General features: G+C 42.5%; 103 protein-coding genes and 4 tRNA genes. 90 read left to right on the top strand and 17 right to left on the bottom strand.

The genetic code is table 11. The features are described from left to right. Nucleotides 1-268: 268 nt before the first annotated feature. Genes G601_RS0121210 through G601_RS0121200 form a run of 3 tightly spaced genes read left to right on the top strand, consistent with a single transcriptional unit; the run spans nt 269 to nt 1,384 of the window. On the top strand, nt 269-676 hold the full coding sequence (locus G601_RS0121210) for an iron chaperone (protein WP_022762558.1): 408 nt from the start codon (nt 269-271) through the stop codon (nt 674-676). Nucleotides 677-690: 14 nt separating this feature from the next. Continuing rightward, nucleotides 691-966, top strand: coding sequence for a hypothetical protein (locus G601_RS24515; protein WP_196808940.1), 276 nt, complete (start codon nt 691-693; stop codon nt 964-966). 43 nt (nt 967-1,009) lie between these two features. Beyond that, entirely contained in the window at nt 1,010-1,384 is a 375-nt protein-coding gene (locus tag G601_RS0121200) for a VOC family protein (RefSeq protein WP_026491205.1), read from the top strand. A gap of 41 nt (nt 1,385-1,425) precedes the next feature. Here the strand turns inward: G601_RS0121200 and G601_RS0121195 are convergent, their stop codons facing one another. Then, on the bottom strand, nt 1,426-3,135 hold the full coding sequence (locus G601_RS0121195) for an IS66 family transposase (protein ID WP_026666531.1): 1,710 nt from the start codon (nt 3,133-3,135) through the stop codon (nt 1,426-1,428). 15 nt (nt 3,136-3,150) lie between these two features. Then, nucleotides 3,151-3,456: a hypothetical protein gene (locus G601_RS0121190; protein WP_026666530.1), complete on the bottom strand. Its 306-nt coding sequence runs from the start codon at nt 3,454-3,456 to the stop codon at nt 3,151-3,153. Between the two features lie 264 nt (nt 3,457-3,720). Between G601_RS0121190 and G601_RS0121185 the strand changes: the two genes are divergently transcribed. From G601_RS0121185 to G601_RS0121120, 14 genes are all read left to right on the top strand, one after another. Further along, nucleotides 3,721-3,900: a hypothetical protein gene (locus tag G601_RS0121185; protein WP_026491202.1), complete on the top strand. Its 180-nt coding sequence runs from the start codon at nt 3,721-3,723 to the stop codon at nt 3,898-3,900. A 120-nt stretch (nt 3,901-4,020) separates the two neighbouring features. Continuing rightward, a tRNA-Leu gene (locus G601_RS0121180) sits at nt 4,021-4,102 on the top strand. Nucleotides 4,103-4,258: 156 nt separating this feature from the next. Further along, the gene (locus G601_RS25940) at nt 4,259-4,846 is read left to right on the top strand and encodes an ABC transporter permease (protein ID WP_081673664.1); all 588 of its coding nucleotides are present in this window, start codon (nt 4,259-4,261) and stop codon (nt 4,844-4,846) included. A 43-nt stretch (nt 4,847-4,889) separates the two neighbouring features. Then, entirely contained in the window at nt 4,890-5,048 is a 159-nt protein-coding gene (locus G601_RS25935; RefSeq protein ID WP_081673663.1) for a YezD family protein, read from the top strand. A 39-nt stretch (nt 5,049-5,087) separates the two neighbouring features. Beyond that, complete coding sequence (locus G601_RS0121165) at nt 5,088-5,273, top strand: hypothetical protein (RefSeq protein ID WP_026666529.1); 186 nt, start codon at nt 5,088-5,090, stop codon at nt 5,271-5,273. 448 nt (nt 5,274-5,721) lie between these two features. Then, the gene (locus G601_RS0121160) at nt 5,722-6,282 is read left to right on the top strand and encodes a helix-turn-helix domain-containing protein (RefSeq protein ID WP_026666528.1); all 561 of its coding nucleotides are present in this window, start codon (nt 5,722-5,724) and stop codon (nt 6,280-6,282) included. Beyond that, nucleotides 6,275-6,985: a DUF6036 family nucleotidyltransferase gene (locus G601_RS0121155; RefSeq protein WP_026666527.1), complete on the top strand. Its 711-nt coding sequence runs from the start codon at nt 6,275-6,277 to the stop codon at nt 6,983-6,985. The genes G601_RS0121160 and G601_RS0121155 overlap by 8 nt, the downstream gene beginning before the upstream one ends. Before the next feature lie 174 nt (nt 6,986-7,159). Beyond that, entirely contained in the window at nt 7,160-9,730 is a 2,571-nt protein-coding gene (locus G601_RS0121150) for a PEP/pyruvate-binding domain-containing protein (RefSeq protein ID WP_026666526.1), read from the top strand. 426 nt (nt 9,731-10,156) lie between these two features. After that, the gene (locus G601_RS0121145; protein WP_026666525.1) at nt 10,157-11,431 is read left to right on the top strand and encodes an FUSC family protein; all 1,275 of its coding nucleotides are present in this window, start codon (nt 10,157-10,159) and stop codon (nt 11,429-11,431) included. Further along, nucleotides 11,397-12,716 carry a circularly permuted type 2 ATP-grasp protein gene (locus tag G601_RS0121140; protein ID WP_026666524.1) on the top strand — a complete coding sequence of 440 codons (1,320 nt, stop codon included), beginning with the start codon at nt 11,397-11,399 and terminating at the stop codon, nt 12,714-12,716. The genes G601_RS0121145 and G601_RS0121140 overlap by 35 nt, the downstream gene beginning before the upstream one ends. Next, nucleotides 12,698-13,363 (top strand): alpha-E domain-containing protein, encoded by a 666-nt coding sequence (locus G601_RS0121135; RefSeq protein ID WP_026666523.1) that lies wholly within the window; start codon nt 12,698-12,700, stop codon nt 13,361-13,363. The genes G601_RS0121140 and G601_RS0121135 overlap by 19 nt, the downstream gene beginning before the upstream one ends. Before the next feature lie 18 nt (nt 13,364-13,381). Next, entirely contained in the window at nt 13,382-14,218 is an 837-nt protein-coding gene (locus G601_RS24505; RefSeq protein ID WP_051206141.1) for a transglutaminase-like domain-containing protein, read from the top strand. Continuing rightward, nucleotides 14,218-15,165, top strand: coding sequence for a M14 family metallopeptidase (locus G601_RS0121125; protein ID WP_026666522.1), 948 nt, complete (start codon nt 14,218-14,220; stop codon nt 15,163-15,165). The genes G601_RS24505 and G601_RS0121125 overlap by 1 nt, the downstream gene beginning before the upstream one ends. Further along, entirely contained in the window at nt 15,162-16,082 is a 921-nt protein-coding gene (locus G601_RS0121120; RefSeq protein ID WP_026666521.1) for a M14 family metallopeptidase, read from the top strand. Before G601_RS0121125 ends, G601_RS0121120 begins: the two co-directional genes overlap by 4 nt. Nucleotides 16,083-16,172: 90 nt before the next feature. Here the strand turns inward: G601_RS0121120 and G601_RS0121115 are convergent, their stop codons facing one another. Further along, nucleotides 16,173-17,333, bottom strand: coding sequence for a GGDEF domain-containing protein (locus G601_RS0121115; RefSeq protein WP_207638083.1), 1,161 nt, complete (start codon nt 17,331-17,333; stop codon nt 16,173-16,175). Between the two features lie 199 nt (nt 17,334-17,532). Beyond that, a complete protein-coding gene (locus tag G601_RS25560) occupies nt 17,533-18,978 on the bottom strand; it encodes a BspA family leucine-rich repeat surface protein (protein WP_026666519.1) in 1,446 nt (481 codons plus the stop codon). A 230-nt stretch (nt 18,979-19,208) separates the two neighbouring features. Between G601_RS25560 and G601_RS0121105 the strand changes: the two genes are divergently transcribed. Continuing rightward, nucleotides 19,209-20,981 (top strand): leucine-rich repeat protein, encoded by a 1,773-nt coding sequence (locus tag G601_RS0121105; protein ID WP_026666518.1) that lies wholly within the window; start codon nt 19,209-19,211, stop codon nt 20,979-20,981. 74 nt (nt 20,982-21,055) lie between these two features. Here the strand turns inward: G601_RS0121105 and G601_RS0121100 are convergent, their stop codons facing one another. Beyond that, nucleotides 21,056-21,823 (bottom strand): spermidine synthase, encoded by a 768-nt coding sequence (locus tag G601_RS0121100; RefSeq protein ID WP_081673662.1) that lies wholly within the window; start codon nt 21,821-21,823, stop codon nt 21,056-21,058. A 216-nt stretch (nt 21,824-22,039) separates the two neighbouring features. Here G601_RS0121100 and G601_RS0121095 point away from each other — a divergent pair, with 216 nt between their 5' ends. The 11 genes from G601_RS0121095 (at nt 22,040) to G601_RS0121045 (ending at nt 34,761) form a co-directional block, all read left to right on the top strand. After that, nucleotides 22,040-23,671, top strand: coding sequence for an MBL fold metallo-hydrolase RNA specificity domain-containing protein (locus tag G601_RS0121095; RefSeq protein WP_026666516.1), 1,632 nt, complete (start codon nt 22,040-22,042; stop codon nt 23,669-23,671). Nucleotides 23,672-23,831: 160 nt separating this feature from the next. Next, nucleotides 23,832-24,683, top strand: a complete 852-nt coding sequence (gene thyA / locus G601_RS0121090; protein ID WP_026666515.1) for a thymidylate synthase — start codon at nt 23,832-23,834, stop codon at nt 24,681-24,683. 15 nt (nt 24,684-24,698) lie between these two features. Beyond that, nucleotides 24,699-25,187 carry a dihydrofolate reductase gene (locus G601_RS0121085; protein ID WP_026666514.1) on the top strand — a complete coding sequence of 163 codons (489 nt, stop codon included), beginning with the start codon at nt 24,699-24,701 and terminating at the stop codon, nt 25,185-25,187. A gap of 123 nt (nt 25,188-25,310) precedes the next feature. Next, nucleotides 25,311-27,335: an HlyD family efflux transporter periplasmic adaptor subunit gene (locus tag G601_RS0121080; RefSeq protein ID WP_026666513.1), complete on the top strand. Its 2,025-nt coding sequence runs from the start codon at nt 25,311-25,313 to the stop codon at nt 27,333-27,335. Then, nucleotides 27,335-28,057, top strand: coding sequence for an ABC transporter ATP-binding protein (locus G601_RS0121075; RefSeq protein WP_330368893.1), 723 nt, complete (start codon nt 27,335-27,337; stop codon nt 28,055-28,057). The genes G601_RS0121080 and G601_RS0121075 overlap by 1 nt, the downstream gene beginning before the upstream one ends. Continuing rightward, nucleotides 28,026-29,324, top strand: a complete 1,299-nt coding sequence (locus G601_RS0121070) for an ABC transporter permease (RefSeq protein WP_051206139.1) — start codon at nt 28,026-28,028, stop codon at nt 29,322-29,324. The genes G601_RS0121075 and G601_RS0121070 overlap by 32 nt, the downstream gene beginning before the upstream one ends. Continuing rightward, a complete protein-coding gene (locus tag G601_RS0121065; RefSeq protein ID WP_026666510.1) occupies nt 29,317-30,027 on the top strand; it encodes a response regulator transcription factor in 711 nt (236 codons plus the stop codon). Before G601_RS0121070 ends, G601_RS0121065 begins: the two co-directional genes overlap by 8 nt. 30 nt (nt 30,028-30,057) lie before the next feature. Continuing rightward, nucleotides 30,058-31,644, top strand: coding sequence for a sensor histidine kinase (locus G601_RS25555; protein WP_207638082.1), 1,587 nt, complete (start codon nt 30,058-30,060; stop codon nt 31,642-31,644). A gap of 140 nt (nt 31,645-31,784) precedes the next feature. Then, nucleotides 31,785-32,942 carry an ABC transporter substrate-binding protein gene (locus G601_RS0121055; RefSeq protein ID WP_026666509.1) on the top strand — a complete coding sequence of 386 codons (1,158 nt, stop codon included), beginning with the start codon at nt 31,785-31,787 and terminating at the stop codon, nt 32,940-32,942. Nucleotides 32,943-33,055: 113 nt separating this feature from the next. After that, on the top strand, nt 33,056-33,937 hold the full coding sequence (locus G601_RS0121050) for an ABC transporter permease (protein ID WP_026493787.1): 882 nt from the start codon (nt 33,056-33,058) through the stop codon (nt 33,935-33,937). A 32-nt stretch (nt 33,938-33,969) separates the two neighbouring features. Then, nucleotides 33,970-34,761 carry an ABC transporter ATP-binding protein gene (locus tag G601_RS0121045; protein ID WP_026666508.1) on the top strand — a complete coding sequence of 264 codons (792 nt, stop codon included), beginning with the start codon at nt 33,970-33,972 and terminating at the stop codon, nt 34,759-34,761. Between the two features lie 56 nt (nt 34,762-34,817). Here G601_RS0121045 and G601_RS0121040 read toward each other — a convergent pair whose 3' ends face one another. Further along, nucleotides 34,818-35,168: a hypothetical protein gene (locus G601_RS0121040; protein WP_026493785.1), complete on the bottom strand. Its 351-nt coding sequence runs from the start codon at nt 35,166-35,168 to the stop codon at nt 34,818-34,820. A 43-nt stretch (nt 35,169-35,211) separates the two neighbouring features. Beyond that, nucleotides 35,212-38,943: a chemotaxis protein CheB gene (locus G601_RS25550; protein ID WP_207638081.1), complete on the bottom strand. Its 3,732-nt coding sequence runs from the start codon at nt 38,941-38,943 to the stop codon at nt 35,212-35,214. A 139-nt stretch (nt 38,944-39,082) separates the two neighbouring features. On the opposite strand from G601_RS25550, the gene G601_RS0121030 reads away from it, so the two are divergent. The 9 genes from G601_RS0121030 (at nt 39,083) to G601_RS24480 (ending at nt 49,047) form a co-directional block, all read left to right on the top strand. Then, nucleotides 39,083-40,267 (top strand): response regulator, encoded by a 1,185-nt coding sequence (locus G601_RS0121030; RefSeq protein ID WP_026666507.1) that lies wholly within the window; start codon nt 39,083-39,085, stop codon nt 40,265-40,267. Between the two features lie 153 nt (nt 40,268-40,420). Further along, complete coding sequence (locus G601_RS24485) at nt 40,421-41,407, top strand: leucine-rich repeat protein (RefSeq protein WP_051206133.1); 987 nt, start codon at nt 40,421-40,423, stop codon at nt 41,405-41,407. A 106-nt stretch (nt 41,408-41,513) separates the two neighbouring features. Then, nucleotides 41,514-42,959: a vWA domain-containing protein gene (locus G601_RS0121020; protein ID WP_026666506.1), complete on the top strand. Its 1,446-nt coding sequence runs from the start codon at nt 41,514-41,516 to the stop codon at nt 42,957-42,959. Then, nucleotides 42,956-44,467, top strand: a complete 1,512-nt coding sequence (locus G601_RS0121015) for an ATP-binding protein (protein ID WP_242834465.1) — start codon at nt 42,956-42,958, stop codon at nt 44,465-44,467. The genes G601_RS0121020 and G601_RS0121015 overlap by 4 nt, the downstream gene beginning before the upstream one ends. A gap of 54 nt (nt 44,468-44,521) precedes the next feature. Continuing rightward, entirely contained in the window at nt 44,522-44,767 is a 246-nt protein-coding gene (locus tag G601_RS0121010) for a hypothetical protein (RefSeq protein WP_026493781.1), read from the top strand. Next, nucleotides 44,743-45,273, top strand: coding sequence for a hypothetical protein (locus G601_RS0121005; RefSeq protein ID WP_026666505.1), 531 nt, complete (start codon nt 44,743-44,745; stop codon nt 45,271-45,273). Before G601_RS0121010 ends, G601_RS0121005 begins: the two co-directional genes overlap by 25 nt. Nucleotides 45,274-45,439: 166 nt before the next feature. Beyond that, nucleotides 45,440-46,213: a hypothetical protein gene (locus G601_RS0121000; RefSeq protein ID WP_026666504.1), complete on the top strand. Its 774-nt coding sequence runs from the start codon at nt 45,440-45,442 to the stop codon at nt 46,211-46,213. A gap of 210 nt (nt 46,214-46,423) precedes the next feature. Next, a complete protein-coding gene (locus G601_RS0120995; protein ID WP_026666503.1) occupies nt 46,424-47,740 on the top strand; it encodes a GGDEF domain-containing response regulator in 1,317 nt (438 codons plus the stop codon). Then, nucleotides 47,740-49,047, top strand: coding sequence for a putative bifunctional diguanylate cyclase/phosphodiesterase (locus G601_RS24480; RefSeq protein WP_051201205.1), 1,308 nt, complete (start codon nt 47,740-47,742; stop codon nt 49,045-49,047). Before G601_RS0120995 ends, G601_RS24480 begins: the two co-directional genes overlap by 1 nt. 134 nt (nt 49,048-49,181) lie before the next feature. Here the strand turns inward: G601_RS24480 and G601_RS26370 are convergent, their stop codons facing one another. Further along, entirely contained in the window at nt 49,182-49,346 is a 165-nt protein-coding gene (locus G601_RS26370; RefSeq protein ID WP_155834593.1) for a hypothetical protein, read from the bottom strand. A 249-nt stretch (nt 49,347-49,595) separates the two neighbouring features. On the opposite strand from G601_RS26370, the gene acpP reads away from it, so the two are divergent. From acpP to G601_RS0120885, 19 genes are all read left to right on the top strand, one after another. Next, complete coding sequence (gene acpP, locus G601_RS0120980; RefSeq protein WP_026493777.1) at nt 49,596-49,823, top strand: acyl carrier protein; 228 nt, start codon at nt 49,596-49,598, stop codon at nt 49,821-49,823. A gap of 41 nt (nt 49,824-49,864) precedes the next feature. Further along, nucleotides 49,865-50,713, top strand: coding sequence for an acetyl-CoA carboxylase, carboxyltransferase subunit beta (gene accD, locus G601_RS0120975; RefSeq protein ID WP_026666502.1), 849 nt, complete (start codon nt 49,865-49,867; stop codon nt 50,711-50,713). A gap of 10 nt (nt 50,714-50,723) precedes the next feature. Then, nucleotides 50,724-51,728 (top strand): acetyl-CoA carboxylase carboxyltransferase subunit alpha, encoded by a 1,005-nt coding sequence (locus tag G601_RS0120970; RefSeq protein WP_026666501.1) that lies wholly within the window; start codon nt 50,724-50,726, stop codon nt 51,726-51,728. Nucleotides 51,729-51,732: 4 nt separating this feature from the next. Next, nucleotides 51,733-52,686, top strand: a complete 954-nt coding sequence (locus tag G601_RS0120965; RefSeq protein WP_026493774.1) for a beta-ketoacyl-ACP synthase III — start codon at nt 51,733-51,735, stop codon at nt 52,684-52,686. Between the two features lies 1 nt (nt 52,687). Further along, entirely contained in the window at nt 52,688-53,587 is a 900-nt protein-coding gene (locus G601_RS0120960) for a DUF561 domain-containing protein (protein WP_026666500.1), read from the top strand. Further along, nucleotides 53,584-54,522 carry an ACP S-malonyltransferase gene (gene fabD / locus G601_RS0120955; protein WP_026493772.1) on the top strand — a complete coding sequence of 313 codons (939 nt, stop codon included), beginning with the start codon at nt 53,584-53,586 and terminating at the stop codon, nt 54,520-54,522. Before G601_RS0120960 ends, fabD begins: the two co-directional genes overlap by 4 nt. Nucleotides 54,523-54,952: 430 nt before the next feature. After that, entirely contained in the window at nt 54,953-55,684 is a 732-nt protein-coding gene (fabG, locus tag G601_RS0120950; protein WP_026666499.1) for a 3-oxoacyl-[acyl-carrier-protein] reductase, read from the top strand. Between the two features lie 87 nt (nt 55,685-55,771). Further along, nucleotides 55,772-57,046: a beta-ketoacyl-ACP synthase II gene (gene fabF / locus G601_RS0120945; protein ID WP_026666498.1), complete on the top strand. Its 1,275-nt coding sequence runs from the start codon at nt 55,772-55,774 to the stop codon at nt 57,044-57,046. A gap of 10 nt (nt 57,047-57,056) precedes the next feature. After that, entirely contained in the window at nt 57,057-57,509 is a 453-nt protein-coding gene (fabZ, locus tag G601_RS0120940; RefSeq protein WP_035791280.1) for a 3-hydroxyacyl-ACP dehydratase FabZ, read from the top strand. A gap of 42 nt (nt 57,510-57,551) precedes the next feature. Next, nucleotides 57,552-58,016, top strand: coding sequence for a MarR family winged helix-turn-helix transcriptional regulator (locus tag G601_RS0120935; protein ID WP_026493768.1), 465 nt, complete (start codon nt 57,552-57,554; stop codon nt 58,014-58,016). After that, complete coding sequence (locus tag G601_RS0120930; protein WP_026666496.1) at nt 58,013-59,047, top strand: extracellular solute-binding protein; 1,035 nt, start codon at nt 58,013-58,015, stop codon at nt 59,045-59,047. The genes G601_RS0120935 and G601_RS0120930 overlap by 4 nt, the downstream gene beginning before the upstream one ends. After that, on the top strand, nt 59,040-60,707 hold the full coding sequence (locus tag G601_RS24475) for a sensor histidine kinase (RefSeq protein ID WP_035791279.1): 1,668 nt from the start codon (nt 59,040-59,042) through the stop codon (nt 60,705-60,707). Before G601_RS0120930 ends, G601_RS24475 begins: the two co-directional genes overlap by 8 nt. Nucleotides 60,708-60,714: 7 nt before the next feature. Further along, nucleotides 60,715-61,476 carry a response regulator transcription factor gene (locus tag G601_RS0120920; protein ID WP_026666495.1) on the top strand — a complete coding sequence of 254 codons (762 nt, stop codon included), beginning with the start codon at nt 60,715-60,717 and terminating at the stop codon, nt 61,474-61,476. Between the two features lie 69 nt (nt 61,477-61,545). Continuing rightward, nucleotides 61,546-62,616 carry an NAD(P)H-dependent flavin oxidoreductase gene (locus G601_RS0120915; protein ID WP_026666494.1) on the top strand — a complete coding sequence of 357 codons (1,071 nt, stop codon included), beginning with the start codon at nt 61,546-61,548 and terminating at the stop codon, nt 62,614-62,616. A gap of 1,002 nt (nt 62,617-63,618) precedes the next feature. Further along, nucleotides 63,619-64,716: a hypothetical protein gene (locus G601_RS0120910; protein WP_026666493.1), complete on the top strand. Its 1,098-nt coding sequence runs from the start codon at nt 63,619-63,621 to the stop codon at nt 64,714-64,716. A gap of 262 nt (nt 64,717-64,978) precedes the next feature. Then, nucleotides 64,979-65,653, top strand: a complete 675-nt coding sequence (locus G601_RS0120905; protein ID WP_026666492.1) for a polyphosphate polymerase domain-containing protein — start codon at nt 64,979-64,981, stop codon at nt 65,651-65,653. A 27-nt stretch (nt 65,654-65,680) separates the two neighbouring features. Then, nucleotides 65,681-66,352 carry a DUF4956 domain-containing protein gene (locus G601_RS0120900; RefSeq protein ID WP_026666491.1) on the top strand — a complete coding sequence of 224 codons (672 nt, stop codon included), beginning with the start codon at nt 65,681-65,683 and terminating at the stop codon, nt 66,350-66,352. A gap of 35 nt (nt 66,353-66,387) precedes the next feature. Continuing rightward, nucleotides 66,388-68,559, top strand: a complete 2,172-nt coding sequence (locus G601_RS0120895; protein ID WP_026666490.1) for a CotH kinase family protein — start codon at nt 66,388-66,390, stop codon at nt 68,557-68,559. An 810-nt stretch (nt 68,560-69,369) separates the two neighbouring features. Next, a complete protein-coding gene (locus tag G601_RS0120885; protein ID WP_026666488.1) occupies nt 69,370-69,714 on the top strand; it encodes a phenylpyruvate tautomerase MIF-related protein in 345 nt (114 codons plus the stop codon). 28 nt (nt 69,715-69,742) lie between these two features. On the opposite strand, the gene G601_RS25545 is transcribed toward G601_RS0120885, so the two are convergent. Beyond that, a complete protein-coding gene (locus tag G601_RS25545) occupies nt 69,743-71,278 on the bottom strand; it encodes a sensor domain-containing diguanylate cyclase (protein WP_026666487.1) in 1,536 nt (511 codons plus the stop codon). A 24-nt stretch (nt 71,279-71,302) separates the two neighbouring features. Next, nucleotides 71,303-71,485: a diguanylate cyclase domain-containing protein gene (locus G601_RS27490; RefSeq protein ID WP_442852405.1), complete on the bottom strand. Its 183-nt coding sequence runs from the start codon at nt 71,483-71,485 to the stop codon at nt 71,303-71,305. A gap of 706 nt (nt 71,486-72,191) precedes the next feature. Here G601_RS27490 and G601_RS0120870 point away from each other — a divergent pair. The 7 genes from G601_RS0120870 to G601_RS25535 all read left to right on the top strand — a co-directional run bounded on the left by G601_RS0120870 (nt 72,192) and on the right by G601_RS25535 (nt 81,226). Further along, nucleotides 72,192-73,424 (top strand): ABC transporter substrate-binding protein, encoded by a 1,233-nt coding sequence (locus G601_RS0120870; RefSeq protein ID WP_026666485.1) that lies wholly within the window; start codon nt 72,192-72,194, stop codon nt 73,422-73,424. Nucleotides 73,425-73,544: 120 nt separating this feature from the next. Further along, nucleotides 73,545-75,257, top strand: coding sequence for an ABC transporter permease (locus G601_RS0120865; protein WP_026493756.1), 1,713 nt, complete (start codon nt 73,545-73,547; stop codon nt 75,255-75,257). 50 nt (nt 75,258-75,307) lie between these two features. Further along, entirely contained in the window at nt 75,308-76,369 is a 1,062-nt protein-coding gene (locus G601_RS0120860; RefSeq protein ID WP_026493755.1) for an ABC transporter ATP-binding protein, read from the top strand. 123 nt (nt 76,370-76,492) lie between these two features. Next, nucleotides 76,493-77,191, top strand: a complete 699-nt coding sequence (locus tag G601_RS0120855; RefSeq protein ID WP_026493754.1) for an MgtC/SapB family protein — start codon at nt 76,493-76,495, stop codon at nt 77,189-77,191. A gap of 33 nt (nt 77,192-77,224) precedes the next feature. Continuing rightward, entirely contained in the window at nt 77,225-79,060 is a 1,836-nt protein-coding gene (locus G601_RS25540) for a DUF3298 and DUF4163 domain-containing protein (protein WP_051206131.1), read from the top strand. Nucleotides 79,061-79,212: 152 nt separating this feature from the next. Then, nucleotides 79,213-79,428, top strand: a complete 216-nt coding sequence (locus G601_RS0120845) for a DUF1858 domain-containing protein (protein WP_026493753.1) — start codon at nt 79,213-79,215, stop codon at nt 79,426-79,428. Nucleotides 79,429-79,621: 193 nt separating this feature from the next. Further along, a complete protein-coding gene (locus G601_RS25535; protein WP_207638080.1) occupies nt 79,622-81,226 on the top strand; it encodes a GGDEF domain-containing protein in 1,605 nt (534 codons plus the stop codon). Nucleotides 81,227-81,243: 17 nt separating this feature from the next. Here G601_RS25535 and G601_RS24455 read toward each other — a convergent pair whose 3' ends face one another. From G601_RS24455 to G601_RS0120825, 3 genes are all read right to left on the bottom strand, one after another. Further along, nucleotides 81,244-84,033, bottom strand: a complete 2,790-nt coding sequence (locus G601_RS24455) for a translation factor GTPase family protein (RefSeq protein WP_035791278.1) — start codon at nt 84,031-84,033, stop codon at nt 81,244-81,246. Between the two features lie 100 nt (nt 84,034-84,133). Then, nucleotides 84,134-85,090 (bottom strand): CPBP family intramembrane glutamic endopeptidase, encoded by a 957-nt coding sequence (locus G601_RS0120830; RefSeq protein WP_026493751.1) that lies wholly within the window; start codon nt 85,088-85,090, stop codon nt 84,134-84,136. A 192-nt stretch (nt 85,091-85,282) separates the two neighbouring features. Beyond that, nucleotides 85,283-85,356, bottom strand: a tRNA-Pro gene (locus tag G601_RS0120825). 211 nt (nt 85,357-85,567) lie between these two features. On the opposite strand from G601_RS0120825, the gene G601_RS25530 reads away from it, so the two are divergent. The 9 genes from G601_RS25530 to G601_RS0120780 all read left to right on the top strand — a co-directional run bounded on the left by G601_RS25530 (nt 85,568) and on the right by G601_RS0120780 (nt 94,172). Further along, a complete protein-coding gene (locus tag G601_RS25530; protein WP_051201203.1) occupies nt 85,568-86,860 on the top strand; it encodes a CAP domain-containing protein in 1,293 nt (430 codons plus the stop codon). A 46-nt stretch (nt 86,861-86,906) separates the two neighbouring features. After that, nucleotides 86,907-87,833, top strand: coding sequence for a serine O-acetyltransferase (locus G601_RS0120815; RefSeq protein WP_026666483.1), 927 nt, complete (start codon nt 86,907-86,909; stop codon nt 87,831-87,833). 80 nt (nt 87,834-87,913) lie between these two features. Continuing rightward, nucleotides 87,914-89,263: a flagellar hook protein FlgE gene (locus G601_RS25525; protein ID WP_196808938.1), complete on the top strand. Its 1,350-nt coding sequence runs from the start codon at nt 87,914-87,916 to the stop codon at nt 89,261-89,263. Nucleotides 89,264-89,705: 442 nt separating this feature from the next. Continuing rightward, complete coding sequence (locus G601_RS0120805; RefSeq protein ID WP_026493749.1) at nt 89,706-90,473, top strand: adaptor protein MecA; 768 nt, start codon at nt 89,706-89,708, stop codon at nt 90,471-90,473. Between the two features lie 2 nt (nt 90,474-90,475). Further along, nucleotides 90,476-91,258: an arginase family protein gene (locus tag G601_RS0120800; protein WP_026666482.1), complete on the top strand. Its 783-nt coding sequence runs from the start codon at nt 90,476-90,478 to the stop codon at nt 91,256-91,258. 146 nt (nt 91,259-91,404) lie between these two features. Next, on the top strand, nt 91,405-93,438 hold the full coding sequence (locus G601_RS0120795; protein ID WP_026666481.1) for a methyl-accepting chemotaxis protein: 2,034 nt from the start codon (nt 91,405-91,407) through the stop codon (nt 93,436-93,438). Between the two features lie 107 nt (nt 93,439-93,545). After that, nucleotides 93,546-93,875, top strand: a complete 330-nt coding sequence (locus G601_RS0120790; protein WP_026493746.1) for a hypothetical protein — start codon at nt 93,546-93,548, stop codon at nt 93,873-93,875. Nucleotides 93,876-93,965: 90 nt separating this feature from the next. Further along, nucleotides 93,966-94,049, top strand: a tRNA-Leu gene (locus tag G601_RS0120785). 39 nt (nt 94,050-94,088) lie between these two features. After that, nucleotides 94,089-94,172 (top strand) — tRNA-Leu (locus G601_RS0120780). A 761-nt stretch (nt 94,173-94,933) separates the two neighbouring features. Here G601_RS0120780 and G601_RS0120775 read toward each other — a convergent pair. Further along, a complete protein-coding gene (locus tag G601_RS0120775; RefSeq protein ID WP_026666480.1) occupies nt 94,934-95,506 on the bottom strand; it encodes a DUF3793 family protein in 573 nt (190 codons plus the stop codon). 219 nt (nt 95,507-95,725) lie between these two features. Here G601_RS0120775 and G601_RS0120770 point away from each other — a divergent pair, with 219 nt between their 5' ends. Both G601_RS0120770 and G601_RS0120765 read left to right on the top strand, forming a co-directional pair. Further along, on the top strand, nt 95,726-96,613 hold the full coding sequence (locus G601_RS0120770) for a mechanosensitive ion channel family protein (protein WP_026666479.1): 888 nt from the start codon (nt 95,726-95,728) through the stop codon (nt 96,611-96,613). 85 nt (nt 96,614-96,698) lie between these two features. Then, a complete protein-coding gene (locus tag G601_RS0120765) occupies nt 96,699-96,956 on the top strand; it encodes an ATP-binding protein (RefSeq protein WP_026666478.1) in 258 nt (85 codons plus the stop codon). Nucleotides 96,957-97,419: 463 nt separating this feature from the next. Here G601_RS0120765 and G601_RS0120760 read toward each other — a convergent pair whose 3' ends face one another. Next, the gene (locus G601_RS0120760; protein WP_026666477.1) at nt 97,420-98,028 is read right to left on the bottom strand and encodes a hypothetical protein; all 609 of its coding nucleotides are present in this window, start codon (nt 98,026-98,028) and stop codon (nt 97,420-97,422) included. Between the two features lie 258 nt (nt 98,029-98,286). On the opposite strand from G601_RS0120760, the gene G601_RS0120755 reads away from it, so the two are divergent. The 14 genes from G601_RS0120755 (at nt 98,287) to G601_RS24440 (ending at nt 107,867) form a co-directional block, all read left to right on the top strand. Beyond that, complete coding sequence (locus G601_RS0120755; protein WP_026666476.1) at nt 98,287-99,465, top strand: hypothetical protein; 1,179 nt, start codon at nt 98,287-98,289, stop codon at nt 99,463-99,465. Nucleotides 99,466-99,584: 119 nt separating this feature from the next. Continuing rightward, the gene (locus G601_RS0120750) at nt 99,585-100,148 is read left to right on the top strand and encodes an alpha/beta hydrolase (RefSeq protein WP_026666475.1); all 564 of its coding nucleotides are present in this window, start codon (nt 99,585-99,587) and stop codon (nt 100,146-100,148) included. Between the two features lie 81 nt (nt 100,149-100,229). Further along, complete coding sequence (locus G601_RS0120745; RefSeq protein ID WP_026666474.1) at nt 100,230-100,607, top strand: DUF1622 domain-containing protein; 378 nt, start codon at nt 100,230-100,232, stop codon at nt 100,605-100,607. Nucleotides 100,608-100,644: 37 nt separating this feature from the next. Then, nucleotides 100,645-101,532 carry a ParB/RepB/Spo0J family partition protein gene (locus G601_RS0120740; RefSeq protein WP_026493738.1) on the top strand — a complete coding sequence of 296 codons (888 nt, stop codon included), beginning with the start codon at nt 100,645-100,647 and terminating at the stop codon, nt 101,530-101,532. Beyond that, nucleotides 101,519-102,049: an HAD family hydrolase gene (locus tag G601_RS0120735; protein WP_242834464.1), complete on the top strand. Its 531-nt coding sequence runs from the start codon at nt 101,519-101,521 to the stop codon at nt 102,047-102,049. Before G601_RS0120740 ends, G601_RS0120735 begins: the two co-directional genes overlap by 14 nt. 211 nt (nt 102,050-102,260) lie before the next feature. Then, nucleotides 102,261-103,160 (top strand): hypothetical protein, encoded by a 900-nt coding sequence (locus G601_RS0120730; RefSeq protein WP_026666472.1) that lies wholly within the window; start codon nt 102,261-102,263, stop codon nt 103,158-103,160. 16 nt (nt 103,161-103,176) lie between these two features. Further along, nucleotides 103,177-103,794 (top strand): class I SAM-dependent methyltransferase, encoded by a 618-nt coding sequence (locus G601_RS0120725; RefSeq protein ID WP_026666471.1) that lies wholly within the window; start codon nt 103,177-103,179, stop codon nt 103,792-103,794. Between the two features lie 82 nt (nt 103,795-103,876). Then, nucleotides 103,877-104,113: a tautomerase PptA gene (pptA, locus tag G601_RS0120720; RefSeq protein ID WP_026666470.1), complete on the top strand. Its 237-nt coding sequence runs from the start codon at nt 103,877-103,879 to the stop codon at nt 104,111-104,113. Nucleotides 104,114-104,116: 3 nt separating this feature from the next. Further along, a complete protein-coding gene (locus G601_RS0120715) occupies nt 104,117-104,560 on the top strand; it encodes a GNAT family N-acetyltransferase (RefSeq protein ID WP_026493734.1) in 444 nt (147 codons plus the stop codon). 17 nt (nt 104,561-104,577) lie between these two features. Further along, on the top strand, nt 104,578-104,724 hold the full coding sequence (locus G601_RS26365; RefSeq protein ID WP_155834592.1) for a hypothetical protein: 147 nt from the start codon (nt 104,578-104,580) through the stop codon (nt 104,722-104,724). Between the two features lie 28 nt (nt 104,725-104,752). Continuing rightward, entirely contained in the window at nt 104,753-105,421 is a 669-nt protein-coding gene (locus G601_RS0120705) for an HAD family hydrolase (protein ID WP_081673658.1), read from the top strand. A 189-nt stretch (nt 105,422-105,610) separates the two neighbouring features. Beyond that, nucleotides 105,611-106,426 carry an NAD-dependent epimerase/dehydratase family protein gene (locus G601_RS0120700; RefSeq protein WP_026666468.1) on the top strand — a complete coding sequence of 272 codons (816 nt, stop codon included), beginning with the start codon at nt 105,611-105,613 and terminating at the stop codon, nt 106,424-106,426. Beyond that, nucleotides 106,416-106,994, top strand: coding sequence for a GNAT family N-acetyltransferase (locus G601_RS0120695; protein ID WP_026493731.1), 579 nt, complete (start codon nt 106,416-106,418; stop codon nt 106,992-106,994). The genes G601_RS0120700 and G601_RS0120695 overlap by 11 nt, the downstream gene beginning before the upstream one ends. A 357-nt stretch (nt 106,995-107,351) precedes the next feature. After that, nucleotides 107,352-107,867 (top strand): DUF5714 domain-containing protein, encoded by a 516-nt coding sequence (locus tag G601_RS24440; protein ID WP_242834463.1) that lies wholly within the window; start codon nt 107,352-107,354, stop codon nt 107,865-107,867. 136 nt (nt 107,868-108,003) lie between these two features. Here G601_RS24440 and G601_RS0120685 read toward each other — a convergent pair whose 3' ends face one another. Continuing rightward, the gene (locus G601_RS0120685) at nt 108,004-108,807 is read right to left on the bottom strand and encodes an ExeA family protein (RefSeq protein ID WP_026666467.1); all 804 of its coding nucleotides are present in this window, start codon (nt 108,805-108,807) and stop codon (nt 108,004-108,006) included. Further along, complete coding sequence (locus tag G601_RS0120680; protein WP_026512086.1) at nt 108,807-110,051, bottom strand: DDE-type integrase/transposase/recombinase; 1,245 nt, start codon at nt 110,049-110,051, stop codon at nt 108,807-108,809. Before G601_RS0120680 ends, G601_RS0120685 begins: the two co-directional genes overlap by 1 nt. Before the next feature lie 214 nt (nt 110,052-110,265). Here G601_RS0120680 and G601_RS26690 point away from each other — a divergent pair. Then, nucleotides 110,266-110,456, top strand: a 191-nt coding sequence (locus G601_RS26690) for a hypothetical protein (RefSeq protein WP_035791277.1), incomplete at its 3' end; no start/stop codon positions are given.

Genomic DNA, 110,456 nt, shown 5'->3' with positions numbered 1-110,456 from the left:
CTTGGAGACTGTTGGAATAATGAAAAATGGAATTTCAACATGCTAAATTTGGCTTTTGGGCCTGTTGATATCGAGAAATATTGAAAAAACAACAGGTATTTGAAATAAATGCATTGCAAATAGGTCGACAAATTCTAATAATATTCGTGTTACCATTCACAGATAAATGGAAGTGAAGAATGAAGTTCACATCAGTGGGCTTTATTTTTATTGTTGAAACGGTTAGAATCTTTGTATTAAGCAAATCGAGGTTTGAAGAGGTGAAGCCATGGCATGGAAATGTCCGAAATGCGGCAGAGAGTTCAGCAGACAAAACCAGGACCATTACTGTGTGAAACCGCAGAATATTGATGAATACATTGCTGCCCAGGATGAGAAATATAAGCCCAGATTAATGGAGATTCGGGAGATTCTTCGTGATGCACTGCCAGACGCGGAGGAACGGATCTCCTGGTCGATGCCCACTTACTGGAAAGGTCGTAATATCATTCATTTCGCAGCATCAAAGAAACATCTGGGCATTTATCCCGGTGATGAGGCTACAGCTGTATTTACGGAGGAACTCTCCGATTATGACGTAAGCAAGGGCACGATACGGATCCCCTATGATCAGCCTTTACCGGAAGCACTTATCATAAGGATCGCAAAATGGTGCTTTGAGAACTATTCCAAATAAGGTGTAAAGATGGTATGAAGAACGTAATAGAGTTCCGTTGTATTCGGGAAAACGAACTCGGTCTTCTCAAAGACTTTTTATATGAAGCCATATTCATTCCGGAAGGTGTGGAGCCGCCTTCGAGAGATATTGTAGAGAAACCGGAACTGCGCGTATACACTGATGGTTTCGGTACAAAGTCTGGAGACAACTGCCTCGTCGCGATCCACGACGGAAAAATAGTTGGGGCTGTCTGGACGAGGATCATGAATGAAAATGATGAGGAATTCATCATGGTATGTGAGCTTTAGAAATCGGAGTTTGTCGAAAACATCGACCAAGGAGAGGACGAAAATGGTAAAAGGTATACATCACATATCGATGAAATGCAATATTGGAGAAATAGATAGAGTAAAAGACTTTTATATAAATGTACTTGGTATGTCTATTTGCCGGGAATGGCCAGAAGGAATAATGATAGATAGCGGCAACGGGCTGATTGAAGTATTTGTAACTGGTAATGGCGAACATAGGAAAGGTTCTATTCGTCATATTGCATTTGCAACAGAAGATGTTGACAATGTTATAGATAAAGTAAAAAAAGCGGGATATGAAGTTTTTGTTGAACCAAATGATAAAGTTATTAATTCTTCGCCTGAATATCAATTTAGAATGGCATTTTGCTTTGGACCGCTGGGAGAAGAAATAGAGTTTTTTGATGAAAAATAAATTCAAGTTTGTTGAAAAGAAAGCACTATTTCTAGGCGGAGTTATGCTCCGCCTAATAGTTCTTCTACAGTATATGGTTCTCCAGAAGCCAGTCTTAAGAGGGCAGTGAATTCATTAATACCATTTCTGGCGCAGGTTTCAAGATATGTCCTGATATCTGCAAAATATGATGCGTATTCAATGCTTTGGAACTGTCCGGACACTTTGTCTTTGGTTTTTACGAATCTGAGTGACCTCTCGCTGAGGGTGTTTGTTGTTGGGATGGAGAAATCCTTAACCCAGTCAAAGTAGTTGTTCTTGTATTCTCTTATTCTGTTGAGAAGAGCATTCTCATCACTTTCATAATAATGCCCCAAATCAGCAATGTACTCTTTATATCCACTATCCAAAAGAGAATCCACTTTCATGAGGAAAGCTTCAACAGCTTCTTTTGAGAAAGCAGTAGCACCTTCGGCTATCAGATGTTTCTGGTCGTGCATCATAGACTGTATCAGCTCTTTTAGCGTTTTGATCCAAGGGTGGCTTGATGAATCGAACAGCTTCTGCAGATCCCTTTCCAGATGTTGATTGCATTCTACATTTCTGAAGACAAAGCCTTCATGATAATTGATGGTGTTATGATCATGCATGACTTTTGTTCCGGAACTTAGCACAGGAAGGATGTTATCTTCAAGGATTCCTTCAAGGTCTTTATGTAGATGTGCAGTATACAGGGCTATACGTTCATTTCCATAAAACCTCATACAAGCTCTTGCTGTATTTACAAAGACTACAGTGTCATCCCAGTAGATAAGAGGCAGTCCTATGATTATATTTTTCAGGTCTGAGATAAAAGCATGGAGCTTTTTTGAGTAACGCTTTTGAAGTTTTGCAAGATACCCTTCGCTGAGGGTAAGCGGTTCAGGAGAAAATCCTGTCAGTATTTTTCTTGTGCGGTTAATGCTTACAAAGCCAAGATCCATGAGCGATAGTGCCATTGCCTGGATTACCTTGCCATACTGGTTTGCAGCTTTAAGAGAACCGAGAGGAGCTTTGACTGTTGCACCACAGTCAAGACATTTATAGATGACAAACCTGTGTCTGCGCTTGATGACCTTTACTTCGTAATCGAACTCATCCTTGTAAGATTCTTCAATTTCTTCAAGGTTATGGCTGCCGCATTTGGGACATTCAGTAAGCTCATGAGGGATGGTGTCAGTGATTTCTTCATCAGAAAACTGGGGCATTTCATGCTTCTCATGACCGGTTTGCCCACCTTTAGGAAGACCTGATTTTTCTCTAGAGTTTGGGATAACTTTTTTCTGATCGATTGCGGTCTTGGATGTAGGAGTGCCAGTATTGGTTCCGTTATTATTGAGTCTTGCTGTAAGTCTTGCAACTTCATCCTTAAGTGCCGCTATCTGGGCTTCTGCTTCTTTTGAAGCTGTGATTTCTTCGGAAGAAGCTTCTTCCAGGAATTCCAACTTGTCCCTTAAATGCTGATTCTCAAGTTCAAGGCTGAACTTATCATTCTCCAGTTCCTTGACTTTGGCGCGCTCTTTTTCATAAAGCTCCTGATAACGATCAGCGAGGGATTTGTATTGTGAAATCTTTTTGTTGAGGCCTTGGATCTGGCTGAGAAGCTTTTGCACGCGAGAGTCTGAAGCACCTTCTTTTCTGAGCTTTTCCAGCTCTTTCTCAAGTTTTTTGACCTTGCGCTCAGCAGCGTGCCATTCCTTTTTTATAACTTCATATGCTTCTTTCAGTTCCATCCCCGGTTATTCCCATCACTTTGATTTATATTTTTCCAACTGATCACGCAGCTCTTGATTCTCTTTTAAAAGCCTGCGGATTTCATCTTTAAGACCTTTCATTGTCTTAGGCATTTCGTAATCATCACTTCCTGCTTCATAGGAAGGACTGCGCTTTTTGCACCTGCCATCGGTAGGGATAATCTGTTTTGTTTCAGGGTCAATGCGGCCAATCAGCTTTCTTTTTGATTTGGAACGCTTGAGCTCCGGATCCCAGAATGATTGATTTTCATAGGCATATGTGATGCCAGATCTCTTGTCGGTCTGATATACAATTCCCATAGTTTGCCTCCTTTATCTTTATGTGTATAGCATAACACATAAAGATAAAGGAGGCAACAAAAAAACGCAAAAAAGTCAGATTTTTTCTAGCTTCTTAGCATTTTTATATGACCGTAAACTCTTTATGTGAAAGATACCATATCTGGGAAAGTGTGAATAGTAACCATTTTTGAATTGGTGTCCAATAATTATACCACTTAATTTGCTATAATCTATTTAACTGCTATAATAGTATATGGTTTGAACGATTTAAGGGGGATTACTATGGAGTATATTGATTTTGTCTTGAAAAGCTTTATTGGAGAGCATGTTGATGTCATAATATTCTGGATGGGATATATTCGCTTGGTAGCGATTATATCTGTGCTTCTGCATGTAGTATTATTAAAACATACTATTGATGAAGGTCAGTTCAGAGGCACGTATGAACAGGAATGGCCATAAGAAGATAGAGTACGATTTTCCGGAGCAATATTTGTCTGCGTAATCAGGAAAAAAATATACGTAAATATACTATGAAATCATTGACTAAAATGCACTACAGGCGGTATATTATTAAGGCTAGCAGAAGTGATGGAATTGGCAGACATGCAGGATTTAGGTTCCTGTGCCGCAAGGCGTGTGGGTTCAAGTCCCATCTTCTGCATGAATTTTTATCAGTATTCATAGAGTGTTATGGAAGTTGCGAAACACTAGATGAATACTGATTTTTCTTTTCTTTCACATTGTTTATGTGATGTCGTGATAAATCATCAAAATATATCATTTTTTGAAATGAAATATGTATGAAACTATGTAAAAAATATGTACAAAAGAGAGGCTTTTCCAATATGGAGTTGGTGTATTTCTGGCACTGTTTTTTGCCGTTATCCTGGGAACTCTTGTTGGGTGGGTGCCAAGGCTTACAAATGCTATCTATCCTGTGGTAAAAGCAATTTCAACAGTTCCGCCACTTATTTACACATCCTACATTGTGCTTATAATGCCTACCTTCTTTTTGGCATCACTTACGGTAGTATTTCTATCAGTGTTTTGGGGAAGCTTTATGGGAAGCATTAATAATACCGCTTTTGTTGAGAAGAAGGTGATAAATTCAGCGAAGGTTCTGAATATGAAGACCTTGCCGATGCTGTTTAAGATTATTATTCCCTTTAACCTACCGAGAATCATCAACAATCTTCCGATAAATCTTGCAACGGCGCTTATGACTTTGACTGCTGCGGAGATGATAGGAGCTTCAAGCGGAATGGGATACTACGTCAGAGTGGCACTTACCTATGCCAATTATACGAAAGCTATAGCCGGTATTATTTTCATCGGTCTGGTGGTTTCACTTCTGAACATCATTATTGGAGCATTGAAAAAGGAATTCGTCACATGGGAGTACTGATGTTGAGAACTTAAAATGAAATGGAAATTAGAGGAGAAGTGTAATGGGGAAAATCAGAGCCTGTAAACAAAGATATAGTGAGAAGAATTATCTTGCAGAGGTTGAGAAGATAGTAAAGGAAATAGAATACGGAAGCATAACCATTGTCATCCAGGACGGCAGGATTATACAGATTAACAAAAATGAAAAGGTCAAGGTTTGATCAGACATTATAATAGTTTGGCAAGGAGAAGAAATAAATATGAAGAGAGTAATGATGGCCATGATTGTGGCAACGCTGTTTGCCGGTATGATTACAGGCTGCAGTATAAAGAACGGCAGCGCATCCGAAGGCAAAAATACCTGTTGCGAGCAGGAGGAAGATGGCGCAACACCTTCATGCTGTGATGAGAGCGAAACGGAGTCGGAGAAATCCTGCTGCGACTGACACCGGGGCATATAGTGAAAAGGAAAGAAGTATCATAGAAAAAATAAATAAAGTTCAACTTGTTTGTACAATATATGCAAACAAGTTGAGCTGTTTTTTAGAGAGGTTGAAATTTTTTCTGTAAATATGGGTATTCTATGATAATTTAGATTTGTAAGAAAGCAATCGGAGTGGCTGCTTCCTTTTTTAGACTATACATTTATGAAAGGCTTAAGTCAATATCCGTTTGTGCTTGTAACAATGTGTGTAGTATGACTATTTGCATATTAAATCGATAAATTCTATTCCAGTTTAATGAAAGATTTATAGCCAGAAAACCATATACAAAACATTGTATTATTATTCATCAATCCGAGCCTGTTCTGGTTCGGATTATTTTTAGAATTATATATACTCTTGCGTATATATAATTTTGAGTATATAATTTAAGCAGAAGGAGGAGCCAACTATGTACATTAAGCAATACCTGGAAGACAATAGAATATCGATATATAAAGTCGCTAATAGCGCTCTGGTAGCGTATCCTACGGTCTTTAACATCGTTAATGGCAAGGTGGATATCCTTAACTGTGCCCTTGGTGTTGTGAAAAAGATAGCGGACGCACTTAATCTTACAATAGATGAACTTCTTACACTGTGTGACAAGAATCATTCTTTCAATTTGTTCAGAAGCGAGCAGTGTCATTTGGTAAATCGGATGGGCGAAATTGATTATGTGATCGACCTCCTGGAAAAGAAAAAAATAAATTATTACTGGAAACTGGATATGAAGGCTGAGGCATTTTATCTTCTTGCAATGCTGGATTATCTAAGTAAGCGTAACGGACTTCCAAAGTGTAATGAATATGAAGAAATAAGGCGCTATAAACTGGAGAAGCCTGTATTCCCTGCTGATACAGAATTGTCAGAAAAACTCTTGGGAAAAGATGCACACAAAGAGGCTATGGATCACGCTATTCCTGAGTTTCTTAATTTTAATATAGTAGAATGTGAGATTATAAATGGATAAGGTTATATTTACAAAAGAAAATATAGACAATCTGTTGTTTCAGCTGGCAAAAGAGTATAAAAAGCTTAATAGAAAGAACATTCCAGCAGAGATTGTAATTATAGGCGGTGCAGCAATAGTTTCAAAATATGGATTTCGTCCATCTACAACGGATATCGATAGTCTGATTTTTGCATCATCTTCCATGAAAGATGCCATAAACATCGTGGGCGACAGAAACGGACTTCCGACTGGATGGATCAACGAGAAATTTAGAAAAACCAGCTCATATACTGAAAAGATTCGGCAGTATTCCAAGCATTATAAAATGTTTGCAAACATACTTGAAGTAAGGATGCTCCCATCAGAGTACGATGTTGCAATGAAACTGGCTTCAATGAGGCCATACAAGTATGATATGTCAGATGCTGTCGGCATCATAAAGTCAGAGAATATCACGAGAGAGCTAATAGAGAAAGCTGTTGTGAATTTTTATGAAAGCTTTGAAAATCTTTCTCATCCTGAAGAAGCAAGAAAGCTTCTTGATAGTATCTTTTCTGCGGACAATCTGGAGGAGCTATATGACAGTACCAGATCGTCAGAGTCTGATAACCGGGTAATTCTCAAGGATATCGATGATAATTATCCGAAGCTGCTTAACGAAGGTAATCTTGCAAGCGTTTTGGAGGCTGCAAAAAGAAAGAGGGTCAGAGAATCTAAGTAATGAGATAAAAAAGTTATGATGAATATAAGCAGACTTGCATCCTATTGTGAAAAAGAGTGTTGAAGGAAAAAGAATGTGCTATTATAAATAAAGAAGCAAAGGAGCTTACAGAAATGTTGGCAGACTTTGCTTTTTTCTTTTGTATGGCTGTAAATGCAATAGGAGGTTGTAGGTATGGCAGCATTTGAACGTGTATTGTCCGGGATACCGGAAATGGATAAAGCGCTTGATAACATCAGGCTTGGTGACAACGTTGTTTTCAGGGTTTCTGACCTTTCGGAGTTTAGAATGTTTGTTGATCCTTACGTTGAGCAGGCGAAGAAGGATGGGAGAAACATAATCTACTTCAGATTTGCCAGTCACGATCCGCTTGTGGAAGACTGTCCTGAGGTAAAGATATATCAGGTACCGCTAACACACCGCTTTGAGACGTTCACCGTAGATATACATAATATCATTGAAAAAGAAGGAAAGGATGCCTTCTATGTTTTTGACTGCTTGTCAGAGCTGCAGATACGCTGGGCTACTGACCTCATGATGGGGAATTTCTTTAGGGTTACGTGTCCGTTCCTCTTTATTCTCGACACTGTTGCGTTTTTCCCGATAATACGGGGAAAGCATTCTTTTCACGCAGTCAATAAAATCCTCAATACAACGCAGCTTTTTCTTGATGTATATTCTGATTCTAAAAATGTTTATGTACGCCCTGAGAAGGTCTGGAACAGGGATTCAGAGACTATGTTCCTTCCGCATATTTATAAAAAAGATGAAGGAACCTTCAGGCCAATCCTTGATGGCGTCCAGTCCAGCCGTTTCTATCAGCTTCTTGATAATTTCCAGAGACCTGGGGAGGATCAGTATGTTGATTTCTGGGATAAGTTTTTTAATACGGCAAAGCTCCAGTATGACAGCCATATGGATATGACAGAGTCCTGCAACATGATGTGCAATATCATGATGACCAGGGATGAGAAGATGAGACAGATGGTAAAAAAGCATTTTGAGCCTGAGGACTATTTTGCTGTCAGGAATCATATGATAGGGACAGGACTCATTGGAGGAAAGGCCTGCGGAATGCTTCTTGCCAGGGCTATCATCCGCAACGAGAATCCTGAGATAAACGAAGTGTTGGAACCCCACGATTCATTCTTTATGGGCTCCGATGTTTATTATACTTATATCGTTGACAATGAGTTCTGGGATCTGCGGATTCGCCAAAGGACTGAAGAAGAGTATTTTTCACTTGCCGATGAGTTTGCAACAAAGCTGAAGCAGGGCTCTTTTTCAGAAGAACTAAGGACTCAGTTTAAGCATATCCTGGAATACTATGGGCAGGATCCGTTTATTGTAAGGTCAAGCAGTATCCTCGAGGATGGATTTGGAAATGCTTTTGCCGGAAAGTATGAATCGGTATTCTGTGCAAACAGGGGCACCTTAGAGGAGAGGCTTGAAGAATTTGAGAATGCCATCAGAACAGTATATGCCAGCACCATGAGCCTGTCTGCCCTTGATTACAGAAAGAGGCGTGGACTTGATAAAAGGGATGAGCAGATGGCACTACTAATACAGAGAGTTTCAGGGTCTTATTATGGTCCTTATTATATGCCCTGTGCTGCTGGTGTTGGCTATTCCTACAGTCCATACAAATTCCTTGCGGACATCGCCCCAAAGGCTGGAATGTTAAGGCTTGTCATGGGTCTTGGTACATCAGCTGTGGACAGGACTATGGGCTCATATCCCCGTCTTGTAAGCCTTGATATGCCGGAGGCAACTTCATCAGTCACCGTAGCTGAAAAGCACCAGTTTTCTCAGCGGGCGGTAGAAGCCATGGACGTGAGCGAGCATGCATTGAAACGATTGGAGCTTAGAGATATTGAAGGCAAGCTTCCGATGTATCTGATAAACACACTTCTCGAACACGATTATGAAGTGGAGGATTCTTTAAAAGAGCGTGGTATATACCGGGATGTGAGATTCATATCCTGTAGAGGCCTTGTGAAAAAGCAGACCATAATGACACAGATGCAGCAGCTTATGCAGATAATCCAGAAGGAATATGAGCATCCTGTAGATATAGAGTTTACAATGAACCTTTCGGAAAACGGTGAGTATTCCATAAACCTCCTGCAATGCAGGCCGCTTCAGGTATTCAAGGATACAGCACAAGTAGTTGTTCCCGAAAGTGTACCGGAGGATAACATCATCCTTGAAAGCGTAGGCTCTTCAATGGGGCTCTCGAGGAGTGTTCCTATTGACCTGATAGTCTATGTTGATCCCAAGGCATACTATGAAATGCCATACGCTGACAAGACCCGGATTGCAAGGATCATAGGCAAGGTAAACTGGACATTCAGAGAACAGGGCAGGCACATGATGTTGGTCGTTCCAGGGCGTATAGGTACTTCATCTCCTGAACTTGGGGTACCTACAACCTTTGCGGATATCAGTGAATTTGAGGCGGTATGTGAAGTTGAGGAAAAGGAGGCTGGCTATAACCCGGAGCTGTCCTATGGAAGCCACATTTTCCAGGATCTTGTAGAAGCAGATATTCTATATACAGCTGCTTTTGCAAACGAGAATACTCTGCATTTCTCACCGGATAAGCTCTCAGCTTTTAGAAATATTACCGCAGATTTTACGGATACGGACAGCGATGCAGACATCGTAAAGGTCTTTGACATGAAAGATGCTGAATGCACTCTTTTCTATGATTTGGAAAAGAATCACCTGTTGCTAAAAACATGAAGAAATGGGGGATGGGAATGGTAACGCTCAATGATTATTTATATTCAGGCGATACTCTTGCCATATGAGCATCTGTCAAGGTTTCAGAATGACATTATTGATTAAGAATTGAGGAACTTGATAACCTATGAAAAAACCTATGATTTAGCAAAAATAATGACAAGACTCAGTTATTGTCACAAAATTTTTGTACAAAATGGCAATTGTCAAAATAATTACAATACGTATACTTGTATACAAACAAAGGCGTTTTGATTCACACAGTGTTTCAGAGCGCCTTTTCTTTTTTATTATAACTAATCCTATATAAGTGCAATGAGACAATGGCGTTTCGGCTTGATACCGAAGCGCCGTTTTTTGCATTAAGGAAGGGAGTGTTGAGAACTGATACATGAGAAAAAGGTGGTGTACTTTCCGCATATAGGGATGCGGATTATAAAATCAGCACTTGGGGTGCTTATATGTTTTGCGATTTATTTTATAAGGGGGAAGCAGGGAACACCATTTTATTCAGCACTGGCGGTTCTGTGGTGCATACAGAACCAGACCAAAAACACAGTGGGGAATGCACTTCAGCGGACAGTCGGAACAGGAATAGGCGCAGCTTATGGACTAGTCTATATACTTGTAAAACAGGAAATTTCTGTGCTTGGGGACAGCTTTCTCCATTACTGCATTATTTCATTGGCACTGATCCCCATAATTTATACAACTGTTGTTATAAAGCAGAAGAAAGCATCGTATTTTTCATGTGTTGTTTTTCTGAGCATAGTCGTAAATCATCTTATGGATGAAAACCCATACATATTCGTTGCTAACAGATCTCTGGATACTCTTATAGGCATATTTGTGGGACTTGTCCTGAACTCAGTATGTATTCATGGTGAATATGACAGGGACACACTTTTTATTGCAGATGTTGATAGGGCTATGGATGGTCTTTCGACAGGAATAACGCCATTTAGTCAGATCATGATAAAGAACATGCTTGAAAAAGGTATGCAGCTTACATTCATGACATTGCGGACACCAGCCGGATTTTTGGAGGGGATGCCTGATATAAAACCGAAGCTACCAATAATAGCGATGGATGGGGCAATCCTTTATGACATAAAAGAAAACAGGTACCCGAAGGTATATGTTATATCCGCAGAGCATGCCTGCAACATAGAAAACTTTATCAGAAGCAGGGGGGTCAATATCTTTACGACAATAATTCTTGAAGACGTACTTATCATCTATTATGACGAGCTAAAGAATACTGCAGAAAAAGATATATATGGGAAAATGCATAAGTCTCCCTACCGTAATTACCTGAACAAGGAAAGGCCAAAGGATCATCCGGTAGTATACATGATGTGTGTCGATGAGACCAGAAAGATAGAGCAGCTGGTAGAGGATATAAAAAGAAGCGATATCTACGAAGAACTTAAGATCCTTTCGTATCCGTCAGATGATTACGAAGGATTTTCATATATAAAAATCTATAACAAAAATGCCTCTGTACAGAATATGACAGACTACCTGATGAATATGACCGGAGCGATGGAAACAGTAACGCTTGGAGATAACGACAGGAACAGAACGGATTACTGTTTTGCAGAGTGCGACCAGATAGTGCGAAAGTTACACCATCTGTTTTATTTCAGAAGAAGGGAATCGGCTTATGAACAATGTAAATCTGCTAAAGCACACAGATGATGTCAATGCTCTGCTGGCAAGGTATGGAGTGAAATTCGGAATCTATAAGAATAACGAGTTTAAGGAACAGCTTTTTCCTTTTGATGCCATACCAAGGATCATAGAACATGATGAATTTGAATACCTTGAAAAAGGGCTTAAGCAGCGCGTTACTGCACTGAATCTTTTCCTTAAGGACATATACAGTGAAAAGAAGATAGTAAGGGACAGTGTTGTGCCTGAGGATTTTATCTTTGCTTCCAGTGGTTATATGGTGGAGTGCGAGGGAGTGTGTCCGGTAAAAGGGATATATTCCCATATATCAGGGATCGATCTGGTAAAGGGAAAGAACGGGCAGTGGTATATACTTGAGGACAACCTGCGGGTTCCATCAGGCGCTTCATATCCGATGATAGCAAGGGAACTTTGCAGGAGGAGCTCTCCGGGGACATTCAATGATGTAAGGCTGGAGGAAAACAGAAATTATGCAAAGCTTCTGAGAAGGACCATGGATAACGTCAATGTGGGAGGACACACGGTTATCCTTACGCCAGGAAGGTATAATGCAGCATATTTTGAGCATTCATATCTGGCAGAGCAGACAGGAGCACATCTTGCCAACGGTTCGGAACTCATAGTGGAAAATGACAAACTGTACTTTATCACTGCTGATGGAAAGCACGAAAGAGTTGGGGCTGTTTACAGAAGAATCTCAGATGAGTATCTTGATCCCATGAATTTCAACCCCGAGTCTGTTATAGGAATTCCTCATATATATGATGTTTTCAGAAAAGGTAATGTTGCCCTGATAAATGCACCCGGCAACGGAATTGCCGATGATAAGGGAATTTACTATTTTGTTCCGAAAATGATCAGCTATTACCTGGGAGAAGAGCCAATCCTGAATAATGCTCCGACATATCTGCCCTTCTATGAAGAAGACATGAAATATGTGCTTGATAAGTTTGACAACCTGGTACTTAAGGATGTGGCTGAAGCAGGCGGTTACGGCGTAGTATTTGGCAGCTCAATGTCAAAGGAACAGAAGGAGAGCTTTATAAATCTTCTTAAGGCAGAACCAAGAAGGTTCATCGCGCAGGAAGTCATTGACTTCCAGGATCTTGATATTCTTGAAGGCGATGACATGGTTCCAAGAAAAGCTGACCTCAGGGCATTTGTGCTGATGGCGGAAGAACCGCTTGTATGGAAAAGTGGTCTTACACGTTTTTCAAGGAATCCTGATTCATTCATAGTTAATTCTTCACAGGGAGGAGGGTTTAAAGATACATGGGTATTATCTCAGTAGAACAGACAAACAGACTATATTGGCTTGGAAGATATGCTGAGCGGGTGTACACACTTGTAAGGTGTTATTTCAAGAGCTACGACACCATGATTGATGAGATTCGCGACAGCTATCATGATTTTTGCCAGATGATTGATATACCGGATATTTACGCGGATAAACAGGACTTCATGAAGTCTTATCCTTTTGATGAGAATAATCCTGACTCGATAATCAGCAATCTCATAAGAGCTTATGATAATGCCATTGTGCTCAGGGAGAGCATCGGTTCTGAATCCCTTTCCTATATCCAGCTTGCTATATATGAGATGAACAAGGCAAAGCTCAGCGATGCTCCACTTATTGAGCTGCAGCTTGTGATAGATGATATTCTTGCATTCTGGGGTATGATTGACGACAAGCTGGATGATGATCATATAAGAAACATCATAAAATCCGGTAAAAGGATTGAACGATTTGATCTGTACGCAAGGCTCGGACTTGGTAGAGAGGTGCTGATAAGAGAAGCGAACCGGATGATCCCCAGGATTGAAAAGAGTGGAATGGACGTAAAAAAGGAGAAGCTCCTGGAAATCAGAAGGGCTGTTGAGGAACAGGAAGTAGATTATTATGGCGTGATAAAAATGGTGGAGGCACTGATTGCCTGATTTTAAGGATGTGATGTCGTGAAAAAACTTCATTTTGATTATTGCATGGAGATCCGCTATTCTGCTGATGTTTCCTGGTGTTGCTATACCATAAAGTGCATCCCGAAGGATAATGACAGGCAGAAAATATCAAACATTAAGATTGATATGATACCGGAGACAAAACCTGAGTGGGCTACGGATTCCCATGGAAACAGATATATTTATGGCAGCAATGAGATACCGCATGCATACTTCAAATACCATATAAAAGGTGATGCAGAATGCGGATGTTCGGTACATGAATCTGCCTCAACTAAAACTGAAGAGATGATATACAGGCATAGCCATGGACTTACCGCTCCCGGAGAAAAACTTCGGGAGTATATGGGAACCATAAGGACTTCTGTGCCTTATTTTGATGAGATGAGACCGCTTGATAAAGCAAAACAGATAATGGAAAAGCTGCACGGCTTTCTTGTTTATGAAAAGGGCTGCACCGGCATAGGCACAGTGGCAGAGGAAGCTTTTTCGATTGGAAGGGGAGTATGCCAGGATTATTCCCATATCATGATCTCGCTCCTTAATCTGGCAGGATGTTCAGCCAGATACGTAACCGGACTCATCATAGGAGAGGGCGAGTCCCATGCGTGGGTGGAGGTTGCGGATGATGGAAAATGGTACGGCCTTGACCCGACAAATAATATTCTGGTGCAAGACTCACACATAAAAATAGGCTGTGGCAGGGATGCAACTGAGTGCCAGATTAATAGGGGGATTATGCATGGGGGAGGAGAGCAGACACAGGATATATATGTGAATGTATCTGAGATAAGCCCCGGACAGAGCATTATAAGCAGAGGAGCATTGTTCTGATGATAAAAACTGTAGCAGAGGTAGCACTACCAGTTGATGAGGTTTTAAGAATAAAAAAAAGACGCATATTGCCGGATGGCTCTGAAAGTGTTCCGAAGCGAATAAGCATTGTTACAGGAATACACGGAGATGAGCTTGAAGGGCAGTATGTATGCTTTGAACTTGCAAGGCAGATAGAGGAAAACAAAAAGTGCCTTAAGGGAATAGTTGACATCTACCCTGCCATGAATCCACTTGGGATAGACTCGGTGACCCGAGGGATACCAGCTTTTGACCTTGATATGAACAGGATATTTCCCGGGAATGCAGAAGGTAATATGACAGAACTGCTTGCTGCAAATATTTTGAAGGATGTGTCCGGTTCAGATGTGGTGCTGGACATCCATGCAAGCAATATTTATCTTACTGAGATTCCCCAGATAAGGATCAACAGACTTCATAAAGAGGAACTGGTTCCGCTGGCTGAGCTCTGTAATGTTGATTTTGTCTGGATACATGAAGCAAGTACTGTTCTTGAGTCTACGTTTGCATACAGCCTAAACAATGCGGGAACACCATGCCTTGTTGTTGAGATGGGCGTTGGAATGCGTATAACAAAAGAGTACGGTGACCAGCTTGTGGATGGGATTTTGGGGCTAATGCATTACATGGGAATGTGGACCGGAGAAACGAAAGAGCCAAGAAAGCCTATTGTTTCTGAGAATACCGAAGATGTCTGTTTTCTCAATGCGGCATCAGGTGGGCTCTTTATCCCTGATGTGAAGCATTGGGAGAAGCTTTGCAAGGGCGACAGGATTGGGAGGATTATTGATCCGCTTTCCGGGCAGGTTTTACAAAATGTTGAAAGTCCTGTAGACGGAATTCTTTTTACCATAAGAGAATATCCGATTGTTGATGAAGGATCGCTCATTGGCAGACTGCTTAAAAAGGAAGTCATGGCTGTATGAAAAAGAAGACTATTTATGAGATCAAAGGACTGTACAGAGACAGTTTCAGAATAACAGGTTTTGAATTTGGCAAAGGCAAGAAGTCGCTCTGCATTGTCGGAAGCATGAGGGGAAATGAAGTTCAGCAGTTATACTGTTGTTCCCAGCTTGTTAAAAAATTCAGGCAGCTTGAGGAAGAAAGACGAATCCGTCCGGATGTCAAAATTCTGATTATACCCTGCTGTAACCCATATTCGATTAATACGCAGAAGCGATTCTGGACTATTGATAATACTGACATAAACAGAATGTTCCCAGGGTATGACCTAGGGGAGACTACCCAGAGAATTGCCGACGGCATTTTTTCTCAGATAAAAGATTACGAGTATGGGATTCAGTTTACATCATTTTACATGTCGGGTGAGTTTATACCACATGTGAGACTAATGGATGAAGGATATTCTGATGTTATAACGGCAATGAAGTTTGGAATGCCTTACGTTGTAAAAAGAACTGTCAGACCGTATGATACGGCAACGCTGAACTATAACTGGCAGGTGTGGAACACAAAAGCTTACAGCCTCTATACATCTACAACAAGTAGGATTGATAAAAAGAGTGCCGGTCAGGCAGTGCTGTCTATTCTTAGATTCTGCAAAAGCGTTGGATTTGTAAAATACCAGGAAAATAGTGATCACCCGTCAATAGTTATAAGTGATAAGGAGCTGATTAGTGTCAGAACTGCCAAATCAGGCATATTTGAGCCGCTTGTAAAAGTGGGAGACAGTGTGGATGAGGGGACTCCTCTTGCTGAGATCATAAATCCCTATGATGGTTCAGTAATGGAAACATTGTACGCGCCAAGAAGAGGTACGCTGTTCTTTATGCATTCTGACCCGATTACATATGCGGAAACAGCAGTGATAAAGATGGTATGAGATGTACTATTGATGGGGACTGAGATGATATGGTAAAAACGGTTGCTGTTATTACCGCAAGGGGCGGCTCCAAAAGGATTCCTGGATAGATTAATTAGAATTATAAACCGTGCATCTTGCTTTTCCGTCTTCCTTTGATTTATACAGTGCCTGATCTGCGAGCTCCATGTTTTTCTCAAGGGAGAGGGTATTGTCAATCTGTGAGACTCCGCAGCTGAAGGATATGGGCATGGCAGGATTCTTGTCGGTCAGAATGATCTGGGCAGCATCCAGGATTACCTTGGCTTTATCGGGAGCTTCATAGATAACTCCGATAAATTCATCGCCACCCCATCTGCCCACAAAGCCGTTTGTACCAACCTGATTCTTCAAGGTTTCCGCAACCATGTGGAGCACGGCATTTCCGTACAGATGCCCTTTGGTGTCATTAAAGGTCTTGAAATTATCCACATCCAGCATGAAAAGTGATGCGGTCATTTTTCCGTATTTTCGTTTATTTTCCTTGTCGAATTTTTCCTTAAAAAGACGATTGTTGGCAATTCTGGTTAGATCGTCTGTGTTCTGGGCTTCATAGGTAACCCTTGTCAGCTTTGAAAAGAGTGTGAAGCTGACGAAAAGGTAGCTGATAATTATGAGAGCAAGAAGAATAATCCTGCGGTTCATTTGTGCGAGCAGGATGTTTATGTTGGGAGTTATATCAGTCTGAACGAAAATATTCCAGTTAAGAGCCTTGTTGTGCATCACTTTTGTGCAGACATTTCCATCATTCCAGGCATAGCCATCTTCATCTACGTCCATGGTGATAGTATCCGTGGAGAGTCCAAGAGCTTTTGCAGCATCCTCTACGGTCTTGTAGTAGGTTGTGCTGCCTGTGAAGGAGTTATGGGCATTACCTACATTTGCAATACAGACTGTGAGATCATACTCAGATTCATAGTTTTCGAGCTTGCTCTGAAAATCGTCTATCTTATTACCTACACCGACAACTCCCAGTGTTTTCCCTCTTTCATCAGTGACAAGACAGTTTACGAAAAGAGAAACACTGAAGTCATTAACTTCATCGTGGTCAATTTGGATGTCATATTCCTGATTAAGGTCAAGAAAATTGAAGTACCAGGAATCAAAATTATCATCTGGTGAGATAACCTTGTTAAGTCCTCCGTCATAGTAGTAGTTATAAGTTTGGTCGGAAACAAAGAAGACGATGTCGTAATTATATTTTTCCTTGTATTCCCTCAAATAATTGTACACATCATATATAATAGAACCATTAAATCTCTATTAAATTACTGAAAATTAAATGATGGTACATCATGCTCCGGCGCTGTTATAGTGTTTAAGCCCGGTACTCCAGAACAGATATGCGGCAGCTCCCGAAATTAAAAAATACCCCTATGTAGGATTTATATTTCAGTGTCCTACTTAGGGGTATCATCATGGTGCGACAGTTTTATTTTACTTTGGCATTAGTATATTTTTTAATTGCCTTTGCAAGCTTAGCTTTCTTCTTGCCCTTAATATCTTTGATCGAAATAGAGGCATCCTTGTTTATCTTTTTGAAGGCATCCTTCTTGACTGAAAGAGATGAATTGGCAGAAATCTTTACCTTCTTCAGCTTCTTGCAATTCTTGAATGCAGCTTTGTCGATAAGAGTTACGTTATTACCGATGGACAGGGATTTAATCTTCTTGTTGCCCTTGCCGGCGTTTGCGGCAATTGTGGTAACGGGATAAGTCTTGCCGCCGGCAGAAACCTCATTTATGGATATCTTACCGGAAGCTTCGATTTTGGTGGCTGTAGCATTGCCGTTTTCATCAATGTTATAGGTGATACCATCGACGGTTGCGGTGAATGCCTTTGGAGCTGCATCCGCAACCTTTTTTGCATCATTAGTTTTTGTTTCTGTCCCGGAGTTTTTTGCGGGAGTTTCATCAAGTGGCTTTTTATCCGTAACACCATCTGAGAAATCAGCGTTGTCAAATGTCTTAGGGGCTTCTACAAAAATATAATGGTGACATACAGATGATACAGGTAATTTATCATATGCAGTCTGGCTATCCGGTATTCCGTTCTGGTTATCGTCTCGATAAAGCGCTCTGGGTAATGTGATTTCTTCATCAAGTTTCTTTGGCGCATATAGCTGCTTAAGATTATCGCATCTGGAAAATGGGGTATAAACATCAGTCCCTTTACCAATCTTCATAGTAGACAGGTCTACACGCTGTAATGACCGGCAATCACGAAATACCCCTTGGAAATCTGTGACTTTGGAAGTATCAAAGGTGTTAAAGTTTATATTATTGATATTTACACAATCTGCAAACATGAATGTCATGTTCTCGAGATTGGGAGTCCTAAAGGTACTGAGATCAATTGACTTTAAGCTGTAGCATTCCCAAAACATGGATCGCATACTTTTGACCTTTTTAGTATCAAAACGGCTTAAATCAATTTTCTTTAATCTGTGAAGTAATGAAAATGTGTTATCAAAGGATTCTACTCTCGAGGTATCGATCTTGTTTCCAAAATCAATTTCTTCTATCAGTTTATTCTGACCAAACAGAGTGTCACAATATTTATCAAGATATATCTTAGGATATGAGCTGTAAATAAGCATGGACTCTGTTTTGAGGTCATAATATGCAGTTAAATTCTGACCGGCAGGGGCCTGCGGAAGTGTATCAGATGGTTTTGCATCTGTTGTGGATAAAAACTTTATTTTTTTTACGATTTTATCCTCTTTAAAATTGGTGAATTTTTTTATTGCAATCCTAAAAGAAGAATTGCTAAGAACTGCTTCGCCTGATGCGGCTCTGGCAGAAATGCCATTCCCTGTGGAAACAGCAAGAAAAGACAGCATTACAGCTGCTAAGAATAATAAAACTTTTTTCTTCATTACATAGTTCTCCCCAAATTGATTTGTACCTGTGGCACAATGGACATTTTATAATAATGCAGCTCTTAGTACAACAACAAAAGAGAATTATACGTAAATTTGTAAATTATAATATGGTATAAAAATATGGGTTTATTTGGGATTGAATAATTCTATGCATTAGGCGATAATAGACAACGTGGCACAGCCACGCGAGGGGAACTTTTTGAAGTGGAGGGAATTTTATAGTTATGAAGAAAGTTTTGGGAACAGTGTCTACATTTTTCCTGCTTTTAGTCCTGTCAATGGGACTGTTTACTATCAAAGCGCAGGCAGCCGAGATGAAGTATGTGAATGTCAGTGAAAACGGAAAACTTATGGGAGGAAGTAAGTTTAACAAGACTGTAAGGGAACTGGCTGCAGGAACGAAAATAGGCGAGAGTGGATATAGAAGAAGTGAGAATGATACACTTATCAAGAAGATTAAATTCATGTCAGCCGGAAAGACACTTACAGATAAAAAAGTGGATTTGATTTCATTCCTTAAAGGTAAGGGAGTGACAGACTTTGGCTCTACATATGCCGTTTATGATGATGGAAATGTCTATGTTATAAACAGAGATAAAAAAATAATCTTTAATGAAGACTGCGGTGGTATGTGTACGTCAATGATGGCTTTGGAAAACATTGACTTTGGAGATAAGGTCGATGGATCAAATGTTACGAGGACGAATTCTTTTTTTTATGACTGTGAAAAATTGAAGACAGTGAATTGGGGCAGTTTTTCATCAACTAAGGTTTTAGAAGCGAGATGTATGTTTTATAGGTGTAAAGCGCTTGATGGTGTAGATTTAAAACCCATTTCAAAGTCTAAAATTGAAGATATGGGTTATATTTTTTCTTACTGCAGCGCTCTGAAAAGTGCTGATTTTTCAGGTTTTGATACATCAAATACCAAAAAATTTGCGCGTATGTTCCAATGCTGTTATGGGCTTGAGAGTGTTAATATCAGAAGCTTTGATATGAGGATAGCAGAGGAGTGCGACGGCATGTTTTTGGAGTGCAGATCACTGAAACATCTGGACTTCTCAGGCATGTCACCGAAATATGTTACCGATTTTACTTCCATGTTTTGTGGATTAGGAACAAGCTATAATGAGTCTTCTTTGTCACTTACAGGCTTTAATGCTAAAAAGATTACAGTTGCTGACTGGATGTTCTGTAATTACAAAGGTAAACTTGATATATCTTCGCTGGATTTATCAGGGGTGGCTTCATATAAGAACTTTTTTACCGATTATAAATATTCGTATCTGACAGCAATTAAGACACCTGCCAAGATGCCTGAAATATGCAGAATCCCGCTAGGCGGAGTTTTCTATAAATCCAATGATGGCGGAAAAACTTTGGATAAAAGTGTAGCTTACACTTATCTTGACAGAACAACGCCTACCAAGACCTGGTTATATTTGGATCCTAAGGAGAAACTTCCTGATACAGAGGAAGATTATGACTATGAATGGATTGAGAAAAATGATGAGGCCGGAAGTACAGATGGCGCAAATGGAAATCAGTCCGATAAGCCCCTCGAAATCGGTAAGGAATTTACAGTAGGAACTGAGACCTACAAGGTGACTTCAAAGGATAGCGCCGCTCTTATAAAGTCTGAGACAAAGTCTAAGAAATTCACTGTAGAGTCTGAAGTAACCTGCGAGGGACATAAACTTAGTGTCTCAGTTATTGGACAGAATGCTTTTGCAAAGAATAAGAAGATAAAGGCTGTTACAGTTCCTTCTTCCGTTAGCACTATTGAGAAGGATGCCTTTAAGAAATGTAAGAAGCTTTCAAAGATTACACTTGAATCTGATTCTGTTGGCATTAATAAAAATGCTTTTAAGGGAATAAAGAAGGACGCAACCTTTGTTGTAAAGACAACGAATAAAAAGGCTGCCAAGAAGCTGTTTAAGACAATCCGCAAAAAAGGTGGCGCCAAAGAAGCGACTTTAAAGATAAAGAAGCACTGATACTTTTGGAAACAGCCTGTATAATTCAAAAAATACGACATAATAGATAACCCTCTTGCAAAGAAGCAGGAGGGTTATAATTTTCTATCAGATGCCATCAGGATACAGTTCCCACCGCCTTTGCAGGGAACGATCCTGGTATATTTGAATATATTCTTGAGGCTGGCATTAAGTAGATGTGTCTGCATTGAGATAACATCCTGAGCCTCGTTTATCATGTTAAGAGCGTATATTCCGTTTGGACTTAGAATGGAATATACGCTTTTTAATGCATATTCTGATAGGATAGTCCTGGAAGCGGAGCTTCCGGTGTAGGCATCAAAGATCACCAGATCGTATTTTACCGCAGAGGGAGCATTGCTATAGCGAACATCACGGCTATAGTTGCTTTCTATGCCTGCATTGTGCATGGTGGTATTTTTTATGAATTCAAAACCATCCTGAACGACAATCTTGATACGCTTGTCGTTTGTATCAAGACCGAAGTATTTCTTTGCAAGCTCAACGTAGGTGCCATCCACTTCCACGACAGTTATGCGACGCTCGGGATGGTCCTTTAAGTAGAGCTTGGGGATGATGAAACCACCGCCTCCTATGAGAAGGCAGTTATTTAGTCCGGGATTGTGTGTGACCATGGTCTTTAGAGTTTTCATGTAATTAAACAGAGGGTCCCTGTCACCATATTCGTCCAGGTACATGCCGGACTCCCTTACTCCATCATACAGAAGAAGCCTTACGGCTCGGTGGTTTTCGATAGTATCCCTGATTTCAATATGTCTGTCCGCAGAGCGGAAACGTGTTTTAGGAAAAATATAAAGTGATAACTGTTCTAAAATATTCATGAGGAAATTTTACAACAAAATGCGGTATATAAAAATATAAGAAAAATGTTAGAAAATGGTTAGAACTTACGCATTATATCCATAATTAATTTATTGGCATAGGGGGCATAGCAGATTTAAAATTAATGTATAGCTTTGGTTTTATAGTTGGAGGACTATTGTCTTTGACTGTTTTTGATCAAAGTAATAATAAGTCATTTCCGGAAGGAGGTGCCTATGAAGCTTAGTTTCATCGGTGCGGATCATGTGGTTACAGGTAGCTGTCATTACTTGAATATTGGTGATAAGCACATTCTGGTAGATTATGGTATGGAACAGGGAAGCATTGCTTTTGAGCATGCAGAGCTCCCTGTAAGCGCTGCGGAGATAGATTATGTTCTTCTTACGCATGCGCACATTGATCACTCGGGTAATCTGCCGCTTTTATATGCAAGAGGATTTCGCGGCAAAATTTTCATGACGAGACCAACGGCTGATCTGTGTAATATAATGCTCCGTGACTGTGCACATATTCAGATGCAGGAGGCTGAGTGGAGAAGCCGCAAGGGTAAAAGGAATAAGAATATCAAGCAGATAGAGCCGCTTTATACTATGGAGGATGCAGATAATACGCTGCGTCACATTGTGTCCTGTGAGTACAACCAGAAGATAGACATTTGTGATGGTGTCACGATAAGATTTACTGATATCGGTCACCTCCTGGGATCTGCCAGTATAGAGGTGTGGGCTACTGAAAAAGGGGTACAGAAAAAGATCGTATTTTCGGGAGATATAGGAAATTACGATCAGCCGATTTTGAAGGATCCAAAGCTTACTTCAACTGCCGATTATGTCGTTATGGAATCCACCTATGGCGACAGATATCATGAAAGCGAGAAGCCGGATTATGTTGCTGAGCTGGCAAAAATATTGAACAGAACCTTTGCAAGGGGCGGGAATGTGGTAATACCTTCCTTCGCGGTAGGAAGAACCCAGGAGATTCTGTACTTTTTAAGAACAATAAAAAAGGATCACCTCGTAACTACGGTGGATGATTTTCCTGTTTGGGTTGACTCTCCCATGGCAGTGGAGGCGACGGAGGTGTTTGGTGACCATGCGCTTGACTGCTATGATGAGGAAGCGCTGGCTCTGGTAAAAAAGCATATCAATCCGTTGTCGTTCCCGGGACTTAACCTTGCAATCACTACAGAGGAGTCTCGCGCGATAAATGAGGAAGAGACACCAAAGGTAATCATCTCGGCTTCTGGAATGTGTGAAGCAGGAAGAATCAGGCACCATTTGAAGCATAATCTGTGGCGCGAGGATTCCACCATTCTTTTTGCGGGTTATCAGTCAATAGGTACAACAGGTCGTGCTATTCTCGAAGGTGCTGATGAGATAAGGCTTTTCGGGGAGACGATTGACGTACGGGCAGAGATTATCAAACTGTCCGGCCTGTCCGGTCACGCAGATAAAAACGGCCTTATCAACTGGATTCAGGGCTTTAAGGAAAGACCGAAAAAGGTTTTCATAGTTCATGGTGATGACTCGGCATGTACAGCATTTGCAAACTGTCTTCGCGATGAATACGGATATGATACCTATGCTCCCTTTAGCGGAACTGAGTTTGATCTGATATCGGGACAGATCATCAAGGAAGGTGTTCCGAAGGCAGTGGTTAAGAAGACCAGCAAGCTTGTATCTGATGTATTTACAAGACTTAAGGCAGCAGGTGCAAAGCTTACTGCGATTATTGCAAGAAGCGAGGGCATGACTAACAAGGATAAGGCAAAATTCGCTGACCAGATCCTCGCTCTGTGTGATAAATGGGAAATTAAGGGTGATAACCGCAAACAGGATTGGTATTAAAAACACAATAGTCGAAAACAGGACGGGGATTAAAAAACAGAAGTGTGAATTGAGAAAAATACCATAAATCGGTATACTATAGAGAGTGTGTTTTAATAAATGCACTCTCTATTATTTTATGGGAATTCCTATGAAATAAAAACATTTGAGGAGGATCGGCATGAGTAAAGCAGATGAGATTTTCATAAATATGTGTAAGGACATTCTGGAGAACGGAACCAGTACTGAGGGTGAGAAGGTAAGACCCCACTGGGAGGACGGAACCCCTGCATATACGATTAAGAAATTCGGAGTTGTTAACAGATATAATCTGGCAGAAGAGTTCCCGATCATGACACTCAGGAAGACAGCTCTTAAGAGTGCCACAGACGAGATGCTCTGGATCTGGCAGCAGAAGTCCAATAATGTAAATGATCTTCACAGCCACATCTGGGACGAGTGGGCAGATGAGACAGGCTCTATCGGAAAAGCCTACGGCTATCAGATGAGCGTTAAACATAAGTACAAGGAGGGCATGTTTGATCAGGTTGACAGGGTTATCTACGATCTTAAGAATAATCCTTTCAGCCGCAGAATCATGACAAATATCTATGTGCATCAGGATCTGTCTGAGATGAACCTGTATCCTTGTGCTTACAGCATGACATTTAACGTTACACAGAAAAAGGGTGAGGACAGACTTACTCTTAATGCGATTCTGAATCAGCGCTCTCAGGACGTGCTTGCAGCAAACAACTGGAATGTGGTTCAGTATTCGGTTCTTGTTCATATGCTTGCACAGGTATGCGATATGAACGTTGGTGAGCTTGTTCACGTCATCGCTGATGCCCACATCTACGACAGACATGTGGATATCATCAGGGAGCTTATTAAACGTGAGCCCAAGCCGGCACCGAAGTTCCACCTTAATCCTGATGTTCACGATTTTTATGAATTTACAAGAAATGATGTTTCGCTTGAAAACTATGAGGTAGCAGGCGAGCAGATTACTAATATTCCTATAGCTATATGATAAACGGAGGAGCAAATGAAAATAATTTTATCAGCAGACGAGCACTGGGGAATTGGCAACAAGGGCCAGCTTCTTATCAGAATCCCCAACGACATGAAGAATTTTAGGGCGGAGACCATGGGCAAGGTTCTGGTATACGGAAGAAAAACTCTTGAGACCTTTCCCGGGCAGCAGCCACTTGAAGGAAGAAAGAACATCATCCTTTCGACCAACCCTGATTACGTGGTGAAAAATGCCACCGTTGTTCACAATCTGGACGAGCTCAAGGATGCTATCGCAGAGTACGACACAGACATTGTTTATTGCATAGGTGGAGCGAAGGTCTACGAGGAGCTTCTTCCCATGTGTGATACCTGCATTGTTACCAAGATAGACAGAGTATTCGAAGCGGACAGATTTTTCCCTAACCTTGATAAGGATCCCGCGTGGGAGCTTTTCGAGGAGAGTGAAGAGCAGGCGTATTTTGATACCACCTACACATTCAGAACATATAAGAGAGTATGATATATTGCTTTTTGTTTACAGCCTTTGCAAACCTTAAGAAATCTTAAGGTTATGCAAAGGTTTTTTTTATATGAAAATAGTAAGCTCTTTCCTGGACAATAATTCCGGAAGGGGTAGGAATAAATGAAAATTAAAGAGATTTTTCAAAAGAAAAAGACAAGGGCAATTGCAATAATAGCCGTGATAGTAATGACAACGACCACCGTAGGAACCATGGGGTATACCAGAGCCAGACAGGCTGCTGCTATGGAGGACAGTATGCCTGTGATGATAGAAACTGCTCAGGTGACAAGGCAGGATCTTAAGAAGACCATAAGCCTTAATGGTACGATTGCAGCACTGGACAGTCAGAGCGTTGCCAGTGAGCTGACCGGAGTAAAGATAAATTCACTTAAGGTGCGCGTGGGTGACCGGGTGAAAAAAGGTGATATCATAGCAACCCTGGACACAACAAACATTGAGAAGTCTCTTGCACAGGCAAAGGAAGTACTGGAAATAGCAAAGAAAAAAGACTCTCTGGAGCTTGCAACTGCACAGAGGAATTATGATGCGGCGGTTGAAACTGCAAGGATTCAGATAGAGAGAGCAGAAAGGGATTCCCAGAAGGCAGATAAGGAATATAATGACGCGGTAACTGCATCAAATACTGCAAATGCAGAGAGCACCAGCGCAACAGGAGATGTAAACGAGAAAACTGCTGCTGAAAATGGAGCTAAGGATGCGGTTAACAGTGCATCGCAGGATGTATCAAGCAGTGAAGATAAGCTTTCAAAGGCGCAGGCTTCCTATGATGATGCCAACAGGGATGTGACAGATCTTGAAAATACTATCAGTACCTTGAAAACTGATTACGAGGCCTATACGAAGGGTGATTTTTCCTCAGCAGCTGACAGATATAACAAAGCAAATGAAAGCCTTAGCACGGCCAACGAGGCTCTTAAAAATGCAGAGAGTCAGAAGACTACACTTGATTCTAATCCTGATGCTTCACCGGAAGAGCTTGCAAAGGCTCAGGAAGCACTTGATAAGGCCAGACAGGATGTGGCTACGGCTCAGGGAGCATATAACGAGGCAGAGCAGGTATATAACGATGCCAAATCAAAGCTGGAAGGTATAAAAAGCGAGATTGATTCTGCGGAATCTCAGTATACAGATGCGGTTAAGAAAAGAGATAAAAAGGAAAAGAAGGTAAGTAAGGCTCAAAAGGAAAACGAAGAAGCCAAGAAAAACCTTGAAAGCAAGCAGAGCTCCTTGGAGGAAGCTCAGAACAATCTTTCCGATGCCAAGTCAAAGCAGGCAGAGAAGGAGAGTGATGCCAAGTCAGCAAAGGAAAATATAAAGACAGCCAAGGAGAGCGCAGATAAAGCAAAAGAAGATGCAGATGATCAGAAAAGAGAGAACAATAAGTCTGTAGCGGACTCAAAGGACAGCTTTTCTGAAGCGCAGCTTAGTCAGGGAACAAACACGATCCAGGCGCAGCAGGAGGTGGATAAATATGAGCAGGATATGGAAAAGGCTACAATAGTAGCTCCCTGCGATGGACTTGTCACATCTGTAGGCGTAAAGGAAGGTGGAATTTACGACAATGGCAATGAGATAGCACTTATTCAGAACGACAGTGGCTATAAGGTTACCGCAACTGTGGATCAGTATGATATATGCGATATAAAAGAGGGAATGAAGGTAAAGATCAAGACAGATTCCGTTGAAGAAGAGATGGATGGAACACTTTCATTTGTCTCTCCCATACCTCAGGGAACTGCCTCGTCCGGCGGACAGGAGCAGGCATCCACAGGATCTTCAAGCGAATATCCTATTGAAGTGTCAATTGAAGGCGGAATGGAGGACAGACTTAGAATCGGTATGACTGCCAAGATCACAATCCTCGAAGAGGAGGCAGGAAATACACTTACTGTACCTGATACCTGCGTTCAGACAGCTGAGGACGGAAGCCTTTATGTGGAAAAAGCGGGAACTGATGAGAATGGTAATCCGGTATCTACAGGAGAACATATCACGGTGACTTACGGAGTAAAGACAGATTATTACGTAGAAATCAAGGGTGATGGACTCGAGGAAGGAATGGATGTTATCGTACCTTCTTCTGATGATTTCATGATTACAGATACTGAGAGTGGGGTGGAATAATGGCAGAAATAATGACACCAGATAGCATGATAAAAGCAAGAGGGATAATCAAGCGATTCAATGTAGGAAGTGAGAATGAGCTTGAGATACTTCATGGGATTGATCTTGATGTAAAAAAAGGTGAGTTTGTCTCCATAGTAGGAACCTCAGGTTCCGGTAAATCAACTCTTATGAATATCATAGGTCTACTTGATAAGCCCACAGAGGGTGAGTATCTGCTGGATGGTGTGGATGTATGCAGTGCCGGTGATACAGAGCTTTCGCACATAAGAAACAGGAAAATCGGATTCGTTTTTCAGACCTATAATCTCATAGCAAGAACAAGCGCGCTGAAAAATGTCGAGCTTCCCATGCTGTATGCAGGGGTGAAGGCGAGAGAGAGAAAAGAGCGGGCCATGGAGCTGCTTGATCTTGTGGAGATGAAGGAAAGGATTAACCATACTCCTGATGAACTGTCAGGTGGACAGAAGCAGAGAGTTGCCATTGCAAGAGCCCTTGTGAACAGTCCCTCTATTATCCTTGCTGATGAGCCTACAGGTGCGCTGGATTCCTCAACCGGAAGAAAGATAATGGATCTTTTTCATAAGCTTCATGAGAAGCAGGGGATTACCATTGTTTTCATAACACATTCACCTGAGCTTGCGACGGAGACGGAGAGAATACTGACATTAAAAGACGGCGCTTTCATAGATGAGAGGATGGGAATCAGATATGCTTCTTGAAAATGTAAAGCTGGCATTGACAGGACTTCTTGCAAATAAGATGAGAACTTTTCTGACAATGCTCGGAATAATAATAGGTATAGCCTCTGTCATAGCTATTATGACTGTGGGCGATGCCATGAATAAATCGGTCATGGGCTCCATGGGGGACATGGGAGTTAACAATATAAGCTTATATATTATGCAGAAAATGGGCGAGGATTATGACTACACCAGTGATACATTTGTACGCGATATGAAGGATAAGGACTATGTTTCGGAGGAAATGATAAAAGATCTTACGGACCATTTTAAGGATAAAGTAGAAGGTGTAGCCCTGAAAAAATCCGTGGGCGAGGTTAAGATCGAGGATGGCAAAAAATATGCCAACATTTCACTTGAAGGTGTTAATAATTCTGCTTTGAAGCAGACTAAGGTAAAGATTCTTGCAGGAAGAGGGTTTTCAGAAAATGAGCAGAATGAATCGAGAAAGGTAATAGTTGTTTCTGACAGATACGTTGATAATATGCTGGGGACAGAGCCGGCAGCAGCGCTTGGACAGACTGTGGAGGCGGTCATAGATAATAAGTACTACAGCTATACGATCATAGGAGTTTATGAGTATTCAGAGAGTCAGGCCGGAGGTATGGGCGCAGGTAAATCGCAGAAGGATATAAGGACATCTGCCTATATACCGCTTCAGACAGCTATCATACAGCTTAGGGAAAAGTATCAGTTCGATGAGCTTGAAGTGGTAGCCAAAAACGGAGCGGATCAGGGTGTTTTGGCAACGGAGATTTCGGAGTATTTTAATAATAAATATTACAAGGAAAATGATGCATACGAGTCATACGCCTACAGCATGAAGGAAGAGATTAAATCAATGGAGTCCATGCTGAACACACAGACCTATGCCTTTGCAGCCATCGGCGCCATATCTCTTCTGGTAGGTGGTATCGGTGTAATGAATATCATGATCGTATCTATCACGGAAAGAACAAGGGAAATAGGAACAAGAAAAGCCCTTGGTGCAACTAATGGCTGCATCAGACTGCAATTTATAACAGAGGCTGTTGTAGTGTGCTTTATAGGAGGAATATTGGGGGTAATTGTTGGACAGATTTTCGGAATCATGGCGTCCAAAATGATGGGGTATAGCGGAAGTGCATCCGTAGGCGGTATAATATTTTGTGTACTGTTTTCTATGGCATTTGGAGTATTTTTTGGATACTATCCGGCTAACAAAGCGGCTAAGCTCAACCCGATAGAGGCACTTAGATATGAATGATAAAAAGTATAAGATCCTGGTGGCTGAAGATGATGTGGATATTATCTCGCTTCTCAGGCTCTATCTTGAAAATGCAAATTATGAGGTGATATCAGCAGAGAATGGTAAGGAGGCTCTTTTGGCTGTTGAAAATGAGCAGCCAAACCTTTTTATCTGCGATATCATGATGCCCAAAATGAGCGGTTATGAAGTGATCAAAACCATCAGGGACAGGGGGGATAATATCCCTATCCTGGTTTTGTCAGCAAAAAATCAAGATAGTGACAGGATTTTGGGATTGGATATCGGAGCTGATGATTATATGGTGAAGCCCTTTAATCCGCTGGAGATTGTTGCCAGGGTCAATGCTATGCTCAGGAGGTTTTACAAGCTTGGCAGCAGTGATATGTCAGACAGCATGACATTTACTGTAGGAGAACTTAGGCTTGATGTCGAGAAGGCGAGATTTTCCAAGAAAAATGAGGAGATACTCCTTACCCCTACAGAGTTTAAGATAATGACACTTCTTATGAAAAATCCGGGAAGAGTTTTCACTAAGGTACAGATCTATGAGCATGTAAATGGAGAGTACTATGAGAATGATGACAACACGCTTATGGTGCATATGAGCAAGCTCAGGGACAAGATTGAGGATGACAGTAAGAACCCCAGATACATTAAGACAGTCAGAGGGCTTGGGTACAAGTTGGACCGCGGTTTATAAGGGGACGAAATGAAAAAATTGTTTTCTTCCATGAGGAGCGAAAAGGGTACGCTCTATTCGCTCGTCACCAAATATTATGTTTTCTTTGCGGCAGCAGTTCTGCTGCTTGCTTTTCTTGTAGTTAAATTCACTGAAAATGCCATTGAACAGGCAAACTATACCCCCAATGTAAAAAGCTTTATAAGCAATGATCAATTAATAAAAAATGAAAAATACGACAGGCTGAATATTAAGAAGGTCCTGGGGGAAAAGAGCTATTTCGAGGTCCTGGATGAGAATGCAGAGGTCATTTATTCCAGTGATGGCAGCGTAAAGAATACCTACAGTCCTGAGGAGCTTGAATTTATTCCTTCAGATCGTTGGAACAGTTATTATTATCTCGATACTATTATGGCGGAGGATGGGAGCATCCGTGGATATGCACTTCATAAATACGCTACTGTAAATGACAGAGAAGGTGAGCTGTACACGCTTAGCGGTGTCGCAATTCTTGATTCCGATAAAAATGTCGTGTATTCGGACAGTGGGATGGATATTGATCATTTATCTGAAAGGGAATTCAATATTCTGTATGGTAGTGACACAGACACCTATCTTCAGAAATATGAATATGTGACAAACAATGGTGAGAGCAGGACAATGCTCATTCATCAGGATTATAGCAATACTTCGCTAAATGATACCTTCAGGAGAATATATCTTACTGCTATTTTTTCTTTCCTTTTTGTTTTCGCGATTTTTGTTATCATATTTGTTTTTCGTACAGCGCTGGCGGTCAGAAAGCCAATCACCATGCTGCAGAATGCTATGGATGATCTAGGGGAGGGCAACAGAGATGTTGCAATAACTTATTCGGGCCCCAAGGAATTCGTACAGATCATGGATTCCTTCAACGATATGACCAGCAAGCTGGCAGAGGCCGAGAGGGAGAAGGAGGGGCTTGAAAAGGAAAGGCAAAAGATCCTTGCGGATATTTCCCATGATTTAAAGACTCCCATAACAGTGATACAGGGCTATTCCAAAGCGGTGGCAGACGGGCTTGTACCTGAGGAAGAGCAGAAGAAATACCTTGAGACAATAAACAGAAAGGCTGACAATCTTTCGGAGCTTATAAATTCATTTTATGAGTATTCAAAGCTGGAGCATCCTGAGTTTTCTCTTTATAAAAGGGAGTGTGATATCTGTGAGTATTTCAGGGAGTATCTTGCAAATAAATACAGTGAACTCGAAATAGCAGGATACGAAATGGAAATTGATATCCCTGAAGAAAAGATTACAAAGAGCATAGATGATGCTCAGTTAAAGCGTGTTTTTGAAAATATAATAAACAATTCGGTTAAATCTAATCCTAAGGGAACGAAAATATTTGCAGCTATGAAGCAGAGCGGAGAAAACGTCATTATTTATCTTGGTGATGATGGCGTAGGCGTTCCTGAAGTGATACAGGATGAGATATTTAAGCCCTTCGTTGTTGGTGAGAAGGCAAGGACAAGCGGAAAGGGAACGGGACTTGGGTTATCTATCGCCAAGCTTATTGTTGAGGCTCACGGAGGCACAATCCGGCTCATGGATGATAGTGAATCCGGGTACTCAACAATATTTGAAATAATACTATAGTTTTATTGACCAATCTTTATGTTTGCGATATTATATATTAAAACACTTTTACAGTTTAAAGCGTCAAAATATTTAAACAGTAAAGTGACAGAGTAAAGATTATGAAAAAATATTATTTCTAAAAAACGAGGAGGAAAAGTATGAAAAAGAAGATTCTTGCCGCAGTTCTTAGCGGCGCAATGATCCTTAGCATGACAGGCTGCGCACGTACAGCAGGTGGTAACACAACTACAGCTACAGATACTCAGGCTGAGGCTTCTACAGAGGCAGAGAGCACAGATGCAGCTGCCGAGGAGAGCATTGAGGAGGTTGCAGAGGATACAGCAGATGCAGCTGCCGAGGAGAGCACTGAGGAGACAGCAGATGCTGCAGCTGAAGGAGAAAAGGCTGAAGCAGGTAAGACCTTCCATGTTGGTGTTATCCAGCTCGTTGAGCATCCCGCACTTGATGCTGCTACAAAGGGCTTCGAGGAAGGCCTTCAGGAAGCACTTGAGGCTGATGGATATTCAGTAGAGTTCGATTATCAGAACGCTCAGGGCGAGCAGGCTAACTGCGCTACAATCGCTACAAAGTTCGTTAATGATAAGGATGATCTTATCATGGCAAATGCAACTCCAGCACTTCAGGCAGTTGCTGCAGCTACAGGAGATATTCCGGTAGTTGGTACTTCAATCACAGACTACAAGTCAGCTGGTGTAATCAATGATAACAACGCACCCGGCACAAACGTAACAGGTGCTTCTGACCTTGCTCCTGTTGATGAGCAGATCAAGCTTCTTCAGACACTTGTTCCTGAAGCTAAGCAGGTAGGTATTCTCTACTGCTCATCTGAGGCTAACTCAAAGTTCCAGGTTGATCTTGCAGCAGAGGCTCTTGATGCAGCAGGAATCGCTTACAAGGAATACACAGTTGCTGATTCAAATGAGATTCAGTCAGTTGTAACAAACGCAATTGGTAACTGCGACTGCCTGTACATCCCTACAGACAACACAATCGCTGATAACATGTCTATCGTTAAGAATGCAGCATGGCCTGCAAAGCTTCCCATCGTATGTGGTGAGGAGAACATGTGCAAAAACGGTGGTCTTGCAACACTTTCTATCAGCTACTATGACCTTGGTGTTACAGCTGGTAAGCAGGCTTATGAGATTCTTGTAAATGGTAAGAATCCTGCGGAAATGCCTATCGAGTTCGTATCAGAGGGTATCACTTCTGAGTACAATCCTGAGACAGCAGAAGCTATCGAGTTTGATACAAGTCTTCTTGAGGGTCTCACAGCAATCGAGATGGGTGAATAATTTTACATCTTATCAGGATAAAATCTAATGAAATAAAAAGCGAAGGTGCTCTCGTTCTTTGAGCACCTTCTTGTTTGCTTTTTGTAATAAAAATGTTGAAGGAGTAATTTTTTATGGTTTCACTACTACACGCACTGCCGGGCTCAATTGCCCAGGGCCTTATTTGGGGAATATTGGCAATCAGTGTTTTCTTAACATTCAAGGTACTTGATTACGCCGACATGACTGTTGACGGATCTTTCTGTACAGGAGGAGCGACCTGCGTAATGATGATGCTCTCAGGGCATAACGTATATGTATCACTTCTCTGTTCATTCATTGCAGGAATGTGTGCCGGCTACGTGACCGGATTATTGCACACTATGCTGAGAATACCCCCGATTCTTTCAGGTATCCTTACTCAGCTCGGTCTGTACTCAGTTAACCTGGCTATCATGGGAAAATCCAATCAGGCCATAAGCGTTGACCAGTATGCACTTATTGTCAGCCTCAGATTTATTAACTACTCAATTCTCATGAGCGTGATAATTGTGGCTATAATCATTTTCCTTCTTTATATGTTCTTTGGAAGCGAGATCGGTTCAGCCATCCGTGCTACCGGTTGTAACCAGAACATGGCAAGAGCTCAGGGTATCAACACCGGAAGATGCATAAGACTTGGTCTTATTGTCAGCAACGGCCTTACAGCTTTTGCAGGCGGACTTTACGCACAGTATCAGGGTAACGCAGATGTTAACGCAGGTCGTGGTGCTATCGTTATCGGACTTGCAGCGGTTATCATTGGTGAAGTTATCTTCGGATCAAGACATAATTTTGCAGTGAGAATGGGAGTTTCCGTTGTGGGAGCTATCATCTACTACATCGTAATTGCAGTAGTACTTCAGCTTGGACTTCCTTCAACTTACTTAAAGCTCCTTAGTGCAGTACTTGTTGCTGTATTCCTTGGAATTCCTGCTATTCAGGGATATCTTGGAATTAAGGTTAAGCAGAGATAATAAAAGGAAGCGAAGACAGAGGTAAACAAATTATGTTAGAGATAAAGAATCTGGTTAAAATTTTCAATAAAGGTACCATCAATGAGAGAGTAGCTCTTAACGGCGTTAATCTCACACTTAATGATGGTGATTTCGTTACCGTTATCGGTGGTAACGGTGCAGGAAAATCAACAATCCTCAATGCGGTTGCAGGCGTGTGGCCCATTGATTCAGGAAGCATTGTCTTAAACGGACATGATATCACAAAGCTCCCTGAGTACAAGAGAGCTCAGTACATCGGACGTGTTTTCCAGGATCCTATGATGGGAACAGCCGCTACAATGCAGATTGAAGAGAATCTTGCCCTGGCTGCAAGACGCGGACAGAGCAGAGGGCTGAAAAGTGGAATCAACAACGCAGAGAGAGCTCGTTATAAGGAACTGTTAAAATCCCTTGACCTTGGACTTGAGGATCGCCTTACAAGTAAGGTTGGACTTCTGTCAGGTGGTCAGAGACAGGCGGTTACACTTCTTATGGCATCACTGAAAAAGCCTGATCTGCTCCTTCTCGACGAGCACACAGCAGCTCTTGATCCCAAGACAGCCAAGAAGGTGCTTGAGATCTCCGAGAACATCATCAAAGAGCACAGCCTCACAGCTCTCATGGTTACTCACAATATGAAGGATGCTATCGCTCATGGAAACAGACTTATCATGATGAGTGAAGGTAAGATCATCTACGATGTGGCAGGAGAGGAAAAGAAAAACCTCAAGGTCGCAGATCTTCTTCAGAAGTTCGAAGAAGCCGGCAATGATGAGGTTAATGATTCAATGGTATTGTCATAAAAAAATTCGGCGCGTATGCATATATCATACGCGCCATTTTTTTATTTAATTCTATTTTATTGTAGGGTTTCGATTAGTGAATCTCTTATCTTGTTTGCCAGTTCATAATTTTTCTCAAGTGTAGGGCGGATTTCCTCGTTTCGCAAATCGTCTGTGAGTTCGCACATAACCGCAAATAGAGGATTGAGCGATAGATCTGCGCAGGAACCTTTAATTCTGTGAGAGATTACAAAGGCATCTCGGTACTGCTCTTTTTCTATCATGGTGCACAGATCGCGCCAATCGTTGTTGGATAAAAAAGCATCTATAAGTCCCAGATAAAAGTCCTCATCACCGAGCATTCGTTTGATTGCAGCTGCGGTATCTGCCCCCCATGCACTAAGTGCAGCTATTTTTTTGTTATCCATACAATGTTTTTGCTCCTGTTTTTTTAGTATGATAAGTGGCCTATCAGCTTTCGTCAAGCTGCTTCTGGATTGCCTTTGCGAGACTTGAGAACAGCTTGTTCTGATCAATAGGCTTTTCCAAAACCTGATCCATTCCTGAGCAAATGCATCTGTTCTCAACATCATTGGCCATGTCTGCTGTAAGTGCAAAAATCGGAATAACAGCGGCATCGGGTTTCTCCATGGCACGTATTTCCTTTGCGGCTTCAAGACCTGATTTGACAGGCATCATAAGATCCATGAAAATTGCCTGATAGTGGTAAGGGTCGCGGTTTTTAAACATGTCGATTGCTTCCTGGCCGTCTCGTGCGACCTCAGCGTGAATTCCCTTTGTCTTTAACAGTTTTATGATTACTTCTGCATTTATGGTATTGTCCTCTGCAAGAAGCACGGTTTTGCCGTAGAGAATATGATCCTCATACTTTTCTGACTGATGAGTATGTAGGGATATCTGCTCATCTGTTGCCAGAGGATAAGTGAGAACAACCTTGAATTCTGTTCCGGTACCTACGTGGCTTGTGCAGGATATTGTTCCACCCATGAGCTCTACAAGGTTTTTGCATATGTAAAGACCAAGTCCTGTACCTTCCTGGTATGGGTCGTCTGAATCACGATCCTGCTCAAATGGCAGGAACATCTTTTTCTGGAACTCATCGCTTATGCCTATGCCGGTATCCCTGATGGTATAGGTGTGTACAGAGGAAGAATCGGTGTATGTTACATCAGTGGTGAAGATTACTCTGCCTCCTTTTGGTGTATATTTGATACTGTTGGAAAGGAGGTTGAGAATGGACCTCTCAACATGCTTGGAGTCCATGAGGACATATTTGTCCTTGGATCCGTTTATCTTACATTCAAAGTTGAGTCCGGCCTTTCTTGTTTGTTCTTCAGTTATGGAAGAAATTGAGTTGATTATATTTTCTTCACGAACAGCAGAGCTTATGGAAACAACTTTTCCTGAGTCAATTTTGCTTGTCTCAAGTATTTCCTCGATTAGTGACAACAGATATTTACTGGAAGTCATAATCTTATCAAGGTTATCCTTGAGAGTAGGAGATATGGAATCCTCCTGAAGAGATAGCTGAGTGAGTCCGAAAATAGCGGTAAGAGGAGTTCTCATATCGTGGGACATCTGTGAAAGGAAGGTCTCCTTTTCACGGCTGGAGCGAACTGCTGCACGAAGTGCCTTGCCCATTTCATCTATCTGCTCCTGATCTTCAATCTGCTTAGTAGTGTCAACGAAGGTGAGAACCAAACCTTTGAGATTGCGTCTTTTATCGGCAGGAGAAACTACGAATTCATCGGCTCCATTGATATCGTGGTAGGGAGCTATTCGAATCAGGTAGGTTTTTCCTGCAATAGAGGCACATCTCTGTTCAAGAGGTTCCACTGTATCAAGGACTTCTCTGCATTTTGCCATGAGGTCTATTGTTACAAAATTAAAGCTGATATAGCGAAGGGATCTTCCTACATCCTGATCTGCAATGCTGAATTCTGAGGAAATATACTCTGTATATTTTCTGATATTAAGATCCTTGTCCACCATCAGGATTCCAATCAGGGTGGAGGCCAGGAAGTTGGCAATATCATTGTTGGCAACAGCCAGCTCCGTAACTTTGGACTGATACTCGGAATTGACAGTGTATAGCTCCTCGTTTACAGACTGAAGTTCCTCGTTACTTGACTGCAATTCCTCATTGGCAGTAAGCAGTTCTTCGTTTGCAGCCTGGAGTTCTGCGTTGGTAGACTCCAGCTCTGTAACGGTCTGACGCAGGGAATTTTTGGTTACCTTCAGCTCCTGTTCCAGGTCTGAAATTCGCTTGGATGCAGCAAGGTCAATCTTATATTCCTGCATATCAATTTTCAGATCCTCACGACCGCGCAGGAAGGATACCGCTGTGAAATCTGTTTTTTGACCATGGCTGTCATTTATAGGATTGGCAACTATTGAAACAAACTCAGATTTTCCGTCAATATCCACAGGAATATTGGAGTAAGCCTTGCGATCGTTGGTAAGCCTTGCTTCTTTGAGAGCTGTAGATAGCGCAATTTTCATATCTGCTCTAATGAGTTGGAAAATATCAAGGGTTACCTGACCTGCAGGGATAGTTATGAGTCTGGAACAATTTCCATAGCTTCTTACCAGTTCATTCTTTTCATTTACAAGAACTGTAGCAGGCATAAGTGCCTCAAGTACAGAGGTGTCGAGCTCATGAGCCTTGTAATTAATGGAATCATCATCATCCATTCCGTTTATGTTTATTGGCTCGATGGGTGCGTCTATGTTGCTCATGGAATAAGCAAACTGCTCGTGAGTGGGAGCATTGCCTTCCGCATAGTGTATGAATATTTTTTCATCGGCACTGACAACCCTGAACACATCTGAGTAGTCTATGACTGACTCGGAACGACCAAGGAACAGATATCCTCTGTCGGAGAGTGCCATGTGGAAGATGGCAAAAAGATTCCTCTGCAGAACAGCCTGGAAATATATCAGGACATTTCTGCAGCAGATAAGATCCAGTTTTCCAAAGGGCGGATCCTGGAATACATTGTGTTGCGCGAAGATGATCATTTTTCGTATGTCGTGATGAATGACATACTTGTTACCCTTTCTTGTGAAATATTTGGAAAGTCTTGCAACCGACACATCTTCTATTATGTTGTTGCCATAAACACCACGAACAGCAGTGCCTATGGAATCGGGATCAAGGTCTGTGGCAAAGATTTTTACGCCCCTGTGGACAGAGAGTTCCTCCATAGCCTCTTCAAATAAAATGGCGATGGAATAAGCTTCTTCACCGGTTGAACAGCCGGCAACCCATATTCTGAGCTCGTCGTCAGGATGTGAATTAGTGATTAGTTTTTTTACTACAGTTTCCTTGAGTACTTCAAAATAATCGGGATCCCTGAAAAATGAGGTAACGCCGATAAGGACTTCCTTTGCAAGCAGCTTAGCCTCTTCGGGATTGTTGTTCATGTAGTTGACGTACTCCCGGAGGTTTCTGTTGTGGGTAACCACAAGTCTTCGTTCAATTCTTCTGAGGATTGTGGTCTGCTTATAGTAAGCGTAATTTATATTGGTGACATTTTTCAGTATTGTAAAAATCTTGGATAAAAGATCATCATCGGTAGAGCCAAGCTGTGCCTCAGCGTCAACAACAGACTTAGCAATGTGTGCAAGCTCTCTGGCAATGGAATCGGGTTTTAACATCAGATCCACAAAGCCTGTACTTATGGCGTTTCTGGGCATTCCATCAAATTTGGCAGACTCGGGGCTCTGAACGATGATCATACCGTTCTGCTCCTTGATTGCTCTGATTCCGTTTGTACCGTCGGAACCTGTTCCTGAGAGGATTACAGCAACGGAGCGATTTTCATAGGCGTTTGCAAGCGAACGGAAGAAGATGTCGATAGGATGACTTATCTGCTGAGAATTCTGTTCCTTGAGGTTTAAGACGTTGTTGTGTATTTCAACGTTGTACTTAGGCGGAATCATGTAGATGTGATTTCGCTCCACAAGCATTCCGTCCTCGATTTCTGTTATGGGCATGGAATTATATTTGCCCAGAATATCCACAAGCATGCTCTTGTGATTGGGAGCAAGGTGCTGGATTATGACAAATGCCATACCTGTGTTAGAGGGAAGGAAGGTTAAAAATTGCTGAAGCGCTTCCAATCCTCCTGCGGAAGCTCCTATTCCTACTACGCAATGTGGCTGAATATTTACGGACATATCTTGGGGATTATACATATGAATCGCCTTTCTGAGATTTGCATTAAATCAAGATTTATTATTTTTTTCGTAGTATTCTTGTATGTATATATGATATCATTATCTCAATATTTCTGAAAATTTTCTAGAGGGGAATGTAATGAACGACAATAAAAACGAGCTTATTAATAGGCTTATCGAGACGAAGCATAAGCTTTATTATAGCGATGCTTTTCTTGAACAGATGAGCCGGGATGTCAGGGGTCCTCTGTACTCTATTATTGAATTTTCCAAGATAGCAAAGGACACGGGTAATGATGAAGTGGCTGTAAATCATTACCTTGATCAGATAAATAGGGCAGGTCATTTGATGAATGAGTCAATAGATGATGTTATGGCTCTTCGTCAGATTGCGATGAAACAGGTTAGCCTTCATCCGGAGCTTATTGACCTGGATGAGTTTCTGGAGTCACTTAGGAGTGAAGCTTCTTACTTCCTCATTCCTATGGGAATAATGCTTAATATTGAAAAGAAAGGATTGGACAACTGTTATATCATCGCAGATTATTCGATTCTTTTTCAGGTGCTTCGCAAAATGATCAGAGTTATTGCTGAGTCTATGCCGAATCTGAGCACTATTTATTTTATGGCGGAAAATAAAGGAGCTACAAATAATGAAATTGAATTAAGTTTTAAAGTGGCAGGAGAAGAGGCATTTCTTCAAAGCAGTCAGCTTCAATCACTTAAGGATGAGTATGATGCGCTGGAATATGATATGTACTCGATGCTTGACACCATGGATACAAAGGCAATCATTATCAGATTCTATGCACATGAGATGGGGGCAGATGCTATAGATGTTGTATCTCAACCGGAAAACGGAGTGCAATTGCAGGTCACTTTTAAATTCCCTATAGTTTCAGGGGAAGAGTATATGTCCAGGATAAATCGGAATTATGATTTTTCACAGAAGAGGATTCTGGTAGCAGATGATGATGAGATTAATCTTGAGATTGTAGATAAGCTTCTTAGGGAGAAAGGCGCTGAGGTTATTACGGTTCGAGATGGCAGAGAAGCACTTCTCACATACAGAATGGAGCATGGTAAATTTGATCTGATTTTACTTGATATTGTAATGCCGGATATAGACGGACTGTCTGTTGCAAGGCAGATAAGGGAAAACACTACAATTCCTTCCTCCAGAAAGGTTCCGATCATAGCCATGACTGTGAACGCTTTTCATGAAAACTATGAGCAGAGCCTTAAGGCGGGGATGAATTCGCATCTGGTGAAGCCCATTGATTCCGGAAGATTGTATAACACAGTTGCAGAATATATCAGATGACCGCAGCACTAGTGTAGATGTGAGCGATGAACGTGTGTTACCATAGGTGGTAGATAATTAAAAGAATTTATGCCTTGTGTTTTTGAGGCATGAGTTCTTTTTTATGATATAGCTATTGTGGAATGAAAATATATTGAGAGTATTAGGACAAGAATGAGATATATATTTGAAGAAAAAAATAACAAAAATGAAGAAAAGTATCTGGTCATCAAGGGATGTGAGGATACTTGCAGGAAGCTGGTAATCCCCGAGGCAGGGAGTTTACCGGTTAAGGTCATAGGTAACCACGCCTTTTCGTCGCGCAAGGACCTGGTGGAGGTTGTAATCCCAAATACAATCCATACAATTCTGGGCTTTGCTTTTCACAATTGTGGGAATCTCAAAAGAATCACTTTGACTGATTCGGTATCAGAGTATCTCGATGGCGGAACCCGGCAGTGTGAGAGCCTTGAAGAAATAGAAGTTTTCATGGAAAATGGAAATAACTATATAATCAGAAGAATCCTTGAGGATAATGACAGGAGGCTTACCTTCAGAATTCATATGAAGGACGGCGATGCACTTATGGTGTTCCCCGGATTTAACTATGACTTTGTGGAAAATACCATGGCAAGGACCATCCAGTTCGCAATAGAAGGTACCGGATACGCTTACAGAGAGTGCGTAAAAAGCGATCAGATCAACATAAGAGAGTATGATAACCTGTTTTCGAAGGTCTCGGCTGACGACAAGGGTACAGCGGAGATGATAGCTATGGCAAGGCTTCTTGAGCCTTATGAATTATCGGATGAGGCAAGAGATACTTATGAAAAATGGCTTTTGAGGCATGCTTTAAAGAGCTTGACTAAAGTGGTCAAAAATATGGATTTAAAATCCGGTGATCCCATTGGGACTTTTTACGACTATTTTCAAGACGCAGAAGAGCATATTGCGTTTTATCTGGACAGAGGACTCCTTGATAAAGGCGAGGCAGGCAAATTAGCACATATAGCTGCTGACAGGGGTATCACCGCAATAGTTAGTATGCTGATGAATTACGCTGAAAATGACAGAAATGAGAGAAACAGTGACAGTGATGTGAAGAAAATGGATGACAGTAGTGTCACAAAAGGAGCCGGATTCCTGGAACTGGATTTTTGATATGTTATTAGAATTCTTATGCCGACCGGGAATATGTTGGGTATGATATTAATGCCTTCCCCTTGGGGGGAAGGTGTCAGCGAAGCTGACAGATGAGGGGATTAGTATGGAAACAAGTAATCAGCCTGAAAAACTTGGTAATCAAATATGGAACAGCGTAAAGACGGAGCTCCTTTTATCAATGAGATTTATGGCGCCGGCTCTTTCCATGCTGGAAATCAGACGTGACATGTCTACCACTTCTGTCGGTACTGATGCGGTCAGCGTTCTTTATAACCCTAATTATGTGTTTAAGACCTATGTTGAGGATCCGAATAAACTGAACAGAACCTATCTTCATATGCTGATGCACTGTATGTTCAGGCATATGTACAGGGCTTCAGAGTACCCGGATGGGGAATTGTGGGATCTTGCCTGTGATATAGCGGTAGAGAGCATACTTGATTCCATGGATTATCAGTGTATTTACAGAGTGAGCTCAGATTTGAGAGAGCGCTGGTACGGAAAGCTTTCGGAAGAAATAAAAGTACTGACGGCAGAGAAGGTGTACAGCTTCCTGGAAAAACACTGTGAGTGGAAAATCTATCATCCTAAGATAGAAAATACGCAGGAAATGGCAGCAGAGGCAGATGACTTGGCGGGGATAGCGAATGCGGAAAAGGATTTGAATCTCATTACTGAGGATACCTGGAACCGATTGGTGCGTGAGTTTAAATTGGACGACCACTGTTTTTGGGACAGGCTTGATAATAATGAGGATGAACCTCCAAAGGAAGATAAGCCCGACATCGATATGCAGATGCAAATGAGGCTCAGGAGGGCTAACAAGAAGGAAATCGAGGACGCCTGGAAGAATACAGCGAAGCGAATAAAGAGTGACATCGCAAGCCTTGGAGATGAGAAGAGTACAGAGACAGGAAGCCTTAAGTTCTACCTGAAGGCAGATACCCAGGATAAAACCTACTACACGGATTTTCTTAATCAGATAGCGGTTGTCAGGGAGGAGATAAGGATAGATCCCGACTCCTTTGACTATGGACTATATAATTACGGCATGGAGATATATGGGAACATGCCACTTATAGAGGAGAATGAATATAGCGAGACTCACAAGGTCGATGAACTGGTGATAGCTATTGATACTTCCGCATCCTGTTCGGAAGAACTGGTTCAGTCATTTTTAAATGAAACGGCGGGAATCCTGAGACAGAGGCAGAACTTTTTCAGAGAGATACATGTCCACATAATTGAGTGTGACAACAGGGTGCAGAATGACATAATAATAAATCATCCGGAGGATATGGAACGTTACGCCGACAGGTTTGAGATATCCGGTGGATACGGAACAGATTTCAGACCGGTATTTTCCCATGTTGATGACCTTAGAAGGAAGGGGCAGCTAAAACACCTCAGAGGTCTGATGTACTTCACGGATGGTTTTGGAGACTATCCCGAGAATCCTACGGATTATGATACAGCCTTCGTTTATCCTTCCGATAAGGAAACAGGGGCAGATAAGATGCCAAACTGGGCGATACAACTATACATATGAAAGGCAAAAACATGAACATAAAACAGGCGAAGCAGGAAATAATCAACACAATCAAGGCATATCGAGAAAAGGACGAAATGGGGAATTATCTTATCCCCGTGCAGAAACAGCGTCCTATCCTTCTTATAGGACCTCCGGGAATCGGTAAGACTGCCATCATGGAGCAGGTTGCAGAGGAGCTTTCTGTCAACCTCGTATCCTATACCATAACTCACCACACCAGGCAGAGTGCCATTGGACTTCCCTTCATTTCCAAAAAGGAATACGGAGGAAAGGAAACTTCCGTAACTGAGTACACAATGAGTGAAATTATCGCCTCGGTATACGACAAGATTAACCAGACCGGTGTGAAGGAGGGAATTCTTTTCCTCGATGAGATCAACTGCGTTTCGGAGACGCTTGTTCCTACCATGCTGCAGTTCCTTCAGTATAAGACCTTTGGTGCACATAGTGTTCCTGAGGGGTTCATCATCGTAACTGCAGGTAATCCGCCCCAGTATAACAAGGCGGTAAGGGATTTCGATATTGTTACTCTGGACCGAGTTAAGAGAATCGACATTGAGGAGGATCTTGAAGCCTTCAAGGAATATGCTGATGTGAATGGTGTTCATGGCTCAATCCTTGCTTACCTCGATATTCATAAGGATAATTTCTACAGGATAAAAAATGATATCCAGGGCAAACGCTTTGTGACCGCCAGAGGATGGGAGGATCTTTCGCAGCTTATAAGAGCCTATGAGAAACTTGGAATAGATGTGGATGAGAAGGTTACGCTCCAGTACCTCCAGGAACCTGAGGTGGCTAGGGACTTTGCCATGTACTATGCGCTGTACCATAAATATGAGGATGTTTACAACGTGGATGAAATCCTCGAAGGAAGCGTACCTGCAGAGAGGGATAAGCTTCGTAAGGCTCCTTTTGATGAAAAGCTCAGTATCATAAACCTCCTGATAGACAGACTTAATCAGGAATTTAAGACCTATGACGGCGAGCTTAAGGTACAGAAGAAGCTTCAGAAAGAAATAACTGACATTGTGAAGGGCAATATTTTCCCGGAGGAAGAGTCTATATATAAGAGACTCCAGCTTCGCATAAAGCAGATGCGCGACGAGTTTGAGAAGAAAGCCGGAGAGCATCTTATGGATAAGTCTTCGGAGATCGTGCTTAAGAGAGAAATCCATGCCCTTGAAAATCTTGGTAAGGAGCTTGCGGGCTCTGAAATGGAGGACAACAAAGATCTCATAAAGGAGTGGTTTGCAGGCAGAGAGATGGATAGAAGAGAGTCCTGTGAAAATACCGGAAGACATCTCGCCAACTGCTTTTCATTCTTACAGCAGATCTACGGGGAAGAGCAGGAAATGGTGCTGTTCCTCACACGCCTTGACGCAGGTCACTACAGCCTTAATTACATACAGAACGAGGGCTCAGAGGAATATTATAAATATAACAAGATGCTCCTTCTTAGGGATGTGCGAAAGGAAATAGTTGAGCAGATATTGGAAGTGTAATTTGTGATAAAATAATAAAGAGTAAGAAATAAAATAGTTAGGAGGTGACTTCTAATGACAAAGGAAAAGATGAGTTGGAAAGAAATACAAGAGAAATATCCGGATAAGTGGGTCGCTCTCACAGATGCAGAAAAGTCGGGTTCCAAAATTATTTCAGCAGTTCCTGTGAAAGTATGCGATGAGAGTGAGATGTATGACGCTGAACTAGAGCTTAAAGCAGCGGGTATACTTTTTACTTGGAGAAGAACTACGGAATTGGAAGGTGCTAATATTTTATGCGAGTTACAAACAAACGACTGAACTTTGAATTAGATAGAAATGATAAGGCAGTCATATATATTAAATCTGAAAGTGGGGATGATATTTCCTGTATGATAGATACAGGAGCTAATGTGCCTATATGGTTTATGGGTGAAAAATATATAAAATTACGATATCCAAGTGCGTATCAGACTGAGAAAAAGACCATAATTCATGGATTGGGGAAAAATCCTATAATAGATGTTCCGGTTTGGATTATTCCAAGCTTCGAGGTCATGGATGATGAAAGTAACTCTATTACTTTTCACGATTTGCTTGTACCGGTTATAAATGCACAGAGATATTCATTCAACATGATATTGCCACTAACCATTCTTAATAGAATGAAGTTTACTTTCGACTATGAACAGTCCGCTACTTCTGCCTTTTTCTCTATTGAGACAAGTAAGGATGATTATTATGTAAGACCAATATACTCGAGTGAGGATAATAATTACATAAATAAGATACAAGCATTTTTTCAGAATGAAATAACGGAAGCCTGATGAAGCAGTTATTAAGGGGGAAGTACAATCAGAGGAAAGAAAATTTCATTCTGAAAATTATTAACTGTAAAGATTTTTCACATATATGTCGATATGTATTTTAGCTTATGATTGAATCATAAACTTATGCTAGTTATTGATAAACAAAAATGAGGGGGATTTATCAATGAAGAGATTGGTTAATGTTCTGTTAGCTATGTTTCTTACTGTTGCACTTTTCTTTGCAGCGGTACCTATGCCTGCCCATGCTGAGTTCATGGACTTGAAGCGAAGTGGGGTTTCCTTTAATCTAAAACCGGGTAACTGGACAATAGTCCATACGAAATTGCCGGGCTCCAAAAAGTTCCAGAAGGTATTTACAAAGATAACAAAATACAAGAGAGTTCCGCTTGGTGGTTCAAGTGGGACAAAGTCCAGCTCAGGAAGCTCCGGCGGAAATGGAGTTAAGGTTATCCTGACTGTTCAGGTTCAGCTACCCAAGAGACTTAGCAAGAAAATTGCAAAAACACTTCAGGACAGACGCAATAACAATCTTCCAGGTGACACTTATGTTGACTACCTCGACGTAGTGTATGTTGATCAGAGAACCGGTGAGAACTTAAAGACCAGCGTTACCGATGGAGCTGAGGGTGATAACTATAAGGACGCTAAGGTTACGGAAACAGACTGGAAGCCATACAAGCCGCAGAAGGTAACCTGGGGCGGTGGCTCATATAGCTACTATGTATCCTATGCGAAGAGTATCACAATTGACTTTCCGACCGGATATAAAAAAGCCTGCGTAGGTGTGTGTGGTAACTGCACAAGTAACTACGATAAAATTCAGGAGTGGAACCAGGGATTTACAGACGGATACACAGTTTTCTCCGATACATCCCACGTAAAGCTTGGAAGCAAGAAAAAGACTGCAAAGATCTGCCATATGTTCAAGGTAAAGTAAATATGGCCATTATATAAACTAATAGAGGTGAACCGCTACATTGACGGTTCACCTTCTTTCATGCGAAAATGCAACTCATAAAATAAAAAAACGATAAACTGATGTTTTTTCTCGCATTTTTTTATCACAAAAGTTTATAATATAAGCAGTTATATAACATTCTGCGAAATAAATTGTTGCAATTCAGACCACTGCTTATGAGGAACTTTGATGAAAAAGATTCTGATAGTAGATGACGAAAGAATTACACTTCGAATGACGCAGCACATACTTGCACCTTTTTATGAAACTATCTGTGTAACATCAGGAGCTGAGGCGGTAGAGAAGTACGGGGATGAAAGACCAGATCTTATTCTGGCGAACCTTCATATATCCGGAATGTCTGGATTTGAGCTCCTTAGTGAGATTCAGGAGCAGTACGCCGAACGCATTCCGGCTATTTTCATGACAGCTAATGCGGAAGAGGAGGCTGAGGCAAAAGGTTTCGATCAGAGGGCCGTAGATTTTATCAGAAAACCCTTCCGTGCAGATGTGCTTATTAAGCGTGTCGATAATATCCTTAGAAATGCTGAACAGATCGATGGGGTTAAGGCTGTAGTAGTGACAGACCCCATGACCGGACTTCTTAATAAACCTTCTTCAAAACAGGAGATTGGCGCCCTGTGCAAAAACTCCAGGGGCGTACTGATGATAATTGACCTTGATAACTTCAAACTTGTAAATGACCTGTATGGTCACAGCATGGGTGACAAGGTACTGATAAGATTTGCAGAGATAATAAGAGCGGCTATACGAGCAAATGATGTAGCTGGAAGAATGGGCGGAGATGAGTTTATCGCCTTCTGTCAGAATATCACAGACGAAGCTACCATAGCTGAAAAGACAGCCTACATAAACGAAGAATTACTCAAATCTGCAAAAGAGTTTATGGGCGAGGATATGAAGATTACCCTCGGAGCCTCTGTTGGCGCAGTATTTACTCCTGAAGACGGGGCAGAATTTGAAGACCTGTATCAAAAGGCTGAAAAGGCACTTCATAAGGTTAAGCTCAGCGGAAAATATGAGCATTGCCTTTTTTCAGAAACAGAACAGAGCACTGAGGATTCGGAAGAAATGCCTACTGACATCAGGCAGGATATGCTCCTCCTAAGTGAGAGAAATAGGGAAAGAGGCGCTTTTTGCCTGACACCTGATGAGTTTAAGGTTGTATACAGATTCCTATGCAGAGTTGAAGACAATTATAAGGTCGGGAATCATTTCATAGTTTTTACGATAAGCCACGAAGAGTCCGAAACGGAACCGGTTCCCGAGAAAATTGGGAAAATGTTCTTTGAGGTGATAAGAGATTCACTGCGGGGAAGTGACGTGGTATCTCAAAATGGAAACAGTCAGGTGAGAGTGATCTTACTGGAAGCAGAAACTATCAACAGTGTTACAGTAATCAGAAGAGTCGTCGAGAATTGGAAAATGAAGGATCCGTCTGGAGCGTATATTATTACTTATGAGATGGAAATGGTTAAATCATAATGCCAGATAATATCAGAAAGATTATTCAGGACAGAAAAGTTCATTATTTGACAGGCCTTCCCAATGCCGGTGGATATATTGATGAGATCCACGGGAGAATTATTATTGGCACAATTAAGGAGTACACTGCTTTCTTGTTCAATCTGAAGGGCTTTAGCAATATCAATCAGAAGTACGGAATAGAAGCTGCTGATAGCATTGTGATCAGATTTTCAGAGAAGGTTAAGGAATTCCTTGATGAGGACGAGGTGCTGGGACATCTGGGAGGAGATAATTTCGTTGCTCTTGTCAGAAAATGCAGAAAGGAAAAATTCTGCCGCCTTCTTAACGGTATAGAGGTGACCTTTACGGCAAACGGTAAGGAGGAAAAGGTAAGAATCCCTTCTACGATCGGTCTCTGGGATATTGAGGAAAATTTTGATGATCCCGGTGAAGCCATCAGCAGACCATCCATTGCGCTTCAGCATGCCAAGCACATACTCCATGTTCCTGTGGTAAGTGTAACCGAGGAGATGATAAAGAGGGTAGCTGTTCAGAAAACTGTGCTGGAGCAGTATCAGAGTGCCCTGCAGAATCAGGAATTTCTGGTTTTTTATCAGCCCAAGGTTGACTCAAGAAATAATACTCTTGTGGGTGCTGAGGGACTTGTTCGCTGGAACCATGACGGTCAGATGATATCTCCCGGAATATTTATACCGCCGCTTGAGCAGAACGGAGAGATATATCTTCTGGATTTCTATGTACTTAAGAAAACCTGTGAGGATATTAAAAAGTGGATGGACAACGGCTTTGAGCCCGTAACCATATCCGTCAATTTTTCAAGAAAAGACATGGTTGACCCTGACCTCGCCGCAAACATCGACAGGATCATCATCAATTCGGGAATAGATAAAAAATACATCGAGGTTGAGCTCACTGAGACCGTAGATGAACAGGAGCACGGCGAACTGGCTAAGTTCATCAGCGACCTTCGCGAAAGGGGTATTAACACCGCGATAGATGATTTTGGAGCGGGTTATTCCTCCCTTGCTACGCTTAGGGAATTCGAGGTTCACACTTTGAAAATTGACCGTTCCTTCATAAATACGCCTGAGTTTTCATGGAAGGATAAGATAATCCTGACGGATATTATCCACATGGCTTCGGAGCTTGGGATGGAGGTCATCACAGAGGGCGTAGAGCGACAGGATCAGATAGACTTCGTTAACAAGGTGGGCTGTTATATCATTCAGGGCTACTACTACGACAGACCGCTTCCGTTAGAGGAGTTTGAGGAACGCCTGAAAAATAAGGTTTATAACAAATGACACAAATCAAAAGGAGCTATGCTTCGCGGGGCATAGCTCCTTTTTATTTTGAAAACTTTTTTATCCCGTGTGCTCTGTGGACTGATCTTATTGTATTTGCCTTATCGAGCTTTGGATATTCTGATTCGTTTTGTTTACCATACAAAGGTTACTGCGTCTGCAACATCTTCGGTAATTGTATTGTCTTTAACCAGCTTCTTAAGCCATATCTCTAAGTCGTCTACCTTGTGGTTTGTTTCTATGAAGTGGATACTTCTTCCGTTAACATCTTTTGCAAGAAACAATTCATACATATACATAGCTGAATACCTCCGTTGTTACTGGATTTTATTTTGTTTCATGCAATCGGCCGTTTGCGCATGTTTTTTTGTTGTTCACTATTATTATCGAGTCCATTCTGAGAAAACTTTATAGCGAAAACAAATGTTTTAAACTTTCATAAGACACCTAGTTTCCTTGAAATTTTATGTTGACAAATGGAAACTCCCACGTTACTATTTCAAAGTAATTTAGTTAAAATAAATTTAGTTAAAACGGAGGAAACAAAAATGAACTTTGAAGAACTTAAGGCACTCGTAGCAGAAATTCTTGCAGTAGATGAGGACAAGGTAAAGCTTGAGTCCAAGCTTATCGACGACCTTGGCGCAGATTCACTCAGCGTTGTTGAGCTTCACATGGAAATCGAGGAGAGACTTGGTATCAAGATTCCTGATGAGGAAGTAGCTAAGCTTTCAACAGTTGAGGACGTACTTAAGGCAATCGAGGCAAACAAGTAAGAAGCAGAAGATGTTAAGACATAGGCGAAGGAGGCTTCGACATGGGAACATTTCTTGACTCATTATCATTTCCTGCCAGAGTAAGGAAGGATTTGGGTGAGGTTTTTCTGAAAAAAGACAAGGAGCCGGTTTTCATACAATGCAAAGCATGTAACAGGAGAGCCTTAAAGCAGGACTGGCAGAAGAACTACTACGTATGCCCGGTGTGCGGACACTACAGGGCAATCGGTGCATACTACAGACTCTCACTGATTCTGGACAAGGGAACCTTCAAGGAGCTGAACGAGGCCATGGAGCCCAAGGATCCAATGAAATTCCCGGAGTACAGGGATAAGCTAAAGGTCCAGTCTGAGAAGACAGGACTCCCTGAAGCGGCAGTTACTGCTACAGGAAAAATCGGCGGACACAGAGTGGTTACCATTGTTCTGGACAGTCGCTTTTTCATGGGAAGTATGAGCAGTACTGTTGGTGAAAAGGTGACAAGGGCTGTGGAGTATGCCATGGAAAAAAAGCTTCCGCTCATCATCTTCTCAGCCAGCGGAGGAGCCAGAATGCAGGAGGGAATATTCAGCCTGATGCAGATGGCAAAAACCGCAGCGGCAATTGAGGAGTTCAATGCGGCGGGAGGACTTTACATAAGCTTCCTTACACATCCCACAACAGGTGGAGTTACCGCAAGCTTTGCATCACTGGGAGACATCACACTGGCTGAGCCCGGAGCTCTTATAGGTTTTGCGGGACCCAGGGTTATCGAGCAGACGATCCACAAAAAGCTTCCCAAGGGATTCCAGAGAAGTGAGTACCTTGAAGCCCATGGATTTGTGGACAGAATCGTACCAAGAAGTGAGATGAGGGATACTCTTATTCAGCTTATTGAGCTGCACGCATGAGGAGGTAACAATGCTGGAAAAGGTTTTGAAGTCAGTTGAAAAACTTGATAAGAAAATCAGCGCACTTGAAAAAAAGGCAGCAGGAGAGACAGCAGAGCTTGTAAACTCAGCGATCGAATGTGACGAGGTCCTCGAGGAAATAGAGGAGGACTACGAAGCCTGGGAGTACCACGGAACTGAGATAGACAGACTTAAGCAGCTTAGGGATTATCTTCTTCAGGACTGTGGGAAGCTGACTCCGGATGAAAAGGTCTTTCTTGCAAGACACCCTAAAAGACCTCACATAGATGATTTTATAGAGGGGCTTTTTACAGATTTCTTTGAACAAAAGGGAGATCACCTCTTCGACGAGGACAGAAGTATCTATGGAGGTATTGCAAGATTCCACGGAATCCCGGTGACAGTTCTTGGTCACAGAAAGGGACACACCATGGAAGAGAACATGGCCTATAACTTCGGAATGCCGTGTCCTGAAGGCTACAGAAAAGCATTAAGACTTATGAACCAGGCTGAGAAATTCAGAAGACCCATAATAACCTTCATTGATACACCGGGGGCTTATCCCGGACTTGAAGCTGAGGAGCACGGACAGGGCGAAGCTATTGCAACTAACCTTGCAAAGATGAGCCAGTTCCATGTGCCGATAATCGCAGTTGTTACAGGCGAGGGTAATTCCGGCGGAGCGCTGGCAATAGGCGTTGCCAACAGAATCCTGATGCTTGAGAACGCAGTGTATTCCATCCTCAGTCCGGAAGGGTTTGCCAGCATACTTTGGAAGGATGCAGACAGACATAAGGAAGCCTGCGAGCTTATGAAGCTTACTGCGGATGATCTTCTGAAGGCCGGCGTAGCAGACGGAGTTGTGAAGGAACCCCTGGGCGGCGCTCAGAGAGATTACAGCGAAGTTTTCAAAAATCTTGATGAAGTACTTTGGTCAAACTTGAAGGAGCTTATGACACTGTCACCAGCAGGTTGTAAGAACGAGAGACAGATGAAGTACAGGAAGATCGGATGACCATATGGAAAATATAGAGATAATAGGAACCGGAATGGCGGTTCCCTCCAGGGTTGTCTCAAACGACGACCTTGCGAAGATAGTAGATACCAGCGATGAGTGGATCAGCACCAGAACAGGAATTAAAAACAGATATTTTTGTGCTGAGGATGAATGTGCGAACTCGCTGGCAATTGAAGCGGCAAAGAAGGCACTTGAGGATTCGGGACTTGAGCCTGAGGACATAGGAGTTTGTATTTGTGCCTCAGTCTCAGGTGATTTTGCAACACCCAGTATGGCATGCATGGTGCAAAGACATCTGGGACTTCGTGAAAACATTCCTGCCTTTGACGTGAACGCAGCCTGCAGCGGCTTTTTATATGGAATCGAAGTTGCAAGAGGACTGCTTAACGGAAATGGTGAAAAGCATGCACTTGTCATAGGGTGCGAGCAGCTTTCCAAGCTTCTTGATATGACGGACAGAACCACCTGCGTATTATTTGGGGACGGCGCGGGTGCAGCGGTGATAAGGCGATCCGACGAAAAAATCTATGCGTCAACACTTGGTGCAAGGGGCGGATACGAGATCATGGCTGAGGGAGCCGGCAAGAAGCCAAGCAACCTTCGAATGGAAGGAAAGGAAGTTTTCAAATTCGCAACAACCATTATTCCAAGGTGCATTGAGGAACTAAAAGAAAAAAGTGGACTGGGAGTCGAAGATGTAGATAAAGTGATCTGCCATCAGGCAAATGAGAGAATCATCGATTTTGTCATAAGAAGAATGAAGGCAGATCCCAATAAGTTTTACAAGAACATGGATCGCTACGGAAATACAAGTGCTGCGTCAGTGCCGATCGCACTTGATGAGCTTGTAAAGAAGGGCGAGGTGAAAAGCGGTGACCTTCTTATGATGGTCGGCTTCGGAGGAGGACTTACCTGGGCAGGAGCACTTATACGCTACGCCGGGAGAGGGAATTAAAATGAAAAAACTAAACGAGATACTTGGTACAAAATATCCGATCATTCAGGGAGGAATGGCGAATATCGCAACCGGAGAATTTGCGGCAGCCTGCTCCAATGCAGGTGCTTTGGGACTCATAGGCGTAGGCGGAATGAGCCCTCAGATGCTCAGGGAAGAGATAAGAAAATGCAAGAGCAAAACAGATAAGCCCTTTGGCGTGAACATCATGCTGATGCATCCTGATGCAGATGAACTTGCAGATATCGTTATCGAAGAGGGTGTAAAGGTCGTTACCACAGGAGCCGGAAACCCTGCAAAATACATGGAGAAGTGGAAGGCAGCAGGCATAACCGTTATACCGGTTGTTGCAGCACCTATTCTTGCCAAGGCTCTTGAAAAGAGCGGTGCTGACATGATAATCGCAGAGGGCTGCGAGAGTGGTGGACACGTAGGAGAGATGACAACCATGACTCTGGTTCCCCAGACTGTAGATACGGTAAATATCCCCGTTATCGCAGCAGGAGGAATCGCAGACAGCAGACAGGTCAAGGCAGCCTTTGCTCTTGGCGCCTGCGGAATCCAGGTTGGAACTTGCCTTCTTGCAAGTGAGGAATGTCCTATCCATGAGAACTACAAAAAGGCTGTTGTAAAAGCCAAGGGAACTGACGCCGTTGTAACAGGAAGGATCGGCGGAACCCCTGTGAGAGTCTTAAAGAACAAGATGACAAGGGAATACATCAAGCAGGAAAAGGCAGGAGCCGATGTTATGGAGCTTGAGAAGTTCACTCTTGGAAGTCTTAGAAGAGCAGTCTTTGAGGGTGACACAGAAACCGGAAGCCTCATGGCAGGTCAGACCTGCGGTCAGCTTAAGGAAATAAGACCTGTCAGAGAGATATTTGAGGAGCTGATGAGCGTATGAAAACAGCATTTTTATATGCGGGACAGGGAAGCCAGCACAAGGGCATGGGCGAAGACCTCTACCGCGATTTTGATGAATTTAAGAACGTTTTTGATAAGGCAGAGCTCTCCTTCGATTTAAAGGAAATGTGCTTTGAGGATCCGGAGGGAGAACTTAACCAGACAAAATACACACAGCCCTGCATGGTCGCATTTGCGGCAGGTGTAACGGCAATCCTTGACAAGAACGGAATTAAGCCCGACTACCTGGCAGGACTTTCTCTTGGAGAGTATTCAGCCCTTCATGCAGCAGGTGTGTGGGATGCAGAGACATCCATAAAGCTTGCAGCCTTCAGAGGTGATGCCATGACTAAGGCAGCTGAGGGTGTTGAAGCCGGAATGGCAGCAGTCATGGGACTTTCAAGAGACGAGCTCCAGAAGTGCGTTGACGAAGCTCAGTCTGAGGGCGTTGTGTCCATTTGTAACGACAACTGTCCCGGACAGATCGTAATCGGCGGCGAGAAGAAGGCCGTTGAGAAGGCATCTGAGATTGCTAAGGAAAACGGTGCGAAAAGGTGCATGCCATTAAATGTAAGCGGACCTTTTCATACAAAGTTCATGTCACCTGCAGGAGATGCTCTAAAGGACTACTTCAAGGACATAAGCTTTGAAGAAGAAAAGATTCCTGTTGTATTCAACGTAAAGGGAAGCGAGCGCGACGCTGCTGAAACAGTACCCGGACTTCTTGAGAAGCAGGTTCAGAGCGGTGTTAAGATGACCCAGACAATCGAGTATCTTCTTGATAAGGGCGTAAGACGCTTCGTTGAAATCGGCCCCGGAAAGGCGCTGACAGGATTCGTTAAGAGAACTGCCAAGGAAAAGCAGGTTGATGACATCGAATGCATAACACTGGAGAGCTCAGAGAGTATTAAGGAGTTTTTGGATAGGGCGTGCTGACTTTCTTTTGGCAGTTTGAAGGAGGAAGGCTTCTGTCTGGATCTAAGTTTTTGAACACAATAGGTAAGTCAGAATGCTGAAGAGATGAAAACTGACTGAACTTTGAGCTTTTGATTTTGTGATGTTACGTCTATGTGATTTTTTTAGGCAATATCGACGTATCGACTATTTGTAATAGTGATAATAAAAGTATTTAATATCGAATGCGATGAGTCAATTGTTGAAAAAAGAGATGATTGACGTACATATATCTTTTTTTTACAAGCTCATATTTAATTGAAATTCAACCAGAAGCAGCGATTTTTAAGAAATAGACGCACTGATAACGATAATATAACAATTAATTATCGGCATAAAGCCAACTGTGTCAATCAGAAACTACTAAAACAACAATTCTGGTTGATAAGGTGCAGAAAACAGAGGTAGAAACATGGCTAGAACAGCAATAGTAACAGGAGGAAGTCGCGGAATAGGAAGAGCGATAGCAGTAGGCTTTGCCAGGAAGGGCTACAACGTGGCCATAAGCTATGCCGGAAATGACAGTGCGGCTTCAGAAACCGAGAAGCTTTGCAGGGAAAACGGAGCAGCAGATGTGGTTCTTTTCAAAGGCGATGTATCTGAAGAAGCTTCCTGTGAAGAACTGGTTAAAACAGTAATGGACAAATACGGACAGGTAGATGCCCTCGTAAATAATGCAGGTATCACAAGAGACGGCCTCGTAGCAAGAATGAGCGCTGACGATTTTGACAGCGTAATATCAACCAACCTTCGCGGTGCATTTTTGATGAGCAAGCTTGTGACCAAGCCCATGATGAAGCAGCGCTACGGCAGAATCGTAAACATCTCCAGTGTTGTGGGAGTTCACGGAAATGCAGGTCAGGCCAATTATAGTGCAAGTAAGGCAGGACTCATCGGAATGACCAAGAGCATCGCAAAGGAGCTGGCTTCAAGGAACATCACAGTTAATGCAGTTGCTCCCGGAATGATCGCAACTGACATGACCGCTGTGCTCACCGATGCCCAGAAGGAAAACATAAACTCGTCAATACCTGCGAAGAGAATGGGAGAACCGGAGGACGTTGCGAATGCAGTTCTTTTTCTCGCTGACGAAAAGAGCAGCTACATCACCGGACAGGTTTTAGAAGTGAGTGGAGGGCTGTGATTACCTGGTGAGGTTCTTTCGAACCTGGTAAGAACGTGTTCTGGCGAGCGAAGCGAGAACAGAACTTCATTGTGAAAAGGAGTTAACATGAAAAGAAGAGTAGTAGTAACCGGTCTGGGTACCATTAACCCTACCGGCAACAGCGTGGCAGACAGCTGGACCAATGTAAAGAAAAGCAAGATCGGCATAGGGGAAATCACTTCCTTTGACACCACTGATTACAAGGTAAAGGTGGCAGCAGAGGTCAAGGATTTTGACCCGGCATCAAAGCTTGATAAAAAAGAGCTTCGCCACATGTCGCGCTTCACCCAGCTGGCATTATATGCAGCTGAGGAAGCAATCGAGGATGCAGGACTCTGCAAGGCAGAGGATGGAAGCTACAACTTTGATACACCTGTTTCAGAGATTTCTGCTGACAGATGCGGAGTTATCGTATCAAGTGGAATCGGCGGACTTGATGATATTGAAAAACAGAATACCAGGGCTAAGGAAAAAGGCTATAACTTTGTAAGCCCCTTCTTTGTGCCTATGGCAATCTCCAACATGGCAGCAGCAAGGATTGCAATATCCCATGGCTTTAAGGGAATGTGCACCTGTCCTGTTACAGCCTGTGCAGGAGGAAGCAATGCAATCGGCGATTCATTTTTCAGAATAAGAGATGGATACGAGGATGTGATGATCTGCGGAGGAACTGAGAGCAGCATAACACCTCTAGGTATCGCAGGCTTCCAGAATATGAAAGCACTGTCCGATACAGTGGACCCCAAAAGAGCAAGCATTCCTTTTGACAAGGACAGAAACGGCTTTGTAATGGGTGAAGGCAGCGGAATCCTGGTACTTGAAGAGTATGAGCACGCTGTTAAAAGAGGCGCACATATCTATGCTGAGATTGTGGGCTATGGCAGCAACTGCGATGCTTATCACATAACTTCACCTTCTCCCGAAGGAAAGGGCGGAGCAGCCTGCATGCAGCTTGCGATCAAGGATGCTGGAATCAGTGAGACAGACATTGATTACATCAATGCTCACGGAACCTCCACAAGCTTAAATGACAAGTATGAGACAGCTGCCATCAAGATAGTTTTCGGAGATCATGCAAAGGATCTCTATGTATCAAGTACTAAGTCAATGACAGGTCATCTCCTTGGAGGAGCAGGCGGTGTTGAAGCAGTTTTCAGCGTAAAAGCTCTTGAAGATGGATTCGTTCCTGCAACCGTAGGACTTAAGGAAACCGAGCCTGAGATGGATCTTAACTATGTTCCGGAAAAAGGAATAGAGGCAGATCTTAAGTATGTACTCAGCAACAGCCTTGGCTTTGGCGGTCACAATGCCTGCCTTATTTTTAAGAAGTACGAAGCATAAGGAGGCATAGATGAATATTGTAGAAAGAGAAGAAAAAAATCCCCTTACTGCAGAGGAGATAGCGAACATAATCCCTCACCGCTATCCCTTTGCACTGGTGGACAGGATCATTGACCACGAGCCCGGAGTCTGGGCGGTTGGCAGAAAATGCGTGAGTATGGATGAACCCTTTTTTCAGGGGCATTTCCCTGGAAAGCCCATTATGCCGGGTGTCCTCATAATCGAAGCACTGGCTCAGACAGGAGCAGTGGCAGCACTGGCGCTTCCTGAAAACAGAGGAAAGCTTGCACTTTTCGGTGGCATAAAAAATGCACGCTTCAAAAGACCCGTTACACCCGGCGATGTGTTAGAGCTTCGCTGCGAGATGGTAAGATGCAAGGGACCTGTCGGCGTAGCGGAGGCAGAAGCACTGGTTGACGGCGTTGTAGTCACTAAAGCAGAAATCACATTCTCTATCATTTAACTATGTTATAATAGAGAAAAATTAAAAGAGGATTTTTGTTTTATGTTTGATTTTGCAATAAGCCACATATATGATAAGCTGCGCCTTCACTTTTTCATGAAGGTGTATTCACGATTTGAAAATAGAGAGGCTACACTTACTACGGTTGAGACCTTTAGTATGGAAGTCATAATGGCAATGGAGGAACCTACGGTTGCTCAGTTTGCCAAGATGCTTGATATATCATCCCCCAATGCTGCCCACAGAATCAAGTGCCTGGTGCAGAAGGGATATGTTGAGAAGGTACAGTCCAAGGAAGACGGACGTGAGTACCATCTTAGACCCACCCAGAAATATCTCGAGTTCTGTAAGATAAATCAGGACTATTTAAAGCTTCTTATGAAGAGATGCGAAAAGAGATTTTCTCCCGAGGATTATAAGAAGCTCAACGAGATGCTCGACATCATCAACAACGAACTGATGCCTGAGCTTGATATCAAAGCATTTAAGGACTCATTTACCGGATGACTATAAAGAGAAAGATAATTGCAGCCGCGACCTTTGTTTTCGCAGTCGTGATAATGATGGTCATATTTTTTAATATCGGTTATGGTCAGCCGGATAAGGACACAGCCCAGGAAAAGCTGGTGGTGGTATCTCCTCATCCGGCCCCGTTTATAATACCTCTGATTAATGAGTTCGAGAGCGAGACCGGGATTAAGGTTAAAGCTCTTCAGTGCGGAACCTCCAAGGCCCTTGAGCTCATAAAAAGTGATGCTGATATAGATGTTTTATGGGGCGGATCAATTCTTAGCGTCGGCGAAAGTGAAGGCGCTTTTTTACCGTATAAAACTGAAAACATCGACAGCTTTTATGAGAACTTCAAGGATGTAGGTGAAGGATTCACCTGCTTTACGGATGTTCCCAGCGTACTTATGATAAACACTGATCTCATCGGTGATATAGAGGTTAAGGGATATGAGGACCTTCTTAATCCGAGGCTTAAGGGCAAAATCGCCTTTGCCGATCCTTCCAGTTCTTCATCTTCTTTTGAACACCTGACAAATATGCTCTACGCCATGGGTAATGGCAATCCTGAGGACGGTTGGGATTATGTTGAAAAATTCAGTGATCAGCTTAACGGAGTAATTCTTCAAAGTTCATCCGAAGTATACGAAGGCGTCTCCTCCGGAAAATTTCTGGTGGGACTGACCTTTGAAGAAGCTGCGCTGACAATGATAAATCAGGATAAGCATATCAAGATCGTCTACATGGAGGAGGGAATTCTTTCCACTCCTGATGGAGTCTATATAAATAAGAATACTAAGCACGCAGACAGTGCCAAAAAATTCGTGGACTTCATGACTGCATACAATACCCAGAAATACATAACTGCAAAGCTCGGAAGAAGAAGCGTTCGCAGGGACGTGGAAGCATCTGTTCTTGTCACACCAAAGGAAGAACTGAATATCGTAGAAGCTGACCGTGATGTTGTAGGCAGCAGCGAAAATAAGTGGCTGTCCAGGTTTTCAGATATGATGGGAGGAGCTAATGAGTAACAAAGAGATTAACTCCTTTCAGGACAACATAAGAAGAACCTTTATATGGTATTCCCTGATTCCTGTCATCGCGATTGTTTTCACTGCAATTCTCCTGTTTGTCTGCATCTGGAGCATTTACACAGGTGCTGCGAATAAGAAGGATAACCTTGACATAGGAACTGACATTAGCGCAATACTGGACAATTACTACGAGCTGGTTTTTAACTGTGAAAAGGCGATGCTTAAAAGTAAGGATGATGTCAAAGCATCTGAGGATGAGTTTTTCAGGGAGCTTTATTCGCACACTGAAAAGTACTCAAGCATCGGAAAGCTTGTTATCCTGTCTCCCAAAAGGGAAGTGCTTTTTTCAAGCGAAGGAAGCGTCCCCGAGTGCCTGACAGAAGAGGAGTACGATAACTGGGGTGTCTGGAACAGGGTGCGCAGTAATCCCGAGAGAACAGAGACTATTCTATATGAAAAAAACCTGTATGTGGCAAGGGGAATACACAAGCGAAGCGGTCTTGCCTACGCCATAGTTTACGTGGTTCCCACCTCAGTGATATCTGATATCATCTACAAAAGGAACAGATACTGTGCGGTTACAGATGCTAACGGATGGGTGTATCTAAACAACACTCAGGGACTTACGGATGAGTTTGGTCAGATTAACGAACTCTTTGAGGGGCACAACGGAATTGCCAAGATAGGCGGCGTAAAGTATGTCAGCTACGAGAGCAGCATTCCGGCAGGGCTCAACATATTTACCTTTTCAGACATAAACAGGAACCTCAGCATCATGCTGATTATAACAGCGGTGATAGCAGTTATATTCGTTGCGATCATCGTTATCACCTACAGAAGTACAGCTACAAGCTCTGAAGTATATACAAGAGATGTAAAGAAAATTGAGAAAGCCTTCGAAGCGGTTCAGAACGGCGACCTGAATGTGGGCCTGCGGATCGACAGCAGTAAGGAATTTCAGACAATCGGAAATGACTTTAACAAGATGCTTGGAGGTCTTAAGACTCAGATAGAGCAGAACAAGATTCTTGCGGAGAACGTAGCTTTTGCGCAGGTTAAGAGGCTCGAGAGTCAGTTCAATCCGCATTTTCTTTTCAACACTCTTGATAACATAAGGTTCATGGCAAAGATAGATGCCGCCGCAGCTGATAAGATGATCGTGTCGCTGTCGGGACTTCTGCGCTATAGTATCAGGGAGACGAGAGAAGAGGTTACAGTCAGGGAGGACCTTGATAACCTTCAGAACTATCTCAATATCCTGCAGATCAGATTCAACAAGCGTTTTGCATATAATATCGATGTGTCCGAGGATATAAAGGACTGTCTTATTCCGAAGCTCCTTGTTCAGCCATTACTTGAAAATTCCATTAAGTACGGCTTTGGAGAAAAGGAGAAGCTCACCGTTAATATCAACGGCTATCAGCTTCAGGATAAGCTGATATTTGTGTGCGAGGATGATGGCGTGGGAATTGATGCAGAGACTCTCGCCGGGATAAAAATGCAGCTTATAGATCTAGATACAGAGCATCAGCACATTGGTCTTTACAATATTCATCAGAGAATAAAGCTTATGTATAAGGGCGACTACGGACTTGATATCACCAGTAAAAAGGGAGAAGGAACGGTTGTAAGACTGGTTCTTCCTGTCAGAATGTGAGGGATGAATGTACAGAGTTTTGATTGCCGAGGATGAGGATATCATCCGAAAGGGAATAGCATATACCATGGACTGGGTATCCATGGGATGTACCATCATAGGTGAAGCGTGTAATGGTAAGGAAGGCATAGAAAAAATAAAGGAGCTCCAGCCTGACATTGTGCTTACAGACATAATGATGCCTGTTGTCGATGGCATCGAGATGATAAAGCAGGGGCAGGAGCTTGGCGACTTCAAGGCTATTATAATGACAAGCTATGCTGATTTTGAGTACGCAAAGCAGGCAATAGAGCTTGGCGTATCTGCATATCTTATGAAGCCCGTCGACGAAGAGGAACTCAAGAAAAGCATTGAAAAAACTATCACAGAGATTGAAAAGGACAGACAGCTGAGGCAGCTCACCGATAAGATGAAGACTGCAGACGACATCGATACTCTGTTTATAAAAAGCGAGAAGGACAATGATTACGTCCAGCGCATTTTAATGGAAACGAAGGAGCGCTATGCGGACAAGATAAGCATAGAGACTTTTTCAGAGGAGCTTGGTGTTTCGGGAAGCTATTTATCAAGAAAATTCAAAGAGGCAACAGGTCAGACTTATCTTGATTTCCTTAATAAATATCGCATTCAGAAGGCCGTGAAGCTTCTTGAGACAGGAACCTATAAAGTATATGAAGTATCGGAGATGACGGGCTTTAGTGACTACAAATACTTTAGTACGGTATTTAAAAAGTACACTGACAGTTCTCCCTCCGATTTTGTGAAGTAATGCGCGTTAGCGTTTTGTGCGCATTTTCCGCTGCTTGCAGCGGAGGAGCCTAATGAGGAGATTTATAAAATGAATATTGGTGGAAAAGAGCTGGCTCATGGAATTATCCAGGGCGGCATGGGGGTTGGTGTTTCTTTGTCTAATCTTGCAGGAAGTGTTGCAAGAGAGGGCTGCATGGGAGTCATAAGCTCAGTAAACATCGGATTTGAAGAGCCTGATTTCTTAGAGAACCCCTTTGAAGCAAATATCAGGGCTTTGAAGGAGCACATCAAAAAGGCAAAGGAGATTTCTCAGGGCAAGGGACTTATCGGAGTAAATATCATGGTTGCCGTAAGCCACTATGAGGAAACAGTAAAGGCTGCCATTGAAGCAGGCGCAGATGCAATAATATCAGGCGCAGGTCTTCCTCTTAATCTTGCAGAGCTTGTAAAGGGCAGCAAGACCTTATTTGCACCTATAGTATCAAGTAAGAGAGCAGCAATGCTTCTCTGTAAGAACTTCGTAAGAAGAGCAGGAATCCTTCCTGACTTCATGGTAATAGAAGGTCATAAGGCAGGAGGACATCTTGGCTTCTCAGCAGATGATCTCGAGAACAATACCTGCCAGCCTAATCTCCAGATTCTTAAGGAGGTTAAGGAAGCCATTAAACCCTTCGAGGAGGAGTTTAAAAAGAAGATTTATGTCTTTTTAGGTGGCGGAGTTTTTGACGGAAAGGACATGGCAGAGGCTGTGAATGCCGGCGCCGACGGCGTGCAGATTGGAACACGCTTCATCGCCACAAAGGAGTGTGATGTGGATGATGTTTTCAAGCAGGTGATCGTCGATTCTAAGGAGGAGGACATCCGCATCATCAAGAGTCCTGTGGGAATGCCCGCAAGAGCAATATATACGCCTCTTCTTCAGAATCTTGAGAAGGGCAAGAGCTACCTTGCAAAGAAATGCAACAGCTGTCTTACAGCCTGCCCCAAGGGCGACAAGATTCCTTACTGCATCAGCAGAGCACTTATCTCCGCTGCCCGCGGTAATAGGGAAGAAGGCCTTTTCTTCTGCGGCGAAAATGCACCGAGAGTAAAGAGCATTGTGACTGTGAAGGAGCTGATCGACGAACTGCTGAGTGAGAGTGAGCTTAATCTGGTTTAAATTTAGATGAGTTAATATAGTGGAGCCGCGTACTGAAGTACCGGTACGTGGCTTTTTTAGTGGGATTATTGTGGGATTATTGGGGCTGCGGCTTCGCGGGAGTGGATTTTGGGGGACTGTGACATTGTGGCTGTGGATTTTTGGCGGGCTATGACATTGTGGCTGTGCATTTTTGGCGGGCGTTAAGTCTATTTGAGGGATATGATGATGTTGGCTACCTCGCGGGAGTAGCTTTCCGGGCGGCTTTACGTCTGCCCGCGAACAATTATTAGCATAGACGTAAGGAGATTTACGATGAAAAAAAAGAGTTCAACCGGAAAGGACTGAGTCGGTCTAATCGGTTGAACAGGTTGAGGAGTCTTCGGGCAGGCGTTACGCCTATCGGGGGAGAAAAGAAGATATCGGTTACCTCGCGGGAGTAGCTTTCTGGGTGGTGTTACGTCTGCTCGCGAACAAATCTAACTACCGGCGTATAGCAATTATCTACGCTACTTCATCCGTGAAGTCTACGATAAGACTTCTTCGCGGATAGACGTAATGGCTTCTGAACAACGCTCCCGCGAGGGGAGTCGGTATTATAGATAATCCCCGCATAGACGTAACGGCTCTTGAACAGCACTCCCGCGAGTGGAGTCGGAAAAGAAGGAAATTGAAATATAGTCTGAATTGATATATAAAACTCACTTCAACCAGTAAGTCTATAGATAAGATATCACAATCATGAATGTTCTCTATGAAGTGTATAGATGAATATAAAAATATAACAATTATTAATTATTGGAAAAGTGTCACTATATTATGATTGTGCATAAATGTGAAAAAACTGTGTCCTTACTGAAGTTCGATAATAAACGTAATTATAAACATTTTATTAAAATTATAAAATGCCTTAAATGCGCTATTAAGTTGCCTTGACAATCTCGGGGGGGTGATAGAATTAAAAATGTCACGAGAACACGGTTACGTAAAACCGTAAATTTTCTTTATGAAGGAGGGTCTCTTATGAAGGGATTAAAACAATTAGGAGCAATGGCACTTGCTGCAGCGCTTACTATTACATTGGCAGCGCCTATTTCAGCTAATGCCGAAGTACTGTGGACAAAGGATGGCGATGGCTTCAAAACCTATACAAATGAGGATACAAAGGAGAGCTATTCAGAGAAAGATTATACGAATCTTGATGAATCCGATTTAGCGTCACCCAGAAAAGCTATGACTATCTGCACAAATTCTTATAATGAGTACTGGAGGACTAGTACATCAACGGATGTAGCAAAGTTTACTAATTTTAAGTCAAAGAAGAAAGCTCTTAAAGTAAAGGTTATTAGAAAGCGTGAGTTTACAGATCCTTCTAATCCTAAAACTGCTGCTGAGCCAGATTTCTTCGATAAGGCTGGTAATGGTTATTATAGGGATGTAGATGGAAAGATTGTTAAGGTAGAAAAAGCAAAGCTTTCAACAGATATGCCTAAGGGATATGACCATGCATCTTACACAGTTAGATTTTATACAAAAAAACCTGGAACATATAAGGTAACTTATGATGCAGTAAAAAAAGACGGCACAACAGTTAAGAAAGAAATTAAGATTATAGCAAAGGATTTTGGAGGAGCTATTAAATCTGTTACATTTGCCGGAAAGGATATTTATGAGCCTGTAGATAATAGTGATGCATTAAAGAATAAGCTTTGGACTAAAGGATCAGGCAGTAATTTTACTAATGCTAAATCTGGTAAGCTTAGTGTTACTATGGCAAGTAAGGATTTCAAGCTTAAGAAGATTGAGATAGGTACTCCTGATATTGAAACAATTACAGATAAGTATGGAGATATTGCAACCCAGTACAAAAAGGCTACTTCAGAACTTGATCAGTCTGAAGGATTTGGAAAATGGACTTGGAAGAAAGTTAAGAATGGTAAGAAGATTAAGCTTAGCAAGGTTGATACATCTAAAGTAGGTGAGGAGGAGTATAATCCAAAGACAACAACTTTCGAATCAAAGGGAACATTTACAACTACAGCTATCAGAATTACCTACTACGATAAAAAGAATAAGAAAACAGAAAGAGAAGTAATATACCTATACAGAATTAAGAAATAATGTGTTATGCCTTATATCAGGCATGCATAATAACTTATTTCCATTCTAAGAAAAGAAATTGTACTTTGGTTCGTGACAAAATCAAAAAACAAATAAGTATGCTTGATATAATATCAGGGGCTGTCGCTTGTGACAGCCCCTTTGCTATGTCCAAAAGAGTTTTTCTATTTTCTAAATTTCCCTTAATTTCATTTAGGTTCATTTTAGGTAAGAGGCATATAATCCACCTTGTTACAAAAAATCATGCAGGAAGGAGCATACCGTGCAATTTAGACATGAACTAAAGCATGAAATCAGTGCTTCGGATATGATAGCCATACGACAGAGATTGCGGGCGGTTGCGACCTCGGACCCACATGCCGTGGATGGTAAGTATCTGATTAGAAGTTTGTATTTTGATACACCTGAAAACAAAGCGCTTATTGAAAAGCAATCAGGTGTCAGCAGAAGACAGAAATTCAGGATCAGATATTACAACGGTAATAAGTCGGTTATCCACCTTGAGAAAAAGAGCAAGGTTGGCGGGCTAGGCACCAAGGTTTCAGCATCTATATCCGAAGAACAGGCGAGACAAATTATAAATGGGGACATCGATTGGATGATAAATGATCAAAATGATCTGATAAGAGAACTGTACTCCAGGATGGTCGGCGAGAGACTTCGTCCCAAGACCATTGTTGATTATACTCGCGAGCCGTTTATTTACGCACCGGGAAATGTCAGAGTAACACTCGACTACAACATAAGAACCGGATGGCTGAATACGGATTTTCTTGATACAGAATGTATCACATTGCCGGCAGCAGACGGCATCTGCGTCATGGAGGTGAAATGGGACAACTTTTTACCTGAAATAATTCGTGATGTAGTACAGCTTAAACATGCAAGAACAGGCTCATTTTCAAAATATGAAGCCTGCAGACAACCAATAATATAAAAACATAGAAATAGGAGAATCAGACCAATGACTTTTAATGACATATTTAAATCAAGCTTTCTTGAAAATGTAACCAGCATAAGCATCCTTGATATGGCGATTGCCATGGTGCTTGCTTTCGCAATAGGAATGTTCATCTTCCTTGTTTATAAAAAGACCTACCAGGGCGTGATGTATTCATCAAGCTTTGGTGTAACCTTAGTAGCACTTTCCATGATCACCACACTTGTAATCCTTGCAGTAACAAGTAACGTAGTTCTTTCACTTGGTATGGTCGGTGCCCTTTCAATCGTTCGTTTCAGAGCAGCTATCAAGGAGCCCCTTGATATTGCATTTTTGTTCTGGTCAATTGCAGTAGGTATCGTCCTGGCAGCAGGACTGATTCCGCTGGCAGTTTTCGGAAGTATCATCATCGGTGTGATCCTTCTTGTATTTGTAAATAAAAAGTCTTATCTCATGCCTTACATCGTTGTAATCAACTGCACAGGTCATGAGGCAGAGGTTAAGGCTTCTGATTATATTAAGTCCAAGGTAGAGAGATTTGTAGTGAAAAGTAAGAGCGCCCAGAAGGGTAACCTTGAGCTCAACATCGAAGTAAGACTTAAGGAAGACAATACTGATTTCATAAATGAACTTGCTGATCTTGATGGCATAAACAGCGCAGTACTCGTAAGCTACAACGGCGAATATATGGGTTGATGATTCGCTGATTGGCTTTTGGCAAAGGAGACTAAATGACAGGTAACAAAAACATTAACAAAATATGCGTCATCATTACTGCCATTGCTGTTCTTGTTACTGTGCTTTTTATGAATGGTCGTGCTCTTGGAGTGACAAGTATTGATACGGTGTCCTACGAGTACGAGAATACACTTTTTGATGACAGCTATGTGCATACGATCGACATTACAATAGATGACTGGGATGGCTTTCTTGAAACAGCAACCTCTGAGGAATACTCTGCAGCAGACGTAACAATTGATGGGGAGAAGGTTAAGAATGTGGGAATCCGCGGAAAGGGTAACACCTCACTTAGTACGGTTGCTCAGCTCGGCAGTGACAGATACAGCTTCAAGATCGAGTTCGATGCCTATGAGACATCAGGCAATTATCATGGCCTCGATAAGCTCTGTCTCAACAACCTGATTCAGGATTACACCATGATGAAGGACTACATCACCTACAAGCTGATGAACGAGTTTGGCGTTGCATCACCTCTTGTTAGCTACTGTTTTATTACGGTAAACGGCGAGGACTGGGGATTATATCTGGCAGTCGAGGCGGTAGAGGATTCCTTCCTCGAGAGAAACTATGGAACAAACTATGGTGATCTTTACAAGCCTGACACAATGTCCATGGGCGGCGGTCGTGGTAACGGCGGTGACTTCGACATGAAAAATGTGGACTTTGACAAGATGGGTATGAAAAATCCCTTTGAAAGAAATAGTGATAACAGCTCTTCTGATGGAAATGCAGGGGATGCTGGTGGTGAGGATGATTCAGGTGATACCGAAAATTCTGAACAGATGCCAGGAGATTTTGATCCTTCGAACATGCCTGAAGATTTTGATTCTTCAAATATGCCCGGAGGCGGTCCTAGCGGTGGCGGTCCTGGTGGCGGCTTTGGCCTGGGAAGTAGCGATGCCAAGCTGCAATACATTGATGACGATATAGACAGCTATTCAACAATATTTAACAGTGCTAAGACAACTGCCAACAAAGCAGATAAAAAGAGACTTATAAACTCCATCAAAAACCTGAATGAAGGACTGGAAAATTCTGATTCTGAACTTATAGAAAGCGCTGTCGATGTCGAGCAGTTAATGCGATATATGGTTGTTCACAACTTCGTGGTAAATGGAGACAGTTATACCGGAAGCATGATCCATAACTTCTACCTCTATGAGGAAGATGGTGTTATGACTATGCTCCCCTGGGATTATAACCTTGCCTTTGGAACCTTCCAGGCTGATGATTCCACAAGCGCAGTTAATGACCCTATAGATACACCGCTCTCAATTACTGAAGGCAGCACTGACAGACCGATGTTTGAATGGATTACATCAACCGAGGAGTACACAGAACAGTATCATGAGTATTTCCAGGAATTCCTCGATCAGTTCTACACAAGCGGATACCTTACAGATCTGATAAATACTACCTATGAGATGATCCATGATTATGTGGATAGAGATCCCACCAAGTTCTGCACAACAGAAGAATTTGAAAAGGGCGTAGAGACAATATCAGAGTTTGTAAAGCTTCGTTGTGAAAGCATTGAGGGTCAGCTTGATGGAACAATACCTTCAACGGATTCAGGACAGAGCGCAGATTCTTCAAGCTTAATTGATGCTTCAGCCATCACCCTTAGCGATATGGGTGCCATGGGCGGCGGCATGGGTGGTCCCGGAGGCGGTGGTCCAGGTGGGAACGGAGGTCCTGGCGGAAACAGTGACCCTGGAACACAGGAAGGTACAGATGCTAACGGAGAACAGCAGGGTGATAAACAGGACAGTGATTCTGAAACCAAAACAGCACAAGATAAAAGTATTTCTGATGATAAGACAGATAGTGCTGCTGTGAGTACAGATGACCAGCAGGGCCCTACAGAAGGTGTGAACGCACCAGAGGGCATGAGTCCTCCGGATGGATTTAATCCGTTTGGTAACACAGATAATTCAACAGATGGAACTCAGAATTCTGTGGAATCTTCGGATGCTTCAGGCAATGCTCAGTCAGGCTTCCCGAGTGGTGGTTTCCCAGGTAGAGATTCTCCCTTTGGAGACTTCGGACAGACATCAACTATATCTGTGACTAACTACATTTATATGGGGGTCAGCGTAGGAGCGATCCTTGCTGCGATATTGTTTGCAGTTTTCTTTAAGAGAAAGCGTTTACATATTTAAATAACTAATTAAAGACTTCATACAGCGTAGAGGATTATCCAGTTCATGCAGTATGAGGTCTTTTTTATATATTGACTCCCCTCGCGGGAGGGTTGTTCCGGAGCCGTTACGTCTATTCGCGAACAAGTATTACTATAGACTTCACGGTTGATATATATTTCAGATATGAGTTCAGTCTATGAGGGGATTATCTAATATATTGACTCCCCTCGCGGGAGTGCTGTTCCGGAGCCGTTACGTCTATGCGCGAAGAAGTCTTATTATAGACTTCACGGATGGAGTAGCGTAGACAATCGTATTACGCCAGTAGAAGGATTTGTTCGCGACCTGGTCTATCGACAACTTGAAGACGCACCCCACGAGGTAACCGATAACCAGAATTGTTCGGGAATCGGCGTAACGCCGCCCGGAAATCCATTCCCGCGAGGTAACTAATAATCAGAATTGTTCGGGCACCGGCGTAACGCCGCCCGGAAATCCATTCCCGCGAGGTAAACCAATAATCAGAATTGTTCGCGCATCGGCGTAATGCCGCCCGGAAGGCCACTCCCGCGAGGTAACCAATAATCAGAATTGTTCGCGCATAGGCGTAATGCCACCCGGAAAGCCATCCCCGCGAGGTAACCGATATCATCACGGCCTATAAAATAGGCGTAACACCCACCAGAAGCCCTCACCGCGAGGCAACCAACATCATCATCCTTCTTCAAACAGACGTAACGCCCACCCAAAATCTCCCCTCCCGCCAAAACTTTTGTATTATAATATTCATAAAACAGACAATATCGACAAAAGAACAGGAGGACCACCATGCCATTTATTGATTCAAAAGTAAGTGTAAAAACCACACCTGAACAGAGAACAGAACTCAAGGAAAGACTTGGACAGGCCATCGCTCTGATTCCCGGAAAGAGTGAGAGCTGGCTCATGATCGACCTTGCTGATGAGCAGGAGATGTACTTTAGAGGTGACGGACAAAAGCCCACAGCCTTCATTTGTGTAAATATTTTCGGAGATCCCGACAGGGCTGCATTTGAGAGAATGACTGCAGAGCTCACAAAAATATACGGCGAGGTGCTGGGAATAGCTCCTGACCGCATGTATATAAAATATGCAGCTTCTCATGAATGGGGATGGAACGGAAGCAATTTCTAAACAGAATTAAAAGCATGAAAAAACAAGACTATCTCTTACCACGGCGCTCGTAGCCTGTTTCCTGATAGTATTTTGTTTTTTCTTCATACATTATCTTGTCAGAGAGTTTCTTTAACTCGTTTATGCTTGCATCCGGATGATCCTTATGGGATGCATAGCCGATAGAAAGCGCAAGATCATCGGAGTAGCTTCCTTTCCAGGAAGCTGCTTTTTGATTAATCTTATCGACGATTGCAGCTATAGCGGTGGAGTGAACAACAGCGGTGAATTCGTCGCCGCCTGTTCTGTAAACCTTGCCTTTTTTACCGATGGCGGAGGTGAGACAGTCAGCTGCTGCGCGGATAAGCTCATCGCCGGCGTCATGTCCCAAAGAATCGTTGATGGCCTTAAGTCTGTTGATATCAATAGACAGGATAACAAGATCTGCCTCCATGGGTCCACTTTCATAGCGGGCAATATCAGCATCAAGACTTCTCCTGTTGAAAAGCTGAGTCAGCTCATCAGTAAGGGAAATCCTGATAAGATTTTCCTCACGTCTCTTATCAGAGTTGATATTCTGAACAGTGTAAATAACGGTGGTGGGAACGCCCTGACCATTGGATTCCACATTGATGTACTGGGCGCGGAACCATCCGGTCTTAGTGTTAACAAATTCTCCGAATATAAATCTTTTTCCTCTAAGTCTCTTTTCAAGTGTTCTTAAATTGGTAAAGTCCAGAAAGGCTTCAAGATAATCAGGAGAAACCTGCTTTTTTATCATGTGATTCATGACGGTGTGAGCGTGCTTCTCAAAATCCAGCTCGTAGGTCTCGTAGGACTGGTCATTGAGGGACGTCTCAGTCATGGAATTTAAGTCGATCAGATTCACATGGTCATAGATTTCTGCCATTGAAAACAGAATGTTCATCTGCTCCTTTAACCTGTCAGAGTTTTCCAAAGCTTCCCTGTTTTTCTGCATAAGAGCGGAAAAGAAATCGTAGAGAATCTTAGTCAGGGTAAGTCCTGCTACCAGCATGACCATAGTCTCGATGGTGTAACCCAGCATCGTATTTACAAAGTACTCAAAGGGTGTATCGAACGTGGAATTAGTGCTGCTGTCGTAGGGTGATATAAGCCAGGTAGAAATGACCATTGCGGCATAATTGGTCAGCAGGGTAATTGAAAACAGTTTTCCATCGCAAAACAGAATACTTAGTAGTGGAATGAAAAACCAGGTGATGTGAATGTGGATATGGTGATACACCATAAATACCAAAAGAAGCTCCATGGAAATAAGAGCAAGCAGGCCAACGTGCTCAGAATAGGGCCAGATCTTGATGATAAGGAGATGGAGCAGAGCCACGATAAACATGTACATGGAAACTGCCATGCAGGTCGAATAGGTAGCTGCCATAAAAACGCCGAACTTAATACCGACAGCAATAGCAGGACCTGTCAGAATGCAGAACCAGAGAACAGTGTTTAAATATCTGTTCACCATCTGTCTGTTTTCACGTATGAAGGATGAATAATCGGTGACATCAGAGATAGAGTGTCTGATATCAGAAAAATTCATATTTACCATATTTATACCTGTCGCGTGAAATGATCAACTGCGCTTTTCTAATTCTTCATGCCTGATTCTCTTGGCTTCATACATGTTGTTGTCCATGTGCTTTAAGAAGGCATCAAGAGACTCGTTTTCGGAATCGTAGGTGCTGCATCCCATGGAAAGGGATAGCTTGTAGGGTCGCCTGTTCTGACTGTTGAAAAATTCGACTGCTCTGGTCATACGGATTTTTATGTTCTCTAATTCTTCTATACTTTTTCTCATATTTTGCAATGACAATATAGCTAAACAGAAGATATACGGTATCGATCAGGTAGTAGACATAGCTCAGCGGAAGCCTGTGATATACATTGTTCTCTGTGACATAGAAAATTATCGGGTAAAAAAGATTAACGAATACAAGAATTATCATTATAACGGCAGGAATAGAAGCCAGATTATAGATTTTTCTCAGCCTGTAAATGGAGTGGTAGAGCTTATAATCCTCATAAAGGCACCAGCTGAAAACAAAAACCGGATTTGCAAAAAAGCAGAATGAATTAGCCATGATGTTGATAATTCTCCAGGCATTACCGGGTTTTCCGTCCGCATAAAAAGAGATGAAATCAACGAAGCATGAAATCAGTGTAAGAAAAGCGATATTTGAAAAAATCTTCATGTCAAGCTGCTGATCGACGCGCTTAAAACGGCTGTTGATCAGCAGAGCTATAAGAAGAATTATTCCTATGTAATCTGTTACTGCGACTGCAACTATATTCATAAATTCCTCCAAATGGGAATTGAAATCACTTAGTGCATTCACCTCTTCAATTATGATTGTACCATGTTCAGTTTTACGGATAAATAAACAGAAAATTGGGTATTTAAAATTTAATATTTTCTTTATGATTTGTTTATCAATTGACCGATTTTGAAAGGAGAGAGGGATATGAAAAAGAAATTGGCATTGGCGTTGGCCGGAGTAATGACATTTGGCCTTATTGGATGTGGTGGTTCAGGTTCAGCACCTGCAAAGACACCTGCAGCTGACACAAAGACAGAGGAGGCAGCACCTGCAGAGACTTCTACTGAAGAGGCATCTACAGAGGAAGCTGCTGAGGAGACAGCTGAGGCAACAGAAGAGACATCTGAGGACGGCGCAGCTACAGAGGTTGCTGGAATGGACGAGCTCATCGAGGCAGCTAAGGCTGAGGGCGAGCTGGTTGTTTACGGTTCCTGCGAAGAGGAGTATCTTGCAGCAGCTTGTGAGAACTTCGAGAAGTTATACGGCATAAAGGTTCAGTATCAGAGACTTTCAACCGGTGAAGTTCAGAGTAAGATCGAGGAAGAAAACGGCAATCCTTCAGGTGATGTATGGTTTGGCGGCACAACAGATCCTTACAACGTAGCAGCAGGTGAGGGCCTTCTTGAGGCTTATGAAGCTCAGAATGCAAGCCACCTCATCAGCGATACATACAGGGATAAAGACGGCTACTGGTATGGAATATATAAGGGAATCCTTGGCTTCATGGTAAACAGGGACGAGCTTGAGAGAATGGGAGTTGAGGAGCCCGCTGACTGGCAGGATCTTCTTGATGAAAAGTATAAAGGTCTTATCTGGCTTTCAAACTACAACACAGCTGGAACAGCTAAGCTTGTTATCAACACAATGATCCAGAAGTACGGTCATGATGAAGGTATCCAGTACCTTGTAGACCTTGATAAGAACATCGAAGTTTACACAAAGTCAGGTTCAGGCCCTTCTAAGAACGTTGGTACAGGTGAGTGTATCGTTGGTATCGGTTTCCTTCATGATGGAATCACACAGATCGTAGACAACGGTTATGGCAACATTGATCTTATTATTCCTTCAACAGGTACATCCTTCGAGGTTGGTGCAACAGCTATTTTCAAGGGTTGTGCTCATCCCAATGCAGCTAAGCTTTGGATCGAGTATGCACTTTCTCCTGATTGCGTAGAGCTTGCAGCTCAGAACGGTTCTTACCAGTTCCTTGTAATTGACAACGCAAAGCAGCCTGAGGTTGCTTCAGAGTTCGGTCTTGATCCTGAGAACGTTATGGACTATGACTTCGAGGATGCCAAGCAGAACACAGAGAAGTACATTGAAGAGGTTATGACAGCTCTCGGAAGCGCAGCAGACGATCGTTTCCAGACCGAGTAATTTTTAGGGGCGGCAATCATAAATGGTTGCCAGATTAGAGAAGTATTTCTTGGGGTTACAGATTATGAAGGACGGATGTAAAAATCTTCCGTCCTTCTTTTTAAGAGGAGGATTATATTGATGGCTAAGAGTCAAAGTGCCAGCCTTGACAGAAAAAAGCTGATGGCTGATCCGATAATGGTCACAACCATTGTGCTTTTGGTGGCTTTTCTTACTTTGTTTATTCTATATCCGCTGGCAATACTGCTGGTGGACAGCTTCATTTCAGAAGAAGGTTTCACACTTGCTATTTTCGAGAGAGTAATGGCTCTTGCAAACTTCAGAAGAGCTATAACAAATACACTTAAAGTAGGATTTTTGGTAGGTATTGCATCAGCTCTCATAGGTCTTCTTTTTGCCTATGTAGAGGTTTACGTTAAGCTTAGAACGAAATTTATGGAAAATCTTTTCAAGGCAGTTTCCATGCTGCCTGTAGTATCACCGCCGTTTGTATTATCTCTTTCAATGATAATGCTCTTTGGTAAGGCAGGTATTATTACAAGATTTTTATTACACATATACGACAACAGTGTCTACGGTTTTTGGGGAATTGCGATTGTTCAGACACTTACATTTTTCCCTGTTTGCTACATGATGCTCAAGGGACTTCTTAAAAACATCGATCCGTCACTTGAAGAGGCTGCAAGAGACATGGGCGCTTCAAGATTAAAGGTATTCATGACTGTTACATTCCCGCTTATTCTTCCGGGACTTGGAAATGCTTTCCTTGTAACCTTCATCGAGTCAATCGCAGACTTTGCGAACCCTATGATTATCGGTGGTTCCTATGACACACTTGCAACAACGATTTACCTGCAGATCACAGGTGCCTACGACAAAGAGGGTGCGGCTGCAATGGCGGTAGTACTTCTCGGAATCACACTTCTTATGTTCGTAGTTCAGAAGTATTATCTTGAGGCGAAGAGTACAGCAACTCTTTCAGGAAAAGCTTCAAGAGAGCGTATGCTCATCACTGATAAGTCAGTTACAGTGCCGCTCACAATTCTGTGCTCAGCACTTGCAATGTTCGTTATTCTGATGTACATCTGCGTTCCCTTTGGCGCAATGTTCAAGACCTGGGGATATGATTTCCATCTTACCTTCAAGTGGTTTGGACAGGTATTTACAAAGTACAAGGGACTTAAGGCATTTAAGGACAGCTTCATACTTTCACTTATTTCAGCGCCTATAACAGCACTTTTGTCCATGATCATTTCTTATCTGGTTGTAAAAAGAAGATTCAAATCAAAGGGCTTCATTGAGGCAGTTTCAATGCTTGCAATGGCAGTTCCCGGAACAGTACTCGGCATTGGTTACATCAGAGGTTTTTCAGGCGGTATCTTCGGAACAGGAATCCTTCAGAGCCTGTACGGAACAGGAGCAATCCTTGTAATCGTATTCATCGTTCGAAGCCTTCCTACAGGTACCAGAAGCGGTATCTCAGCTCTTCGTCAGATCGATAAGAGCATCGAGGAATCAGCTTATGACATGGGTGCGGACAGCTTCAAGGTATTCATGACAGTTACACTTCCTCTTATCAAGGACAGTTTCCTCAGCGGATTTGTAACATCCTTCGTCCGCAGTATTACAGCGATCAGTGCGATCATCCTTCTGGTTACACCTTCTTATCTGCTCATCACAGTTCAGATCAATGAGTTCGCAGAGAAGGGATCCTACGGAATTGCCTGCGCATTTGCATCAATTCTGATTCTCATTACCTACAGTGCGGTTCTTATCATGAACCTTCTTATGAAGTTCTTCGGAACCAGCCGAAAGGTGAACCTGGATAACTAATAATCAATATGTCAGCCGAACCTTTGATACGGCAGAATGGAGTATAAAAAATGGCAAAAGAGAAAAAGGGCGTACGCCTTGAGCATATTTCAAAAATATATAAGGATCACAAGACAGGTAAAGATTTTTATGCTGTTAAGGATCAGAACCTTGAGATCGAACCCGGGAGCTTTGTAACACTGCTTGGTCCTTCCGGATGTGGTAAAACAACAACACTTCGTATGATAGCAGGCTTTGAGTCACCGGATGAGGGTGAGATTTATCTTGGCGGTGAGCCGATAAATGCACTTACACCCAATAAGCGTGATACAGCGATGGTTTTCCAGAGCTATGCGCTTCTTCCTCACTACAACATTTTTGATAACGTTGCATACGGACTTAAGCTTCGCAAGATGGATACAGCTACAATCAGGAAAAAGGTAACAGATATCCTTGCCCTGGTAGGACTTGAGGGTATGGAAAATCGTATGACAAACCAGCTCTCCGGTGGACAGCAGCAGAGAGTAGCTCTTGCAAGAGCTCTTGTAATCGAGCCCGGCGTTCTTCTTTTCGATGAGCCCCTTTCAAACCTTGATGCAAAGCTTCGCGTTTCCATGAGAACTGAGATCAGACGTATCCAGCAGGAAGCAGGAATCACAGCGGTTTATGTAACACATGATCAGTCTGAGGCTATGGCTATTTCAGATAAGGTCATCATCATGAACAAGGGTATAGTTGAGCAGGTGGCATCGCCTCAGGAAGCATATTACTATCCGAAGAGCAGGTTCGTTGCTGACTTTATCGGTGAGTGTAACTTCCTTAAGGCTAAGGTTACAGGACAGGATCAGGTTGAGATAAACGGACACTCCTTAAAGTGTGCAACAGGAAACCTTGCTGTAGGTGCTGCTTGTGACATGGTTCTTCGTCCTGAAGGCGCAACTCTTGCGGACAGCGGCGCTGTAAAGGGTGTGGTTGATTACTCATGCTTCATGGGAGCTTATCAGGACTATCACATCAGAGTTGGTGAGAGCATTGTTAAGATCCAGGAGTACAATCCGAAGAATAAGAAGATTTATAAGGTAGGAGAAGAAGTACACCTTAACTTTGAGGATAACACTCTTTACGCTTTATAAATTTCTTCTAAAATATTGCGTCTTCCTCTTTTCGGATATGCCGGTTTGTTTGTAACATTAATATAATCCATATGACAGAGTCGGAAGATGAAATACAAAAGCGTAAAGAATGGAGAATGTTATATGAGTATTGGCGTTATCATAGATTATCTGCAGAGTACTGCTGATGGCGCTGTGGCCTTCAGACTGATCCTTGCTACTATTCTTGGAAGTATAGTGGGGTGGGAGCGTCTTATAAGGCATCACAGTGCAGGTATCAAGACCTTCGCTCTTGTAAGTCTTGGTTCAGCTGTAGCAACTGCTCTAAATATTTATCTTGCTATGTTCCCGGGGCTTAATGCTGATGTCAGCCGTATTCCTGCCGGCGTAGTAAGTGGAATCGGCTTCCTTGGTGCAGGTACCATCCTTGTCACCGGTAAGAAGCAGATCAAGGGCCTGTCAACTGCAGCATCCCTGTGGGTTACCTCCTGTATGGGTATGGCCATAGGTGGTGGTTATCTGGTAGTTGGTCTTACATGCTTTTTACTTATAGCCTTTTCCAATATGGTTCTTCTTCATGCCAGCAAAAAGGTTGAGGAGCACAGCCTGTATATGAGTATATACATCGAGGTGAACAAGAACCACGGTGTGACCAAGCTCTCCAAGGTTATCTCGGATGAAGGCATTGTGATTACCAGCCTTACCAAGAGCAAGGACAAGACCTTAAGATCCTCAGACTGCGCGCTTCTTATAGACATGGAGCTCGACAGGAAGAGATCTCACGACGAGATACTTCAGATATTCAATGAACTTGAGTATGTGAACTATGTAGAAGAGGTATAAATGATTAGTTGAATAGAATTGAGGGGGACAAAAATGCATAGGAGAAACAGGTTATATAAAAAAGCCATAGCTATCATACTGATCTGTGCGATGGTCTTATCAGCCGGCTGTGCAGGAGCCGGGAAAAAGGATGATGCTTCCGCTAACTCAGTAGGAGAAGGAAAAACCAAGGCTGTACAAACTACTGAAAACAAGGATGATGCATCCGCCCAGGGAAAATCAGCTGAAGCAGACGGCACCCAAAATGAAGCAGATGGCACAAAAAACGATGAAGGCACACAAGCTGAAGCAGATAACAGCAATACTTCCGATTCCGTCGAAATTTCAGAAGCTGACTTATCTTCCCCAATAGAATTCTCATACCAGAAGAATCCCGTACAGCTTATGGCCGGGGAGACAGAGATGGGTTCCGGATATTATTACAGCATCACTCTTGACAAAAGTGATAAGGACAAATTCTCCGGACTCCAGAAGTCCCTGGACGAATTCAACAGCAAGGGAGAAGCGGATCTGAACGAAAGCCTCAATTCCTCCATTGAGGAGCTTAAGGAAATATTTGAAAGTGGCTGGGGACTGGCATATGAATACGATCATGATCTGTATCCCATAAGGTCTGATGGAAGAGTATTTTCTTTTGTTGTTTCAAACTATACATTTCTGGCAGGAGCCCATGGCTATAACGATTACACCAATTACAACATTGACCCTGTTACAGGAAAAGAAATAAAGTTTGACGATGTCATGAAGGTGTCCGATGATTTTGCCCAGATTGTTGAGGATGAGCTAATAAAGCAAAATGATGACCTCGACGAATGCATGGACAAAGAGAGCTTCATTGAGGGCATGCCCGGACGACTTAAGGACGATGCGAAAGGTCTTTGCTGGGCTATTGGATATGATGGTGTATGGCTGTACTTTGAGGATTATGCAATGGGCAGCTATGCTGCAGGATCCCGCTATGTGAAAATCTCCTGGTTCGACCATCCTGAGCTTTTTACAGATACCTTCCAAAACTATGAGAAGGACAGCGTTCCTGAGATCTCCGATGTGGCAAAAGAATTAAAGGATGCAGATACAGCCATCATTGATGCCGGAATTACCATTAATGCGGGCGACTCCGCTGAAAGTGATGGAGGTGATGAGGGTGAAGGCGAGGACTGGTGGTATCATGCGGTTGTGAAAAATCCCGGATGGACTGCATGGGTCGCTGACGGAATCGATACATCTGTCGGAACACCTTCCGTAGAACTAAAAGAGATAAGCCACAATAAAACAGATTGGCTCGATGAGGATGCCTGGTCCGGCAAGATGGGAATTCCACTTCCTGAGGGACTTCCCTATAATGACGGAACCTATAGCTATAGCGTTGTCAATGAGGCGGATGAAGGTACACTTAGTCTTACGGTAATGGATGAAGCGAATCAGACCCTTAATGGTAATTATTTCTTTGATGAATTTATAGATGCACCGGATCAGGGACAGGGCATGTTTGCGGACTTTACAGAGCCCTACATCCTATATGCGGCGCTGGATAATGGAATACTATATGTATCAATCGGCCATTTTACCTATGCTGCTGCAAATCCGCACAAGGCCTACATTGTGGCTATTGATACCATCTCCGGAGAAACAGTATGGAAAAGTGATGACCTTGTCTGCGGTTCAAACAATTTCCTGATCGAGCAAGACAGCATTATCTGCGGATATGGCTTTACGGATGAACCGGATTATATCTACATAATTAACCGTACTAACGGTAAGACCCAGAAGCAGATCAAGGTAGCGTCAGCACCATCATACTTTATTAAGCAGGGTGATCAGCTTTACGTCCTTACCTACAACACAGAGTACCTCTATCAGATTAAATAGTGATAGCCAGCCATAAGAAAAATATATTTTGTACAATGAATTTTCTCTTGCCAAAAGAATTTATTCTTGCTAAAATTCAGTATCTGACAAAAATAGTGTCGTAGCGACATTTTCTTTTAGACAGTTAATACTTGATTTTTTAGGAGGTAAGTATGAGCGAACAGATCATTAGTGCAGATATGCTTGTAGGTGATATCATTTCAAAGCACCCTCTTGCAGCACAGTTTCTTATGGAGTGCGGAATGGGTTGTATCCATTGCCCTGCTTCACAGATGGAATCACTTTCAGATGCATGTGCAGTACACGGCATTGACGGTGAGGAGATCACAGATGCATTGAATGACTATCTCTTAGAGCACAATGCATAAGCGAAAATAATCATTTATTATCCCCGGAGCTTACGGCTTCGGGGATTTTTATTTCTAAAAATACTATATTTAAGAAACGAAATTTTAATAATTATTACTTATAATAATGTGTAGCGATAAACAATGCATGAGATATGCCAAAAGGATGAATAAATCAGCGATTAAAAAATTATTCATAGGTATTATCATTTTCATGGCTGGACTGGTACTTGCCCAGTTTCTTTATGATGTTTGCTGCTATTTGGAGAAAAAAGCCAATCATGAGAAAGTTCAGGCGGTTATCCAGCAGGATCTTCTTTTCAGCTGGGATACTATGGATGCTGAAATAGAGGAAATCAGCGAATGGACCACGAAGAAGAATCTTACTAACGCAGACCGTGGCCGACTCTATGAAAGGCTTAGTCTTATTTATATGCAAAAGGGCGAAACCATGACCTACTACAGGAACCTTGGCTATGCGCTTTATTATCTTGAGCGAAGTGAGGATACGGACTACACGATAAATATCTATCTCGATCTCGCTAACTTTTTCCTGAACAACTACACAGTTAATTCGGCTCAGAGCATGATACATAAGGCAGAGTCTATCAAGAGATTTGATGACATTGAGGATCTGCAGATAAGAAGCTACGCCTTCAGAATGCTTGGAATAATGAAAATCCAGTCCGAGGATTACGAAACTGCTGAAGAGTTTCTTGATAAGGCTCAGGAGCTGGTTGATATGTCCCATACAGGCGTCTATGAAGAGGCATATACAGCAATCAACGATGTATGGCTTGCCAAGGTTTACGTGGAGACCGGTCGCTACGATGAGTGCAGAGAGAAGCTGGACAAATGGGAAGGCCATGTTATGTTTACAACGGACGTATACAGACAGATCATGCTCCGCGATCTGATTATTCCGTTCTATCAGGCAAAGTCCCTGCTTCAGGCGGCTGAGATATTTGAGGGCGCTGATAATTTTGATGGCGAGGAGTTTTCAAAGAAGGAACACGAGGTTGCTGATGCTATTGAGGATTTTATGAAGCTTTGCGAGGAAAATGGCTATGAAAAGGCTGAGCTTAGCACAATATTAGAGCTTCAGAAAAAATATCCACCCACTGATGAAAATATCAGAAGCGAGATGTATGCCATAGTCAACAGACTTTATACCAAGCTTTTTGATAATCAGAATGTCGCCTATGCCAACGTTATTGACAATATGGTGGAAGATTCCAAACTGGAGATGAACAAGGCTGAGATTATGGAGTCCCAGGTCTACAAAAGAACAAGGCTTATCATCCTGTCAATTCTCGTTGTAATAGTAGTGTTTATCATCCTTGCAGTCATCATCTTTAACAGCAGATTTGATGGCCTGACGGGGCTTCTCAACAGGAAAAACTTCAATCATGGTCTACAGCGTGCAAAGCGCAGGAATGATATCTACGGCGTAATAATGATAGATATTGATGATTTCAAGCAGATAAACGATACCTACGGACATCAGAACGGTGATATAGTTCTTGGGCGTCTTGGACAGCTAATGCAAAGAGAGATCACGGCAGATGTTCATTGCTACCGATATGGTGGTGAGGAGTTTGCGATCATACTAGATAAAAAGGCCATACCTTATACCTCCAGCGTGGGCGAGAGGCTTAGAAAGGTCATGGCCCTTCAGAACTGGGAATTTGCACCGGGTCTTGTGATTACGTTAAGTGTAGGTGTTGCCACCGGAACCGGTAATGATGATGTATTAAAAATGGCAGATGACAATCTCTACCATTCAAAGGCAGCAGGTAAGAACCAGGTTACGGATTAAAAAGAAAGCTGATTTATTCATCCAAAAGTCTGGGACAACCTGTCGCGTATTTCATCCTCGGTTCTCTTTATTTCATACCAGAAGTCGGAGGCAGACATTCGCATGGCTCCGGCACCGTAGATGATTACCTGCTCTATGGCATCAGAGGTAGCAACTGTCACGCGATTTTTCCTGCTGTACTTGTGGGCAGTGCGCTCAATGTACTGGTCTGCTGTTTCGGCTTCCTTTGTGAATACCACGTCGAGGTTGTGGTATTTTAATACATGCTCGGTTCCACCGGGAACTCTGTAAGCATCAAACACCAGGATGACAGTTTCTCTTCTGTAACCCTGAAAATTGGACAAAATATCCATAAGCTTATCACGGGCGGACTTCATGTCACTATCAGCAAGGGCACGAAGTTCGTCGTTCGCGTATATGATGTTGTAGCCGTCAACAAGAAGATATGAATCATCGGGAGAGTACTCCTTTGCGCGGTACTTCTTTTCCGGGGCTTTGTTTGCGGCTTTTCTTTTTCTTTCTTCATCCGCTTTGGCGTCGTAGCGGGGCTTTACAGGTCCATAGGTCCGCTCGAAAATGCTGTCCAGCTCCTGAATGGTAGCGTTGTAAGCCTTCGTTCGCTCCTCATAGGTAAGCTCAGCTTCTTTTCTAAGATCATCCGATTTAAAGCTTTTAAGGGCATCACCCATTCTGGTAAGGTCAGTATCTGAAGCGGAGGAGTTTCCTTCGCCATCCGGCGTCCAGCCTGTATCAACGTGCATATGGCTTCTTACTTCATCCCAGGGAATGACGGTTCCTGCGCCGTGGGAGCAGAATACGCTTCCTGTGGGCTGTTCTATGTCGCGCTCCGGATCGTAGGCCTTCTCCTCTATGATAGCCTCTGCGTTGTGGCAGGGCTCATAGCCGTGAAGAGACAGATTAAGGCGGCCCTGACCATGTGTGTAGGACAATAGCTCAGCGGCATAATCATGAAGCTCAGAAGCGGGCACAGAGCCTGTTAAAACTGAGATTCCATCGGACATAAGGTCCGGAGGATTGGTGGTTCCGCTCATTTTCTGTATATCACTTATGGCGCGGCCCACGGATTCAGTAGGGAGCTCAATTACAAAATCATAGACGGGCTCAAGCAAAATATTCTCTGCCATCATAAGTCCCTGACGGACAGCGCGCATGGTAGCCTCTCTGAAATCGCCTCCCTCAGTGTGCTTAAGATGTGACCTTCCGCCTATGACGGTTATTCTCATATCTGTTATTTCAGAGCCTGTGAGAACGCCTCTTATCTTAAACTCCTCAAGGTGTGACAGGATAAGATTCTGCCAGTTGACCGCAAGGTCATCCACAGGGCAGTCCGCATCAAAGGACAGACCACTTCCGGGCTCTGTGGGAGTAAGCAGAAGATGAGCCTCTGCATAATGTCTTAAGGGCTCAAAATGTCCAACGCCCTCAACGGGAGCCTTGATGGTTTCCTTATAAACAATACTTCCGGGGCCAAAGCCTATTTCAAGACCGTAGCGCTCAATGCAGCGGTGCTTTAGAATCTCCATCTGAACCTCGCCCATAACCTGAATGGACAGATCGCCTGTGACGTCATCCTTTTTTACATCAAGAAGAGGCTCCTCCTCGGATAATTCCAGGAGCTGCTTATACACGGTAAAAGGATCCGCACCCTCAGGAAGTATGATTCTGGAGGAGAGGATAGGAGCAAGTACCTCTGTGAGCTCACCTGTAAGTGCGCCAAGTCCCTGACCTGCATAGGAGGAATCAAGGCCTGTTACGGCCACAATCTGGCCTGCCTTAGCCTCCTGTAAAAGCTCGTATTTATCTCCGGAGTATACACGGATCTGATCAACCTTTTCTGATGTACTATTATCGGTTGCGCTGCTCTTAGCACCTGAGTGGGAGCCGGCTACAGGCATGGACAGTATGTCTCTTACGTGCAAGGTGCCGCCCATGATCTTAAGCCAAGAGAGCCTTGTTCCACCGGAATCTCTTGATATCTTGTAGACTCTTGCTGCGAAGTCCTCCGGATAGACAGGCGCCTTTGAAAAGAAATCAATAAGGAACATAAGCTCCTTTACGCCCTCCATTTTAAGAGCACTTCCAAAGAGACAGGGGAATAGCCTTCTGGTGGATATGAGGCTCTGAATATCTGAAACTACAACCTTTCTGCCATCCTCGAGATAAGCATTTAAAAGCTCGTCATCGCAGACAGCAAGCTCCTCCTGAAATTCGTCATTTCCAAGGAAGTCCTCATTAAGAGAGGCATCAGCTTCTGAATATAAACCGGAATCACCTCTTCCCACATTACTTATAATAGTCTCTGAAAAATCAAGGGCGTGGGCAGAAAGCCTCTTCTGAATATCTGAGAGGAGAGCAGTTTTATCTGCCTGGTTCTGGTCCATCTTGTTTACAAATATGAAAATCGGAACCTCATAGTGCTCAAGAAGCTTCCACAGAGTCTGAACCTGTGAGGTTACGCCGTCGGCTGCGCTTATTATCAAAATAGCCAGATCAAGAACCTTCATGGTGCGCTCTGTTTCGGGCGCAAAATCAGCGTGTCCCGGAGTATCCAGAAGGGTGATGTGGGTATTTTCTGTCAGGTCAAGCTCAGCCTGCTTAGAAAAAATGGTGATGCCTCTTTTTCTCTCTAAATCATAAGTATCGAAGAAGGTATCACCGTGATCCACGCGGCCGGATTTTCTGACAACACCTGCGAGGTACAAAAGTGCCTCTGAAAGGGTGGTCTTACCGGCGTCAACGTGGGCATATATTCCAATGTTTAAATGTTTTTTATCTGCAGTATTCATAACCTCAATATTACCAAAAAAATATAGTGAACGACAAACAAAAGTTGCCGTTCACTATATTAAATAATCGCTTCTGCATTATGTGGTTTTAAACCGCTCTTTAGAATACTCCTGTCATAAAGAAGGAGAGGTATATAACGAATGCGAATCCGATGACTGTTGAAAGGATTGCAGGTGAAGTACGGAAAATATGAGCTGTCTCCTTGGACTCATTTTTCTTGAAGATAGAATTGTACTCTTCAAGATGTCCTTCCTTCTTAGCGATAGCCTGCATGATCTTGTGTGCGATAAATGAAGCAATTATAGCAAGTACAAAGCAAACACCTGCTCTTGTAAGCTGAGCGCTCTTTGAGTTTAAAGCTGCTGTCTGAGCTTCAACTGCTGCAGGGTCTGCAACCTGCTGTGCAAGTAAGGATGCATAAAGAATTAATACGTTGAAACCGTTTATAAGGAAATGCAGGATCATTGATGTAACAATACTGCCACTTGCAACATTAACAAATGCGAAAATAACGCCAAGTAAAAATGCGTAGCAGAACTGGTTGAGGTTCAGGTGAATGAGTCCGAAAAACAGACCTGAAAGAAGGGCTGCCTTAAGGATAGTAGATACCTTTCTGTACTTGTTGAATAACAGGCCGCGGAAAAGCATTTCCTCAAAAAGCGGTGGCAATAAGGAAATAACAAGCATTGCAGCACCTGCAGAGGACTCTACCATGTTGGTGATTCCCTCGCCGGCTATATTAGGTACAAAAAGCTGTGAGAAAAAGTTTCCGAACATCCAGATAGGTGTAATTACAATGTTAAGCAGGATTGTAAGGAAAACTGTTGAAACCTTGATTTTGTGGAAACCAAGAGTGCTGAAAAAAGGCTCATTTTTCATCTTGAGGTAGATTACAAGCGGAATGAAAATTGCAGCCTCAGCTAAAACCGTTGCCCAAATGCCCAAAATCTTTCCTTGACGTGCCATAAAAATTGACAGTGGAATAAGTGCGATGTTAAGTACAAGAGCAATTAAGAAAATGATACTTGTGTTTTTTGATTCTCTTTGTTTTGTCATATATAGTCCCTCCAAAAATTTTTTCACAATGAAAATAATAACCTATGGAGAAACGAGATACAACTATTGAATATAGAAATAGGGATTATTATTTGGATAAATTGGAAACTAAACAAAAAAACGTATAAATATGCAAATAGAGAGGGTGAAATGAAAAAAAAGAAGCTGTAAGAAATCTTACAGCTTCAGTAGTCGGAGTGGCGGGACTCGAACTCGCGGCCTCTACCTCCCTAAGATAGCGCGCTAACCAACTGCGCTACACCCCGGCGACAAGTGGTATAATATCATGCCACGAAAATAAAAGCAACAACTTTTTTTCAATATTTTAATAAATCGTTATTGCGACATTGAATAATTGAATTAGCGTCTATAACCGGATGTTTTATTCCGATTCTGAGATAATATGCTATTATATAGTAAGTGCTTGGTAAAACATGCACCAGGAGAATATTTTTATATAGAAATTTTGGGGGATTTATGAAAAAGTTTTGTTTTTTAAGCAGCAAAAGAATTCTTGCAGCGGTGCTTTCTGTATCGCTCTTAGCATCTCCGGTTTTAATGCCGTCAGAGAGCCTTGTTGTCAGGGCTGATAACACAGCAGTACAAAAGAAAATAGCGAAGCCTGTCATCAAGGAAATCTCAAATGATTACAAGGGACTGACCATATATTGGAAGACAGCCAGCGGAGCAAAGGAATACAGGATTTTCAGAAGAAGGAGAAACGCTGATCCCTTTGAACTTATCGCTGTGGTATCAGGGGATGAGAGGTCCTATACGGACAGTGACGCCATGAAGGAAGGCGGAATATATACATATATGATAAAGGGAGCTGACGGGGCCACAGAGTCTGAGGAATCAGAGCCCAAGACAGCTTCAAGATTCCTTGTGTCCAAGGTCAGATTCAAGGTTAAATACGCCCAGAAATCTGCAAGAGAGATGCAGAAGATGATTAATGATTTCAGAACAGGTAAGGATACCTGGTGCTGGAACACAACAAATACCCAGAAGGTTTACACACAGGGCATCGGCAAGCTTGCTTATGACTACAACCTTGAGAAGGTTGCCATGACAAGAGCTGCTGAGATTGCTTTAAAGTTTGGTCATGAGAGACCAAACGGTAAGACCTGCTTCACCGCAATGTCCGATGAGGGCTACAAATTCACCTATGCGGGCGAGAACATAGCCTACGGCTATAAGACAGCAAAGAAGGCATTTGAAGCCTTTCAGGAGACCAATCAGTACTACTCAGGGCAGGGACATCGCAGAAATATGCTGAATACCAACTACAATGTCTGCGCGATCGGACACACTAAGGTGAATGGAGTGCATTACTGGGTTCAGCTTTTTGCCTACACCACTGAGGATTCAGACTACACCAAGACAGTTAGCACCACCAAGAATGTGTCACTTTACGTATCAGCTGATGACCTTAGCAGCTATAAGAAGAGTCTTAAGTCACTTGGAGCAACCATTAAGGACTATGCTCCCGGAACTGTGACATGGGTTGATATTCAGGCTGAAAAGAAGAAGGCTACGCTTTTTTATAACAAATCAATAGGCGCATCCGGCTATGAGATTTACAGATCAAACAGCAAGAAAACCGGCTATAAGAAGGTTGGTACAGTAAAGAACCAGCTTAAGCTTGAATACACCGACAAGAAGCTTGCAAGAAAAAAGAAGTACTATTATTATATTGTTCCATATAGAGTTGCGCATGATGAAAAGATTTATGGCAAAAAATCAGCAATAAAGATGGTGAAAACCAATTAAGCGCAGGAACAGTTTTTACTGATAAAAAAAAGGATGGGAAATGACTATGGATATCGGAGAGCGTCAGAATCTTAGGAACGAGATAGAGGGCATTGTCAATCTGATCATTGACGACTACAACAAGGGCAGAGATGTAGATCAGATGGACATTTTCAATCAGCCCGACAGAGATGTGGTTATTGATATTGTAAAAAAGCTGCTGAGAGTTTTGTATCCCGGCTATTTCAGGGACAATGTTTACAGAAGCTATAATGATTCAAACCGAGTTGCGGTAATAATCGAGGACGTAATTTACAATATGCAGAAGCAGGTTGCTATTGCCTATAGGCATGGCGAGGTCTATCAGAATGCAACTGATGAAACCCTGACCTGTGGTGCAAGATGTATCACCCATGAGTTTTTCAAAAAGATCCCGCACATCCGTGCCCTTATAGACACTGACCTCCAGGCCAGCTACGAGGGAGACCCGGCTGCATTTAGTAAGGAGGAAATCATCCTCTCATATCCGGGACTTATGGCGACAGCGATAAACCGTATGGCACATGAGCTCTATCTTCTGAAGGTGCCGCTTATTCCGCGTATCATGACTGAGTATGCCCATTCAGTAACGGGAATCGATATCCATCCCGGTGCAACCATTGGAAAATATTTCATGATTGACCACGGAACAGGCATAGTTATTGGTGAGACTTCAATAATAGGTGAGCACGTTAAGGTATATCAGGGCGTTACAATAGGTGCACTTTCAACAAGGGGCGGACAGGCTCTTAAGGGAGCTAAGAGACATCCCACCATTGAGGATAACGTTACGATCTACGCCGGAGCTTCAATCCTCGGCGGAGAGACTGTAATCGGACATGATTCAGTGGTTGGTTCTAACGCGTTCCTTACTTCTTCAATCGCTCCGGGAACCAAGGTGAGCATTAAGAATCAGGAGCTACAGTTTAATAACGACGGATCAAAGGATTTTTAAAAAAGACTAAAGATTCTTATCATGATGACCGAAATAAGAGATGTAGGTATAGACTCATTATGTATGAAAGCGGTGAGATTATGATGAGATCATTGTGGTCCGGTGTTGCCGGGCTTAAGACACATCAGATACAGATGGACGTTATCGGAAATAACGTTGCAAATGTAAATACCACATCCTATAAAGCACAGAAGACTACCTTCGGTGATCTTTTGTATCAGAATGCGAGAAAGGCAGCAGGCCCCTCAAATGTAAGAGCAGGCACCAATGCCAGACAGGTCGGACTTGGAGCAAAGACATCCTCCATCATGACAAATATCGCAAAACAGGGATCTATTCAGCAGACAGATAATGTCTTTGATCTTAGTATTACAGGTGATTCCTTCTTCGTAGTTGAGAACCAGAGAGGTGAGATGAACTATACAAGAGATGGTTCATTTACTGTTGACGCTCAGGGCTACCTCGTTACAAGAGCAGATGGCTTCTATGTAAGAGGAACGGCAGCTGAAGGCGATGATGGCGGAGCAGTAGGCGGAGAGCTTACAGCCGGGGTCGGCAACAGACTCCAGGTTCTTCCTATAGATGACGAAGGTAACATCAAGAAAATGGCAGGCCAGCCTACGACCTATGCCAGAGTTACAGGTAATATCAGCAGAACAGACACCCTTCTTTCAGCAGATGGCGGAAGAAAGGTTGATCTTGAGTTCTACGGAGCTGATGGCAAGACATATACAGTAAGAATGGCCTTTTCAGATGCCGGTGACGACAATGACACTACATATCAGGCTTCAATAACCGGAATCATGGACGAGAACCATCAGTTCATCGAGGGCGGCGTAGCTGCGGGAACTGTTGTTAACCTGACCTATGACCCCTCAACAGGAAAATTCACCGGAGCAAACGGTGCGGCGAACGGGCAGGTTCAGCTGGCATTTACCGGTGATGCGGCAGCAGCGGGCAGTATCACTCTTGACTATTCAGGTACCACAAACTATGCTCCCCTTAACGGAATGAGCAGCTCATCACTTGCAACCTACAGAGGTACTATTGAAGGTGAAGGTGAAGGCTATCCTGAGGGTGACATGAACGGTGTTGCTATCGCAAGAGACGGCACTATTACCAGACTTTACAGCAATGGTCAGAACAGAGTTGCAGGAAGAATTGCAGTGGCAGAATTTGCCAATGTCACAGGCCTTTCCAAGGAGGGTGAAAACCTCTATCAGGTAACCGGAAACTCAGGACCAGCACAGGTGATGTGGGTAACTGATGACGGTGGCTACATGACATCAGGAACTCTGGAAATGAGTAACGTTGATCTCTCAAATGAGTTCACCGATATGATCATTACACAGAGAGGATTCCAGGCAAACAGCCGAGTAATTACAGTTTCGGATACACTTCTCGATGAGCTTAGACAGCTTAAGAGATAAAAGTAATCACTTAGCGATGTGCAGAACACTTGGCGAGGTTCTATCGAGCCTAGTGTAATGTCATACAGAGTAGGTTTTTTCGAGCTTAGTGTACTACTTTGTTCTGGCGAGGGCACTGCCCGAGAGCAGAACTTCCACATATTATAGCACATTGAAAACACCCGTAATTTGGACGCTTGGGGGAGAGTCCTTGTTAGGGGTGTTGCTTTTGGAAATAATCCAAAGTGCCTTGTAAACTACCTAACATCAACATATTTAGTAAATATTCGTTCATGAATTATGTAATAAAATTAGTGATTTTGACCGAAATATATAGTACAATATAAGTAGAGAAAGTGAATTTTGCGACAATTAGCACTCAACACTAGACAGTGCTAACATAATGAGTTATAATCATCAAATCATAGCAATTCATTTTTCAATGGAAAGGAGATGAGGCTATATGGTAATCGTTAAAATGAATAATACGACAGTTGAATGCAGTATTGCTGCATCAGAACTCCGTGAAATCGGCCTCACCCCTGAAGCAATCATGAATGGAGAGAAGAGAACAGTTCCGTTTATGGCGCAGCTGAACAGGGAAGTTGGCGAGCAGCTGGGGTATGATCCCGAAACAGAAGTACTCATGATGAGTAAGAACATGATGGTAGATGGAAGTGTGCGCATCTTCGCCATAAAAATGTCCAATGAGGACATTCAGAAATCAGCAGACAGAATACGTGGATCAGCAGAGGCTATTCTCAGGGAGATGACTCAGGAGAGAGTTGACTCCATCAAGGCTAAGACCGGTTCCGACAAGGGACAGGCCCTTAATGAGATGATCGGACACGTTTCAGAACTCATAGAGCAGATTTATGATCAGGATGAAGAGCAGGATCCTCAGATTGAAGCAATGGCTAAGCCCATTATGAATTCTGAGAGATACATGGCCAGATTCAAGGACTTAGGTTCTGCTGCAAGATTTGCTAAAGTTACCTACAGTCTTCCTATTACAGAGTCCAAGCTTTACAAGGAGGACGACCTGTACTACGTAACATTGGTTCTTGAGCCTGACGGAGAGAATGCAGTGTATGATCTTCGCAGAAGCGGACTTGAGTATGCTGAGGAGCTGATGATGAATTCAGCTGAGCAGACTCACATCGAAGAGACCGGAAAATGCATTATTAAGGAGGACGCACTCCTTCACCTGAAGGATATGATCGCTGGATAACTATGAAGGTAACGGTATTTGATTTTACGGGAATTTATGAGAACGAGAGCTTTGACTTTTGTAAAAGAGAAGGCTTTCGTTCTCTTTTTGTGGATTTAAAGGATATAAGCGGAACCAACTGTATATGTGACGATTACGCTTTCGAGGAGATCAGGAAAAGGATCATCGCCTCTGAAAACACTTTGAATGTGCAGGGTGGAAGTGGAGAGTTAAGCTTTAGATTTTTTGATAATGGAAACTACCACTACATGTCAAGGATACTTATGAATGCGACGGTGCCCTTTGATCTCGTTGTATTTGACCACCATCCCGATATGAAGTGGACATCCTACGGAGAGATATTGTCCTGCGGATGTTGGGTTTTGAGCGCCCTTAAAAACATTTCGGAGCTCTCACGTGTGTACATAGTTGGCGCGGATAAGGCTCTTATGGAGGAGGCTTACGCTGACAATCCGGAGTACAAGGACAGGGTGTTCTATTTTGAGGACTGTATGTCTTTGCGACAAATGCTTGAGACCACAGAAGATGCGGCTCAAAGCATCTACATTTCTGTGGATAAGGACGTACTCTCAAGGGATGAACTTATAACCAACTGGGATCAGGGAGAAATGACCCTTGAAGAGCTTAAGGAAGGCCTTTCCTTTTTGAAGGCACATTACGGAGAAAATATCGTAGCTGTTGATGTCTGCGGAGAGTGCGCTCCGGATGACCCCGATGCTTTTTCTGAAAAGGGGTTTGATGCCGGAAACCGAATCAATGCTGCTATAATGGACGCATTTTCTTAAAATCTTTAGAAAAATTTAATTGTGTATGCATAGGATTATTGCTCAGCAATCTATAGAATTAGCATAAGGGGCACGCGCGATAGCCCCTTTACAGATGCCTATGATCCCGGTTTTTAAAGCACAGAGTGCTTAAGAAGGAGTAGATTGTGAGCAAAGATAATGATCAGAACGAAAAAAGAGAAAAGATAAGTCTGCTGAGCACAGTTAAGGCAAGGCTTATCATAACCACAGTAGCACTTGTGGCTATTCCACTTATTATCGCAATTGCTGTCAGCTATAGAAGCTCTATGAACAGAGGTCTTAATGACGCTGAGGAGATAAACTCCAGACAGTGTACTATAGTTGAGCAGAAATTCATGACTGTTATTCAGCAGCAGCTACGAGCTCTCGAATCAGTAGCTGAAAGTCCCTACACTATTAACTATCTGAAGGATGAGGCGTCCAGAAATGAATCTGAAATGGTAGCTTACCTGCAACAGGTAAATGTTCCCTTTAATGATGGCAACGCTATTGTTATTTCGGGAAATGACGGAATGCAGGTTGTAAGATCTGATGGCGGAAAGCTTTCTGATATTTCAGAGAGAAACTTCTATCAGACAGCCCTTAAGGGTACTGAGAACATTTCTGAGGTGCTCGTATCCAAAGCAACAGGCTCCCGCATAATCGTGCCTGCAGTTCCTGTTTATGACACTGACTACAAGACAGTAATCGGTGTTGCTCAGCGAAGCTACGACCTGAACGTTTTGTATCAGCTCCTTGTTGATAACGTAGGAGAGAATCAGAGAGCATTCATTACTGATACTAACGGTATTGTTGTTGCCATCTCTGATTATGAGATAAAGCCCGATGATCCTGAGGATAACAGAAGCGACAGAGACTTTTTCATTCAGGCAAAGACTCAGAGTTCCGGTACCTATGTTACAGGTAAGGGCAATGATAAGCTGATTGTATCTTATCTTAAAGAGCCCACAACTGGCTGGATAATCGTTGTTTCCTCCAACTACAACGCAACTCTTGCAGATGCAAGACAGAGTGCAATGCTCATCGTACTTCTTGGAGTAATAATGATAATCCTTGCAATCGTTCTTTCCTTTAGAATGGCTAATTCCTTCACAGGACCTATGCATGAGGTTAATGATGCTCTTCATCACCTGGCAAATGGTGAATTCGTCGATATTCAGAAGTTTACAGACCGTAAGGATGAGTTTGGCGAGATGATAAACAACACCAACACAGTGGTGGATATTCTGGGAGACATAGTAAAGAATATCAAGTCCTCTGCTGTTTCGGTTAACGAATCCTCGGAAGAACTGGCAGATGCGGCAAGTCAGATATCCCAGACTGCGGATGATGTATCCAATGCCGTTCAGGAGATCGCATCCGGAGCAACACAGCAGGCTGATGAGATTCAAAGCGTTACAGAGAATGTCGCAAATATCGACCAGGCTACCGGTAATGTACAGGATAGCACGGAAGACCTTGCCAATATCGCACAAAGGATGCAGGAGGTTTCAACTGAGTCAGCACAGAGCCTGGCAGACCTTCAGCAGAGCAGCCATAATATGAGCAACAATATTTCCCAGATCACTGAGAAGATTGGTGCTACAAGTAAGGCAGTTGAGAGTATCAATGAAAAGGTTGAGGGTATTGCATCTATCGCAAGCCAGACCAACCTCCTTTCACTGAATGCCTCAATTGAGGCAGCAAGAGCCGGCGATGCGGGTAAAGGTTTCGCGGTTGTTGCAGAAGAGATCGGAAAGCTTGCAGATGATTCACGCAAGATGGCTGACGATATCAGAAGAGAGATGGATATACTTCTTGCAGAGTCACAGTCCGCAGTAGAAATGGCTGCAGAGGTTCAGAAGGGCAATGACGAGCAGGAGGAAGTACTTGGCAATACAGTTCAGAGCGTAAATGCGATGATAGAGGATATCTCATCTACTGTTGTCAGTGTTAAGAGCATTGAAAGCGAGGCTACTACCTGTGTTGATGCCAAGAACGTTGTGGCTGATGCAATGGCATCCCTGTCCGCAATTTCAGAGGAGAATGCAGCATCCTCAGAGGAGACAGGAGCATCCATGCAGGAGCTTTCCGCAACTGTTACAACACTTTCCAGCTCTGCGGATTCACTTAAGAGCATAGCAGTTAAGCTAAGAGATGATATGCAGTTCTTTAAATAATGAAAAAAGTGCTATAATAGGAAATGGCAGCCGGCAAAATGGATTTGCCGGCTGTCTTTTTGGTAAAATGCGTTTTAGGGGATAGACAGAAATTGCCGGAGGAGAGTATGGACAAAAGGATAAGGGACAGAATCAAGAAAATCGAGAAGCTGGAGATGGATCTTTTATCGGATGAGGAGATCCTTACTCAGAAGAAGGAGATAACACTTCTTATAGAGGCTCTGCAGCAGGAGCTTTTGAGAAGGACAATTGTTATCGGGGCTGTGATCATTGCCTTTGTTATTGCGGTTGTGGGACTGTTTTCATATCCCTCAACACCTATGCTTTTTGTGACGCTTGTGAGCCTTTTGACGTTCATTATGCTGGTGATAATTTATACTCAGAAATTAAAAATGTATAATGACCTTTACAAAGCGGCAGATATATTGTATAAATAGTATTGCTGCGTCACAAATAGAAAGTTTAAAATGCTTGATTATTTGTATTGACAAACCACCGGCAAGTAGCTACAATATCTATTGTTGCTTGCAGGAATGGCGGAATTGGCAGACGCGCACGGTTCAGGTCCGTGTGATAGCAATATCATGAGGGTTCAAGTCCCTTTTCCTGCATTAGTTTTTAACTAGTGCAACTAATTAAATACTTGATATGCGGAAGTGTCGGAATTGGCAGACGAGCAAGACTAAGGATCTTGTGATGGCTACATCGTGAGGGTTCAAGTCCCTTCTTCCGCACGATAAAAGAGAGGTAAGACGAATGTCTTACCTCTTTTTTATCGTGCGGAGGAGCCCCTTGAACCCAGGGTTCAAGGGGTCTCCGCTTTGCTCCGGTCGGCTCAGGACCGACGTCCCCCGGACGTCGTGCGCCCTCGCAGCATAGCTGCTTCGTCGGTCGGTTCGGCGGGAAAAAGGTCCCCCGGACCTTTTTCTATTTCCGCCTCACCCCTTCTTCCGCTATTTGAATGATTAACGGTTTCGCAGGGTAATCGGATTAAAGAATTGTTCGCGAGTAGACGTAACGGATACCGGAAGGGAATTTCCGCAGGGTAACCGGAACAAAGAATTGTTCGCGTATAGACGTAGTGACTACCTGAAGGAATTATCCGCGATTGGACCGGAAAGAGATATTATAGTCAAACTGGATGAACGATGGGAGTGCCATCAAGAAGGTAGTTTAACCTATGGTGCTTGATAAACCAAAACAGGTTGATATGCGGGAAGCGTGTTTAGGAATGAGTTACGTCAACTCGCGAACAAATTAGATCACAGGCGTAAGGGAACCAATAAAGCGGGCATGAAAGTGCAACCGATATTGAAAAAATAAAATCTACCGGTGTAACGCTCCCTAAAAAGCAATAAATTAGTTCAACCTATAGAAAGGCAAGTTCGCGGATAGACGTAACGGTCACATGAAAGCAGTCCCCGCAGGGTAACCGGTTGAAAGAATTGTTCGCGACCAGGCGTAACAGCAACCGGCAAGTAAACCCCGCGGTAATTTATGCAATTGATTTAACACGGTTGGTGTTTACTACCATCTGAGATAAGTGTCTTCCGCGGGAGAGGCACTTCTTATATATTTCTGTGCATTTTCTGTAGCTTGAGAAGGTTTTCTCTGCCTTTTCTTTGTCGCCGTAGACCTTCCAGTAGCCGACGCATTTTACGCCCTTGCGGGTGTCCTCCATGAAGCCCTTGACATCGATGGGAGGGTAGCCCAAAAAGAGGCCGATTTCGTGAGGAAATGAGCCATCGTTGTGGATGTGATGGATGAGGTGAACGATATCACTCTCGATGGAATCGCAGCCGTAGCCCTTCTTCTGGAGGATTGCTTTGGCTTCTTCACAAGAAAGATCGGCCTTAAGCTTCTCAGGGCGATATAGATATATCAAAATGGTTTTATCTGTAATCTTCAAAGGAATTGCGCGGAGTCCCTTGCCAACAAAGCACTGGTTTAACTCGCTAAGCTCTTCCTTAATATCCGATACAAGACTTCTGTCGATAGTGAAAATGTTTCCTGTTTTTATTCCTGCCAATGTGGGCGAGCAGTTTTCAATAATGATACTGTCAGGCATACCTATGGCTCCTCCTAAGATTAAAGTTAGCATTTGCTAACTAAAAGTATACAATATTAAAAACGTGTTAGCAATAGGTAACTTGATAAAGCCAGAATCTAAACATTCCATAAAGTGGGTTTTATCCTTTTTTTACAATATATCCAAACGCAATATAGTAAAATTAAATGGGATATTTCTTGCAAAAATATGGCTTGAAAGTATGAGGGGGACATTTTAATGAATCAGGATCAAGATAATTGGAAAAAAATTTTAGAAGCGCTTTTTGAGAATGCTCCTACTGAAGTGGTATGGGGGCTAATTGGGGCTGCGGCTGTTACTGCAGTGATCCTGTTCGTACTATATCTTGGCTTTGTCTTTCTGTTACTCAAGATAAAAAGAAAGATTATTGGCAGTATTGAGAAAAAGAAGGGCAAAACGCTTACACTCCAGTTCATAGAAAAAATGATTACCTTTGCGATGATCGTTCTATTTATAGTGCTTCCACTAGGAGGCGACAAAATAGCCAATTCGCTACTTGGTAGTACTGCTGTAGTTGCAGCTGTTGTGGGTTTCGCCGCGCAGGAAGCTATCAGGAACATGTTTGCCGGACTTCAGATAAGTCTCTATAAACCCTTCGATATAGGTTCAAGAGTTGAGCTTGAAGATGGATCAACGGGAATAGTTGAGAACATGACCCTGAGACATATCGTGGTCTGTCTTCTTGATTCCACCAGAGCGATTATTCCCAACAGTAAATTTGATGAAATGAAGATTATCAATTACAGCTATGAAGCGGATGTGCCAAGGGCTGCAGTTTTCAAGTATCCCATCGGTTATGACTCCGATATTCAAAAGGCAAAGGATATAATCAGAAAAACCATATGCGATTGCCCTCTTACTCTTAATGAAGATAAATATGATGAGAACGAGCCAAACAGCAGGATGGTATATTTTCTTGAAGTGCAGGACAGTGCTCTTATCATGGGAGCTACGGTTAAATTCCCGGCTAATGTAAGAAGCGAAGTAATAAAGGATGAGATAAATACTTCCGTATTTAATGCGCTTAAAGAAAATGGAATTGAGATCCCTTTCAATCAGTTGGATGTTCATATGAAAAATGTCTGATTGTTGCAGATTCTGTTTTTGTAAACGGTAGGAAAACAAATGGAAAAGAATGACAAGCTTGTAAGCAACACCTTTAATTGAAGAAATGCTCACGAACACTATAGATCATGGCTATAAAGACGATAGGGAAAAGAACATTGATATAAGAGTTATTTACGGTAAAGATAAGCAGACAATAAGAATCCGCGATAACGGCAAGCCCTTTGATCCCGTGGAATGGCACAAGAAGAACCACCCCGAGGACCCTGCATCAGGCCTTGGAATAAGGATGGTTATGGGCCTCGCCAAGGAAGTCAGATATGTGCCTGCGATGGATATGAATAATATTATGTTGATTTTGTGATATTTTGAGATATTAAGGATATATTTGATGTTTTTTATCGGAACTATGCCTGTTGTTGGCATAGCTCCTGCATTTTTTGTTGGTGGGAGGCCAGAATCTGGCCGGATCTTGGGGATAATCAACCGGTTCTCATAGTTTTGTGAAAACTGACTTATCACTTTACGAATAACAGAGCATATTTTCAAGCACTGTTACACCGGGATGCTCTTGTTTTGACTTATAGGTTGAATTTTCTATGACATATTGTGGGATAAATATAATATAGCCAAATCAACAGCCGGAATTTTAAGTCAGAAAGCTTGTTGAAAGGGATATTGGTATACTGCAAACGTAATTGCGTTAACTTTTAAATGAGAATGGTAAATCAGTTTTCTTGATTTGGTACCAATTGGTTGAACAGCCACCGAATTTTATATACGCAATAAAAAAGGGAGCATATCACTTAGCGATAGCCCCTTACTAATTATTTCTCATAATACACACATCTTATGGCATATATCTTGTCGTTGTAGTCTGAAAGCCTGGTGAGATGGTCCTGGAGCGGATCCATGCAGACATACTCGCCATTTTCAGTGCCTATGATAAGGACGTAGTGGTGATAGCTGAAAATTGACTTCCTGTGTATCTTAATGATAGGGTAGTGGCCCGCTGCCAGGCAGTTGTCGATGATTTCCGAGCTTACGTCGGAATACACATCAGCGTATAAACCGTTGATCTCATCAATCCTGCCCCACTGAAGGTTCCCTGCCTCATCAAAGGCATTGTTCTTACTCAAGAATTTGTTCATGGCGCCGGGATCCATTGCTACTGAAGTGCTGGACAGCGCTGTTGCTATGCTTGTTATTATGCAGCCGGAGCTTCCCATCGTATATTTGGATTCTCCGATCTTGTCATTTTTCCATGCAGCGTCGTCCTGTCTGTAGGCTACGAGCTTTTCATTTACAGGAAAATCTGAGGTGCATTTTACTACTACACCGCCTCTGTCCTTGATCTTAGTAACGACAAACAGACAGAGAATGATTCCCAATACAATAGCTACTAATAATATTCCAAGTTTTTTCTTACCGGTCACAGTTTGTTCCTCTCATAAAATGTTATCTATATTCTATAAGGATACTACCAAAATCATTTTGTTTACAGTCTGAAAAAAACACGACCTTGGATTTTTATTAATTAACGATATTATAAACATTTTATAAATAGGATAAAACTGCTGTAAACAAGCATGTTATCGCGTTGACTATGAAAAATTCAAGATGATAAAATTGTATATGTCACGGTATAGCGTCTACGAAAAGACGTTAATATTTCTTATGATGGAGGTAATCATATGAGTAAATTTTCCAAATTTGGTGCCACTGCGCTGGCAATGGCACTATCATTAACATTAGTAGCTCCTATTACTGCCAATGCTCAGGTTCTCTGGAAGAGTGAAGGAAATGACAGAGTATACACTAATGAGGACACGAAGAAGAGTTTGTCCAGAGATAAAAATGGTGTAGATTTGATGGAGGCTGATAACCTTCTTAGATCAGATGAGAAGGTTCACTATATTAGTGTTAATGCAAAAAATCAAACTGTGCAACTTGCAACAACAAAGGACGTTGCAAAGTTTGAGAACTTTAAGGGAAAGAAGGGCCTTAAGGTTAAGGTAATATTTAGGGAGGAAATTACAGATTCTGACGGTGAGAAACTCACAATTCGACCGGATTATGTTGATAATGATACTGGGGCTGAATATTACAAAAACCATAAGGGAGAGTTCGTAAAGATTGATGCAAATGCTCCAAAAGGATTTGAGAAGGGAACATATAAAGTAAGACTGTTCGCAAAGAAGGCTGGAAACTATAAGCTTACATATGATGCAAAGCTTAAGGATGGTACTACAGTTAAGAAGTCTCTCAAGGTAGTAGCAAGAGAGGATTCAGCTGCTATTAAATCTGTAACATATGCCGGCAAGATTATATCAGAAACCACTGATGTTGATGCTCCTTCCAATAATAAGCTTTGGAAAAAGTCCTATGGTGAGAATACAACAACCGCAAAAAAGGGTACTATCAAGGTTGTTGTAAATAAGGATTTCAAGCTTAAGAAGATTGAGGTTGGTACACCTAAAGTAAAGGCTAGTACAGAGGGTGACATAACAGTGGAAGAGTATGAGAAAGCAACTTCTGAGCTGGATGAAGCAGACATTCGTGACGAAGATGCGTATGCAGAGGATGAAGCTGATCGTCCCGGCATACCTCCGGAAGGTGAAGCAGCAGAACCTGCCAGAGAGAATAAGAGTGATACACAGAAGATGCCAACATACTCTTGGAAAAAGGTTAAGAACGGCAAGAGGATCAAGCTCAGCAAGGTTGATGAATCCAAAATAGGTATAGTAGCTGGCCATGGAATAAGCTTATACTCTAAGGATGTAAAGACCAAGACAGTCATCAGAGTTACTGTATATGACAAGAAGAATAAGACAACAAAGAGATTCTATTACAATATTTTCTTAGCTAGGTAATAAATAGATACTTCTCATAGGGGGCGGTTCTGGCCGTCCCCTTTTTGTGACAAATCCACACTATTTTGCTAAGATTGCTATTAAGACAAACGCATTATAAGTGGAGGAAGCTTTCTACTATGAAAATCGCAATTTATTTCCCCGGTGTGGGATATCATGCGGATAAACCGCTTTTATATTACTCAAGAGATATAGCCCGGGAAGCAGGGTATGAGGAATACAGAAGCATCGCCTATACCTGTTCTGTTAAGAAGATCCGCGGTGACATGGATAAGATGAAAAGAGCCTTCGAAGAGTTATACATGCAGACGGAGGATGCCTTGAAGGATATCAGGTGGGATGAATATGATGATGTACTTTTCGTCTCCAAGAGCATAGGTACCGTGATTGCTATAACTTACGCCCTTAAATACGATATTAAAAATGCAAGGCAGGTTCTTTATACACCTCTTGCGGAAACCTTTACAGCTACAAATGCTCCAAAGGATTTGAAAGCAGTAGCTTTTATTGGCACAAAGGATCCCTGGAGTGATTCTGCCAAGGTAGTAGAACTCGCAGAAGCTTTGAATATACCGATCTATCAATACGAAGGTGTAAATCACTCCCTTGAAGGCGATGACACCTTGAAAAATCTCGAGATAATGCGGGATGTAATGGCTAAAACAAAGGACTGGATCGGCTGATAAAACAAGTTGATAGAAGTACTATAAAAGCTTAATATATTTATATACATAGTCGTTGTTTCCTGTTGCAAGGAGGGCGAAATGGAAGAGTTGTATCTTAATGCAGAGAATTTGCTTCGATACATAGTCGAGTTTTCCACGCTCCTTTTGGAATTCTTTGGCATATGCATTCTTGTGTATACTGCGATAAAGAGTTTTATTTTCTGGCTGAAAAAGGATAATTCAATCAGACTTGCACTTGCCCAGGGCATTGCGCTGGCGCTGGAATTTAAGCTGGGCGGAGAGGTACTGAGAACAGTTGTGGTTCGTGAGTGGGCTGAGCTTGGTATCCTCGGAGCTATCATTTTGCTTAGAGCTACGCTCACCTTCCTTATCCATTGGGAGATCAAGAACGAGGAGAAAGCCCTCGCGCCCAAGGAAAATGTTACAGAAAATAGCACGGCTCCGAAAACAGAATAAGTAACATGTTCGATTTTTTATCTATGAGGGGATAAATATGGCAGAGTCAGGAACAGGCTTTATGGCCTATTTAAAGAGCGAACTTGAAAAGTACAGTGGCGTTTACGTTCCGGTAAAGGCTTCCTGGTTGGAATGCCTTCTGGTTAATTCTGCGCCCTATTCTAAACTTCATCCTAATCCCAGCGATGAATTCTGCATCGACAAGGTTGGTCCCAGTTTCAGAATTATAGATGAATATGCAAGCAAATTCAGAGCAGCGATGGGCAGAGATGGCGTAGCCATTGAGGAGCCTCTCGATGTGGAAAAAGTGCGTCCTGACGGATATATGATTCTGAACGGACACCACAGATGGGCTGCAGCAATAGTTTCCGGAATCGACAGGATTCCTATCAGAATTGTCAACATTACTCAACTTGCAGATATTGAGAAGATGCTGAGAAAATCTGTGAGAACCAAGCGCGTCACCTTCGACCTTGACGAGGTGGTTTTTGCAAGTGAAGACGGCTCCTTCGAGGCTGTGCCTGCATCAGCACCTGCAAGTAAATTCCCGGAGAAGGTAAGACTCGGGGTTCCTGCGCTGTTCCACTATTTTCATTCAAGGGATTATGACGTATGGGTATTCACATCAAAGTATTATTCCATGGACTACATAAAGAAGCTGTTCAAGAAATACTCTGTTGATGTGGACGGAATCGTGACGGGCTTTGGGCGAAAGGTGGCCGGCGATAAGGATGTCAAAAAGCAGATAGACAGCCTCATTGAAAGAAAATATGAGGAAACCATAAGCGTAGATAATGAGATGATAGTAAGAACTATCAGCGGTTCTAAGGATTTCGATCAATATGAGATAGACACAAAGAATCAGAAGTGGTCAGCACAGGTTATGAAAATCTTAGAGGAAGCGGCAGCGAATGAAGAAAAATGACAATGACAAAGATAAGATGCGGATTTCCTTCGACCTGGATGAAGTGCTTTTTGTCTGGCCGGAGACCCATAAGACTGAGCCACCCCTAAAGTTTCCGCTTAACAAGATCTATAAGGAACGGCTCCGCCTTGGAACGCCGGAACTGATACACAGGCTGCAGGAGCTGGGATATGAGGTCTGGGTTTATACATCATCTTTTCGCACTGAAAGATATATAAAAAATCTGTTCAAACATTACGGTGTAAAATTTGATGGAATCGTAAATGGCACCAGGCACCTGAAGGAGGTTCAGAGGGATAACAAGACTACACTTCCCCAAAAGCTTCCCAGCATGTACCGGATATCCCTTCACGTTGATGATGAGGCAATCGTGTGCTCCCTTGGAAGGCAGTACGGCTACAGAACCTATCAGCTTGACGAGGAGGATGACGAGTGGAAGGAGAAAATCATCGCAAGAGCCGATGAGATAAGACACCTGAACGAGCTTGAAAAGGCTGAGCTGGAAAAACAAAAATAGAGAAGAGATAGGACAAAGGATTTTTCGAAATATTCTGAAAAATCCTTTGTTTTTCTTTTATTTACATATAAAATGGATACATATTTGCTTAATTAGAAGGATGGGAGGAATGGATTAATTGCTACCAAATGCGGCATCTTGTGCTTGTTTGGTGGCTGTTGAGCATAGAACACGTAGGAATATGAATACCTATGTTGAGGGGGATAAGAGAATGAGAATAAAGATACTTTCATTTTGGGTGCCATCAATATTATTGATTCTTGGTATGAGTGCATGTGGATCAAAGGCAAAGACAGATACTACGATACATACCTATAAATATACTCTTGATTCTTCTCATGAAGTGGATGGAAGACAGGGAATAGCGTGGGAAAGCGGCTTATATTATGTGAGCGGCAGTACTTCGATTTCTGTTTATGATTCAAATTGGAATTTGATAAAGACAGAGACGGAGCCATTTGGGAAGTTTGATGCTGAGGTAAATCATATCGGTGATATCGATGTATTTAATGGCGAAATCTACGCAGGCGTTGAGTATTTCATGGACGGTGTGGCCTCTAATATTCAGATGGCAGTATATGATGCAGAGACATTGGAGCTTGTAAGGACATATATGTTTGACCCGAAAAGTGGACAGACAGAAGTTTCCGGAATCGCCGTTGATCCTGATCACAAATCCATGTGGATGTGCTCATGGGCAGAGGATGAGAGTGGGAGCTTTTTATACAGATATGATCTTGAAAGTGGAGAATATCTGGGAAAAGCTTGCATGAAGGAAGCTCCTAAGCTTATTCAGGGTATTGCCTATTACGATGGCTGCATTTATATCACTGCAGATGATGGTGATTCCGATAAGGATGCGCCGGATCATGTGTATAAATGTAAGGTCGATACCGAAGCTGAAGAGCTTACCGTAGTTACAGAAAAAACACTGGACGACGTTACTCGTCAGGGAGAAATCGAAGGAATATCTTTTGATAAAGAGAAAAAGCAGATGCTCATCAGCTATAACCGGGGCGCCATAATTGTGAAGGGCATGCCTAAAGGATTTTACGACGGATACGACTCGGAAATCCATGAGGTATTTTTATTCAATATCAAAGAGCAATAGATAAAAAGGAGACAAGATGTTAGACAACAAAGGATTTGATTTATGGGCAGATGGCTATGATGCAGCCGTTGGCCTTTCAGATGAAGAAAACAGCTATCCATTTGCAGGATATAAGGATGTTCTTGGAACTATTTTTAGTGAGATTATGGCAAAGAAAAATGCCAGAGTTCTTGATTTAGGATTCGGAACAGGGACACTCACAACAAAGCTCTACGAGAATGGATGTGACGTTTACGGCCAGGATTTCTCACAGAGAATGATTGAACTTGCTAAGCAGAAGATGGAAAATGCACATCTCTATCAGGGAGATTTTTCAAAGGGATTAGTAAAAGAACTTTCGGAAAATAAATATGATTTCATCGTTTGCACATACTCTTTACATCATATTACAGATGAACAGAAGATAGTATTTTTAAAATCACTACTAGATAGACTGGTTGAAGGTGGAAAACTTTTTATCGGTGATGTTGCATTTGAAACAAGGTCTGATCTGGAGAAGTGCAGAGAAGAAGTTGGAGACGAATGGGATGAGGATGAGATCTACTGTGTGGTGGATGAACTTAAGAGATCATTTGGTAAAGTGAAGTTTTTCTCTAAGTCATTTTGCGCAGGAGTTATTGAGATAATGCCATAATGGACCAGGGGGACGGGGGTAGTGGTCCAAAATAAAAATGAACCACAAACCCCGTCCCTTAGTACCATTAGAGGAGAGAACTATGCCACATGTTGAAATAAAGTGCTTTTCTGGCAGGACAGAAGAGCAGAAGCAGATATGCGCAGACCGCGTTGCGGACGTAATAGCCAAAACACTGGGCTGTAAAAAGACAAGTGTTTCGGTTGCAATTAAGGATGTTCAGGAAGATGACTGGAAAGCTGAAGTTTGGGATAAAGAAATAGTTCCGAATTTTAATGACTTATACAAAAAGCCAGGATATTCATGTGATGAGGAGTAAGCTATGGGGAATTTTAAAGTGAAAAAATGTAATGACACAGAAGTTGTAAAAGAGCTGTTCAAGGAGTACTCGCAGATAAAAGGTGCTGAAAGCTGCTTTGTTTCTTTTGATAAAGAGCTAGCAGATCTTGAAGGATTTTACAGTGGTGGTGCACTTCTTGTCGGTTATGAAGAGGATAAACCGGTTGCATGTATAGCAATCAAAAAGCTGAATGACAACACCTGCGAAGCGAAACGGTTATTCATAAAACCGGAGTATCGAGGAAAAGGATATGCCAGAACCATGCTGAATAACATGCTCGATAAGTCAAAGGAGCTTGGATTTACTGAGGTTACATTTACCACGAAGCCCTCTGTAATGCAGATAGGATATGGCCTTTACAAGAGAATGGGATTTGAAGAAACTGCTGAAGAAAATGGAACCGTCAGCATGAGGATGGCAATATAGGCCTTGAGGAGGGCAGTATGAAAATCGAAATGGAACCAATTGGCTATGTTAGAAACGATGTTAAGGACAGAAAAGATGTAGCGTGGGGAGAAGATACTTCCTCTATAGTTCTGGATGCGTCGGTTCCTGAGGGGGTCGATCGACTGATGGAGCATTATTTCTGAAAAGATAATCGGAGTTTAACAGTAAAATATGGGCACAATAAAAGCGATAGTGTTTGACGCGTTTGGAACCCTTTTTAAATTCACAAGAGGTAGTTCCGCCAGAACGATAATGAAACATATAACGGACCTTGGGATAGAGGTTGATGAAAAGGCATTCCTTGAAGAGTGGAAGCCTTTTTATACTAACCATACTGTGGAAGTTGATACATTTATGACTGAGCGGGAAATATTTTCTGCCAGAAATCAGATGCTTTATGAAAGATATAATGTGGATAGGGATGCCAGGGCAGACGCTGATGAGCTTTTATCAGAGGCTTCAAAACGCGTGTCTTTCCCGGATGTCCCAATTGCGCTTGAAGAGATAAGGAAACACTATAAGGTTTTTATTGGTTCTAATACAGATGATGATGTTCTGGGATGTGTAATGAAAAAGAACCATGTTTCCGTTGATAAAATCTATACTTCAGAGAACCTTAAATGCTATAAACCTGATACTCGTTTCTATAAGAAAATTCTTGAGGATAATGATTTATTACCTGAAGAGTTTTTATTTGTCGGTGATACAGGGAAAGACGATGTTATTGGTCCAAAGTCAGTTGGCATGAAAACAGCATTTGTCGACAGAGATGGAACCGGTGCTGATTATGGGCAGAATTATACGATTTCTAGTTTGGAAGAACTTTTGACCTTAAAATAGTCCAGGGGGACGGGGTTAAAGGGCCAAAAATGAAAATGGACCACGAACCCCGTCCCCTAGGTTCACAGGTATTGGGAAGAGACCATAATAAAGGATTTAAATGGAAATGTGCTTGAAACGCTTCCTAGAGATGTAATGGTTATGCCAAACGGAGAATTTTGGCATTTAAAGTAATTACGGAGTAAAAAAGTGAAAGTATTGATTATTGGAGCCAGTGGGTTCCTTGGAAGAACTATCTATTTCATAATCAAGAGAAGTGGTAATGAAGTTTTAGGAACATACAGTAAGAATGGAAAAGACAGCGATTATGTAAAACTGGATGTTTTTGACACGGGTAGCCTGGTCGGTTTGGTGCGTGACTTTAAACCTGACGTTATCATCTGGACGGTTATGAATCATGAGCTTGAGGAAGAAATTGCTGAAAAGGTTATGCCTGCACTTTGCGATGTTATGGGTAATATCAGATTTATCTTTTTATCTACGTCAGTTGCCTATGAGAAAAATATGTCCGAAAATGTAGAGCCATTTCTTAGGTCAGAGGAAAGTTACAATTATCATTATTTCAACGGGAAAATTAAGTCTGAGCGTGTGATCAGCAAGTTGTCAAATTACTGTATCGTGCGCCCGGGCAGTATCTATGGCATTAACCCTTTTGGAGTGATGGACAACAGGAGTCTCATATTAAAAGAGCATGTGGACTCCAAAAAAATATATATCAGAGCTGGTAATATCAAGTTCAGTATCATCGATGTGAATGAACTGGCAGATGCAATAATCGAACTGGCGACTAATGATTACGTGGGAATACTTAATGTATCTGAAGAAAAACCGGTATCGCATTATGAATTTAATAAGGCTCTTTGCAGAAAATACGGCTGGGATGATAGCTGTGTTGTAGCAAATGAAGAAAAAGAGAACATATATTATCTGGATAATAGTTTGAGAAAAAGAATTCTTAAAACAAGAATCGGAAGTTTGCGGAGGGAAGAGGAACATGAATTATGATATAGTCGCACTGCCAAAAGAGCAGTGGAAAGGTAAGGTCATACCCTTGGTAACCAGAAGCGATTGTTATTATGACCTTGAGATAAATCCATTAAATGATAAAGGATGTACTATCTCTATAGTTAAGAAGCCTGCGGAAAAAGAGATCGTTCACACTCCCGAGGAATATGATTTTCCTGACTCACTTTATCAGGATCATTGGGAGGGGGCAGAAGCCTATGGCGTTGTGAGCGATTCCGGTGAGATGTTAGCCTGCATTGAAGTATGTCCTGAAGAGTGGTCGAACAGACTCCTGGTTACAGAATTATGGGTAAGTGATGCGCTTCAGGGAAAAGGCATCGGAAAGAGGCTGATGGACAAAGCAAAGGAAGTTGCACGCCTTCAGGAAAGGCGCGCCATAATTTTAGAGACGCAATCCTGCAATACAAAGGCTATCGGATTTTACCTTCATCAAGGTTTTGAACTTATAGGTTTTGATACATGCTGTTATACAAACAATGATATTGACCGCAAGGAAGTAAGATTTAATCTTGGATACTTTTTTCATAGAGAAGGACGAAGAAGATAACATGTAAATCGAGTGGTGGTTCCCAAAATGGAGTTTGGGAAGGCAAAAAGGCTTAGGCAGACATCTTTTTTATAACAACTATATATGTTCTTTGCTGGGTTTTAGTTGTTTGGATTTTTTTATTGAGCAACTATTCTTGCTGTTTACTGGGAATTAGTTGTTTGGAAATTTTTATTGAGCAACTATTCCTGCTGTTTACTGGGAATTAGTTGTTTGGAATTTTTCATTGAGCAACTATTCATGTTGTTTACTAGATTTTAGTTGTTTTGAATTTTGCATAGCACAACTATTCTGTATGTTTACAGTGAATTAGTTGCTTTTGACCTAAATTACCGAAGGAGAATCGGAATATATCTTATGAAGATGATATCTGATGAAAAAATGTGGAGTATTAAAGCTATGACAATAGAAGAAAAAGCTAACAGGATCATAACGGATATCCGTGGCGAAAAAGGCACAAATCCAATAAGGATGTTTAAAAGCATCGCGCAAAAGGATTATATCAGCATACACGGACCTGAACATCACGTTTTGGACGGGGCATGTCTATTGATGGCTTTTCATAATGCCGGAGGCAACATTGATATTGATGAAGGACTACAAAAACTTCTTTATGAGGGACTGAGAATGCCCGGAGCAATGTGCGGACTTTGGGGAATCTGCGGCGCCATAACATCAATTGGAGCAGCGCTTTCCATAATCGATGGAACTGGGCCTCTTTCCGAAGATGGTACATGGGGGAATCACATGGGATTTACGTCAAGCGCAATAGGAGAACTTGGAAGGATCAATGGACCCAGGTGCTGCAAAAGAGATGCCATGATAGCATTTAAACATGGGACCTTGTATGTTGTTGTCCGGCACATTAAATGAGTCCTCAATCTTCACTTTAAATGAGGCTGCATAGGGTGTCAGACAAAGGGTACAGTTAGATTGTTTGACACCTGATTTTCAGATTATATAAATGAAATCATCCCTCACGCACTTTAAATGAGTGAGGGATGTAATCCTAACCAAGTTCGCAGTCATTGACTGCCTGCATGACGATGTCGGTTGTAATGAGATCAGCTTTGGCGCTGTCACCTATAAGGAGGCTGGCGTTACAGTACTTGTTTATGAGACGCGGAGTTCCATCAGCTGCGTTGAGTATTGCTTCTATTGATGCATCATCAAAGATGGTCTGATTACAGCCAGCACCTTTGAGCTTTTCAGAGATATAGCTGCGGCCTTCTTCCTTGGTCACACCATCAAGGTTGTAGTTCATGACGATTCTCTGCCTGAGGGGTTCATGAATACCAAGCCCGAGTGTGGAATTAAGGTTCGGAAGTCCGGCAAGCAGAATGACTGCTCTGTCCCTGGAATCCATCTCAAAGTTAAAAAGAATCTTGAGATCGTTAAGGATGGCATTGTTGATATAGTTCGCTTCATCAATGATGATCACAGGCGTTTTCCTCTTTTCAACGGACAGGCGTGTGACTTCTTCCTGGATGATTTTGAAATTACTTGGTTTCTTGAATGCAGGCTGGGCGCCAAACTCTGAAACAAGATTTCTGTAGAAATCATTCGGGGTCAGGGTGGAAAGACTTGAATATATAACTTTATACAGCGAGGGATTCAGCGATGATGACCAGTGCCTTATGACAGTTGTCTTGCCTCTACCGGGACTTCCGGTGAGCAGGCCGAATCCTTTGGTCTTGGCCAGGTAGTCAAGGCGGAACAGGGCTTCCCTGTGTTCTGCGGTATCAACGATTATCTCCCTTGAGTTCTTGATAAATGGGTTAAACTCAAGCCCGTAGCGTGTAAAGTATTCCATCAGTCTTCTCCTCTGCAGATATGTACCTTGTCTCTCTTAACTTTGGAATTCTCCACTTTGTTTAGGAGACGGATTGGCGTAAGTGTTCCATCAGCTTCAACAATGTAAATTTCGTCAAGCCCTGGAGAATAGCGGAGCTTGATATGCTGCTTTGAAAAACGGCAGTCCACTTCGTATTCAACCTGGTCTATGGTGATGACATTATCAGCCGAGACTCTTCTCTCGATTTCGAGGAGGAAGGAGTGGTCTATCTCTTCATCGCTGAGGCGGTGGAAAAGATTTGGTTCTGAGAAGTATCTGTCCTGCGGTGATCTTCCGTTTAAGGAAGAATGTACGGTCTGATTGTACTTCTGCACATAGGCAAAGAGATTACCTCTGAGTTCATCGAGGGAATGGAAATCCCTGATGTCGAGGCCTGACATCCACTGATCTTTCATGGTGCGGAACCAGCGCTCGATCTTTGCTTTCTGTGTAGGCGTGTAAGGCTGGTCATAATGGATGACTGAGCCGATGCGTGCGGCAAGGAGTTCCATCTGCTTGTTCTTGTAGGAACTGCCATTGTCAAAGTTGAACATTTGTGGACGGCCATACTTTGCAACTGCTGATTTTATGACAGACATGAGGTTAACAAAGTTGTCATTGAAGAAAACATCTATGCCTACGATGAACCTGCTTGCATCATCGATAAGGGCAATGATGTAGACTTTATGCTTCTTGCCATCATCGGTCTTAAGATAGGGGCCAACGCTTGAATCTCCGCACCATACCTCGTTGATGTGTGGGCGCTCGTAACGTCGCATGTCAGGGTTTGTGGTGGTCTTCATTTCAAGTGAGAGCTGATTGACGTAGCGGTTGACTGTTGATTCTGAAACAGTGCCTACTTTTATGCTTCCGTTATCCTGAAGCTGTCTGTGGATAGATGCTGCGGACATGCGGGGGTAGTTGGTTTTGAGATATCTGATCTGTTCCTGAAGATCTGCATCCAGCTTTCGGGGCAGACCCTGATCCACACGGCCTGTAGGGATGAGAGCATCAAAACCGCCTTTCTTGTAGTTACGGTACCAGCGCTCAATGGTCTGTGGTGCAAAGTGCTTGACCGAGCCATCAGGAGCTAAAACTCCCTTGGCTGAGGCGTCATTAAAGAAAGCCGTAAGGGATGAGTAGTCTTCCCAGAGACCTGAAATGATTGGAGAGATAACAGAGTATCTCATAAGAGCAATGTTTTGTTGTTTTTCCTGATCCATGGCGGATCCTCCTTTCGTTTTTTCTTAAGTATATGGAGGATCAGGAGAGAGTTCGTGCCAGGTTATGTGGTATTTAAGAAAAGGTTATGACAAGTTATTTTTTATGTAAAGAAATAATAACAACCCATGTAGTATAAGCAATTATTTGTAGATTTCTTTACATAATAATGCCGATACTGTTACTAAAGACATTTATGAAAGGAGAACGTTGTCTATGGTAACAGATATCAGTGAATTAATTAAACTATGTAGTGCAGAGCTGATTGACAGACAGTACAAACCTGACTATGCAGAAAAGATTCAGTCGCACTGGGATGAACTAAAATGCTGGATGGAAAAGAACTCTTTAACAGTTTTTTCTGAAAGAATCGCTAATCAGTATTGTGATTACCATATAGGAACCCA

Source organism: Butyrivibrio sp. FC2001, from assembly GCF_000424125.1.
In the GTDB taxonomy this organism is placed as follows: domain Bacteria; phylum Bacillota; class Clostridia; order Lachnospirales; family Lachnospiraceae; genus Butyrivibrio.
The sequence above is the reverse complement of the archived record's forward strand: the minus strand, read 5'-3'. Positions and strand labels throughout refer to the sequence as shown.

Excerpts from the sequence above, each read along its gene's own strand:
- G601_RS0121210 (WP_022762558.1), top strand. The coding sequence starts at position 269 with ATGGCATGGAAATGTCCGAAATGCGGCAGAGAGTTCAGCAGACAAAAC.
- G601_RS24515 (WP_196808940.1), top strand. The coding sequence starts at position 691 with ATGAAGAACGTAATAGAGTTCCGTTGTATTCGGGAAAACGAACTCGGT.
- G601_RS0121200 (WP_026491205.1), top strand. The coding sequence starts at position 1,010 with ATGGTAAAAGGTATACATCACATATCGATGAAATGCAATATTGGAGAA.
- G601_RS0121195 (WP_026666531.1), bottom strand. The coding sequence starts at position 3,135 with ATGGAACTGAAAGAAGCATATGAAGTTATAAAAAAGGAATGGCACGCT.
- G601_RS0121190 (WP_026666530.1), bottom strand. The coding sequence starts at position 3,456 with ATGGGAATTGTATATCAGACCGACAAGAGATCTGGCATCACATATGCC.
- G601_RS0121185 (WP_026491202.1), top strand. The coding sequence starts at position 3,721 with ATGGAGTATATTGATTTTGTCTTGAAAAGCTTTATTGGAGAGCATGTT.
- G601_RS25935 (WP_081673663.1), top strand. The coding sequence starts at position 4,890 with ATGGGGAAAATCAGAGCCTGTAAACAAAGATATAGTGAGAAGAATTAT.
- G601_RS0121165 (WP_026666529.1), top strand. The coding sequence starts at position 5,088 with ATGAAGAGAGTAATGATGGCCATGATTGTGGCAACGCTGTTTGCCGGT.
- G601_RS0121160 (WP_026666528.1), top strand. The coding sequence starts at position 5,722 with ATGTACATTAAGCAATACCTGGAAGACAATAGAATATCGATATATAAA.
- G601_RS0121155 (WP_026666527.1), top strand. The coding sequence starts at position 6,275 with ATGGATAAGGTTATATTTACAAAAGAAAATATAGACAATCTGTTGTTT.
- G601_RS0121150 (WP_026666526.1), top strand. The coding sequence starts at position 7,160 with ATGGCAGCATTTGAACGTGTATTGTCCGGGATACCGGAAATGGATAAA.
- G601_RS0121145 (WP_026666525.1), top strand. The coding sequence starts at position 10,157 with ATGCGGATTATAAAATCAGCACTTGGGGTGCTTATATGTTTTGCGATT.
- G601_RS0121140 (WP_026666524.1), top strand. The coding sequence starts at position 11,397 with ATGAACAATGTAAATCTGCTAAAGCACACAGATGATGTCAATGCTCTG.
- G601_RS0121135 (WP_026666523.1), top strand. The coding sequence starts at position 12,698 with ATGGGTATTATCTCAGTAGAACAGACAAACAGACTATATTGGCTTGGA.
- G601_RS0121125 (WP_026666522.1), top strand. The coding sequence starts at position 14,218 with ATGATAAAAACTGTAGCAGAGGTAGCACTACCAGTTGATGAGGTTTTA.
- G601_RS0121120 (WP_026666521.1), top strand. The coding sequence starts at position 15,162 with ATGAAAAAGAAGACTATTTATGAGATCAAAGGACTGTACAGAGACAGT.
- G601_RS25560 (WP_026666519.1), bottom strand. The coding sequence starts at position 18,978 with ATGAAGAAAAAAGTTTTATTATTCTTAGCAGCTGTAATGCTGTCTTTT.
- G601_RS0121105 (WP_026666518.1), top strand. The coding sequence starts at position 19,209 with ATGAAGAAAGTTTTGGGAACAGTGTCTACATTTTTCCTGCTTTTAGTC.
- G601_RS0121100 (WP_081673662.1), bottom strand. The coding sequence starts at position 21,823 with ATGAATATTTTAGAACAGTTATCACTTTATATTTTTCCTAAAACACGT.
- G601_RS0121095 (WP_026666516.1), top strand. The coding sequence starts at position 22,040 with ATGAAGCTTAGTTTCATCGGTGCGGATCATGTGGTTACAGGTAGCTGT.
- thyA (WP_026666515.1), top strand. The coding sequence starts at position 23,832 with ATGAGTAAAGCAGATGAGATTTTCATAAATATGTGTAAGGACATTCTG.
- G601_RS0121085 (WP_026666514.1), top strand. The coding sequence starts at position 24,699 with ATGAAAATAATTTTATCAGCAGACGAGCACTGGGGAATTGGCAACAAG.
- G601_RS0121080 (WP_026666513.1), top strand. The coding sequence starts at position 25,311 with ATGAAAATTAAAGAGATTTTTCAAAAGAAAAAGACAAGGGCAATTGCA.
- G601_RS0121075 (WP_330368893.1), top strand. The coding sequence starts at position 27,335 with ATGGCAGAAATAATGACACCAGATAGCATGATAAAAGCAAGAGGGATA.
- G601_RS0121070 (WP_051206139.1), top strand. The coding sequence starts at position 28,026 with ATGAGAGGATGGGAATCAGATATGCTTCTTGAAAATGTAAAGCTGGCA.
- G601_RS0121065 (WP_026666510.1), top strand. The coding sequence starts at position 29,317 with ATGAATGATAAAAAGTATAAGATCCTGGTGGCTGAAGATGATGTGGAT.
- G601_RS25555 (WP_207638082.1), top strand. The coding sequence starts at position 30,058 with ATGAGGAGCGAAAAGGGTACGCTCTATTCGCTCGTCACCAAATATTAT.
- G601_RS0121055 (WP_026666509.1), top strand. The coding sequence starts at position 31,785 with ATGAAAAAGAAGATTCTTGCCGCAGTTCTTAGCGGCGCAATGATCCTT.
- G601_RS0121050 (WP_026493787.1), top strand. The coding sequence starts at position 33,056 with ATGGTTTCACTACTACACGCACTGCCGGGCTCAATTGCCCAGGGCCTT.
- G601_RS0121045 (WP_026666508.1), top strand. The coding sequence starts at position 33,970 with ATGTTAGAGATAAAGAATCTGGTTAAAATTTTCAATAAAGGTACCATC.
- G601_RS0121040 (WP_026493785.1), bottom strand. The coding sequence starts at position 35,168 with ATGGATAACAAAAAAATAGCTGCACTTAGTGCATGGGGGGCAGATACC.
- G601_RS25550 (WP_207638081.1), bottom strand. The coding sequence starts at position 38,943 with ATGTCCGTAAATATTCAGCCACATTGCGTAGTAGGAATAGGAGCTTCC.
- G601_RS0121030 (WP_026666507.1), top strand. The coding sequence starts at position 39,083 with ATGAACGACAATAAAAACGAGCTTATTAATAGGCTTATCGAGACGAAG.
- G601_RS24485 (WP_051206133.1), top strand. The coding sequence starts at position 40,421 with ATGAGATATATATTTGAAGAAAAAAATAACAAAAATGAAGAAAAGTAT.
- G601_RS0121020 (WP_026666506.1), top strand. The coding sequence starts at position 41,514 with ATGGAAACAAGTAATCAGCCTGAAAAACTTGGTAATCAAATATGGAAC.
- G601_RS0121015 (WP_242834465.1), top strand. The coding sequence starts at position 42,956 with ATGAAAGGCAAAAACATGAACATAAAACAGGCGAAGCAGGAAATAATC.
- G601_RS0121010 (WP_026493781.1), top strand. The coding sequence starts at position 44,522 with ATGACAAAGGAAAAGATGAGTTGGAAAGAAATACAAGAGAAATATCCG.
- G601_RS0121005 (WP_026666505.1), top strand. The coding sequence starts at position 44,743 with ATGCGAGTTACAAACAAACGACTGAACTTTGAATTAGATAGAAATGAT.
- G601_RS0121000 (WP_026666504.1), top strand. The coding sequence starts at position 45,440 with ATGAAGAGATTGGTTAATGTTCTGTTAGCTATGTTTCTTACTGTTGCA.
- G601_RS0120995 (WP_026666503.1), top strand. The coding sequence starts at position 46,424 with ATGAAAAAGATTCTGATAGTAGATGACGAAAGAATTACACTTCGAATG.
- G601_RS24480 (WP_051201205.1), top strand. The coding sequence starts at position 47,740 with ATGCCAGATAATATCAGAAAGATTATTCAGGACAGAAAAGTTCATTAT.
- G601_RS26370 (WP_155834593.1), bottom strand. The coding sequence starts at position 49,346 with ATGTATATGTATGAATTGTTTCTTGCAAAAGATGTTAACGGAAGAAGT.
- acpP (WP_026493777.1), top strand. The coding sequence starts at position 49,596 with ATGAACTTTGAAGAACTTAAGGCACTCGTAGCAGAAATTCTTGCAGTA.
- accD (WP_026666502.1), top strand. The coding sequence starts at position 49,865 with ATGGGAACATTTCTTGACTCATTATCATTTCCTGCCAGAGTAAGGAAG.
- G601_RS0120970 (WP_026666501.1), top strand. The coding sequence starts at position 50,724 with ATGCTGGAAAAGGTTTTGAAGTCAGTTGAAAAACTTGATAAGAAAATC.
- G601_RS0120965 (WP_026493774.1), top strand. The coding sequence starts at position 51,733 with ATGGAAAATATAGAGATAATAGGAACCGGAATGGCGGTTCCCTCCAGG.
- G601_RS0120960 (WP_026666500.1), top strand. The coding sequence starts at position 52,688 with ATGAAAAAACTAAACGAGATACTTGGTACAAAATATCCGATCATTCAG.
- fabD (WP_026493772.1), top strand. The coding sequence starts at position 53,584 with ATGAAAACAGCATTTTTATATGCGGGACAGGGAAGCCAGCACAAGGGC.
- fabG (WP_026666499.1), top strand. The coding sequence starts at position 54,953 with ATGGCTAGAACAGCAATAGTAACAGGAGGAAGTCGCGGAATAGGAAGA.
- fabF (WP_026666498.1), top strand. The coding sequence starts at position 55,772 with ATGAAAAGAAGAGTAGTAGTAACCGGTCTGGGTACCATTAACCCTACC.
- fabZ (WP_035791280.1), top strand. The coding sequence starts at position 57,057 with ATGAATATTGTAGAAAGAGAAGAAAAAAATCCCCTTACTGCAGAGGAG.
- G601_RS0120935 (WP_026493768.1), top strand. The coding sequence starts at position 57,552 with ATGTTTGATTTTGCAATAAGCCACATATATGATAAGCTGCGCCTTCAC.
- G601_RS0120930 (WP_026666496.1), top strand. The coding sequence starts at position 58,013 with ATGACTATAAAGAGAAAGATAATTGCAGCCGCGACCTTTGTTTTCGCA.
- G601_RS24475 (WP_035791279.1), top strand. The coding sequence starts at position 59,040 with ATGAGTAACAAAGAGATTAACTCCTTTCAGGACAACATAAGAAGAACC.
- G601_RS0120920 (WP_026666495.1), top strand. The coding sequence starts at position 60,715 with ATGTACAGAGTTTTGATTGCCGAGGATGAGGATATCATCCGAAAGGGA.
- G601_RS0120915 (WP_026666494.1), top strand. The coding sequence starts at position 61,546 with ATGAATATTGGTGGAAAAGAGCTGGCTCATGGAATTATCCAGGGCGGC.
- G601_RS0120910 (WP_026666493.1), top strand. The coding sequence starts at position 63,619 with ATGAAGGGATTAAAACAATTAGGAGCAATGGCACTTGCTGCAGCGCTT.
- G601_RS0120900 (WP_026666491.1), top strand. The coding sequence starts at position 65,681 with ATGACTTTTAATGACATATTTAAATCAAGCTTTCTTGAAAATGTAACC.
- G601_RS0120895 (WP_026666490.1), top strand. The coding sequence starts at position 66,388 with ATGACAGGTAACAAAAACATTAACAAAATATGCGTCATCATTACTGCC.
- G601_RS0120885 (WP_026666488.1), top strand. The coding sequence starts at position 69,370 with ATGCCATTTATTGATTCAAAAGTAAGTGTAAAAACCACACCTGAACAG.
- G601_RS25545 (WP_026666487.1), bottom strand. The coding sequence starts at position 71,278 with ATGGTAAATATGAATTTTTCTGATATCAGACACTCTATCTCTGATGTC.
- G601_RS27490 (WP_442852405.1), bottom strand. The coding sequence starts at position 71,485 with ATGACCAGAGCAGTCGAATTTTTCAACAGTCAGAACAGGCGACCCTAC.
- G601_RS0120870 (WP_026666485.1), top strand. The coding sequence starts at position 72,192 with ATGAAAAAGAAATTGGCATTGGCGTTGGCCGGAGTAATGACATTTGGC.
- G601_RS0120865 (WP_026493756.1), top strand. The coding sequence starts at position 73,545 with ATGGCTAAGAGTCAAAGTGCCAGCCTTGACAGAAAAAAGCTGATGGCT.
- G601_RS0120860 (WP_026493755.1), top strand. The coding sequence starts at position 75,308 with ATGGCAAAAGAGAAAAAGGGCGTACGCCTTGAGCATATTTCAAAAATA.
- G601_RS0120855 (WP_026493754.1), top strand. The coding sequence starts at position 76,493 with ATGAGTATTGGCGTTATCATAGATTATCTGCAGAGTACTGCTGATGGC.
- G601_RS25540 (WP_051206131.1), top strand. The coding sequence starts at position 77,225 with ATGCATAGGAGAAACAGGTTATATAAAAAAGCCATAGCTATCATACTG.
- G601_RS0120845 (WP_026493753.1), top strand. The coding sequence starts at position 79,213 with ATGAGCGAACAGATCATTAGTGCAGATATGCTTGTAGGTGATATCATT.
- G601_RS25535 (WP_207638080.1), top strand. The coding sequence starts at position 79,622 with ATGGCTGGACTGGTACTTGCCCAGTTTCTTTATGATGTTTGCTGCTAT.
- G601_RS24455 (WP_035791278.1), bottom strand. The coding sequence starts at position 84,033 with ATGAATACTGCAGATAAAAAACATTTAAACATTGGAATATATGCCCAC.
- G601_RS0120830 (WP_026493751.1), bottom strand. The coding sequence starts at position 85,090 with ATGACAAAACAAAGAGAATCAAAAAACACAAGTATCATTTTCTTAATT.
- G601_RS25530 (WP_051201203.1), top strand. The coding sequence starts at position 85,568 with ATGAAAAAGTTTTGTTTTTTAAGCAGCAAAAGAATTCTTGCAGCGGTG.
- G601_RS0120815 (WP_026666483.1), top strand. The coding sequence starts at position 86,907 with ATGGATATCGGAGAGCGTCAGAATCTTAGGAACGAGATAGAGGGCATT.
- G601_RS25525 (WP_196808938.1), top strand. The coding sequence starts at position 87,914 with ATGATGAGATCATTGTGGTCCGGTGTTGCCGGGCTTAAGACACATCAG.
- G601_RS0120805 (WP_026493749.1), top strand. The coding sequence starts at position 89,706 with ATGGTAATCGTTAAAATGAATAATACGACAGTTGAATGCAGTATTGCT.
- G601_RS0120800 (WP_026666482.1), top strand. The coding sequence starts at position 90,476 with ATGAAGGTAACGGTATTTGATTTTACGGGAATTTATGAGAACGAGAGC.
- G601_RS0120790 (WP_026493746.1), top strand. The coding sequence starts at position 93,546 with ATGGACAAAAGGATAAGGGACAGAATCAAGAAAATCGAGAAGCTGGAG.
- G601_RS0120775 (WP_026666480.1), bottom strand. The coding sequence starts at position 95,506 with ATGCCTGACAGTATCATTATTGAAAACTGCTCGCCCACATTGGCAGGA.
- G601_RS0120770 (WP_026666479.1), top strand. The coding sequence starts at position 95,726 with ATGAATCAGGATCAAGATAATTGGAAAAAAATTTTAGAAGCGCTTTTT.
- G601_RS0120765 (WP_026666478.1), top strand. The coding sequence starts at position 96,699 with ATGCTCACGAACACTATAGATCATGGCTATAAAGACGATAGGGAAAAG.
- G601_RS0120755 (WP_026666476.1), top strand. The coding sequence starts at position 98,287 with ATGAGTAAATTTTCCAAATTTGGTGCCACTGCGCTGGCAATGGCACTA.
- G601_RS0120750 (WP_026666475.1), top strand. The coding sequence starts at position 99,585 with ATGAAAATCGCAATTTATTTCCCCGGTGTGGGATATCATGCGGATAAA.
- G601_RS0120745 (WP_026666474.1), top strand. The coding sequence starts at position 100,230 with ATGGAAGAGTTGTATCTTAATGCAGAGAATTTGCTTCGATACATAGTC.
- G601_RS0120740 (WP_026493738.1), top strand. The coding sequence starts at position 100,645 with ATGGCAGAGTCAGGAACAGGCTTTATGGCCTATTTAAAGAGCGAACTT.
- G601_RS0120735 (WP_242834464.1), top strand. The coding sequence starts at position 101,519 with ATGAAGAAAAATGACAATGACAAAGATAAGATGCGGATTTCCTTCGAC.
- G601_RS0120730 (WP_026666472.1), top strand. The coding sequence starts at position 102,261 with ATGAGAATAAAGATACTTTCATTTTGGGTGCCATCAATATTATTGATT.
- G601_RS0120725 (WP_026666471.1), top strand. The coding sequence starts at position 103,177 with ATGTTAGACAACAAAGGATTTGATTTATGGGCAGATGGCTATGATGCA.
- pptA (WP_026666470.1), top strand. The coding sequence starts at position 103,877 with ATGCCACATGTTGAAATAAAGTGCTTTTCTGGCAGGACAGAAGAGCAG.
- G601_RS0120715 (WP_026493734.1), top strand. The coding sequence starts at position 104,117 with ATGGGGAATTTTAAAGTGAAAAAATGTAATGACACAGAAGTTGTAAAA.
- G601_RS26365 (WP_155834592.1), top strand. The coding sequence starts at position 104,578 with ATGAAAATCGAAATGGAACCAATTGGCTATGTTAGAAACGATGTTAAG.
- G601_RS0120705 (WP_081673658.1), top strand. The coding sequence starts at position 104,753 with ATGGGCACAATAAAAGCGATAGTGTTTGACGCGTTTGGAACCCTTTTT.
- G601_RS0120695 (WP_026493731.1), top strand. The coding sequence starts at position 106,416 with ATGAATTATGATATAGTCGCACTGCCAAAAGAGCAGTGGAAAGGTAAG.
- G601_RS24440 (WP_242834463.1), top strand. The coding sequence starts at position 107,352 with ATGAAGATGATATCTGATGAAAAAATGTGGAGTATTAAAGCTATGACA.
- G601_RS0120685 (WP_026666467.1), bottom strand. The coding sequence starts at position 108,807 with ATGGAATACTTTACACGCTACGGGCTTGAGTTTAACCCATTTATCAAG.
- G601_RS0120680 (WP_026512086.1), bottom strand. The coding sequence starts at position 110,051 with ATGGATCAGGAAAAACAACAAAACATTGCTCTTATGAGATACTCTGTT.